Source organism: Parvularcula mediterranea (genome assembly GCF_013085255.1).
In the GTDB taxonomy this organism is placed as follows: domain Bacteria; phylum Pseudomonadota; class Alphaproteobacteria; order Caulobacterales; family Parvularculaceae; genus Parvularcula; species Parvularcula mediterranea.
The window spans coordinates 1,230,425-1,342,284 of sequence record NZ_JABFCX010000003.1 but is presented as its reverse complement, the minus strand read 5'-3'; the positions used below and the strand labels follow the sequence as shown (position 1 = coordinate 1,342,284).

General features: G+C 62.6%; 107 protein-coding genes, 1 tRNA gene and 1 pseudogene (2 of these 109 running past the window's edge). 39 read left to right on the top strand and 70 right to left on the bottom strand.

Features of this window, described 5'->3' with window-relative positions; all coding sequences use genetic code 11:
* Nucleotides 1-388, bottom strand: the 5' end (the start) of a protein-coding gene (locus HK107_RS15425) for a peptidylprolyl isomerase (protein ID WP_173201413.1). It extends 1,472 nt beyond the left edge of the window; 388 of the gene's 1,860 nt are visible here — the first part of the coding sequence; the start codon lies at nt 386-388; its stop codon lies off the left edge, out of view.
* Nucleotides 389-498: 110 nt separating this feature from the next.
* On the opposite strand from HK107_RS15425, the gene tpiA reads away from it, so the two are divergent.
* The 3 genes from tpiA to secG are packed head-to-tail and all read left to right on the top strand — an operon-like array spanning nt 499 to nt 2,656.
* Entirely contained in the window at nt 499-1,197 is a 699-nt protein-coding gene (gene tpiA, locus HK107_RS15420) for a triose-phosphate isomerase (protein ID WP_173201411.1), read from the top strand.
* The gene (locus tag HK107_RS15415) at nt 1,197-2,240 is read left to right on the top strand and encodes an alpha/beta fold hydrolase (protein WP_173201409.1); all 1,044 of its coding nucleotides are present in this window, start codon (nt 1,197-1,199) and stop codon (nt 2,238-2,240) included. The genes tpiA and HK107_RS15415 overlap by 1 nt, the downstream gene beginning before the upstream one ends.
* Nucleotides 2,237-2,656 (top strand): preprotein translocase subunit SecG, encoded by a 420-nt coding sequence (secG, locus tag HK107_RS15410; protein ID WP_173201407.1) that lies wholly within the window; start codon nt 2,237-2,239, stop codon nt 2,654-2,656. The genes HK107_RS15415 and secG overlap by 4 nt, the downstream gene beginning before the upstream one ends.
* Before the next feature lie 517 nt (nt 2,657-3,173).
* Here secG and HK107_RS15405 read toward each other — a convergent pair.
* The 8 genes and pseudogenes from HK107_RS15405 to HK107_RS15375 all read right to left on the bottom strand — a co-directional run bounded on the left by HK107_RS15405 (nt 3,174) and on the right by HK107_RS15375 (nt 10,325).
* The gene (locus HK107_RS15405; protein WP_173201405.1) at nt 3,174-4,577 is read right to left on the bottom strand and encodes a ParB N-terminal domain-containing protein; all 1,404 of its coding nucleotides are present in this window, start codon (nt 4,575-4,577) and stop codon (nt 3,174-3,176) included.
* A gap of 123 nt (nt 4,578-4,700) precedes the next feature.
* Entirely contained in the window at nt 4,701-4,859 is a 159-nt protein-coding gene (locus tag HK107_RS15400; protein WP_173201403.1) for a hypothetical protein, read from the bottom strand.
* A 7-nt stretch (nt 4,860-4,866) separates the two neighbouring features.
* Nucleotides 4,867-5,142, bottom strand: a complete 276-nt coding sequence (locus HK107_RS15395) for a hypothetical protein (RefSeq protein WP_173201401.1) — start codon at nt 5,140-5,142, stop codon at nt 4,867-4,869.
* A gap of 436 nt (nt 5,143-5,578) precedes the next feature.
* Nucleotides 5,579-5,950, bottom strand: a complete 372-nt coding sequence (locus HK107_RS16135) for a hypothetical protein (protein ID WP_408636691.1) — start codon at nt 5,948-5,950, stop codon at nt 5,579-5,581.
* 156 nt (nt 5,951-6,106) lie between these two features.
* Nucleotides 6,107-7,078 (bottom strand): annotated as a pseudogene (gene hflX / locus HK107_RS16130) (GTPase HflX); the annotation flags it as partial.
* Nucleotides 7,079-7,140: 62 nt separating this feature from the next.
* Complete coding sequence (hfq, locus tag HK107_RS15385) at nt 7,141-7,377, bottom strand: RNA chaperone Hfq (protein ID WP_173201399.1); 237 nt, start codon at nt 7,375-7,377, stop codon at nt 7,141-7,143.
* A 148-nt stretch (nt 7,378-7,525) separates the two neighbouring features.
* Nucleotides 7,526-8,938, bottom strand: a complete 1,413-nt coding sequence (locus tag HK107_RS15380; protein ID WP_173201397.1) for a TrkH family potassium uptake protein — start codon at nt 8,936-8,938, stop codon at nt 7,526-7,528.
* 55 nt (nt 8,939-8,993) lie between these two features.
* Nucleotides 8,994-10,325 (bottom strand): S41 family peptidase, encoded by a 1,332-nt coding sequence (locus HK107_RS15375; protein ID WP_173201395.1) that lies wholly within the window; start codon nt 10,323-10,325, stop codon nt 8,994-8,996.
* Between the two features lie 156 nt (nt 10,326-10,481).
* Between HK107_RS15375 and HK107_RS15370 the strand changes: the two genes are divergently transcribed.
* Nucleotides 10,482-11,714 carry a M24 family metallopeptidase gene (locus HK107_RS15370; protein WP_173201393.1) on the top strand — a complete coding sequence of 411 codons (1,233 nt, stop codon included), beginning with the start codon at nt 10,482-10,484 and terminating at the stop codon, nt 11,712-11,714.
* Between the two features lie 225 nt (nt 11,715-11,939).
* On the opposite strand, the gene trkA is transcribed toward HK107_RS15370, so the two are convergent.
* Genes trkA through rpiA form a run of 5 tightly spaced genes read right to left on the bottom strand, consistent with a single transcriptional unit; the run spans nt 11,940 to nt 16,314 of the window.
* Nucleotides 11,940-13,313, bottom strand: coding sequence for a Trk system potassium transporter TrkA (trkA, locus tag HK107_RS15365; protein ID WP_173201391.1), 1,374 nt, complete (start codon nt 13,311-13,313; stop codon nt 11,940-11,942).
* A gap of 2 nt (nt 13,314-13,315) precedes the next feature.
* Nucleotides 13,316-13,669, bottom strand: coding sequence for a hypothetical protein (locus HK107_RS15360; RefSeq protein ID WP_173201389.1), 354 nt, complete (start codon nt 13,667-13,669; stop codon nt 13,316-13,318).
* A 30-nt stretch (nt 13,670-13,699) separates the two neighbouring features.
* Nucleotides 13,700-15,064: a glutathione-disulfide reductase gene (gene gorA / locus HK107_RS15355; protein WP_173201387.1), complete on the bottom strand. Its 1,365-nt coding sequence runs from the start codon at nt 15,062-15,064 to the stop codon at nt 13,700-13,702.
* Nucleotides 15,065-15,095: 31 nt separating this feature from the next.
* Nucleotides 15,096-15,632: a hypothetical protein gene (locus HK107_RS15350; RefSeq protein ID WP_173201385.1), complete on the bottom strand. Its 537-nt coding sequence runs from the start codon at nt 15,630-15,632 to the stop codon at nt 15,096-15,098.
* Nucleotides 15,625-16,314, bottom strand: coding sequence for a ribose-5-phosphate isomerase RpiA (rpiA, locus tag HK107_RS15345; protein WP_173201383.1), 690 nt, complete (start codon nt 16,312-16,314; stop codon nt 15,625-15,627). The genes HK107_RS15350 and rpiA overlap by 8 nt, the downstream gene beginning before the upstream one ends.
* A 159-nt stretch (nt 16,315-16,473) precedes the next feature.
* Between rpiA and HK107_RS15340 the strand changes: the two genes are divergently transcribed.
* Entirely contained in the window at nt 16,474-18,183 is a 1,710-nt protein-coding gene (locus HK107_RS15340; protein ID WP_173201381.1) for a dipeptidyl-peptidase 3 family protein, read from the top strand.
* 51 nt (nt 18,184-18,234) lie between these two features.
* Here the strand turns inward: HK107_RS15340 and HK107_RS15335 are convergent, their stop codons facing one another.
* Complete coding sequence (locus HK107_RS15335; RefSeq protein WP_173201379.1) at nt 18,235-18,822, bottom strand: SRPBCC family protein; 588 nt, start codon at nt 18,820-18,822, stop codon at nt 18,235-18,237.
* A gap of 60 nt (nt 18,823-18,882) precedes the next feature.
* Here HK107_RS15335 and HK107_RS15330 point away from each other — a divergent pair, with 60 nt between their 5' ends.
* Nucleotides 18,883-19,347 (top strand): MarR family winged helix-turn-helix transcriptional regulator, encoded by a 465-nt coding sequence (locus tag HK107_RS15330; RefSeq protein WP_173201377.1) that lies wholly within the window; start codon nt 18,883-18,885, stop codon nt 19,345-19,347.
* Between the two features lie 62 nt (nt 19,348-19,409).
* Here the strand turns inward: HK107_RS15330 and ftsZ are convergent, their stop codons facing one another.
* Nucleotides 19,410-20,780 (bottom strand): cell division protein FtsZ, encoded by a 1,371-nt coding sequence (ftsZ, locus tag HK107_RS15325; protein WP_173201375.1) that lies wholly within the window; start codon nt 20,778-20,780, stop codon nt 19,410-19,412.
* 119 nt (nt 20,781-20,899) lie between these two features.
* Between ftsZ and HK107_RS15320 the strand changes: the two genes are divergently transcribed.
* Nucleotides 20,900-21,583 carry a nitroreductase family protein gene (locus HK107_RS15320; protein ID WP_173201373.1) on the top strand — a complete coding sequence of 228 codons (684 nt, stop codon included), beginning with the start codon at nt 20,900-20,902 and terminating at the stop codon, nt 21,581-21,583.
* Between the two features lie 3 nt (nt 21,584-21,586).
* Here the strand turns inward: HK107_RS15320 and HK107_RS15315 are convergent, their stop codons facing one another.
* Nucleotides 21,587-22,591: a hypothetical protein gene (locus HK107_RS15315; RefSeq protein WP_173201371.1), complete on the bottom strand. Its 1,005-nt coding sequence runs from the start codon at nt 22,589-22,591 to the stop codon at nt 21,587-21,589.
* Between the two features lie 129 nt (nt 22,592-22,720).
* Between HK107_RS15315 and HK107_RS15310 the strand changes: the two genes are divergently transcribed.
* Nucleotides 22,721-23,407 (top strand): glutaredoxin domain-containing protein, encoded by a 687-nt coding sequence (locus tag HK107_RS15310; RefSeq protein ID WP_173201369.1) that lies wholly within the window; start codon nt 22,721-22,723, stop codon nt 23,405-23,407.
* Here the strand turns inward: HK107_RS15310 and HK107_RS15305 are convergent.
* The 6 genes from HK107_RS15305 to HK107_RS15280 all read right to left on the bottom strand — a co-directional run bounded on the left by HK107_RS15305 (nt 23,404) and on the right by HK107_RS15280 (nt 27,653).
* Entirely contained in the window at nt 23,404-24,699 is a 1,296-nt protein-coding gene (locus HK107_RS15305; protein WP_173201367.1) for a serine hydrolase domain-containing protein, read from the bottom strand. The two genes, HK107_RS15310 and HK107_RS15305, sit on opposite strands and share 4 nt — an antisense overlap.
* A gap of 77 nt (nt 24,700-24,776) precedes the next feature.
* Nucleotides 24,777-25,052 carry a GNAT family N-acetyltransferase gene (locus tag HK107_RS15300; protein WP_173201365.1) on the bottom strand — a complete coding sequence of 92 codons (276 nt, stop codon included), beginning with the start codon at nt 25,050-25,052 and terminating at the stop codon, nt 24,777-24,779.
* The gene (locus tag HK107_RS15295) at nt 25,052-25,327 is read right to left on the bottom strand and encodes a GNAT family N-acetyltransferase (RefSeq protein WP_173201363.1); all 276 of its coding nucleotides are present in this window, start codon (nt 25,325-25,327) and stop codon (nt 25,052-25,054) included. Before HK107_RS15295 ends, HK107_RS15300 begins: the two co-directional genes overlap by 1 nt.
* Nucleotides 25,327-25,767: a VOC family protein gene (locus tag HK107_RS15290; RefSeq protein ID WP_173201361.1), complete on the bottom strand. Its 441-nt coding sequence runs from the start codon at nt 25,765-25,767 to the stop codon at nt 25,327-25,329. Before HK107_RS15290 ends, HK107_RS15295 begins: the two co-directional genes overlap by 1 nt.
* Nucleotides 25,764-26,180, bottom strand: a complete 417-nt coding sequence (locus HK107_RS15285) for an OmpA family protein (RefSeq protein WP_173201359.1) — start codon at nt 26,178-26,180, stop codon at nt 25,764-25,766. Before HK107_RS15285 ends, HK107_RS15290 begins: the two co-directional genes overlap by 4 nt.
* 30 nt (nt 26,181-26,210) lie before the next feature.
* Entirely contained in the window at nt 26,211-27,653 is a 1,443-nt protein-coding gene (locus HK107_RS15280) for an alpha/beta hydrolase (RefSeq protein ID WP_173201357.1), read from the bottom strand.
* A 163-nt stretch (nt 27,654-27,816) separates the two neighbouring features.
* Between HK107_RS15280 and HK107_RS15275 the strand changes: the two genes are divergently transcribed.
* Nucleotides 27,817-28,230, top strand: a complete 414-nt coding sequence (locus HK107_RS15275; protein ID WP_173201355.1) for a hypothetical protein — start codon at nt 27,817-27,819, stop codon at nt 28,228-28,230.
* A 9-nt stretch (nt 28,231-28,239) separates the two neighbouring features.
* Here HK107_RS15275 and HK107_RS15270 read toward each other — a convergent pair whose 3' ends face one another.
* The 3 genes from HK107_RS15270 to HK107_RS15260 all read right to left on the bottom strand — a co-directional run bounded on the left by HK107_RS15270 (nt 28,240) and on the right by HK107_RS15260 (nt 31,135).
* On the bottom strand, nt 28,240-29,289 hold the full coding sequence (locus tag HK107_RS15270; RefSeq protein WP_173201353.1) for an enoyl-CoA hydratase/isomerase family protein: 1,050 nt from the start codon (nt 29,287-29,289) through the stop codon (nt 28,240-28,242).
* A 48-nt stretch (nt 29,290-29,337) separates the two neighbouring features.
* Entirely contained in the window at nt 29,338-30,135 is a 798-nt protein-coding gene (locus HK107_RS15265) for a bacteriorhodopsin-like (protein ID WP_173201351.1), read from the bottom strand.
* Between the two features lie 115 nt (nt 30,136-30,250).
* Nucleotides 30,251-31,135: a Brp/Blh family beta-carotene 15,15'-dioxygenase gene (locus HK107_RS15260; protein ID WP_173201349.1), complete on the bottom strand. Its 885-nt coding sequence runs from the start codon at nt 31,133-31,135 to the stop codon at nt 30,251-30,253.
* 174 nt (nt 31,136-31,309) lie between these two features.
* On the opposite strand from HK107_RS15260, the gene HK107_RS15255 reads away from it, so the two are divergent.
* Nucleotides 31,310-32,623 (top strand): alpha/beta hydrolase, encoded by a 1,314-nt coding sequence (locus HK107_RS15255; RefSeq protein WP_173201347.1) that lies wholly within the window; start codon nt 31,310-31,312, stop codon nt 32,621-32,623.
* On the opposite strand, the gene alaS is transcribed toward HK107_RS15255, so the two are convergent.
* Nucleotides 32,620-35,259: an alanine--tRNA ligase gene (alaS, locus tag HK107_RS15250; RefSeq protein WP_173201345.1), complete on the bottom strand. Its 2,640-nt coding sequence runs from the start codon at nt 35,257-35,259 to the stop codon at nt 32,620-32,622. The genes HK107_RS15255 and alaS overlap by 4 nt on opposite strands.
* Before the next feature lie 161 nt (nt 35,260-35,420).
* On the opposite strand from alaS, the gene HK107_RS15245 reads away from it, so the two are divergent.
* Nucleotides 35,421-37,184 (top strand): amidohydrolase family protein, encoded by a 1,764-nt coding sequence (locus HK107_RS15245; protein WP_173201343.1) that lies wholly within the window; start codon nt 35,421-35,423, stop codon nt 37,182-37,184.
* On the opposite strand, the gene HK107_RS15240 is transcribed toward HK107_RS15245, so the two are convergent.
* On the bottom strand, nt 37,181-37,693 hold the full coding sequence (locus HK107_RS15240; RefSeq protein WP_173201341.1) for a hypothetical protein: 513 nt from the start codon (nt 37,691-37,693) through the stop codon (nt 37,181-37,183). The genes HK107_RS15245 and HK107_RS15240 overlap by 4 nt on opposite strands.
* Nucleotides 37,694-37,917: 224 nt before the next feature.
* On the opposite strand from HK107_RS15240, the gene HK107_RS15235 reads away from it, so the two are divergent.
* On the top strand, nt 37,918-38,154 hold the full coding sequence (locus HK107_RS15235; protein WP_173201339.1) for a hypothetical protein: 237 nt from the start codon (nt 37,918-37,920) through the stop codon (nt 38,152-38,154).
* 50 nt (nt 38,155-38,204) lie between these two features.
* Here the strand turns inward: HK107_RS15235 and HK107_RS15230 are convergent, their stop codons facing one another.
* The 10 genes from HK107_RS15230 to HK107_RS15185 form a co-directional block, all read right to left on the bottom strand.
* Nucleotides 38,205-40,274 carry a TIR domain-containing protein gene (locus HK107_RS15230; RefSeq protein WP_173201337.1) on the bottom strand — a complete coding sequence of 690 codons (2,070 nt, stop codon included), beginning with the start codon at nt 40,272-40,274 and terminating at the stop codon, nt 38,205-38,207.
* An 84-nt stretch (nt 40,275-40,358) separates the two neighbouring features.
* Nucleotides 40,359-40,721: a HesB/IscA family protein gene (locus HK107_RS15225; RefSeq protein WP_198912430.1), complete on the bottom strand. Its 363-nt coding sequence runs from the start codon at nt 40,719-40,721 to the stop codon at nt 40,359-40,361.
* Entirely contained in the window at nt 40,721-41,185 is a 465-nt protein-coding gene (locus HK107_RS15220; RefSeq protein WP_198912429.1) for an SUF system Fe-S cluster assembly protein, read from the bottom strand. Before HK107_RS15220 ends, HK107_RS15225 begins: the two co-directional genes overlap by 1 nt.
* A gap of 334 nt (nt 41,186-41,519) precedes the next feature.
* On the bottom strand, nt 41,520-42,740 hold the full coding sequence (locus tag HK107_RS15215; protein ID WP_173201333.1) for a cysteine desulfurase: 1,221 nt from the start codon (nt 42,738-42,740) through the stop codon (nt 41,520-41,522).
* A complete protein-coding gene (locus HK107_RS15210) occupies nt 42,737-43,990 on the bottom strand; it encodes a SufB/SufD family protein (RefSeq protein ID WP_173201331.1) in 1,254 nt (417 codons plus the stop codon). The genes HK107_RS15215 and HK107_RS15210 overlap by 4 nt, the downstream gene beginning before the upstream one ends.
* Nucleotides 43,990-44,739: a Fe-S cluster assembly ATPase SufC gene (sufC, locus tag HK107_RS15205; RefSeq protein ID WP_173201329.1), complete on the bottom strand. Its 750-nt coding sequence runs from the start codon at nt 44,737-44,739 to the stop codon at nt 43,990-43,992. Before sufC ends, HK107_RS15210 begins: the two co-directional genes overlap by 1 nt.
* A 4-nt stretch (nt 44,740-44,743) precedes the next feature.
* The gene (locus HK107_RS15200) at nt 44,744-45,061 is read right to left on the bottom strand and encodes a hypothetical protein (protein WP_173201327.1); all 318 of its coding nucleotides are present in this window, start codon (nt 45,059-45,061) and stop codon (nt 44,744-44,746) included.
* Entirely contained in the window at nt 45,058-46,575 is a 1,518-nt protein-coding gene (gene sufB / locus HK107_RS15195) for a Fe-S cluster assembly protein SufB (protein WP_173201325.1), read from the bottom strand. The genes HK107_RS15200 and sufB overlap by 4 nt, the downstream gene beginning before the upstream one ends.
* Nucleotides 46,575-47,708 carry a cysteine desulfurase family protein gene (locus tag HK107_RS15190; RefSeq protein ID WP_173201323.1) on the bottom strand — a complete coding sequence of 378 codons (1,134 nt, stop codon included), beginning with the start codon at nt 47,706-47,708 and terminating at the stop codon, nt 46,575-46,577. Before HK107_RS15190 ends, sufB begins: the two co-directional genes overlap by 1 nt.
* Nucleotides 47,705-48,136 (bottom strand): Rrf2 family transcriptional regulator, encoded by a 432-nt coding sequence (locus HK107_RS15185; RefSeq protein ID WP_332871548.1) that lies wholly within the window; start codon nt 48,134-48,136, stop codon nt 47,705-47,707. The genes HK107_RS15190 and HK107_RS15185 overlap by 4 nt, the downstream gene beginning before the upstream one ends.
* Nucleotides 48,137-48,289: 153 nt before the next feature.
* On the opposite strand from HK107_RS15185, the gene HK107_RS15180 reads away from it, so the two are divergent.
* On the top strand, nt 48,290-48,958 hold the full coding sequence (locus HK107_RS15180) for an alpha/beta hydrolase (RefSeq protein ID WP_173201319.1): 669 nt from the start codon (nt 48,290-48,292) through the stop codon (nt 48,956-48,958).
* 7 nt (nt 48,959-48,965) lie between these two features.
* A complete protein-coding gene (locus HK107_RS15175; protein ID WP_173201317.1) occupies nt 48,966-49,382 on the top strand; it encodes a DUF1330 domain-containing protein in 417 nt (138 codons plus the stop codon).
* Between the two features lie 3 nt (nt 49,383-49,385).
* On the opposite strand, the gene HK107_RS15170 is transcribed toward HK107_RS15175, so the two are convergent.
* From HK107_RS15170 to HK107_RS15900, 3 genes are all read right to left on the bottom strand, one after another.
* On the bottom strand, nt 49,386-50,018 hold the full coding sequence (locus tag HK107_RS15170) for a YceI family protein (RefSeq protein WP_173201315.1): 633 nt from the start codon (nt 50,016-50,018) through the stop codon (nt 49,386-49,388).
* Nucleotides 50,015-50,611, bottom strand: coding sequence for a cytochrome b (locus tag HK107_RS15165; RefSeq protein ID WP_173201313.1), 597 nt, complete (start codon nt 50,609-50,611; stop codon nt 50,015-50,017). The genes HK107_RS15170 and HK107_RS15165 overlap by 4 nt, the downstream gene beginning before the upstream one ends.
* A 111-nt stretch (nt 50,612-50,722) precedes the next feature.
* The gene (locus HK107_RS15900; RefSeq protein ID WP_269815650.1) at nt 50,723-50,851 is read right to left on the bottom strand and encodes a hypothetical protein; all 129 of its coding nucleotides are present in this window, start codon (nt 50,849-50,851) and stop codon (nt 50,723-50,725) included.
* On the opposite strand from HK107_RS15900, the gene HK107_RS15160 reads away from it, so the two are divergent.
* Both HK107_RS15160 and HK107_RS15155 read left to right on the top strand, forming a co-directional pair.
* Complete coding sequence (locus HK107_RS15160) at nt 50,850-51,620, top strand: PhoH family protein (RefSeq protein WP_173201311.1); 771 nt, start codon at nt 50,850-50,852, stop codon at nt 51,618-51,620. The two genes, HK107_RS15900 and HK107_RS15160, sit on opposite strands and share 2 nt — an antisense overlap.
* 7 nt (nt 51,621-51,627) lie before the next feature.
* Nucleotides 51,628-51,816 (top strand): hypothetical protein, encoded by a 189-nt coding sequence (locus HK107_RS15155; protein WP_173201309.1) that lies wholly within the window; start codon nt 51,628-51,630, stop codon nt 51,814-51,816.
* Here the strand turns inward: HK107_RS15155 and HK107_RS15150 are convergent.
* The gene (locus HK107_RS15150; RefSeq protein ID WP_173201307.1) at nt 51,813-52,466 is read right to left on the bottom strand and encodes a glutathione S-transferase family protein; all 654 of its coding nucleotides are present in this window, start codon (nt 52,464-52,466) and stop codon (nt 51,813-51,815) included. The genes HK107_RS15155 and HK107_RS15150 overlap by 4 nt on opposite strands.
* Nucleotides 52,467-52,647: 181 nt before the next feature.
* On the opposite strand from HK107_RS15150, the gene HK107_RS15145 reads away from it, so the two are divergent.
* Nucleotides 52,648-53,415, top strand: coding sequence for a hypothetical protein (locus tag HK107_RS15145; protein ID WP_173201305.1), 768 nt, complete (start codon nt 52,648-52,650; stop codon nt 53,413-53,415).
* 47 nt (nt 53,416-53,462) lie between these two features.
* Nucleotides 53,463-53,825 (top strand): hypothetical protein, encoded by a 363-nt coding sequence (locus HK107_RS15140; protein WP_173201303.1) that lies wholly within the window; start codon nt 53,463-53,465, stop codon nt 53,823-53,825.
* Here the strand turns inward: HK107_RS15140 and HK107_RS15135 are convergent.
* A complete protein-coding gene (locus HK107_RS15135) occupies nt 53,822-54,220 on the bottom strand; it encodes a RusA family crossover junction endodeoxyribonuclease (RefSeq protein WP_173201301.1) in 399 nt (132 codons plus the stop codon). The genes HK107_RS15140 and HK107_RS15135 overlap by 4 nt on opposite strands.
* Before the next feature lie 72 nt (nt 54,221-54,292).
* Between HK107_RS15135 and HK107_RS15130 the strand changes: the two genes are divergently transcribed.
* Together HK107_RS15130 and fumC are read left to right on the top strand one after the other, a co-directional pair.
* Nucleotides 54,293-55,207: an MBL fold metallo-hydrolase gene (locus HK107_RS15130; protein WP_173201299.1), complete on the top strand. Its 915-nt coding sequence runs from the start codon at nt 54,293-54,295 to the stop codon at nt 55,205-55,207.
* A gap of 85 nt (nt 55,208-55,292) precedes the next feature.
* The gene (fumC, locus tag HK107_RS15125; RefSeq protein ID WP_173201297.1) at nt 55,293-56,684 is read left to right on the top strand and encodes a class II fumarate hydratase; all 1,392 of its coding nucleotides are present in this window, start codon (nt 55,293-55,295) and stop codon (nt 56,682-56,684) included.
* Nucleotides 56,685-56,687: 3 nt separating this feature from the next.
* Here fumC and HK107_RS15120 read toward each other — a convergent pair whose 3' ends face one another.
* The 4 genes from HK107_RS15120 to HK107_RS15105 form a co-directional block, all read right to left on the bottom strand.
* Nucleotides 56,688-57,989: a TolC family protein gene (locus HK107_RS15120; RefSeq protein WP_173201295.1), complete on the bottom strand. Its 1,302-nt coding sequence runs from the start codon at nt 57,987-57,989 to the stop codon at nt 56,688-56,690.
* 20 nt (nt 57,990-58,009) lie between these two features.
* Complete coding sequence (locus HK107_RS15115) at nt 58,010-59,308, bottom strand: HlyD family type I secretion periplasmic adaptor subunit (protein WP_173201293.1); 1,299 nt, start codon at nt 59,306-59,308, stop codon at nt 58,010-58,012.
* On the bottom strand, nt 59,301-61,061 hold the full coding sequence (locus HK107_RS15110) for a type I secretion system permease/ATPase (RefSeq protein WP_173201290.1): 1,761 nt from the start codon (nt 61,059-61,061) through the stop codon (nt 59,301-59,303). Before HK107_RS15110 ends, HK107_RS15115 begins: the two co-directional genes overlap by 8 nt.
* Before the next feature lie 106 nt (nt 61,062-61,167).
* Entirely contained in the window at nt 61,168-61,611 is a 444-nt protein-coding gene (locus tag HK107_RS15105) for a DUF1761 domain-containing protein (protein WP_173201288.1), read from the bottom strand.
* Between the two features lie 112 nt (nt 61,612-61,723).
* On the opposite strand from HK107_RS15105, the gene HK107_RS15100 reads away from it, so the two are divergent.
* The 3 genes from HK107_RS15100 (at nt 61,724) to HK107_RS15090 (ending at nt 64,486) form a co-directional block, all read left to right on the top strand.
* The gene (locus HK107_RS15100) at nt 61,724-62,275 is read left to right on the top strand and encodes a biliverdin-producing heme oxygenase (RefSeq protein WP_173201286.1); all 552 of its coding nucleotides are present in this window, start codon (nt 61,724-61,726) and stop codon (nt 62,273-62,275) included.
* Nucleotides 62,276-62,379: 104 nt separating this feature from the next.
* Nucleotides 62,380-64,230, top strand: a complete 1,851-nt coding sequence (locus HK107_RS15095; RefSeq protein ID WP_173201565.1) for an ABC transporter ATP-binding protein — start codon at nt 62,380-62,382, stop codon at nt 64,228-64,230.
* A gap of 180 nt (nt 64,231-64,410) precedes the next feature.
* Nucleotides 64,411-64,486 (top strand) — tRNA-Ala (locus HK107_RS15090).
* A gap of 155 nt (nt 64,487-64,641) precedes the next feature.
* Here HK107_RS15090 and HK107_RS15085 read toward each other — a convergent pair.
* The 4 genes from HK107_RS15085 to HK107_RS15070 all read right to left on the bottom strand — a co-directional run bounded on the left by HK107_RS15085 (nt 64,642) and on the right by HK107_RS15070 (nt 70,370).
* Nucleotides 64,642-66,237, bottom strand: a complete 1,596-nt coding sequence (locus tag HK107_RS15085) for a L,D-transpeptidase family protein (protein WP_173201284.1) — start codon at nt 66,235-66,237, stop codon at nt 64,642-64,644.
* A gap of 35 nt (nt 66,238-66,272) precedes the next feature.
* Entirely contained in the window at nt 66,273-67,289 is a 1,017-nt protein-coding gene (locus HK107_RS16030; protein ID WP_173201282.1) for a helix-turn-helix transcriptional regulator, read from the bottom strand.
* Nucleotides 67,290-67,415: 126 nt separating this feature from the next.
* Complete coding sequence (gene putP, locus HK107_RS15075) at nt 67,416-68,957, bottom strand: sodium/proline symporter PutP (RefSeq protein WP_173201280.1); 1,542 nt, start codon at nt 68,955-68,957, stop codon at nt 67,416-67,418.
* Nucleotides 68,958-69,104: 147 nt separating this feature from the next.
* Complete coding sequence (locus tag HK107_RS15070; protein ID WP_173201278.1) at nt 69,105-70,370, bottom strand: glutamate-5-semialdehyde dehydrogenase; 1,266 nt, start codon at nt 70,368-70,370, stop codon at nt 69,105-69,107.
* 292 nt (nt 70,371-70,662) lie between these two features.
* Between HK107_RS15070 and proB the strand changes: the two genes are divergently transcribed.
* Nucleotides 70,663-71,811, top strand: coding sequence for a glutamate 5-kinase (proB, locus tag HK107_RS15065; protein WP_198912428.1), 1,149 nt, complete (start codon nt 70,663-70,665; stop codon nt 71,809-71,811).
* 75 nt (nt 71,812-71,886) lie between these two features.
* On the opposite strand, the gene HK107_RS15060 is transcribed toward proB, so the two are convergent.
* A complete protein-coding gene (locus HK107_RS15060; protein ID WP_173201276.1) occupies nt 71,887-75,219 on the bottom strand; it encodes a response regulator in 3,333 nt (1,110 codons plus the stop codon).
* 177 nt (nt 75,220-75,396) lie between these two features.
* Here HK107_RS15060 and HK107_RS15055 point away from each other — a divergent pair, with 177 nt between their 5' ends.
* Together HK107_RS15055 and HK107_RS15050 are read left to right on the top strand one after the other, a co-directional pair.
* On the top strand, nt 75,397-76,383 hold the full coding sequence (locus HK107_RS15055) for a patatin-like phospholipase family protein (RefSeq protein WP_173201274.1): 987 nt from the start codon (nt 75,397-75,399) through the stop codon (nt 76,381-76,383).
* A 5-nt stretch (nt 76,384-76,388) separates the two neighbouring features.
* Nucleotides 76,389-76,898 (top strand): DUF302 domain-containing protein, encoded by a 510-nt coding sequence (locus HK107_RS15050; RefSeq protein ID WP_173201272.1) that lies wholly within the window; start codon nt 76,389-76,391, stop codon nt 76,896-76,898.
* A gap of 39 nt (nt 76,899-76,937) precedes the next feature.
* On the opposite strand, the gene HK107_RS15045 is transcribed toward HK107_RS15050, so the two are convergent.
* The gene (locus HK107_RS15045; RefSeq protein WP_173201270.1) at nt 76,938-77,519 is read right to left on the bottom strand and encodes a fasciclin domain-containing protein; all 582 of its coding nucleotides are present in this window, start codon (nt 77,517-77,519) and stop codon (nt 76,938-76,940) included.
* Nucleotides 77,520-77,663: 144 nt separating this feature from the next.
* Here HK107_RS15045 and HK107_RS15040 point away from each other — a divergent pair, with 144 nt between their 5' ends.
* Nucleotides 77,664-78,278: a glutathione S-transferase family protein gene (locus tag HK107_RS15040; protein WP_173201268.1), complete on the top strand. Its 615-nt coding sequence runs from the start codon at nt 77,664-77,666 to the stop codon at nt 78,276-78,278.
* Between the two features lie 61 nt (nt 78,279-78,339).
* On the opposite strand, the gene HK107_RS15035 is transcribed toward HK107_RS15040, so the two are convergent.
* From HK107_RS15035 to groES, 12 genes are all read right to left on the bottom strand, one after another.
* Nucleotides 78,340-79,023, bottom strand: a complete 684-nt coding sequence (locus tag HK107_RS15035) for a hypothetical protein (protein ID WP_173201266.1) — start codon at nt 79,021-79,023, stop codon at nt 78,340-78,342.
* A 139-nt stretch (nt 79,024-79,162) separates the two neighbouring features.
* A complete protein-coding gene (locus tag HK107_RS15030) occupies nt 79,163-80,263 on the bottom strand; it encodes a serine hydrolase domain-containing protein (RefSeq protein WP_173201264.1) in 1,101 nt (366 codons plus the stop codon).
* Nucleotides 80,264-80,288: 25 nt separating this feature from the next.
* Nucleotides 80,289-82,778 (bottom strand): ligase-associated DNA damage response DEXH box helicase, encoded by a 2,490-nt coding sequence (locus tag HK107_RS15025; RefSeq protein ID WP_173201262.1) that lies wholly within the window; start codon nt 82,776-82,778, stop codon nt 80,289-80,291.
* A 57-nt stretch (nt 82,779-82,835) separates the two neighbouring features.
* On the bottom strand, nt 82,836-85,259 hold the full coding sequence (gyrB, locus tag HK107_RS15020; RefSeq protein WP_173201260.1) for a DNA topoisomerase (ATP-hydrolyzing) subunit B: 2,424 nt from the start codon (nt 85,257-85,259) through the stop codon (nt 82,836-82,838).
* 110 nt (nt 85,260-85,369) lie between these two features.
* Nucleotides 85,370-86,485, bottom strand: coding sequence for a DNA replication/repair protein RecF (recF, locus tag HK107_RS15015; RefSeq protein WP_173201258.1), 1,116 nt, complete (start codon nt 86,483-86,485; stop codon nt 85,370-85,372).
* 8 nt (nt 86,486-86,493) lie between these two features.
* Nucleotides 86,494-87,609, bottom strand: a complete 1,116-nt coding sequence (dnaN, locus tag HK107_RS15010; protein WP_173201256.1) for a DNA polymerase III subunit beta — start codon at nt 87,607-87,609, stop codon at nt 86,494-86,496.
* Nucleotides 87,610-87,714: 105 nt separating this feature from the next.
* Nucleotides 87,715-89,151: a DnaA ATPase domain-containing protein gene (locus HK107_RS15005; RefSeq protein WP_173201254.1), complete on the bottom strand. Its 1,437-nt coding sequence runs from the start codon at nt 89,149-89,151 to the stop codon at nt 87,715-87,717.
* A gap of 522 nt (nt 89,152-89,673) precedes the next feature.
* Nucleotides 89,674-89,940, bottom strand: coding sequence for a 30S ribosomal protein S20 (rpsT, locus tag HK107_RS15000; protein WP_173201252.1), 267 nt, complete (start codon nt 89,938-89,940; stop codon nt 89,674-89,676).
* A gap of 91 nt (nt 89,941-90,031) precedes the next feature.
* Entirely contained in the window at nt 90,032-90,898 is an 867-nt protein-coding gene (gene mutM / locus HK107_RS14995; RefSeq protein WP_173201249.1) for a bifunctional DNA-formamidopyrimidine glycosylase/DNA-(apurinic or apyrimidinic site) lyase, read from the bottom strand.
* Between the two features lie 41 nt (nt 90,899-90,939).
* Nucleotides 90,940-91,302, bottom strand: a complete 363-nt coding sequence (locus tag HK107_RS14990; RefSeq protein ID WP_173201247.1) for a hypothetical protein — start codon at nt 91,300-91,302, stop codon at nt 90,940-90,942.
* A 363-nt stretch (nt 91,303-91,665) separates the two neighbouring features.
* Complete coding sequence (groL, locus tag HK107_RS14985; protein WP_173201245.1) at nt 91,666-93,306, bottom strand: chaperonin GroEL; 1,641 nt, start codon at nt 93,304-93,306, stop codon at nt 91,666-91,668.
* A 45-nt stretch (nt 93,307-93,351) separates the two neighbouring features.
* Nucleotides 93,352-93,639: a co-chaperone GroES gene (gene groES, locus HK107_RS14980; RefSeq protein WP_173201243.1), complete on the bottom strand. Its 288-nt coding sequence runs from the start codon at nt 93,637-93,639 to the stop codon at nt 93,352-93,354.
* 264 nt (nt 93,640-93,903) lie between these two features.
* Here groES and HK107_RS14975 point away from each other — a divergent pair, with 264 nt between their 5' ends.
* The 3 genes from HK107_RS14975 to HK107_RS14965 all read left to right on the top strand — a co-directional run bounded on the left by HK107_RS14975 (nt 93,904) and on the right by HK107_RS14965 (nt 95,669).
* Entirely contained in the window at nt 93,904-94,551 is a 648-nt protein-coding gene (locus HK107_RS14975; RefSeq protein ID WP_173201241.1) for a M23 family metallopeptidase, read from the top strand.
* Nucleotides 94,552-94,567: 16 nt separating this feature from the next.
* Nucleotides 94,568-95,017 (top strand): tRNA adenosine(34) deaminase TadA, encoded by a 450-nt coding sequence (tadA, locus tag HK107_RS14970; protein ID WP_233061533.1) that lies wholly within the window; start codon nt 94,568-94,570, stop codon nt 95,015-95,017.
* An 85-nt stretch (nt 95,018-95,102) separates the two neighbouring features.
* Nucleotides 95,103-95,669, top strand: a complete 567-nt coding sequence (locus tag HK107_RS14965; protein ID WP_173201239.1) for a hypothetical protein — start codon at nt 95,103-95,105, stop codon at nt 95,667-95,669.
* A gap of 56 nt (nt 95,670-95,725) precedes the next feature.
* On the opposite strand, the gene HK107_RS14960 is transcribed toward HK107_RS14965, so the two are convergent.
* Nucleotides 95,726-96,367: a hypothetical protein gene (locus HK107_RS14960; protein ID WP_173201237.1), complete on the bottom strand. Its 642-nt coding sequence runs from the start codon at nt 96,365-96,367 to the stop codon at nt 95,726-95,728.
* Between the two features lie 58 nt (nt 96,368-96,425).
* Nucleotides 96,426-97,559: an alkene reductase gene (locus HK107_RS14955; RefSeq protein ID WP_173201235.1), complete on the bottom strand. Its 1,134-nt coding sequence runs from the start codon at nt 97,557-97,559 to the stop codon at nt 96,426-96,428.
* Nucleotides 97,560-97,744: 185 nt separating this feature from the next.
* Between HK107_RS14955 and HK107_RS14950 the strand changes: the two genes are divergently transcribed.
* Nucleotides 97,745-98,965 carry an acyl-CoA dehydrogenase family protein gene (locus HK107_RS14950; RefSeq protein ID WP_173201233.1) on the top strand — a complete coding sequence of 407 codons (1,221 nt, stop codon included), beginning with the start codon at nt 97,745-97,747 and terminating at the stop codon, nt 98,963-98,965.
* Between the two features lie 33 nt (nt 98,966-98,998).
* Here the strand turns inward: HK107_RS14950 and HK107_RS14945 are convergent, their stop codons facing one another.
* Nucleotides 98,999-99,742: a CPBP family glutamic-type intramembrane protease gene (locus HK107_RS14945; RefSeq protein ID WP_173201231.1), complete on the bottom strand. Its 744-nt coding sequence runs from the start codon at nt 99,740-99,742 to the stop codon at nt 98,999-99,001.
* A gap of 153 nt (nt 99,743-99,895) precedes the next feature.
* On the opposite strand from HK107_RS14945, the gene HK107_RS14940 reads away from it, so the two are divergent.
* The 6 genes from HK107_RS14940 (at nt 99,896) to HK107_RS14915 (ending at nt 106,569) form a co-directional block, all read left to right on the top strand.
* Nucleotides 99,896-100,927 (top strand): helix-turn-helix domain-containing protein, encoded by a 1,032-nt coding sequence (locus tag HK107_RS14940; RefSeq protein WP_173201229.1) that lies wholly within the window; start codon nt 99,896-99,898, stop codon nt 100,925-100,927.
* A 95-nt stretch (nt 100,928-101,022) separates the two neighbouring features.
* Complete coding sequence (locus tag HK107_RS14935) at nt 101,023-101,826, top strand: sterol desaturase family protein (protein ID WP_173201227.1); 804 nt, start codon at nt 101,023-101,025, stop codon at nt 101,824-101,826.
* 34 nt (nt 101,827-101,860) lie between these two features.
* The gene (locus HK107_RS14930; protein WP_173201225.1) at nt 101,861-102,502 is read left to right on the top strand and encodes a DUF998 domain-containing protein; all 642 of its coding nucleotides are present in this window, start codon (nt 101,861-101,863) and stop codon (nt 102,500-102,502) included.
* A gap of 56 nt (nt 102,503-102,558) precedes the next feature.
* Complete coding sequence (locus HK107_RS14925) at nt 102,559-104,142, top strand: lysine--tRNA ligase (protein ID WP_173201223.1); 1,584 nt, start codon at nt 102,559-102,561, stop codon at nt 104,140-104,142.
* Nucleotides 104,139-105,236 (top strand): mechanosensitive ion channel family protein, encoded by a 1,098-nt coding sequence (locus HK107_RS14920; RefSeq protein WP_173201221.1) that lies wholly within the window; start codon nt 104,139-104,141, stop codon nt 105,234-105,236. The genes HK107_RS14925 and HK107_RS14920 overlap by 4 nt, the downstream gene beginning before the upstream one ends.
* A 64-nt stretch (nt 105,237-105,300) precedes the next feature.
* The gene (locus tag HK107_RS14915) at nt 105,301-106,569 is read left to right on the top strand and encodes an agmatine deiminase family protein (protein WP_173201219.1); all 1,269 of its coding nucleotides are present in this window, start codon (nt 105,301-105,303) and stop codon (nt 106,567-106,569) included.
* Here HK107_RS14915 and HK107_RS14910 read toward each other — a convergent pair.
* Nucleotides 106,566-108,065, bottom strand: coding sequence for a hypothetical protein (locus HK107_RS14910; RefSeq protein WP_173201217.1), 1,500 nt, complete (start codon nt 108,063-108,065; stop codon nt 106,566-106,568). The two genes, HK107_RS14915 and HK107_RS14910, sit on opposite strands and share 4 nt — an antisense overlap.
* Nucleotides 108,066-108,342: 277 nt before the next feature.
* Between HK107_RS14910 and HK107_RS14905 the strand changes: the two genes are divergently transcribed.
* Nucleotides 108,343-110,400: a M36 family metallopeptidase gene (locus HK107_RS14905; protein ID WP_173201215.1), complete on the top strand. Its 2,058-nt coding sequence runs from the start codon at nt 108,343-108,345 to the stop codon at nt 110,398-110,400.
* A gap of 113 nt (nt 110,401-110,513) precedes the next feature.
* Here the strand turns inward: HK107_RS14905 and HK107_RS14900 are convergent, their stop codons facing one another.
* Nucleotides 110,514-111,044 carry a hypothetical protein gene (locus tag HK107_RS14900; RefSeq protein WP_173201213.1) on the bottom strand — a complete coding sequence of 177 codons (531 nt, stop codon included), beginning with the start codon at nt 111,042-111,044 and terminating at the stop codon, nt 110,514-110,516.
* Nucleotides 111,045-111,164: 120 nt separating this feature from the next.
* Between HK107_RS14900 and HK107_RS14895 the strand changes: the two genes are divergently transcribed.
* Nucleotides 111,165-111,860 carry the 5' portion of a LysR family transcriptional regulator gene (locus HK107_RS14895; protein ID WP_198912427.1) on the top strand. Its footprint extends 180 nt past the window's final position, so only the first 696 of its 876 coding nucleotides appear in the window; the start codon lies at nt 111,165-111,167; the stop codon falls past the right edge of the window.

The following is a 111,860-nucleotide window of genomic DNA, read 5'->3' as shown; positions in this document are numbered from 1 at the left end:
ACCGGCCCGTCTCGGGGTCCGTGAGACCGTCAAGCTGGCGGATGTAAGCCTGAACAACTTCGTCCGGAGCACCGATGCCAAGCTTGCGGGCCTCCTCTTCGAGGAGCGCCCGAACGATCAGCGTGTCGAGAGCCTGCTGGCCGATGCCTGCACTCATCAGCTGATCGCGGGTCACCGAAGGGTTCTGCTGCTGAATCCGGGCAACCTGATTCCTGACTTCAAGCTCGAGATCCCTGGCCGAGACCTCCTGCTTGCCAACGGTCACAGCCGAGCTGCCGCCGAAATTCTCAAGCGCAGGGACGCCGAAGACGCCGAACGCTGCGCAAAGCAGGATGAGGAAAATCCAGCGGCCCGGGCCTTCGAGGAGGTTACGGAAACTTTTCAGCATAATAGATCGGCGTCTCTTCGTCGTCGTAACGAGGCGTTTGTGATGACCGGGCAGGGTTTGCAAGCGAAGCAGCTTCGCGCAAACGGCGGCCAGGACTTTGGAGAGGACTTATGGCGCTCATCATCGGAAATTGGAAGATGAACGGCCTCAAGGCTGGGCTGGCTGAGGCGAAAAAAGTGGCGGAAGGCGCAAAGCCGGGCGATCAGCTCGTGATTTGCCCGCCGGCGACCCTGATCATGGCGATGAGCGAGGCCCTTGCAGGGAGCAATGTCCTCCTCGGTGGGCAGGACTGCCACGCCAAGGAAAGCGGCGCCCACACTGGCCGCGTCTCGGCAGAGATGATTGCGGACGCAGGCGCCACCTACTGCATCGTGGGCCATTCTGAATGCCGTGACGAACTCCGCGACGACGATGACGTTCTTGCGGGCAAGGTCGAGGCGATCCTGCGCGCTGGCCTCGTCCCGGTCTTCTGCGTCGGCGAAAGCCTGGAGACCCGCGAAGCCGCCAAGGCCGAGAGCTTCGTCAAAGGCCAGCTCGAACTTGTCCACGGCATCGCCGACCGGGTTATCGTGGCGTATGAGCCCATCTGGGCGATCGGCACTGGCAAAGTGCCCTCAACGGACGACATCGCTGCCATGCATCAGTCCATGCGCGACTATCTCGGTGAGAAGACCCCCCTCCTTTATGGCGGCTCGGTGAAGCCCTCGAATGCAGCCGAGATCCTGTCGGTGCCTCATGTGGGCGGCGCGCTTGTCGGCGGCGCCAGCCTCAAGGCCGAGGACTTCCTCGGGATCGCCCGGGCGGCCTGATGACCCCGCAGCTCTTCGTCCTGACGGCATTCTCACTGCTCGTCGCCGTGGTCCTCTATTCCTACTGGAACGACCGGCGCGTGGCGAAGGAGAAGCCGCCGGCGGGGAGCATCTACGAGACCGAGCAGGGCCGGCTGCATATGATCGCGCGGGGCGAGGATCAGGGAGACAAACTCCCGGTGGTCATGCTCCACGGCAGCTTCACCAACGGCCTCGACATGGACCTCGACCTCGCGCCCGAGCTGTCGAAGAACCGGCAGGTCTTCATTCCCGACCGCCCAGGCCACGGCTTCTCCGAACGGCCCGAGCATGGCCACCGCATCGAGGTACAGGTGGCTGGCATGCGCGAAGCGGTCCGTAAGGAAGGGGGCGAGCGCTACGTGGTTGTCGGTCAAAGCTACGGCGCAGCCACCGCCCTTGTCTGGGCCCTCGCCTACCCTGAGGATGTGGCAGGCGTGGTCCTCGTTGCTCCGGTCAGCCACCCTTGGCCCTACGGGGTGAGGTGGTACATCCGCGTGGCGCTGAACCCACGTTATGGCTGGCTGTTCAGGCGCACCTTCATCGCTCTTTACGCCCGGTACGGCGTCAAGCGCGGGGTGGCGCAAGCTCTCAAGGGCTGCAAGGCGGCCTCCTATTATTTCGACCGGACCCGCACGGCGCTGGGGTTCAGGGCCGAGGAGTTCCGCTGGAACGCCGAGGATATCTGCCGCCTCTATGAGCAGCTGGTGCCCCTTCAAAAGCGCTACCCGGAGATCGACGTGCCGGTGGAGATCGTGGCGGGGACCCATGATCTGACGGTGCTTTTGCCGATCCATGGGCGGAAGCTGGCGAGCGAGATTCCGAACTGTGGCCTCGATATCGTCGATGGCGGCGGGCACGCATTGCACCATTCTCATCCGGAAAGATGTCTGGACGCCGTCGAAAGGGTCGATCAGCGGCTTGAAATGGCAGCACGCTCGCCTCTAGAGAGCGCGCTTCGAGCCATCACTGCGGTCTTCCCGCAGCGGTCGGCTGTCAGCCAGTCCAAGCAGGAAGCGTCATGACCGCTATCATTCTGACCATCCAAGCCATGATCGTCCTCGCCCTGATCGGCGTGGTCCTCCTCCAGCGCTCCGACGGCGCAGGTGGCCTCGGCATGGGCGGCGGTGGCGGCGGAGGCGGCATGATGTCGGCCCGCGGTACGGCGACGGCGCTGACCCGCGCGACGTCGGTGCTGGCGGCGCTGTTCTTTGCCAACTCGCTGGTCTTCTCGCTGGTCGTGGACCGCGGCGAGAACGAGGTCAATTTCCTGCCGATCGAGGAGCAGGGCGAGCTGGGTGAGCAGGACTTCACCGACATTCTTGGCCCGGGCGAGGACGAAGCGCCTGAGGCGGAAGCTCCGGACGCCTTCACCCTCCCCGATGATCTGGGGGCGAGTGGTGAGACGCAAGGCCAGGAAGAGGACGAGCCCCAGCGCTAAGGCCCTCCCCCTCACCAGCAAGAGCCGTCCTTCGGGGCGGCTTTTTTTGTGGCAGGCTGAAGGGCCGGCCCGGGGGTCCGGCTTGTCAGGAGAGACGGGAACCTTGCGCGCGGGTCGCCGCGACGGATGGGTTCTTTGTTTTGGAGCGGCGGCACAAGGGCTCCCACACCCTCCTCGCGCGCAAGTTCGCTTCAGCCACTACCTCGGAGACGGCCCATCCCGAGCTCACGCCTCCAAAGCCCCAGTCTTTTTCTTGGCACTACCGCTCGCTGTCGCTCGCTACTTGAGCGCACTGGCCGCTGACGCGGCGGCACGCAGCGGAGAGAGGTGCTTAGCTCGAGCGAAGCACCCGCGCTCCTGCGCGGCGCGCTCATATAGCGAACGCGAGTGAGCGGTAGCGCCACAAAAATGTGGGCCTCCACGAAACGACAGGCCGAAAGGCGACGGTACCAGCCGATCCCGCTCCTGCCGCGATGATGGGATTATAGGGTGGTTTTGGGGGGTGGGGATAAGGTTCCTACGGCGCCCGATATGACAAGCATGCCACGACATAGGTCTGAAGCGTATCCCACATCGTCTTCAGATGATCAGGCGACGGGAAGACTTTTTCATCATGAACATAGGCGTTAAATGTATGCGCTGAGAGCAAGGGCTCGGAGCCTTCAAACTTTTTAATAAACTCAGCATACTTCCGTTCCAGCGCTCTTCGTTCCCGAAGTTCTGTCAGCACCTTGCTATAGCGATTGGAAAGCTTGTCGTTCCATCGAAGGTCAAGACCAACCTCCTTCGCGTATGTATCAGTCGAAATTTCTATCAGTACTCGGAAAAGTACAGCTATCGCGTTGTCGTGCTGGCCAAAAAAGAGGTTATGCTGGAGTTCATTGATGATATCGAGCGCCCTTCGATTGGAGGTAGTTTCTTCGATTCCAAGATCAACCGCTCGGATCAAAGTCCATCTCTCGTGACGAGGGCTTGATGGCTTGATCTTAACGCCTCCCCCTTGGTCGTTCTCAGGCTCGGAATTCCCTTCATTTTCGGCGTTCGTAGAACCATCAGAGCCTTTTGCCTCCGATCCACCACCAGCTTGCTTTGAGTTCGATGCTACAAGAGTAGAAACTTCAGGAAGAATGTCTTCTGCAGTCGGAAGAACGCCCTGGCTGTCCAAACTGTCCAGGTATTTTGTCTTCGCATCTGCATCCCAGATATCGTCAAGAGTGATCTTTTTGCTGATTAAATCAGAAGCAATCCTCTCCAACGCGGCTAGTGCTTTTTCTGGTGCTCTGCAGAACACAAGCTTACGATCCTTCACTGTGACGCCAACCCGACGCCGATAAACTTCTGCAGAAAGCAGCCTTCGCAGATTTGAGCGTGGGATCGCCGTGACGTCGGGAAGACGCCCTGCATCAGCCAAAAGGCGTTCTATCTGCTCAGCAACGTCTACAGAAGATTTCTTGCCTGTCCGGTGCTGAAAGTTCGACTTCGCTCGGTCATCCCAAGCGGCTTGGCCGACACCACCCTGACTCCCATTGTGGCGTCGGTAAAGAATCTCATCCAAGCGTGCCTTATCTGTCTCCACCCAACATGAAAGAGATCGCGGGAGCTCGCCCGCAAAGGTCTGGCGGACCTTTTCATAGAAGTCAGCCCACTGCCTAGTGGGTGCTAACTGTGGTGAAACAAGTAGCTTGAGCGTCGTGGTTCGCCTGTTGCCATCGTAGACAACGTAAACGCCGTCTTCCTCCATCACCAGAGGAGGCTCGTAGACGGCCCCCTGCTCGCTGATATCTTTCGCAAGCTTCCTCATTGCGCTCGCGAAGTTTTCGAGAAGCCATTCTATCGCGGTTGGCTCATCCGCAACGGGGCCGTGTCGATCGTTAGCGCGGTTTACCCTTAGCGCAGCGAGCGGGATATCTTTGATTTCCATAGCTTTGCAGTAACCACCTACGAACATAGATTCGCAAGCTATCCGAGCAGATCGTAGAGACGCAGAAAAAGGGCGTCGGTCAGCTCCCGCAGCGCGCTCCGGCGGCTGGCTTCGCAAGCCGCCCTACGCCGATGCTGCCCGCGCTTCGTCGTCCGTCACCGGCACGCCGCCATACTCTTTTTCGAAGCGGCCTATGTTCCTGTGTTCGAGGCGTACGCTGATGGTTCGTGTGCCGCTTTCTTCGGTTTGGTCGGAGAGGACGTCTCCGTGGCGGTAGGGCAAACCGGCCTCACCCCCAACGGATGAAGGCCACGAGCCCGGCCGCCGCCATGGGGACCATGATGTAGGGAATGACGAGCAGAACCCTGGGGGACATGATCCAGAGCTGTTTGGCGAAGCTGGCTTCGGAACCCTTGAAGCGCTCCCAGACTGGTCCGAAGGCGAAGAAGTTGGCTCCGACGCAGGCGATGATGAACGCGCTCGTCATTAGGAAGTACACGACGGATATTGCGCCCTCTGGTACAAGGAACGTCGCCACCGCCAGAAGCGTTATGACGGGGAGCATGTACAAGCCGATTCTGCGGAGCTTCACTGCATTCGTCTTTCATCTATCGGCGGCTGGCTTCGCGTTCCGCCCTAGCCTGTTGCTCAAGTGGTTAGAGGGGTCCTATCCAACCTCGTTGGTATTTAGATAGGCGACCTAGGTTGCTTGTTTTACCTCGAATTGGACTTGCAGACATAGTTTCAATCATTGAGAACCATATGGATTGTGACAAAAATTCCGAAAGCCATCACTGCAAAAGCAGACCATAGCCAGATATCGCTCTGATTTATCAGGTATAGGGCACCAAGACCTACGAATATCAAACAACAGATGAAAAACAGTATGAGTGCTATGATTTTATTTCGTAGTGACATTTCTCACCCGCATTAACTGACTCAAGTGAGGTGCATTTCAGCTTTGCCTACATGCACCCTACGGCGGATCGCTTCGCCCTGCCTTACGCCGTTGCCGCCCGTGCTTCGTCGTCCGTCACGGGCACGCCGCCATGCTCTTTCTCGAAGCGGCCTACATCTCTGTGCTCTAAGCGTACGCTGATGGTTCGTGTGCCGCCTTCTTGGGTTTCGTCGGTGAGGACGTCTCCGTGGCGGTAAAGCCAGGCGGCGGCCTGGCCGTCTTCGGCCTTGAGGGCGAAGGTGACTTCTGTCCTCAGGGCCGTCAGCTCTGCGTCGATGAGCCGGAGGAGGTCTTCGACCCCCTCCCCCGTCTGGGCCGAGAGGGCGACGGTGAGGGGGTCCTTGGGTGTGCCTTCGGCTGAGTCCGCGCGATCACGGGCGAGGGTTTTGAGTTCTTCGGCTGTTGGTCCATGGATCCCGGATATGGCTTCGCCATTCCGGGAAGACGGCTCTGCTTCTTCGGCTCCTTCCTCCGCGTTTGTAGCGGAGGGGTTGTCCGTGGGCGGATTTGTTGCCGTGGTCTCGGGGTATGCTGATGTTGGTTCATGGGTCCCGGATATGGCTTCGCCATTCCGGGAAGACGGGGGGAGAGCGTCTATTTTGTTCCAGGCCTCGATGAAGACCGCGTCGGTGTCTTCGGTGAGGCCCAGCTCGGCGAGGACGTCGATGACGTCTTGGCGCTGGGCGTCGGTTTCTTCGTGGCTGATGTCGCGCACGTGGACGACGATGTCGGCTTCCAGCACCTCTTCCAGCGTCGCCCTGAAGGCGGCGACGAGGCCCGTGGGCAGGTCGGAGATGAAGCCCACCGTGTCGGAGAGGACGGCGTCGGTCCCTGACGGCAGCTCGATCTTGCGCATCAGCGGGTCGAGGGTCGCAAAGAGGAGGTCCTTGGCGAAGGTCTCCTCCCCGGTGATCCGTTTAAAGAGGGTCGACTTGCCCGCGTTGGTGTAGCCGACAAGGGCGATCACAGGGCTCGGCGCGCGTTTGCGCTTCCGGCGCTGGAGGTTCCGTGTGCGGCGCACCTGTTCAAGCTCGGCCTTCAGGCGGTCGATCTTTTCCGCGAGGATGCGGCGGTCACTCTCGATCTGACGCTCGCCGGGGCCGCCGAGGAAGCCCGCGCCGCCGCGCTGCCTCTCAAGGTGGGTCCAGGAGCGGACGAGGCGCGAGCGCTGGAACGTGAGGTGCGCGAGGGCGACCTGGAGCGTGCCCTCTTTGGTCTGGGCGCGCTCGCCGAAGATTTCGAGGATGAGCTGCGTCCGGTCGAGGACCTTGCGCTTCCACGCGCGCTCAAGGTTGCGGTGCTGGACCGGCGAGAGCTGGGCGTTGACGATGACGAGTTCGACGTCCTCGTTCGCTTCGAGCCATGCGCCGATCTCGTCGACCTTGCCCTGACCCAGGAAGGTGGCTGGGCGGGCTTCCTGCAGGTTCACGCTCTCGGCGCGCACGGCCTCGATGCCGATGGCCTGGGTGAGACTCGCAGCCTCCTCCAGCGCGCCTTCGGCGGAACGGAGGGAGCGCCCGGTGCCGGACAGCTCACAATGGATGACATACGCCTTCTCGGCGGGCCTGGCGGTTTCGAACGGCTCTTTACGCGACGGTCCGGTCCTTAGCTTGCGGTGACGTCCTCATGCAGGTCCACGGGACCCTGGGGCATGATGGTCGAGATCGCATGCTTATAGACGAGCTGGGTCTGGTCGTCACGGCGCAGCAGGATGCAGAAGCTGTCGAACCAGGTCACGATGCCCTGAAGCTTCACGCCGTTCACGAGGAAACAGGTCACGGGCACCTTCTGGCGCCGAATTTCATTCAAGAATATGTCTTGGAGCGGTCTCGGCTTGTCCACGGCTCTGCTCTCTCATTATCGTCGCGCAAAATGCTGCGCTGCAGCGATGTAAGAGGCTGCCCCCTTAGCTGGCAAGGGGGGCTCAGGTGAAAACGATCAGCAGAGCGCTGATTTACTGAGCGCGACAGGGGGTCGCAGGGTGCTCTGCTCAGGCGCGCCAGAAGTCCGGGTCGAAAACGAGGAGCAGGAGGATGAGCTCGAGCCGGCCTGCGATCATGCCGAGGGCGAGGACGATCCTGAGGGGCTCCGCGAACTGAATGTAGTCCGTGGTGCTGCCGGGGACGGCCTCGATCAGGGGGCCTGCATTCGTGACGACAGCCACCGCTACGCCGACGGCCAGCTCCAACTCGTAGCCGAAGAACGCCACCGTGAGGGTCAGGGAGCTGAGGACGATCGTGAAGGCGATGGTGTGGATCCATACGCCGAACTCAAAGAGCGGCGGGCGCCTCGTGTTGAGGACGCCGCCGGGGTGCACGAGCTGCCAGAGCTCGTGGCCTAGCCGCTCGAACGTGATGAGCCAGCGGAGGAGCTTGATGCCGCCTGCCGTAGAGACGGCTGCGCCGCCGATGACGGCGGTGACGAGGAGCGGGGTGAGCTGGGGGATCTCTCCGATGAGAGCGCCGTTGGTGGAGAGGAGGCTGATCGCGTTGAAGATCTGGGCGGGGTAATTCTCGAACGCCCAGCCTTCGAGGGTGAACCAGAAGAGGGTCGCGACGGGGATGATGAGGAGAAGCAGCGCGCGGGTCTCAGGATCGGGGCCTGAGCGCAGGCGATCCCCTCCCCTCAGCGCGAGCCTTGCAATGACGACGAAGTTCACCGCCGAGACGAAGAGCGTGACGCCTGCGACGAAGACCGTGCCGGTGCCGTAGGCTTCGATGCCGCCCGGCGTTGGGGCGAAGCCGCCCGACGCGATGAGGGAGAGCGCGAGGGCTGCAGCGTCCTCGACGGGGACACCGGTGAAGAGGAAGGCTGCGAAGCTCATCGCGGTGACGCCTGCGTAGACCGGGAGGAAGGCGTTAAAGGCGCTGGAGAAGGCGCGGAGATAGCTGTCGCGCTTGCCCCGCGCGAAAGGCGGGACCGGCGGCATGACGCCGATGAACTCAGGCCGGACGAAGACCGCAGCTGCGGTGGCAAGGCTGACGATGCCGCCAAGCCATTCGAGGCTGGCGCGGTAGAGCATCCCTGAGAGGCTGACCCTTGCCGCAGGCTCGGAGAGCCACGCGCCGGTGGTGGTCACGGCGGAGACGGCCTCGAACCAAGCGCTCCAGAAGCTGAAGCCCTGGGCGAGGAAGGGCAGGCAGGCGGCAAACGGGACGGCCAGCCAGAAGATCGAGAGGGCGAGGATCAACTCGCGGAATCCCGAACGCACCGGCGGCGTCAGGGTCATGGTGCGGCTCAACGCATAGAAGCAGCCGCCGAGGAAGGTCGCGATAAAGACCGCCGCCGCAAACGGCGCAGGATCCTCATCGAACCCCGTGGCCAGCAGCAAAGGACCAAGGCCTGCGAGCGCGACCGCGAAGAGCGCAAAAGCGAGGAAACGAAGGACGGGTACGAGCGACATCGCGTGGCCCCCTAGCGGGGTTTGGTTGCGATGTCGTGCCGTTCTGTAGCCGGCGCTATCGCTGGCTGCCCGCCGCAATGTCCCGCGCGACTTCGTGGGCCCGGTCCCGTCCACTGCGGAGGTCCTCGGGCAAGGTCTTCACGGGGACGTCCGGGATGATCCCGCGATGGATGAAGCGGTCATCGGCGGCGCTCGTGATGTAGCGGAAGCGCGGCAGATACAGCCTTGCGCCAGAATTGGGCAGGACATGGAGATCGAGGTAGCCGCTCGAATTGGCGTTGTAGGCGCCGGTCGTCTCCTCCCCGACAATGATGGCATCCTCAAAGGCATCGAGATGGCTCGCCACATCTGCGGCCGTCGAGCCGGTGCGGCTGTCCACGATGATGATGAGCGGGCCTGTGTGCTCCGTAGAGGCAGGCGCTGTTTCCTCGGTCCCGTCGAGACCGATGACCGTCAGTGTACCATCAGCGCGCTCTTCCAGCGTGTAGCCCTCGCGGTCAAAGCCGGGATTGGCGGTGACTTCGTCATAGACCGTGAAGGGCTCGTCGGCGAAGAGCCCAATGGTGGCCACGCCAAACGCGTCGATGCCGCCGGGGTTCCCCCTCAGATCGACGATAACGGGCTGGGCCGGGTCATTGGCCAGGCTCGCCCTGACCGTGTCGAGAAGGTCGGTGAACTGACCGTCGCTGTCCCGGTCGTAGAACCCACCGATGCGAACCTCTAATGCGCCATCCGAGGCTGAAACCTCAAGGAAGGGATCATCGGGATCGCCCTGGGGCGAAGAAAGGCCCTCGGTCGGCTCGAGCCGCCGGGGCCGCCGCTGACCTTCGACAGAGACGATGAATTCCTCAGGGGAAGGATCAATCTGTGTCGCGTAGAAATAGGCGAAGCGGCGAGCTGTTTCCCCTTCTTTCCGGTCTTCGCCGAAGCCATCAATCACAACGCCGTTTCGGACAGCATCGAGAACGAGGGGTGCGGGCGTGCCATTGATCGACAGAACCTCTTGGCCCGCAAGCTTTCCGCCCGCGAAGAACAGGCGTCCACCGATGATCCTGACGGGCTCGGGGAAGCCCTGCGCATCCTTTTTGAATGGCGCATCGAAGTCCTCAGGAAGATTGACGAAGCTGTGGGCACAGGCGAGCGCTCCGGCCATTCGCGTCAGGTTCCGGTGGAGATCAAGGACCGTGACCTCCCCTGAAAGAGCCGCAAGCTGACGATCGACAATTGCCTGCCAGTCTTCCTCGGGCAAGTGAGCAAACGGAGCCGCGTGCTCGGTACGGATCAATTGGGCTGCGGCCTCAAGGTCGGCCCGCGCCTTCTCTTCGGTGAGGGTGGCGGGCGCAAAAGCGGCGATGGCGGCGGTGAACGCGGTGAGAAACGAACTCATCCCCTGAAGATAGCACGCCGACCGCCTGCCCGGCGCGCTTGATCCGCAGCTTTGCGGCGGAAATGGCTGGAGTCCGGTGCTTGCGCGGCGGATTACGGCGCCGATTGCTTCTCGCGCCTGCCCCTGCCACGGTCCCGCGCGACGAAGGAGAGCCCGATGATCGACAAACGCACGCTTCTGAAATCCGCTGGCGCCCTAGCTGTCGCAGGAGCCGCCGCGCCGCTCATGCCCTCCGCCGCGCAAAACATCGCGGCGAGCGCCAAGCCCATCACGCGGGCCGAGCGGATGGCGCGCCTCGCCAAGGTGCAGGGCCTGATGCGTGCTTCCAATGTCCGTATGCTGGTGATCGAACCCGGTGCTTCGATGATCTATTTTTCGGGGCTCAGATGGTGGCGGTCCGAGCGGCCGACGCTTCTGCTTATTCCTGCCGAGGGCGAGGTCGGGGTGGTGACACCCTTCTTCGAGGAGCCTTCGGTGCAGGAGACGATCGGCGTGCCGGCTTCGGTCAGGACGTGGAACGAGAACGAGGACCCCTTCGCCGTAGTCCGTTCCTATGCTGACGACTGGAAGGTCGGCGATGGCGAGATCGGCATCGAGGAGAGCGTGCGCTTCTTCATCGCGGATGGTATCCGCACGGCTATTCCTTCCGCCAAAGTCGTTCCCGGTGCGCCCTATGTCCGCGCGTGCCGGATGTTCAAGTCTCCCGCCGAACTGGCCCTGATGCAGGTCGCCACCGACGTGACACTCGCCGCCTATCGCGACGTCCATGCTGCTATCGAGCCGGGCATGCGCCAGCAGGACGTCAGTGCCCTGATGAGCCAGCGGACGCGGCACCATGGCGGCAACGTTCAGTTCTCGATGGTGCTCCTCAACGATGCGAGCGCCTATCCCCACGGCACTGATGCTCCGCAGACGGTGAAGGAAGGGGGCATCGTGCTGATGGATTGCGGCTGCGCGGTGCATGATTATGAGAGCGACGTCTCGCGGACCTTCGTGCTCGGCGAGCCGACGAAGAAACAGCGTGAGGTCTGGGAGACGGTGAAGCGGGGTCAGGAGATTGCGCTCGAGAACGCTCTGGTCGGGCGTGAGGCTGGCTCCGTCGACCGGGCGGTTCGTAGCTACTATGAGAGCCTCGGCTGGGGCCCTCGCTACCAGACCCCGGGCCTCTCGCACCGGCTTGGCCACGGGATCGGCATGGAGGGACACGAGCCCATCAACCTCGTCGAGAGCGAGACAATGGAGCTTGCGCCGGGCATGTGCTTCTCGAACGAGCCGGGGCTCTACACCTTCGGTGAGTTCGGCGTGCGCCTCGAGGATTGTTTTGCAGTGACAGAAGACGGCCCCAAGCTCTTCAGTCCACTGTCAAAGTCGATCACGGAGCCTGTCTGACCCGCCAACTGCGATTCGTTTGTCGATGACATTGACGCCGTTAACCTTTAGGATGATGGTGTCCCTAGCGATGACGGTGGGATAAACCGCGCGCGGGGGACTAGGTTGGCGGCCATACCGCCTGCGAGACCCGCGGATATCGGGCGACGGTTTCGAAATGAAGCTGGCGCCAGAATCCGGCGGGGTCTCGCTCATTCTGCTTACAGATGAATAGGCGACGCGGAGCTAGAAGTAGCTGATCCCGACGCGGAACATCTTTTCGACATCACGGACAGCGTCACGCATGGCGAGGAGGACAACCCTGTCCCCTGCCTGCACCACGGTTTCTGCCGTTGGGAGGATGACGTCGGGGCCCCTGACAATGGCGCCGACGATGATGCCGCCAGGGATGTCTGCCCGGCCGAGCGGCGTGCCGACGAGGCTCGAGGTCTCCAGCGCGATGGCGTCGACGAGCTCTGCCTGACCGTCGAGGATCGAGTAGACAGATTTGATCCGGCCACGGCGGACATGCTGTAGGATCGTGGAGATGGTCGTCGCGCGGGGGTCGATGAAGCGGTCAATGCCCACGGACTGCGCCAGGGTGCCGTAGGACGGCTCGTTGGTCAGGATGAGCGCCCGGCGGGCCCCTTCCCTCTTGCCGATGACGCCTGCGAGGAGGTTCGCCTGGTCGCTGTCAGTGAGGGAGACGAGGGCTTCGGCTTCGGTGATCCCGGCCTCGGCGAGGACGTTGCGGTCGAGGCCTGAGCCGTGGAGGACGATGGTCTTGCGCAGGCGCTCGGCGATGAAGGCGGCGCGTTTCTCGTCGCGCTCGATGATGCGGATCTTCATCTTGCCCTGCTCTTCGAGGGCTCGGGCGACGTCGAGGCCGATATTGCCGCCGCCGACGATCACGACGCGGCGGGCCTGGGTATAGCCCTCGGCCATGATGGCGATGGCGCGTTCGACATGGTCCTTCGCGGCGGTGAAGAAGACTTCGTCATTCTCTTCGAGCTGGTCGTCGGGGCCTGCGCGGAAGAAGCTGCCCCGGCGGTTGACGCCGAGGACGGTGATTTTCAGGTCGGGGAAGAGCTCGCGCACCTGCGTCAGGGGCGTTGCGAGGATCGGGCTGTCTTCGCGGAGCCTGAGGCCCACGGCCCAGACCTTGTCGTCGGCGAAGGACTTCACGTCGAAGGCTGCGGGCGTCGTCAGGCGCTGGATGACCGAGGCGGCGACCTCGCGCTCTGGCGAGATGATGACGTCGATCGGGATGTTGTCCCGGCTGAAAACATCAGCATACCGCGTCTGGAGGTAGCTCTTGGCGCGGATACGGGCGATCTTGGTAGGGATCTTGAAGACCGAGTGCGCGATCTGGCAGGCGACGATGTTCACTTCGTCCGAGTGCGTCACGGCGATCATCATGTCGGCTTCGCGCGCACCTGCCTCGACAAGAACGTCAGGGTAGGAACCAGAACCGACAACGCCGCGTACGTCGAGGCGCTCCGTGATCGAACGGATGAGGCTCGCTGACTGGTCAATGACCGTGACGTTGGCGTCTTCTTCCGCCAAGCGCTGGGCAATCCCGACGCCGACGCGGCCCGCGCCGCAGATGATCACGCGCATGGCTAGAACTCCTCCGCCGAGCGGAGTCTACAGTCGAAGGTTCCTGCGTCGGAAAGCGGGAGCACGGGCTGAGCCCCCCGGCCTGCCAGATCATAGCTGACCTCGAAGCCTTCCGGCAGTTGAGCTCTGATCAGGAGCGTCGCGTCCTTGGGGCCTTGGAAGTAAACCTGACGCTGTGCTCTTGGGTCGGCGCGGTTGATCGCGAAGACGAGCTGTTCCTCTCCGCCATCGCTGACGAGATAGCCGCGGATATCGTCGATGGCGCAGCGCGTGTCGTTCTCGAGGAACACCACTGTGCCCTCGGAACAGGCAGCCAGCGGCAGGAGGAGGAGCACGGTCAGGATCAGGTTCTTCATCGCTTCGGTCTTTTCTCGAAAGCTCCGGCCTTATTCTTCCACGACGTTGGTTAACGTCACGAGTTCCTCCGCGACCGTAGGGTGCAGAGCGCAGGTGGCGTCGAACTGGGCCTTCGTGAGGCCTGCCTTCACGGCGATGGCGGCGACCTGAACCATCTCGCCTGCCTCAGTCCCTGCGATGTGGCAGCCGAGGACCTTGTCGGTCTTCTGGCAGACGACGAGCTTCATGATCACCCGCTCGGGATTGTCAGCGAGCACGTTCTTCATGGCACGGAAGTTCGTCATGTAGACGTCGACGCCATAACCTGCGGCCTTGGCCTCTGCGGAGGTCATGCCGACGGAGGCGACGGGCGGCTGGGAGAAGACGGCCTTCGGGATGTCCGCATAATCCATCCGGCGCGGATTGTCCTTGAACTGCGTTTCGACGAAGGCGGCAGCCTCGCGGATCGCGACCGGGGTCAGGTTCACGCGGTTGGTGACGTCGCCCACGGCGAAGACCGAAGGCTGGTTGGTCTGGCTGTCATCATTGACGACGATGGCCCCTGCGCGGTCCGTCTCGATCCCGGCCCGGTCAACGCCTAATCCGTTCGTGTTCGGACGACGGCCGATGGCCCAGAAGACGAGATCCGTCTCCAGCGTCTCGCCATTCATAAGGTGGACGTGCTTTGCGCCACCCTGCTCCTCGATCTTCGTGAAGACGGTGTTGTTGATATAGCGGATGCCCGCGCGCTCGAAATTGCTTTCGACGTAAGCCGCAAGGTCAGGATCGAAGCCGCGCAGGACGCGCTCCCCGCGATAGACGAGCGTCACGTCCACGCCGAGACCCGCCATGATGTAAGCGAACTCGACCGCGATGTAGCCGCCGCCAGCAACCACGGCGCGCTTGGGCAGCTCGGGCAGCAAGAACGCATCGTCCGAAACGATGCCAAGCTCTGCACCCGGAATACTTTCGTCGATGATAGGGCGGCCACCGACCGCGATCAGGATCTTGTCCGCCGTGACCTGACGGTCCTCATCGACGATGTGCACCGTGTGCGGATCGACGAGGACAACGCGGCTCTTGATGTGATCGACGCCGTTTTTTTCGAGGATGTTGGAGTAGATGCCGGAGAGCCGCTGGACCTCGGCCTGCACATTGTCGCGCAAGGTCGGCCAGTCGTGTTTCGGTGCCTCGGGGAAGGACCAGCCATAGCCTTTGGCGTCTTCCATCATGTGTCCGTACTCGGACGCGAAGACGAAAAACTTCTTCGGAACGCAGCCGCGGACGACGCAGGTGCCGCCGGGCATGCTCTCTTCGGCGCAGGCCACCTTGAAGCCTGCCTGGGCGGTGAGACGCGCGGCTCGGACCCCGCCGGAACCTGCGCCAATGACGAAAAGGTCGTAATCGTAAGCCATCTCGGCTCCTTCGGGGACGGAGGCCCCTTGGTTACTCGGATTCTTCGGGGAGGAGCGGCACGAAGCCGATGCGGTTTTGGTACTTGGGATCGCCAAAGTCGGCGAGCTCCTTGCGGAACATGCGCAGGAACTCGGCCATCAGGGTCTCATAGACAGGCTCGAGGTTGCCGGTGAACTCAAGCGGCACACGGACGATGGGCTGGTTCGCGACCATCACCTCGAAGCGCTCGTCTTTCACCTCGACCATCACGGCGCTCCTGATCCAGAGGGAGCCTGAATCCTCCTCATTAGGCACGGTGACGGATATGCCGAACGCGATGGGCTCAAGCCGGATGGGGCGCGCAGGATCATAGCTGAACGCCTTGTCGCCATAGGTCTCCGCCGGGTTGAACGGGCCGTCTGGCGGCACCAGGGAGACGCATGCCTGAGGCGCTTTCAGATAGCCGTTCAGCCCGACGGCCACGGCATGACCGAAAGCCCGGCAGCGAAGGAAGTTCTCCATAGCCGCTTCGCCATAAGCGCTGATGGCGGTCCTGAGGTTCTCGTAGGGCGTCTGTTCGTCAGCCATTAAGGAGACCATCCTCGGTGGCGAGGATCTGGTGGACGTCGCAGCCCAGGAACAGGCCGGTGGTGACGACCCCTGGGATCATGGTCAGGGCTTCGTCGAGGGCCTTGGGGTCCTCGATACGGCCGAGCTTGAGGTCAGCCACGAGGTTGCCGCTGTCGGTCTCGAAGAACCCGCCTGCCTCGGCTGAGCGGAGGCTGATGTCGGTTCCCTCGTAGCCAAGGCGCTCTAGCTCACGCCGGACCTCGCCGATGGTGGCGGCCTGGCCGAAGGGGATGACCTCGATCGGCAGCGGGAACGCGCCGAGGGTCTGAACACGCTTGGAAACATCGGCGATCATCACGAAGCGCTTCGAGGCCCGCGCGACGATCTTCTCGCGCAGCATGGCACCGCCGCCCCCTTTGATCATGGAGCCATCAGGGGTGATCTCGTCGGAGCCGTCAATGTCGAGGTCCAGAACTGTCGTCTCGGCAAGCTCGAACAGCGGAATGCCATTGGCGCGCGCAAGCTCTTCACTGGCTTTCGAAGTGGGGACCCCTTCGACGTCGAGGCCCTGGCGAACCCTTTGCCCGAGGTGCTCGATGAAAAACTTCGCGGTGGAGCCTGTGCCGAGGCCGAGCTTCATGCCGTCTTCGACGAGGTCGAGGGCAGCGAGCGCAGCCCGCTCTTTGGGATTGGATGTCATCCCGGGGGCTTAGGCCGGGTGGCATGGGGATGGAAGGGTCAGGCTGCCTCGCATTTGGCTGGTGAGGTGGCGGGACGGCCCCTTCCCCGCTAAAGCCCTCACGATATTCAAGAACAATGCGGCGGATGGCAGGTCCGCCGGGGACAGGGAGTACCAGTGATGATGATTTCCAAGCGCGCCCTCGCGGCGGCCCTTCTTGGCTTTGGCCTCGTGGCTTGCGGCGATACCGGAGCACCCACGGCGGAGACGCCTGCTGCGACCGAGGCGGAGAAAGCCAGCCTGGAGGTTGCCTCCACCGAGAAGCTGGAGATGCTGCGCAGCCAGTTCGCGCGCATCGAGATGACGCCGGACACCTCCTTCCTCACCGACGAAGAGCGCCAGGTGGTGAACCTCCTCAACGAGGCGGGGAACCTGATGAGCGCGATCTACCTGCGCCAGCTTTCGGAGAAGAACCCCGGCTGGCGTGAGGCGATTGCGGGCTCGGATATCGAGGACAAGGAGCTGGTGCTTGACCTCTTCGACCTGCACTTCGGCCCGTGGGACACGCTCGATCACAACGAACCGTTCGTTGGTGATGCCGAGCGTCCGGTCGGTGCAGGCTTCTACCCTGCCGACATCACCAAGGACGAGTTCGAAGCCTGGATCGCGGAGAACCCGGGCGATGAAGAGGCGTTCCGCTCTGGCTACACCGTGATCCGCCGGACGGGTGATGGCGGCCTCAAGGCTATTCCCTACTCGGAGCATTATGCCGAGTTCCTCATCCCTGCAGCGGAGCTAATGCGCCAGGCTGCGGAGATCACGACGAATGAAAGCCTGAAACGGTTCCTCACTCTGCGTGCTGACAGTTTCCTGAGCGATGATTACTTCGAGAGCGAGATGGCTTGGATGGATCTCGATGGCCCGATCGAAGTCGCGATTGGCCCCTATGAGGTCTATGACGACGAGCTCTACGGTGTGAAGACGGCTTTCGAAGCCTTCATCACGGTAAAGAACCCTGAAGAGTCTGCGGCCCTCGACAAGTACAAGGGCATGCTGCGCGACATGGAGGAGAACCTTCCGGTCGCGGACAGCTACAAGAATTTCCAGCGCGGCTTTGAGAGCCCGATCGCAGTTGTCGATCAGGTCCATGGCGGCGGCGACAATGTGCCGGGCGTCCAGACCATCGCCTTCAACCTGCCCAATGACGAGCGGGTGCGTGAGGCCAAGGGTGCGAAAAAGGTGCTCCTTAACAACGTGATGGGTGCAAAGTTCGACCGCATCCTGGCGCCGATGGCATCGAAGATGCTCGTCGATCAGCAGGCTGACCTTCTGATGCAGGAATATATGGGCGTGAACACACTGTTCCACGAACTCAGCCACTCGCTTGGGCCGGGCACCATTGTCGTGGATGGCGAGACCACCACGGTGAATGCTCAGCTGCAAGAGCGTTACTCACCGATGGAGGAAGGCAAGGCGGACGTCATGGGCGCCTACAACATCCTCTACATGATGGACCTTGGCGAGCTGCCCGCGGCGGAGAAGGAGAACTTCCTCGCGACCTACTTCGCAGGCCTCTTTCGCTCCATGCGCTTCGGCATCGGCGAAGCCCACGGCAAAGGCGCGGCGTTCCAGTACAGCTACTACATGGAAGTGGGCGCAGCGACCGTCGACCCGGAAAGCGGCAAGTATGATGTCGACTTCGCAAAGCTCGCAGAAGCCATCCGTGACCTGACGGCCAAGGTTGTCATGCTGCAGGGCGATGGCGACTATGACGCAGCCGGAGACTTCCTCGACGGCTACGGCAAACTCGATGCTGACGCGGAGCGGATCATCGCCTCGATGACCGACATCCCCGTCGATATTCAGCCAGTTTACGCTGACGCGCTTTAAGCGAAATCATAATCACTCCCCCAGGTTTGGGGGAGTGATCCTTGATACCCCCTACTCTCCTGCAGCCTGGCGCTCGGCTTCCTCAGCCCAGCCATCGACGGCTGTCTGGAGATAGGTCTGCACGTCGGGAACCTGCCGCCTCACAAAGAATGCCGTCAACGGACCTTTCGGCTTGAGGCCGTAGGTCCAGTGAAAGTCCGTAGTCCCTTCGGCGGTTTCGGTGAAGCGCTGTATACCGACCACCTGTTCAAGACCTCGCCGCAGCTCGTTCGTGAAGACCCAGATCTGGTAGGTGAAGAGCTCCGGCTCATTCCCCGTGATCCGCTCGATCACATAATGACCGTCGGACAGCTCGACGCGCCTGACCGCGCCGGGGTTCGGCCACTCCCCTTCAAGATAAGCAAAGCCCACAGGCTTCGCGATGTCGCCGGACGGCTCCATGAAATCGGTGATGGAGTTGGCCTCCGCGAAGGCCCTGGCCTCTTCGAGACTGAACGGCAGCTTGGCGGTAACGACCACGGGGATCAGCCCTTCGGTTGCAACCGCAGGGGGCGGGGTGGGCTGCGGCGGCGCATCGGGTGGCGCGACGCTGCCACACGCGGCAAGGGTAAGGGCGAGAAGCGAGGCAATGACACGCATGAGCAGGCATCCTTTTTGCTACGATATTCGTAGTATATTGGAGCGACGGAGGCAACGGCCATGATCGACTCCCGCGACAAAGAGCGCATCGCTGACTCCATGAGCATGCTGATCCGGACGTTTCTCGTGGCCGGCCGTGCAGGTCAGCCAGCGGAGGGCCGGCTTCCCTTCAACCCGCTGAACTTCCAGCTCCTGCGCCACCTGCTGCAACATGAGGTGGGCCGCGTCAGTGATCTCGCCGACTTCTTTGGCATACCGAAGACAACGCTGTTCAGCGCTGCGGCGGCTCTTGAGAAACGTGGGCTGATCGAAAAAGCACCGGACCCGGACGATGGCCGTGCGAGGGTCATGACCCTGACCGATGAGGGACGCGAAACCGCCGAAGCCATCAGGCGCCAGGACCTGATGAACGCCGGTGTCATCCTCGCGCTCCTGCCAGAGGACCGCGTTGCAGCCTACACGGACGATATGGAGCTGCTGACAGAACGGCTCGCCGCCCTCCTCGGTGACCAAGCCCCGAAATAGGCAAAACCCGCCGGGACGAACCCAGCGGGTTTTGTCTTAGCCTGCCCCTTCGCGAAGTGGGATCAATTGCGCCGGAGGAAGGCTGGGACTTCGACCTCGTCATCGTCGTCGGTCAGCGGTTTTGCTGACGGGACGCGGCGGGGTTGGATCTCTTCCGGCTTGCCTTTGAAGGTCTCGCGCAGGATGCCCATGGCGGTCTCGAGCGTCGAGGGCTGCTTGCCGCGGAAGGGGTTCTGGCGGGCGGCGGGCTGGCGAAGGGTTTCGCGGGCCGGGTCTGCGTCCTCGGTCAGGATCTCTCGGATGCGGCGGTGGACCTCGCCGACCGGGTTGGCCTCATCAGATGCGGCGGCCGGTGCGGGCTGCGGATGTGCCGGGACGATCGGAGGAAGCTCCTGGCTCATCTGGACCGGTTGCGGTGCCGGGACGGCCTGGGGCGCCGGACGGACCTGCGTGACCGTGGTGCTGACAGCACCGTCGATGCCGGTGGCGACGACCGAGACGCGGATGGTGCCCTCGAGATCCTGGTCGAAGGTCGAGCCGACGATGATGTTGGCTTCGGGATCAACCTCGTTGCGGATGGCGTTGGCCGCTTCGTCGACTTCGAAGAGCTTCATGTCGAGACCGCCGGTGATGTTGATCAGCACACCCTTGGCGCCCTTGAGCGACATCTCATCGAGGAGCGGGTTGGAGATCGCAGCAGCCGCAGCCACCGAGGCGCGGTTCTCGCCGGTGCTCTCACCGGTGCCCATCATGGCCTTACCCATCTCGCTCATCACGGTACGGACGTCCGCGAAGTCTAGGTTGATGTGGCCAGGGACGATCATCAGGTCGGTGATGCCCTTGACGCCTGCGTGGAGGACCTCGTCAGCCATGGCGAAGGCGTCGGCGAAGGTCGTGTTCTCGTCTGCGAGGCGGAAGAGGTTCTGGTTCGGGATGATGAGGAGCGTGTCGACGTGGCGCGAGAGCTCTTCAATGCCCTCTTCAGCAATCCGCATACGGCGCGCGCCTTCAAAAGCGAAAGGCTTCGTCACGACGCCGACGGTCAGGATGCCGAGGTCACGGGCTGCCTTGGCGATGACGGGCGCTGCGCCCGTTCCGGTGCCGCCGCCCATGCCTGCGGTGATGAAGAGCATGTTGGCGCCTTCGAGGGCGGCCATCACGTCATCGAGGCTTTCCTCGGCCGCGGCTTCACCGATCTGGGGCCGAGAGCCAGCGCCGAGCCCTTGGGTCACGCCGGTCCCGAGCTGGATCTTGTTCTCTGCCTTCGAGAGGCTGACCGCCTGGGCGTCCGTGTTGGCGCAGACGAAGTTCACGCCGTCCAAGTCACTGACGATCATATTGTTGACGGCGTTGCCGCCTGCACCACCGACGCCGATCACGACGATCTTCGGCTTCAGTTCCGCAGAAGTGGGGACGGAAAGATTGAGCGGCATAAGAGCGGAATCCCTAAACGTGGTGGCAACCTTGGTTAAAGGATCGATCACTCTGGTTAGCGAGCGGTTAACACGAGAAGGAATTTGCAGCCTCAGGCCGGGCTGTGCAGAAAGATGTCATGACCGACGCCAAGCATGTCCCGCTTTCCGAGCTTTCCCCTGCCCCCCAGCTTTCCGGCGAGGACGCCCTGGCCGAAGCGCAGCGCTTTTTCGATGTGATGGCGACGCGGCACACGATCAGGGATTTCTCCGAAGAGCCCGTCGACCGGGCGCTGATTGAGAAAGCGATCGAGACGGCTGGCCGTGCCCCCAACGGGGCGAACCATCAGCCCTGGTTCTTCGCTGTCGTGGAGAGCCGGGAGGTCAAGCGCGCCATCCGCGAAGCGGCGGAGGAAGAAGAGCGCGCCTTCTATGGCGGCAAGGCGGGCGAGGAATGGCTCGACGCGCTGGCACCCATCGGGACCGATGCGGAGAAGCCTTTCTTGGAGACGGCGCCCTACCTGATCGTCTGCTTCTCCCAGAAGCGCGGCGGCGTGGAGGCGGGTGACGACCGGAAGAACTATTATGTCACCGAGAGCGTCGGGCTCGCCTGCGGCTTCCTTTTGTGTGCGCTCCATCAGGCGGGCCTTGCGACCCTGACCCATACGCCGAACCCGATGAAGTTCCTCAACGAGGCTTTGGACCGCCCGGCTACCGAGAAGGCCATGATGATCATCGTCGTCGGCAAACCTGCCGAGGGGGCAACGGTTCCTGAGCACGCGCTCAAGAAGAAGCCCCTCAGCGAGATCATGAAGGTCTACTGACGATCAGTTGATGACCTGCATCAGCTTGACGAAGTTCTCCGCACGCTCGTTCTGGATTTCGAAGCGGCGCACGCCAAGCGTGTCGATCGCTACGCCCAGTTCTTCGAGCGTCGCTATCGTCTCGTTGTCAAAGCCCTCCGAGGCAATACTCCGCGCAAGGTCGGCGTAACCCTTAAGATGGGGCTCCATCTCGCGGCTGACCTCGTTGAAGTCTGAAAGGCTACCGCAGGCAGCATCGAATGCCTCGCGGGCCTTACGCTCGACCCTCTGCCTGCAGAAGGACCGCGTGCGGTTCTCTGCTTGCTTGAGCGCCACCTGATAGCGACGGAAAGCCTCCGCGGCTTCATCAGCCCACGCCAGGTCTTCTTCCTGCGTGCTGGTCTCGAAGCCTCCGAGCAGCTCGAGCATGGCGATGATCACATCGTTGGATGCGCCGATGCTCTCGAGGTGCTTCCCGACCGGCAGGCTATCGTCCTGCGCCGCGATGTTGATGACGATGAAAGCGTTCTCAGCTTTCAGTGTCGCGATCGTGCTGTCGACTTCTTGGAAGGCGAGAGCGGAATAGGTCTCGAGATCACCGGCCTTCAGCGCAGCGAGTTGCCGTTCGAACAGGTCGAGCTGGCGCACTGCTGATGCCCTGAAGTCGAGGAGGAAGGGCCGGGTCTCTGCGAGCGCTGCCTCGATCTTGTCGTCTCCGAGATCAGGAATAGTTTCAGGGAGGAGATCAAAGGCCTCGTCTGCTGCTGCCAGCTGCCTGCGCAGGTTCGCAAGCGCGGCATCGGCTTGAGGCGCGAGGGCGGCTGATGTCGACGGATCCGCCTCCATTTGCATGAGGATCGGGTTGAGCGCTTCGCCAGAAATGACCTCCGTGTATCCGGAGATGGCCCGTTCAGTCGCCGCATTGATGTAGCTCAGCTCCTGAAGGCTCCCGTCCGAGGGCTGGGCGTGGGCAATGGCCACGGGAGAAAGCGCGAGGTAGCAGCTCGCGAGAATTGCTCGAAATATCATCAGGATGCCCTTCAATCGTGGCCTGAACGTTGAAGCATTGCTGCTCTGGAGGCAAGGCGACCGGACAGCGGCGCGTAACTCTGGAGCGCTCCCGGACGAATACCCTCGCGTCGAATGCGAAGGGGCACCATGGCGAAGAGAACTCCGAAACCCGTCCGCCTGCGGATGTATAAGTGGGAGGGTTCGTGGGGACCCTTTACGATCACGCTGCCTTGCGGTGAGTGCGCGCTGACTGAGGATGTCATCGAGGCCACTCTTGCCAATGAGCTGGCCCATGTGCCTGTGGAGTTCGAGTGCAAGCCTTGGCTTTCCTATTGGTGGGAGCCGATTGCTTCGGGCGGGTGGCATGCGCCGATCATCCTTGTAGGGAACAAGGTTATTGCTCAAGGTGATGCCTTGAACCGAGGGGTGCTGACTGAAATGGTCGTGCGGGCCTATGCCAAGTCGCATCCGGTTGAGGGCAACAAGGTCTTCGGCAAGCCGAACTGCCCCTACTGCGTGAAGGCCAAAGAGCTCCTCGACGAAGCAGGCGTGGACTACGAGTATCTCGATGTCGTGGAGAACCCAGCGGCGATGTACGAGATGCTGGTCAGGGTGAAGCCAGAGATCGGGGAGTTCACCCCGGTGACAACGCCTCAGATCTGGATCGATGGAAAGCATGTGGGCGGAGCAGATGAGCTCGGCGAGATGCTACAGACCCACGTCGAGCCTGATCCTCGCAGGGGGCAGGGCTCTATGTCACCGACGCGCAACCACAGACGGGACGAGAAGGGCAAGAAGCGCATGCCTGCACCTTCCCGGCCCCGCTACACCTAGAGCGGGGTGCCTTCCCAGGTGACGCCCTGCCAGTCGAGGAGCATGTCGTAGCGGCCATCGGTACGCGGACGGAAAGTGATGCTCTCCTTCGACTGAGGGGCCTCGAAGAAAACGAACTCACTCTCTGCCTTGAGGCGGCCGCCTAGCTCGCCGTTCTGGTAAAGGGCGAGGCCGCCCTGCTCGAACCTGATCTCAAGTTCGAGGTTCTCGATCTCCTCGAACCGATAGGTCCCGACATAGCGGCGCATGATCTCTTCGGGCAGGTCAGTCGCTGTGCGCATGACCGGCGCCGGGATCTCGTAGGGCTCGCCCTTGAGCATCGCACGGGTGTCAGCGACCAGTTGGGCGAAGGGGATGGCATCGTAATTGGTGAGGAAGGCAAAGCCGTAGCCGGCCGCCACGCCAGCCTCCACGTAGGCCCGCTTGCCGTCCGTTCCCCCTGCGTGGGCGATCACGCCGTCCTTCTCGAGCACAGAGGCGTAGGGCTCGCTGGAGAGGAACCGGATGAGCCTGCCAAGGTCTTCAGCGGTGCTGTAGAGCTTGGCCGGCCGCTGCTCGTCGGGCTGGAACTCCAGAATAGGCTCGATGCCGTCATCATCGACGGTGTGTCCGTAGGCGTAGGTATCGAGGTTCTTCCGCCCACCGAAGAAATGCGCGCCGCTTCGCTCCATACCGGCGGGTGCGAAGATTCGCTCCTCGACATAGCGTTCAAATCCGAGCCCGCTCGCTTCGCCGATGATAGAGTACAGGAGATGATAGCCGACATTGGAGTAGCGGGTGTCCGTGCCCGGCTCGAACGCAAGCGCTTCGGTTGCTGCGAGCGCGATGATCTCATCCCGGGAGAGGCTCATCTGGTCCGTGGGCGGATTGGTGAGCTCTCGCGGAAGGCCCGAGGCATTGTCCATGAGGTGACGCACGGTGATGCGGTCACCATTGGGGAAGTCGGGATAGAACTCCGAAACGCGCGTCTCTGGCGTCAGGACTCCATCAGCCGTGAGCTGAACAACCGCGACCTTGGCGAGGAGTTTCGAGACGGAGCGGAGGTCGAACTGGCTGGAGAGGTCGACCGCCATAGTCGGCGGGAGGTCGCCTGACATTTCGTGGGCGGCGAGGTGGATGGTCTCGCCCCTTCTCAGGAGCACAACAGTGCCATTGAACTGGTCGAGGCTCGTCAGTGCCGTGAAGTAGACGTCCGCTTCTGCGAGCCTCAGCTCCTCCGTCGTTGGATCGGCCGGCGTCGAGGCGCAGGCTGCGAGGACGGCGAAGAGAGCGGAAGCAAGAACGGTACGCATGAGTGGCGAACTCCTGAGGCTATCACGGGAGATAGGCATTGGGCTCGATGCCGAAAACCAGTCTTGCGATCAAATCGCTAAAGGACGTCCTGCCACTCCGGGCGTTTCTGGATCTGCGCTTTTGCATAGGGGCAGAGGGGGACGATCTGGCGGCCTGCTTTGCGGGCATCCTCGACACCGCGCTGGACGAGGGCCACGCCGACGCCCTTGCCGCGCAAGCCATCGGGCACGCTGGTGTGGTCGATGATGATCATCTTCTCGCCCGCGCGGGAATAGGTCATCTCGGCTTCATGGCCATCGACCACGACCCAGTAGCGGCCTTTGCTATCATCTTCCTGGTGCTGAATATCCATCAGGCGAGGACGTCCTTCCATTCGGGGCGCTTGCCGATCTTCGCTGCGGCGAACGGGCAGAGGGGCACGAGCTTTTCATTCCGGGCGCGAGCTTCCTGTACGGCGTGGGCGACAAGCTGGGTTCCGATCCCCCGGCCTTCGAGAGCTCCCGGGACACCGACATGATCAATCGTCAGGGTGCGCCCTTCCTTGTGGAAAGTGAGCTCCGCCTCGTGGCCTTCGACATTGGTCACGTAGCGGCCCCGGCCGCCTTCATCCTCGCGGGTGATCTTCATCAGCCAGTCTCCCTCAACCCCTTGTCGAAGACCATCCGGTCGTCGCGAAAGGCCTTGAACTCGAGCGCGTTTCCGGCGGGGTCACGGACGAACATGGTCGCCTGCTCCCCGGGTTTTCCCTCGAAACGAACATAGGGCTCGATGATGAAGTCGGCATCCGCCGATTGCAGTCGGTCCTTCAGCGCGTTCCAGTCATCCCATTCGAGGATCAGGCCGAAATGCCTGACGGGGACCGACTTTCCGTCGACGTCACCGGTCTTCGCGGCGCTGCATTCCTCGGGAGAGAAGTGCGCGACGATCTGGTGGCCCTTGAGATCGAAGTCGATCCAGTGACCTTCCATCTCGCGTCCTTCGGCACAGCCAAGGACCCCTGCGTAGAAATCCCGCGCGGCTGCAAGGTCATCGACCGGGAAGGCAAGGTGAAATCGCGGCCTGGTCATTCGGAGAAGATGATCACAGCGCGGCGGTTGAGGGGCTCACGGCGCTCGTCGGCGTGGCGGCGAGCGGGCTGGCTTTCGCCTGCGCTTTCCACCTCGACGTCGTCTTCAGCGTAGCCTTGGGAGACGAGGACGGCTGCGACGGCTTCTGCGCGCTCCATTCCGTCCTTGAGGTTCTGCTCAGCGGAGCCGGCGCGGTCGGTGTGACCGATGACCTTTGCTTTGGCGAACCCAGCGGCGAGGGCCCGCTCGGCCTGCTGCTGCACGAGCAGGATACCGGCGGAGCCAAGGTCGTTGCGGCCATAGTCGAAATAGACCGTGGTCTCGAAGTCTTCCGCGCTGAAAACCAGTGCGCCTTCAGGGGATTGCGCTGCATGCGACAGGGTGAGAGCGAGGGTTGCGAGGATGGACAGCATCAAGGTCTCCTCCTTGCTTATCCGGAGGTCTCAGTCTCGCCGAGATGCCTCGAAAGTCAACGGCGCTGCGGCGATGGTGCCGCTTTCAGGCTCGTCACCTGAAAGGAAGGCCAAGGCAGCCGCTTCGGCATCGGGGCTGGAGGAGAGGAGATCGCTTCCTGCGCCTTCCACGAGGAGAAGCGTCCTGTTCTTCCGTAGGCTGCGCGTCGCCTTGCGCGCTTCTTCAGGATAGCTCCAGCCGTCAAGCTCACCCATCAAAACGAGCGTCGGCGTGCGGCCGCCCGGGCGGTCACGGTACCGACCTCGAAGCTCGAGATGCCGGGCATCCTCCGCGAGGTGCTGGATGGGGAAGTTCAGGCCTTCACCAAGGACAGCGCTCCTTGCCTGAACCCTTAGGCGGGCACGGCGGACCGTATCCGCACCGGAGGCGAGCCTGCTGCCAAGCATCGGCGCTTCCAGCGTGATCCGCGCGGGGGCGTGGGGACTGGCGAGGCTTGCGAGCGGTTGGAAGTCTCCGTCCTCAGCGGACGCGATAGCGGCTTCGAGCCGACCGGCTTCGGCAGGATCAGCGACCATCTGTGCAGCGACGATTTGCAGGAGGAAGCCTGAGAGCGCCAGGTCTCTCCCCTCGCCTGCCAGAACTATACGCTGGGGCGATGCATCGAGCTCTTCGATCAGCCGCACCAGCCTCTCTGAGAGGGAAGAGCCTCGAGCGCCGCGCTCTCCGAGGAAGCTATCAATCCGCTCGACCGCTTTGTCCGTTTGCTGAGGATATCGGAGCGTCTGGCCAAGCCCCTCCGTGCTGGAGAGGACGAGGCGATTGACCTTCTTCGGGTGGCGCTTCTGCATGGCGAGCGCCAGATGGGTGCCCCTGCCGCTGGCGAGGACCGCGACGCGGCCTCCGAGGATGTTCGCGATTGCCGCGAGATCGTCTGCAGCTTCGACGGGGCTATAGGCCTTGAGGTCAACACCAGCTGCCTCCCAATAGGACCTGCACTGACGAAAGGCCCGGCGATAGGTCGCGACCATGGCATCGCGGCGCGTCTCGGCGCCCGAGGCGAAACCGTAGCTGCTCTCGCAAGCAGGCGGCTGGTCGGAGAGGCCTGTCCCGCGTGGGTCGATCAGGATGACGTCACGCGTCTGGCGCAGCGCACCGAGAAGCGACCAGTCCCGCACAGCAAGCTCGGACGCCGGACCATCGGCGAGGTAGAGGAGCGGCGGATAGCCTTCGGGAGCGACGGCAGGAAAACGGAGGAACCTGACGGCGAGGAGGTCGCTGTTGCGCTTCGCCCGGATGGCCGGAACCCGCAGCGTCACCTGATCAATCGTCAGGGTCTGGCCGTCCGGTGTCTCGAACGGCGCAGGTTGCCTGCTTGTCTCCTCAAGGAGGGGTTTCGGCCTGATGATCTGCGCCTCAGCGCTCCCCAGAAGGACCGCCGCGACGAGAAAAGCCACCCTCAAACGGCGCAGCATGTCTGTTGTTTCCCCGATCTTTTTCCGCTGGTTCTAGAATGTTCCCGTCTGTTCGCCAAGAGTTCCCGCCAGCCAGGAGCCTCAGGGCTCGGGCTGGCGGGATTTTCTATGCCCCCGCGCTAGTTTGCGGCTAAGGCACACCGCAGTTCATTCGGGGATGGTTATGTTCACTTGGTTTGGTCGGATTTTCACAGCGCTCTTGATCCTGGCAGCCTTGCCGTTTCACGGCATCGTCCCGGTGGTCTGGATCAGCTCGTTCTTCGACGAGTATCTCTACAGCCTGGTGTCCGGCGCCGATCCCAAGCTCCTCGCTTATCTCGACTCAGGCCCGGGGCCGATCTTCCTGCTTCTGTTCTCGACCATTGCGTTGATCGGAGCGCTGCTCGGTGTGCTTCGCGGCAGGCGGTATGCGGCTCGCCTGATCATGCTCGCGGCGATCGCCGATGCGCTTTCGCTCTACCTCGCGAACAAGTTCGGCCTGACGCGGATCGACCTCTCGGCGTTGGAGATCACGCTCCTTGGCGCCTTCATGGTGGTGCTGTGGCTGATCGTCCGCGGCGTGACGAAGGAGGACTGAGCGCGAAGCTCAGTCCAGTTCCAGCGGCCCGCCTTCAGGTTCGGTGAAATAGCGGTCGACCATCTCGTCGGTGACCTCTTCAAGGCTTGCGGGCTGCCACTTCGGGTTCCGGTCCTTGTCGATGATCTGTGCACGGACACCTTCGAGGAAGTCCGGGCCTTCCATCAGGTGCGCCGCGACGCAGAACTCACGTGAGATACAGGCCGAGAAACCCTCGGGCGCGTCGTTCAGGAGGCGGAAGGTCAGGGCCTGGCTGGTCGGGCTGCCGGGCTTCATGGCGTCGAGGCATGCGTCGCCGAAAGCGCCTGCGTCTTTCAAGCTTGAAAACAGCTGATCAAAGCTGTCGACCTTGAGGAAATGCTTGTCGATGTCGCGGAGCGAGCCAGCGATCGGGCCCGGCTCAGGGCTCGAGACGCCCTGAAGCGCACCATCAACGGCGGCGAGAATGTCGCCTGAAAGATCCGCTGACAGAAGTGCATCGCGCAGGTCGCTGATCTTCTCTGACGGGACCATGTGTGTCCCGATGCCGGTGGTCACGCAGTCGCTGCCTCGGAGCCTGGCACCGGTGAGCGCGAGGTAGAGGCCAAGGCCACCATTCAGCTGACGGAGGAAATGGCTGGCACCCACGTCGGGCATAAGGCCGATACCGCATTCAGGCATGGCCCAGAGGGTCCTCTCGGTAACGACCCGCCGGTCAGCCATCGCCGAGACACCAACGCCGCCACCCATGCAGATGCCATCGATCAGCGCGATATAGGGCTTCTTGTAGTGCGCGATAAAATTGTTGAGGCGATACTCGGTCCGGAAGAAGGTCGCGGCCTCCACCGGGTTTTCCTTGGCCGTCTCAGCCAGCCAGCGAATGTCGCCGCCTGCGCAGAAAGCCTTCTCCCCCTCCCCTTCGATGAGGATCGCCTTGACCGCGTCATCGTCAGCCCAGCTCCTGAGCTGGCTGTCCATCGCGGTGCACATGTCGGCGGTGAGGGCGTTGAGCGCTTTGGGGCGGCTGAGGGTGATGACACCCCAACCGCCCCGCGTCTCGAAGAGAACGTCGTTTGTCATGTGGCGGGGGTTAGCTGGCCCAGACAGGCTGGCCAACCCCGACCTTGCTTACTCGGCAGGTGCTGCCGCCGGCTTCTCTGCGTAGAGTTCCGGATACTCGGCGCGCGATTTGCGGACCGCGATCACGTAGATGAAGACACCGATACCGGCCTTCGCGACGATGTCTGCGATCGTGTAGCCAACCTGGACGATGGTCTCCGCGGCGGCGCCGTCGAAGCCGACGAACGGTGCCATGTAGACGATCGGGTAGAAGCCCCAGGACGCGAAGGTGATCAGGCGTGCCTTGCTGATCAGGCCACGGACATTCTCCGGCTGACGCTTGATCGAGTCGCCAAGGCCGCTGAACAGTTCGTAGACGATGTAGGCAAACGGGATCGAGCTGATGAAGCCCCAGAGCGCGCGGGTGCCATTGTCGTCTGCGATCTCACCCGGGTAGCCGAGGATGATCATGAGCGCTGCGGCGATGCCGAGCTTCCAGGACTTGGATGCCGTTTCCGACTGCGAAAGGCGCATGACGAGGATCAGCTCGATCAGCAGCAGCGGAACGGTGAGGAGCCAGTCGACGTACCGGTAGGCATCGTTGAAGGCGAGGCCCGTCGCTTCGAGATTGCCATCGACATAGGTGTACGCCTTGTCCCAGCTCTCAAAGATACGGAGGTAGTGGTAAGCAGCAATCGCCGTCACAAGGCCCGAAATCAGGAGAGCCGTTTTGTAGGGCGGAGCAACTTGACTTCGTCCAAGCCAAAGGAACAGCGTTGCAGCTGCCATCGTGGCAAAAGTGAACGAGAACGCGTTGTAGACCAGCGAATACTGGCCTGCACTGATTAGGTCGTTGGTCAATTCCATACGATTTTCCTCCTAGTGGTCGTTATCTAGTCGGCTTGAAACAGGTTGACAGTTTTTCAATGGTGGCAAGACGCCCCAGAGAGAAACCGCCACATGTGGCAAGTTGTCAGTGGAGTTATACAGTCGCGGTGGCGTTCTTTTGCTGCGCTGCACTACGGTACTCCAACAGAAGCGTGTGCGGCATTGTCAGTGCCGCAAGGCCGATAAACAGACCACGTAGAACGTTTTCAGAAAGGGCAAGCTCGCGCACAGGGAGAACAACGATCAGCGCAACGACTGTCAGTGTCGCGACGAGCGTATAACCCACGACCACCAGACCCTTTCGCAAGTCAGCGGCGATCTCCCCATGACGGAGAATGTGTCGCGGACTGTGCAGGAGGACGAAGTAGCTGGCGAAGAAAACGAGCGCCGGGAGCACGTAGGCCATGAGCGCAACGAGCGCGATTTCGATGGCCGCGTACGGAGAATGGACCCACGCGGCAGCAACCGCTCCTGCGATCACCCAAAACGAGATCAGGATCAGAGGATAAGGCACCTCGCTCGGAAGCGGCGCGTCCGTCGCCGTGATGGCCCGGAAAATGGCCGCGACCCCTTCCGGGTCGCCCAGAACGGGGAAGATCACGATGGCACTCGCCCCAGCGAGCCTGAGGACCTTGGGCAAGGGCGCCCAGTCATCACCAAAGTGCCAGATGGAAATGAGCAGAAATGCGCTGAGCGCCACCACCGGCAGCAATATGCACGCCGCGACCGTCGCGGCCGCCACCAGCAAATAAAGGCCATGAAAGCCAATGAAACTGCGGGTGTCGTTCCAGAGTTCGATCCTGCGCGCGATGTAGAGATCGAGCGCTCCGTGCGGCAGGCCCAGCAACAGGACAGCGCCAGCGATGACTGCGATCGTCGTCGCGCTCTGCGTGTCGATCCGCGACAGCAGGCCCACGAGCAGCAGGGCCACGGCTGCCGCCATGAAGATCCGGGAATGGATGCGATGCACGCGGGACATGACTTAGAACCTAGGCCGCTGGTGGATCGGGCACAGTTTGAGGGACGAAAGGCTGCTTTTCATGGGCTGGCCACGCGCTCTTTGTCGCTGGGCATGGGTCAACAGGACCTCCCGAGCCTCTCTTGTCATGGAGAGAATTCGCTGTAGCCTTCTCTAATCGCAGGGATTTCTTTCATGAGACAGTTCAGGAGCGGGGCTCTCCTCGCATCAGCGTTCCTTTTCGCCGCATGTTCAGGCGGTGGCGGCAGTGACGAGCCAGAGCCGCTCCGCGGCGGAAACAACATCGCTCCCACAGTGACCTCGGCAGACATCGTCAACGTCGATGAGAACGTTGCGGGCGGCTTCTATCAGGCGTCGGCCACCGATCCCGAGGGAGATACGCCGTTCAGCTGGGCCGTCTCGGACCAAGGGACTGACTCAAGCTTCTTCGAGATTACGGGCGACGGCGAGCTCAGCTTTATCGACGCGCCTGACTTTGAAAGCCCGCGCGATGAGAACGCGGATAATGAGTATCTGGTGGAACTCGAGGTCAGGGACGCCCTCGGCGCGATCCGTTTCTTCAGCCTCAGGGTCCGGGTGCAGAACATCGATGACGGCGATCCTGTGCGCTACGTCGATGAGGTTTTTACGGATACCTTCGTGACCCGCAACGTTCAGTATGGAGAGGGTAAGCGCGGATCAAGTTCGGTGCCGCTCTTCATGGATGTCTTCGGGCCATCTGGCGATGCAGAAGTTCTGCGTCCGACCATGATCCTCGTGCATGGAGGAGGCTTTACGGGCGGCAACCGGCAAGAGCTGGAAGAGGCGGCTGAGAGCTTCGCGCGACGCGGCTACACAGCAGTGACCGTTGACTACCGCCTTCTGGAGCGCGCTCCGCAGACGGAAGATGAGCTGACCATCGGCGCCATTGAGGCATTCCACGATGTCCTCGCCGCGGTCCGGTTCCTCCAGCAGGACTTCATCACGCAAGAGATTTACGGTGTGGACGGAGAGAAAGTCTTTGTCTTCGGCGTGTCGGCGGGTGCCGTGGTCGCAGCGACCATGGCGACCTTTGAAGATGACGAGACGTTTCCCTCTCAAGCCGGTCGCGACTACCTTGCGGCGAATGGCGGCTATGAGGGCGAGACCAACGATCTTGGCGGCTCAGTCTCGTCAGAGATCCAGGGCGTGATTTCGCTATCGGGGGCGATCCTCGATGCGGACTGGATTGATGCCGATTCCAAGCCGATCTACATCGCCCACGACGAATTCGACCCGATCGTCCCTTGCGGCACCTCAGCCGAGGGTGCCCACAATACGGGGCTTGTCGTCGTCGGGGGCTGCTCGATGATCGAGGGCTACGATATGCGGAACAGCACGGAGAACTTCCGGACCCTGATCAAGATCGGCAATGTCGGTCACGTCAGCTTCAACGCGGCCGAGTTCGACCGGATCATCAGCGAGTCCGGTCAGCTTTTTCTTGATCGCGTGATCGAGCCCGCGCCTTAGCCTGCGAGGCGGACCTTGATCGCGGCGAGTGCGTCCTGCGCCTTGTCGCCGTCGGGGCCACCGCCGTGAGCGAGATCAGGCTTGCCGCCACCGCCCTTGCCGCCGAGGGCCTCGACCATGAGCTTGACAAGCTCCGGAGCCGGATGATCGCCGGTGAGGGTTGGTGAGACGCCTACGGAGGCGGATGCCTTGCCGTCGTTCACCGCGATGAAGGCTGCAACGGAGGCGTCGTTCTTCTTGAGCGCATCGGCGATGAGGCCGCGCAGTTCCTTGGCAGGGATGCCCTCGAGCACAGCGCCGGTGAAGTGGACGCCGCCAATCTCCTCCGCCTGCGGAGCACCGCCGCCAGTCGCCGCTTTCTTGCGGGCTGCGACGAGCTCCTTCTCGAGCTTCTTCTTGTCTTCCTGAAGCGCCTCGATCCGGGTCGCGAGTTCTTCGGGGCTGGTCTTGAGCAGCGAAGCGGCGCGCATGGCTGCGCCTGCCTGCTCTTTCAGATAGGCGCGCGCACCTTCGCCGGTGACGGCTTCGATCCGGCGGATGCCAGAGGCGACTGCGCCTTCGGAGACGATGACGAAGAGCGCGATGTCGCCTGAGCGTTCGACGTGGGTGCCCCCGCAGAGCTCCACCGAATAGGCGCCCTCGCCGTCGAGCTTGTCACCAAGGCTCAGCACACGGACTTCGTCCTCGTACTTCTCACCGAAGAGCGCCATGGCGCCCTCCTCGATGGCCTGATCGTAGGGCATCAGCTTGATGCGGCCTTCCGCGTTCTGACGGATGACTTCGTTGACCTCGGCCTCGACGGCGTCGACCTCCTCGCGGGTCATGCCCTGGTTGTGGCTGAAGTCGAAACGCAGCCGGTCAGGGCCGACGAAGCTGCCCTTTTGGGTCACGTGATCACCAAGCACGTTCCTGAGCGCCTGGTGCACGAGGTGCGTCGCCGAGTGGTTGGACTTGATCTCCTCGCGCCGGACACCGCCGACGGAGAGGGCGATCTCCTCGCCCTCCTTCAGTGTACCAGCATCGAGCTTCGCGATGTGGATGTGCTGGCCGTTTTTCTTCTTGGTGTCGGTGATCGTCAGCTTCGCGCCAGCTTCCGTTTCTGCCGAGCCTGCGTCGCCGCTCTGACCGCCGCTTTCGCCGTAGAAGGGCGTCTGGTTGGCGACCAACATGATTTCGTCGCCCGCGCTCGCCTCGCTCACGCGCTCACCGCCCTTGACGATGGCCTGGACCTGTCCGGATGCGGAGAGGTGGGTGTAGCCGAGGAACTCCGTCGCGCCGTGCTGGTCGGCAATCTCGTACCAGACCTTATCGTCGCCCGCCTGACCAGAGAAGTTGGACGCAGCCCGCGCACGTTCCTTCTGCTCGGCCATGGCCTTGTCGAAGCCATCCGTATCGAGAGCATAGCCGTCGCGGCGCAGGGCGTCCTCGGTGAGGTCCACCGGGAAACCATAGGTATCGTAGAGCTTGAAGGCCGCTTCGCCCGGGAGCGTGCCGCCTTCGGGGAGCTTGCCCGTTTCTTCGGAGAGAAGCTTGAGACCGCGGTCGAGAAGGCCTGCGAACTTCTCCTCTTCGAGGCGGAGGGTATCGGTGATCAGGCCCTCGGCACGCCGAAGCTCCGGGTACGCCTCACCCATGTCCGCGACCAGCGTCGGGACGAGCTGATGCATCAGCGAATCCTTGGCGCCAAGGGTCGCAGCGTAGCGCATGGCACGGCGCATGATCCGGCGGAGGACATAGCCCCTGCCCTCGTTCGACGGGGTCACGCCATCGGCAATCAGGAAGCTCGACGAGCGGAGATGGTCCGCGATGACCCGGTGGGCGGCAGCGTCTGCGCCCTCCTCAGGCTTGCCGGTCAGCTCGACGGACGCGCCGATGAGCTTCCGGAAGAGATCAATCTCGTAGTTTGAGTGAACGCCCTGAAGGACAGCCGCGATCCGTTCCATTCCCATGCCGGTGTCGATCGAGGGCTTGGGTAGCGGAAGCTTCTCTCCGTCAGCCTGCTGATCGAACTGCATGAAGACGAGGTTCCAGATCTCGATGAACCGGTCGCCGTCTTCGTCAGGCGATCCAGGAGGCCCGCCAGGGATGTCCTCGCCGTGGTCGTAAAAGATTTCCGAGCAAGGACCGCAAGGCCCCGTGTCGCCCATCGACCAGAAATTGTCCGACGTCGGGATGCGGATGATCTTCTCGTCGGGAAGCCCTGCGATCTTCTTCCAAAGGTCGAAGGCCTCATCATCGGTGTGGTAGACCGTGACCAGAAGCTTCGACGCATCAATGCCGAACTCCTTGGTGCAGAGCTCCCAGGCGTTCGTGATCGCCTCTTCCTTGAAATAGTCGCCGAAGGAGAAGTTGCCGAGCATCTCGAAGAAGGTGTGGTGGCGCGCCGTATACCCCACATTGTCGAGGTCGTTATGCTTGCCCCCTGCCCGGATGCATTTCTGCGAGGAGGTCGCGCGGGGTGCGGGCGGGGTCTCCTTGCCGGTGAAGATGTTCTTGAACGGCACCATGCCCGCATTGACGAACAGGAGGGTCGGGTCCGATTGCGGCAGGAGCGGCGCGGACGGGATGGCCTTGTGCCCACGGCCCTCAAAGAAGCTCAGGAACTGGCGGCGGATATCGTTGACAGAAGCGGTCATCAGGCGGGGATAGGCGCGGTTTCGCGGCGGTGCAATCGCTCCCTTCCGCTGCAGCGCTAACTTGATGCTCACCTTGATGAGGCCAATGTTACAGCCACTGATTGTACCGGAGAGCTTCGATGCGCGTCCCCTTCCTTCTGGCAGCCCTTTTAGGCTCTGCCATGGCTCAGGAGGCCCCTCAGCCGGACCCTGCGCTTCAGCCCCAGCCGACCGACCCTGTCGAAATGCCTACGCCCCGGGCCGAACCGGCCCCTGAGCCAGAGCCTGCGCCTACGGTGAGGGCGGTTATCGGCGCGACGGTGATCCCGGGCGATGGCTCCGATCCCGTGCAAGACGCGGTCATCCTCGTGCAGGAGAACCGCATCATCGGCTTCGGCGCGCGGGGCGAGGTGATGATCCCGGGCGACGCGGAGATCACTGACGCGACGGGCAAGTTCATCATGCCCGGCATGGTCGACGCCCACGTCCACTTCTTCCAGTCGGGCGGCATCTACACCCGGCCCGATGTTTTCGACCTGCGCGACATCCGCCCCTATGAGCAGGAGAACCAAGCGGTCAGGGCAGCCTTGGACGCCAACTTCCAGCGCTATCTCGCCGCTGGGGTCACGTCGGTCTTCGACGCAGGCGGGCCGAACTGGAACTTCGAGGTGCGCGCAGCCTCGAGGGCATCTCGCGCCCCTAGGGTGGCGGTGGCAGGCCCACTGATCGCGACCGAGCCGACGCCGCGGCAGGAGCGGATGATCGTGAACGGCGACCAGCCGATCATCTCCGCTGCGACGCCTGAGGAAGCGGCCAACCTTGCCCGCTCGCTGATCCCTTCGGAACCCGACGCCATCAAGATCTGGGGCATTGGTTCCGATGCTGCGGGCACGGAGAAGATCCGTGTCATGACGAAGGCGGTGGCTGATGTGCTGGAAGGCACCGACATCCGCATCGCGGTTCACGCGACGAGCCTTCCCAATGCGAAGGCTGCGGTACGCGGCGGGGCGGATATTCTCGTTCACTCCATCGACGACCAGCCGGTGGATGCTGAGTTCATCAGCCTCTTGAGGGACAATGGCGTCATCTACATCCCGGCGATCGTGGTGTTTGAGGGCTATACCGACGCCATGTTCGGCCAGCCAACCCTTCTCGCCGAAGAGCGGAGGCTCGCAGACCCGGATGTCCTCGCGTCGCTCTATGCCATGCCAGCGGCCATGCGCAGGGATAACCGGATCAGGACCCTCCAAAGGATCGAGCTTGCCAAGACGAACGCGAAGGCCGTCCATGAAGGCGGCGCCCGCGTTGCCGTCGGCACCGACGCGGGTAATGTCGGCACGCTGCATGGCGGGTCGATTTTCAGGGAGCTGATCATCCTTGAGGAAGCAGGCATCCCGCGCCTCGATATCATCACCATGGCGACGCGCAATGGCTCTTTCGTGGTGACGCCGGCCCCGCGTTTCGGGACGATCGCGGAAGGCATGTCGGCGGACTTCCTCGTCCTGCGCCAGAGCCCACTAGAGGCCATGTCCAACGTCCAGACTATCGACACGGTCTGGCTGCGTGGCCGCGCGATCCCTCGCCGGAACCTCATCCCCCAGACACCCGAAGCTATCGTCCAAAGCCAGCTCGATGCCTATAACCGGCAGGACCTTGAAGCCTTCGCAGGCGCGTTCGCCAAGGACATCCAGATCTACTACCTCCCCAATACGTCGAACGCGGAAGTTTCCGGCAAGAACGAGCTGCGCGAGGTCTACGGACGGCTCTTCAGCCTCGCCGACGAGGAGAAGATCCGCTGCCAGGTCACCAACCGGGTGGTCGAGGGAAGCTTCGTGATCGACCAGGAGATCTGCCGTGGCCTCAACGGACGGACGATCCGTGCACAGGCGACTGCGACCTACCAGATCGAGGACGGCAAGATCAGGCGCGTCTGGTTCGCTCGTTAGGGCGCTTCTGCCAGCCGCATGATCCCGTTGCCCATGACGAAGTCGACGGGGCCTGCGAGCTCTTGAAGGCCTGTGCCTTCGGAGCCAGCCACCGTATGGGTCGAGCTGATCTTCGTGCCCCCACCCTCAGCGGGCGCGAGGATGATCGTCCAGATGCACTCGGCACCCGTCGCGTGAAGCGGTCCAAAGGGGGCGGAGAGAACGAGCTGCTTGCCCTTCATCACCGTCAGGATCTGTCCGTGGATGACGGAGCCGCCCTCCCAGTCCTCGCGCCAGTAGGACCCGGCGCTGTCCTCCATCGACAGGTTCGCAGCATCGCCCGAATAGGAGTGCGCGCCGTCCCACCATTCCGAAGGCTCCATCAAACGCTCCCACAGCGCATCCGGCGCAAGAGGCGAGACCGCCTCGTGCTTGAGCTTGAAGCCGGTATCTGAAGCGGTGACCACTTCTGCGGATGCTATGCCGAGCGCAGTCAAGGCAAGGGTGCTAGTGAGGATAGAGCGTTGCATCGCCGGACTCTGCCCGCCCCTCGCCCGTGCGTCCAGTGAGCGCTTCAGCGGTCGACCTGTGGAGCTATCCGCTCCTCGAAGAGGACATGTTCGCGCAATTGGCCCTCAATGGGGTCTGTCGCGCAAAATCCTGTGGCCTTCACCGATCATCATGGTTAATAGGAGGCATAGCCAATGCGGCGCCTCTCAAAGGGCGCCCGAACACCTTTAGGGAGTGAAATACCATGATCCTTTCGACCCTCATCTCCGCCGTCTCGTTCTTCGCAGCCAGCGAATTCGAAGCCGCCTGCACCGCTTACGTTGACGAGTCGGGCTCGAACATCGACTGCACCTGCCTCGCCGAAAAAGTCGAAGAGACCCCTTCGATCGGTGAAGAGCTCCTCGCAGCTGAGCCGGGCGACGCTTCGGGCCTCTCCGAAGAAGCGCTCGCAGCAGTCGCAGACTGCGGCGGCGACGTCTAAGAATTAGCGCTCAAGCGCTGACGAAAAGCCCCGCTCCGGCGGGGCTTTTTTTATGGCTCGATGGGAAGCGGCAGACCCGCCTCCCAGCCATTGCTGCGGCGGGCCTCGGCCAGCGCCTTCATGCCGGGGGTCTCCCAGATGGCATGGTAACGCGGATGCCTGCGCACCCATTCTGGATACGGATTAACGCCGTAGAATGGGTCGAGGGCATGGATGTGAGAGAAGAGCAGGTCTTCCTCATGCATCCGCTCCAGCGTTCCGAAGTAGATATCCTCCGGCAGGATGTCCGCCAGCAGTGGCCCCCAGAGGCCAGCATACTCCAGAATGGGATCTGTCTCGAACAGCTCGATAAGCTGAGTGATCTCCGCTTCGTCCGTAGGCCTCCCAACGAGAAGAGACATGAGCGTCGGTAAGATCTCGGTGATCCGCGGTTTCAGTGATGGCGGGACCTGGGGGAGCACCGCTTCGAAGGCCTGGTAACGTGGCCACCATCGGTCGATCAGCTCCTGATCTTCCGTATGCGCTGCGTAGGCCATCACGAAGGCGAGGAACCCCTCCCTCATGCACGTCTCCTCGAAGCATTGCTCGAGGATCGGGAACGCCTCTTCGTGGTTGCCGATCTGCGCAAGGAAGAAGGCGCGGGACAGGCCAAAATTGATGTTCAGACTGTCGAGGCGGGCAGCGCGATCGAAGGCCTCCGATGCACCCTCTAAGTCCCCGACGAGACGGAGCACGAGGCTGGACGCTGCGAGGGTCGTGGCGCTGTTCGCAGAAAGCTGCTGCGCGCGGTCGAGGGCAGCTTGCGCCCCGATGAGGTCCAGCTTCTCCCGCGCCAGCCATCCCGCATGAAGCGCATGGACGTCGCCGTCATTTGGAAGCAGCGCCAACGCGCGCTCGAACGCCTCGTCGGTCTGCCTCACCCACGCATCATGGTCCCGCGACAAGGGGCTCCCCGATCCGCCAACGCCGATCTGCGCCAGCACGGCCCAAGCGGGGCCGAAGTCGGGATCAATGTCGAGCGCCGCCTTGATCGCCTCCTGTGCCCGGCCACGCGCGCCGTCCTCGCGCATCCGGTCCTGATAGATCGTCAGCCCACGGAGGTAGTTCTCGTATGCCTTCGGATCGACAGCTTCACCCGTTGGAAGACCGCTATACTCCCCCACGCCGAGCCGCACCTGAAGAGCGCCCGCGACCTTGCGAACAATGTCATCCTCAATGCTGAAGACATCGGCAGCGCGGCGCTCATAGGTCTCCGTCCAGAGCTGAAACCCATCCGACGCGCGAACCAGCTGCGCCGTGATGCGGAGCTCGTCGCCTGACCTACGCACTGATCCGTCCACGATGTAATTGACACCTAGACGATCGGCGATCTCGTCGATGGGCGCGTCAGAGCCCTGAAAGCTGAACGCTGACGTTCTTGCCACGACGTCGAGGTTGTCGATTCGGGCAAGCGCGTTCAGCAGCTCCTCCGCGAGGCCCTTGCCGAAAAAGTCATCGTTGGCGTCTGTCGAAAGCGCCATGAACGGAAGAACGGCGATAGCTGGCTGCTCGATCCGCTGGGGTGCTTCCACCAAGGGCTCATCCATCCCTGACCGTTCGCCACTGAAGGGGGCCAAGAAGAAGAGCCAGCCCGCGAGAAGTGCGACGGCGCCTAGGCCTGCGGCCAGAAAGAGAGGCTTTTGGCTGCGCGGCTTCTCAGGCGTAGGCGACGGCGGAGCGGTCACCTGAGGGGCCTGGTTGGTTCGCGCGGCCAGCGTTTCCGTGAGCTGCTGGAACCCCTCCGATCCGCGCTCCGGCCATCCCGAAAGATCAGCGGTCTGGAACTGCCGGAAGCCCATGGGCGGCAGGGACTGGTCCAGCGAGACAGCGATCAGCTTGCCAGCCTCGGCCCCGGCAGAAGCCTCGTCGCGAACCCAGCGGGACTCCGCAGACGCCTCGGACCAGCAGACCAGCACCACGCCTGCCCGCTCAAGCTCGTGCTCAATGTCGCGGGAATACTCCGACCCGGGCCCGATCATCCGGTCGAGCCAGACCGAAAACCCGCGCTCTTCAAGCGCAGCCGCGAGTGCTCCGACCTTCTCCTGGTCGGGCCGCGCATAGGAGATGAAGATATCCGCCAATGCCAGGAGCCTTTTGAACCTCGTACGACTTACGCAGGATCATGTGGCGAGGGGCCCCTGCCCGCAACCCGTGGCAGCAGCGGATCAGGCGGTGGCCGGGACGATCGTGACGCTCTCGCCGCAGCCGCAGGCGTCGGTCTGGTTCGGGTTGTTGAAGACGAACCGGCTGGAGAGCTTCTCGGTCACGTAGTCGACCTCCGTACCCAGAAGGAACAGGATCGCCTTGGGGTCGATCAGGATGCGCACGCCGCGATCCTCGACCTCTTCGTCAAGCGGAGCCTTCTCGGTGGCGTAGTCGAGGGTGTATTCCATCCCTGCGCAGCCGCCATTTTTCACACCGATCCGCACGCCGATGAAATCCTCATCGGCCCGTTCCATGATCGCCTGCATCCGCGCCGCGGCACGGTCGGTCAGGGTGATCGCCTGGGGTCTCGGTCGTCTTGCCATTACATCCATCCCAGCTCGAGCTTGGCCTCTTCGCTCATCCGGTCAGCAGACCATGGAGGCTCAAACGTCATGTTAACGCTGACTTCCTCGATGCCGTCCACTTTCAGGATCGCATCCTCGACCCAGCCCGGCATCTCGCCCGCCACCGGGCAGCCCGGAGCGGTGAGGGTCATGTCCACGGTGATCTTCGCCCCGCGCTCGTCGTTCGCAGGGTCGAAGTCCACCTTATAGATGAGGCCCAATTCATAGATATCAACCGGGATCTCGGGGTCGTACACCGTCTTGAGAGCGGCGATGACTTCTTGGGTGACGTCAGCGACCTCGACCTCGGTGAGGTCTTTCAGCACGCGCGTATTCTCGGGCGCCTTTGCCTTCTCCTCCGCCGGAGGGGCGGAAAGGTCGATCATGTCCCGAGCGCCGGTGTCGGCGTCAAAGGTTTCGTCTTTGGTCTGATGTTCGGTCATGTCATCGTTTCCAGAAAGAGAGTCTCGGATGTAGGCGTTCGATCAGCCAGAAAAATAGCCTAAACCATCGGAGGAATAGCGGCCCGCTTGCTGCAGAGAAGAGAAATCCGATGACGGAAAACCAAAGAGGAAGATCCTCTCCCCTCAGTCGCAGAAGAGCCAAGCTCAGAAGGCCAACTGAAGCCGTCAGGAAAGCGGCAATGTTATCGTTGAACCAGAAGTCTCCGGACGGCCCCCAAGGCGGCCCCACATAGCGAACTCCGGACGCAAATATGTAGGCCCACAGAACTACGGAGAGCGGCACACCGATTATCGTGATAAGCAGTTCCATCTCTTAGCTCAAAAGGTCATGCGCCTTGCGGCAGGCTTCAACGAGGGCGTCGATTTCCTCGTGGGTGTTGTAGGCGGCGAAGCTGGCGCGCGCGGTGGCGGAGGTGCCGAGCTTCTTCATCAGGGGTTGGCAGCAATGGTGCCCTGCCCTCACCGCGACGCCCTGGCGATCAAGGATGGTCGAGACGTCGTGGGGATGGATCCCCTTGAGATTGAAGGCAATCACCGGACCTTTATCAGGGTGCGCACCATAAAGCTCGATGAAGTTCGTCGCGCGCAGGGCCTCCATCGCATGATCCGTGAGCGCCCTTTCGTGGGCGACGAGACCATCCAAATCCTGCGCCATCATCCAGCGAAGCGCCGTGCCGAGAGCGATCGCCTCGAGAATAGGCGGCGTGCCAGCTTCGAACCGGTGCGGCGGCTCGTTATAGGTCACGCGGTCCTGCTCGACGATGTCAATCATCTCACCACCACCGCGGTAAGGCGGCAGGCGGTCGAGCACGCTCTTCTTGCCGTAAAGGACACCGATGCCCGACGGGCCATAGGTCTTATGCCCCGTGAAGACGTAGAAATCGACGCCGAGGTCCTGCACATCCACCGGTCCGTGCACGGCCTTCTGGCAACCATCAGAGAGGATCATCGCGCCATGTTCATGGGCGATGCGCGCCATCTCCTTCACCGGCGTCACGGTGCCGAAAACGTTCGACTGGTGCGTGACCGCGACCATCTTCGTCCGTTCAGTGAACATGGCCTCGTAGGCGTCGAGATCGACATTGCCATCGGCATCGACATCGAGCCATTTCAGCACTGCGCCCTTGCGCTCGCGCAGGAAATGCCACGGCACGATGTTAGAGTGGTGCTCCATCACCGAGAGGATGATCTCGTCACCTTCGCCGATTTCCTCCTGACCCAGAACATTGGCTACGAGGTTGACGGCATCGGTACCGCCCATGGTGAAGATGATCTCATCCATGGACGCAGCGTTCAGGAACTGCGCAACCGTGCTGCGCGCTTCCTCGAATGCGCCCGTCGTCTCGTTGGACAGCGTATGCAGGCCACGGTGAACGTTCGCATACTGACCGGTCATCGACGCCGTCAGCTGGTCAATCACCGCCTGCGGCTTCTGCACCGACGCAGCATTGTCGAGGTAGACGAGCGGTTTGCCATGAACCTCCCGCGAGAGGATCGGAAACTGCGCACGGATGTCAGCGACGTTGAAGGTCATGCCGCACCCCCAAACAGAGCCGCCAGCTGCTCACGCACAGTCTCATCTTCCACCCGGTCCAGCACCTCGCCGCCGAAGGCGTCGATGAGGAGGCTGTGGGCTTCGTCTTCAGGCACGCCGCGCTGGCGCATGTAGAAGAGAGCGTCCGTATCGAGAGCACCGGCGGTGTTGCCGTGGGCGCATTCGACATCGTCTGCATAGATCTCAAGCTCAGGCTTGGCGTTGATCTGTGCGCCTTTCGAGAGGAGGAGCGCGTGGTGCGCCATCTGGGCGTCGGTGCGCTGGGCACCGCGCTGGACCAGGAACTTGCCCTGGAAGACCCCGCGCGAGCGGCCATCGCCGATGCCTTTGACAAGCTGGTCGGTGACCCCGTCCTCGCCTTCGAAGGTGATGTGGCTCGTGATATCGGTGTGCAGACTATCGGAAAGACGGTAGAGCGCGTCGATCTTCGCCTCGCTCTCACCAAGATGGGTCAGCCGCGTCTCATGCCGCGCGAGTTGCGCGCCAAGCGCGAGTGTCATCTGCTTGAGCTTCACCGTTTCCTCATCCTTGGCCTCATCGAGGCGGAGGACGGAGGAATGGACCAACACGGCCCCAGGCGCGGCGGGCTGGACGATATAGCGTTCGCACACGGACTTCGCGTCAAGCTCCAGCTCCGTCCGGCTGTTGACGAAGGGGCTGCCGGTAATCTCATGGGTCTCGATGAGCGTGGCGCGCGCCCCCTCGCCCACCGTGACGAAGACATTGTCGCCGTGGGTGCCTTCGCCGTCGGAGAGACGGCGGAGGACGATTTTGTGCGTGAAACCGGGCAAGACGCTGACGCTCATCAGGGGACGGAGCGCGGCAAGGGCAGAGAGCTCTTCGCCTGGCAGGGTCTCGTCCTCGGCATCGCGGCCGTGATCGTAGAAGCTGACCACGAGGCCGTCTTCGACCACATAGGTGCTGCCCACCTTCTCGCCGCCTTTGACGACAGGCTTCGGCTCAACGCCGTGAGGCGCCTGCGGAATGCCATTCTTCAGCGTCAGGACGGTTGCGCCACCGAGGGAGATCGGGGCCTCGGCCTGCGAAGCGTAGACACGCGAACGCTCACGCACATCGCGAAGCGCTCCGCGCAGATCGGACCATTTCCAGGTCTCCGTCCGCCGCCCGGGAAGACCGCGCGAGCGCAGAAGCTCTGCGAGGTCCGTATCCGGAACTTCCGCGAGGAGGCGATCTTCGAAGGCCGTAAGAGGGATCGGGCTTCCGGCCACTACGCAGCCTCCGACGCGAATTGTTCGTAGCCGGATTCTTCGAGCTCGCGGGCCAGCTCCGGGCCGCCGGAGTGGACGATTCGGCCGCCGGCGAGGACGTGGATGCGGTCGGGCTTCACATAGTCGAGGAGGCGCTGGTAGTGGGTGATGACGAGGAATCCGCGATCGGGGCCGCGGAGGCTGTTCACCACCTCGCCCACCATGCGGAGGGCGTCGATGTCGAGGCCCGAGTCCGTCTCGTCCATGATGCAGAAGCGCGGCTCGAAAAGGGCCATCTGCAGCATTTCCATGCGCTTTTTCTCGCCGCCGGAATAGCCGTCATTGAACGGACGTTTGAGCTTCTCAGGGCTGAGGCCAACGGTTTTCGCGTGCTCGCGGAAGACCTTGAGGAACTCCGCCGAGGTCATCTCGTCCTCGCCTCGTGCCCGGCGTTGGGCATTGAGGGCGGTACGGATGAAGTTCATGGTCGCCACGCCCGGGATCGCGGGCGGGGACTGAAAGGAAAGGAAAACTCCCTTCGCGGCCCGCTCATCCGGGGACATGTCGAGGATGCTTTCGCCCTCGAGCAGGATGTCACCATCCGTAGGCGCATAATCCTCGCGCCCGGCCACGGTGTAGCTCAGCGTCGATTTGCCCGCGCCATTGGGGCCCATGATCGCATGCACCTCCCCGGCGGGTACGGACAGATCGAGACCGTTGAGGATCTTATTGCCGCCAAGGGTGACGGTGAGGTTATTGATGTTCAGCATAATCTTACTCTTTCACCGGCCGGAGCGCCGAATATCCCTTCGGTCCTTCGGCAGCGGCATGATCGGGGTTGTCAGTTTCGACGGTGAAATAAACGACGGTACCCATAGGCTGCGTTTCACAAGACCCGGGAGTTTCGCCTCGATACCGCGAAGTGAGAATGGCGGTCTGACCAATCCAAGGTCCTGATTTAATCTTTGTGCGCCATGTAGCTCCATCATCCTCGACCGTCACGAGCTCAATCAGATGATCGTTCTGGGCAAATGCCTCCACGCCATCACCTCCCCGGTCCACAATGAAGAGATCCCCGGCCTGAACCATCACCCCACACTCCCCTCAAGGCTCACCTCGATCAGCTTTTGCGCTTCGACGGCGAATTCCATGGGCAGTTCCTGAAGCACGTCCTTGACGAAGCCGTTGACCAGGAGGGCGACGGCCTGCTCTTCGTCGAGGCCCCTGCTCTGCGCGTAGAAGAGCTGTTCCTCGGAGAGTTTCGAGGTGGTGGCCTCGTGCTCGAGGATGGCGGAGTTCGACTTATCCTCCACATACGGAACAGTGTGCGCGCCGCAGTCGCCGCCGATGAGGAGGCTGTCGCACTGGGTGAAGTTCCGCGCGCCATCGGCCTTGCCGTGGATCGAGACGAGACCACGGTAGGTCTGGTCCGACTTGCCTGCGCTGATGCCCTTGGAGATGATCCGCGAACGCGTATTCTTGCCCAGGTGCACCATCTTGGTGCCTGTGTCCGCCTGCTGATGATTGTTGGTGATGGCGATCGAGTAGAACTCGCCCTGGCTGTCGTCACCGCGTAAGATACAGGACGGGTACTTCCAGGTGACGGCCGAGCCGGTCTCGACTTGCGTCCAGGACACCTTGCTCCGTGCACCGCGGCAGTCCGCGCGCTTGGTCACGAAGTTGTAGATGCCGCCCTTGCCGTCCTTGTCGCCGGGGTACCAGTTCTGGACAGTGGAGTATTTGATCTCGGCATCGTCGAGGGTGACGAGCTCGACCACAGCAGCGTGGAGCTGGTTCTCGTCCCGCATCGGCGCGGTGCAGCCTTCGAGGTAGCTGACATAGGCGCCCTCGTCGGCGACGATCAGCGTACGCTCAAACTGGCCGGTGTTCGCTTCGTTGATGCGAAAGTAGGTGCTGAGCTCCATGGGGCAGCGGACGCCCTTCGGCACATAGACGAAGGTGCCGTCGGAGAAGACCGCCGAGTTGAGCGTTGCGAAGTAATTGTCTGTGGTCGGCACGACGGTACCGAGATACTTCCGCACAAGCTCAGGATGCTCGCGCACCGCTTCGGAGATCGACATGAAGATCACGCCGGCCTTCTGGAGCTCTTTCTGGAAAGTCGTCGCGACACTGACGGAGTCGAAGACCGCATCCACGGCGACCTTCGGCGTGTTCCGCGCAGCTGCAGCGCTCTCCGCAGCGCCTTCGACGCCCAGCAGGACTTCAGCCTCGCGCAGGGGGATGCCGAGCTTTTTGAAGTCGGCGAGGATTTCTTCCGGCACGTCGTCAATCGACTCGTACTTCGCCCCAGCCTTGGGTTCGGCGTAGTAGTAGTGATCCTGATAATCGATCGCCGGGTAGGCAACGTTCGCCCATGTGGGCTCTTCCATCTGCTGCCAGCGCTTGAACGCCTCCAGCCGCCATTCGAGGAGCCATTCGGGCTCTTCCTTCTTGGCGCTGATGAAGCGGACCGTGTCTTCGTTGAGGCCCTTGGGCGCTTTCACGCTCTCGATGTCCGTCGTGAAGCCGTACTTATACGTGTCCAGCTCCTGGACCCGTTCCACGGTTTCGGCGTCGATGCCGTCTTTATACTGCGTTTCTGACATTATGCTGCTCTCGAAGAGATGCGTTTGTATTCAGGGATCCATGTAGCGAGGACGCGCTCCGCTGCATCGGGCGGAGTGTCCCAGCCTAGGGAGATGCGAAGGGATGTCGCGGTTTCGTCTTCCGGCACGCCCATCGCACCGAGGACGGAGGATTTCTTCATCTTGCCCGAGCTGCAGGCCGATCCCGCGCTGACGGCGATGCCGCCGAGGTCCATGCTCATCACTTGGGTTTCGGATTTGAATCCCGGCGCGGTGAGGCAGGTGGTGTTGGGAAGGCGCGCCGCCGATGCTCCGTGCACGGTGGCGCCATCAGGGAGGCCAGCTTCGATCTGGTCACGGATGGCGGCAAGCGCTTCGTATTCAGACGGCTTCGCCACTTCAGCAAGAGCGCCGAAGCCAACGATGGCGGGGATGTTGTGGGTCCCTGCCCTGCGGTTCTCTTCTTGCCCGCCGCCGCCGAGGAGCGGCTCGAAGCCAAGGCCAGGCGTGACGACCAGCGCGCCGACGCCCACGGGGCCGCCAGCCTTGTGAGCCGAAAGGCAGAGCATATCCGCGCCCAAGGTCGAGAAATCGAGCGGCACTTTGAAGAGGGCCTGCACCGCATCGACCATGGTGTAGCCGCCAGCCTTGCGGGCGATGGCGGCGGCTTCCTTCACCGGGTGGATGACGCCGGTCTCGTTGTTCGCGAGCATGACGCAGAGGAGGAACGCGCCCTCCGTCTGCGGATCGTAATTCGACAAGCGCTGATCGAGCCAGCAGAGGTCGAGGGTGCCGTCGCTCAGCACGGGGACGATCTCGACGGGTAGGCCGGACTTCGCCGCCGCTGCGGGGACAGCCGGGTGCTCCGTCGCGGAAAGAAAGATGCGCTCCACCTTCGGCCCGCCTCGGGTGAAGCCGAGAATGCCGGTGTGATCGCTCTCGGTCCCGCCGGAGGTGAAAACCACGCTTGTCGGCGGGCAGGAGATCGCATCGCTGAGGCTCTTCCGCGCGCGCTCCACGAGCTGCTTCGCGGCGCGGCCTTCGGCGTGCACGGAGGAAGCGTTGCGCGGGGCGCTCATCGCATCAAGCATCGCATCTCGGCACTGGGGCCTAAGCGGCGAGGTCGCGTTATGGTCGAGATAGAGGCGGGTCATGCGCTGACGACCTCCTCGGCCTTCTGTGCGCGGACGTCGGCGAGGGTCGTTTCGGTCAGCCAGCTGTCAATATGCCGGTCAAGGTCCGCCCAGAGCTTATGGGTCAGGCAGCGCGCCGAGGTGCCGGTGCAGCCTGCATTCGCGCCCGGCTGGCAGGCGGTCGAGCGCACCTCTTCTTCCACGGCGGCGACAACCTCTGCGAGGGTCACGTCCGAGGGGTCGCGGGTCAGGATGTAGCCGCCCTGTGCGCCCCTGCGGCTCTCGACGAGGCCTGCCCTGCGGAGCTTGGCGAAAATCTGCTCGAGGAAGGCAAGCGACAGCCGCTGGCGCTCGGCAATGGCGGAGAGCGGCACAGGCGCGCCGGACCCGAAGGCGACAAGGTCCGCCATCCCGGTCACTGCCATTCTTGCTTTCGCCGCAAGCTTCACGCCGCATCCTCTCTATTGTGCGCTGCAAATGTGGACAGCAGGGCCGACTGTGCTATTCGCCCTGTTCCTGACCGGGGAAGTAGGATTTCCGACCTCTCAGGTCAACTTTGATTCCGCGCGCCGTTCTGACGCGCGTCACGTGATTGAGTTTCCATGGCTGAAGTCATTTTTCCCGGCCCAGAAGGCCGGCTCGAAGGCCACTATCGCAAGGCCCGCGAAGACAACGCACCCGTAGCGCTGATCCTTCATCCCCACCCCCAGTTCGGCGGGACGATGAACGACAAGATCACCTACGAGATGTACCACATGTTCGCCCGCAGGGGCTTTGGGGTCATGCGCTTCAACTTCCGCGGCGTCGGCAAGTCCGAGGGCGAGTATGATCAGGGCCAGGGCGAGCTGTCCGATGCCGCAACGGCGCTCGACTACCTCCAGCAGCTGAACCCCACCGCGCCATTCGCATGGGTCGCCGGGTTCTCGTTCGGCTCCTATGTCGGGATGCAGCTCCTGATGCGCAGGCCTGAGATTGTCGGCTTCCTGTCGATTTCGGCAGCCGCCAACCTCTATGATTTCAGTTTCCTCGCCCCCTGCCCCTCCTCGGGCCTCGTCCTCCACGGCGAGAGCGACAAGATCTGCCCGCCGTCCCTCACGAAGGAGACGATGGAGAAGACCCGCACCCAGAAGGGCCGGAAGATCGAGTTTGAAGTCATCCCGGGCGCTGACCACTTCTTCAGCCAGCACCAGGAAGCGCTGATGGAAGCCTCGGCGGCCTATCTCGACCGCCGCCTCGAGGAGCCCCCTGAGGGCCGTCTGTTCGAGGACTGATCCCCAAATGACCGGCTTCATCGACCCTGACCGCGAGGCGTTCCGCCAGTTTGCGAAGATGGAGATCGAGGGGCCGGTTCACATGCTGAACCTTATCAAACTGCGCGCCAGCGCCGCCTATGCCGACGGTCGCAAGGCCAAGGGTGCCGAAGCGTATGCGGCCTATGGCGAGGCCTCGGCTCCCTTCTTCCAGAAAAATGGCGGCAAGATCGTCTGGCGCGGCACCCCGCGCTTTCCCCTCATCGGACCGAGCGACGAGACATGGGATCTAGGCTTCGTCGCTGGCTATCCGTCGAAGGACCATTTCCTCGCGATGGTGAAGGACGAGGGCTATCAGGCCATCGTCTTCCACCGTCAGGCAGCGGTTGAGACCTCGCGACTCCACTGCTTCGAAGCCGCAAAAGGCGCTGGCGTCTTCGGCTGAGGCTTAGCCTGCAGGAACCGCTTCGATGTGCAGGAGCACTTCGACTTCTAGGCCGACCCATTTGCCGTCCGCGAACTCGCCCGAGCCCACGCCGAACTCGGACCGGTCGAGAAGCACCGAGCCATCGGCAATCGCGCGGCCATCCTCGGCGATCTCCAGCGCGAAGGGCATCGAGACATCGCGGGTGATCCCCTTGATCGTGAGGGTGCCTTCGGCGTTGTAGCTTCCCTCGCCCGTGTCGGTGATGTCGTTCGAGCGGTAGATCGCGGTCGGGTGAAGCGCGGTGTTGAACCACCCTTCTTCGGGAAGCGCATTGTTCCGATCGTTCGTCCCGGCGTCAGCGGATGCGAGGTCGATGATCGCCTCGATCTCCCCTTCTTCCGCAGGGCTTTCAGGATTCATCAGGATCCCAGCATTCCATGCGCCGAAGGTGCCGATGAACTCCTTATTATTCTGGGTCGCGCGGAAGCGGATCGTGCTCGCTTCGCGGTCAATCTCCCAGGTGGAGGGGCCAGCCATCTCACGGACGGTCAGGTCGACCTCGCCCTGCTCGACGTTCGGCGTCTTGGCAGGCTCGCCGCCGCCGCAGGCTGCGATCAGGAGGAGCCCTGCTAGGGCCAGGAGGTTCTTGGTCATGCCGGGTCTTCCTTTTCTTCCGGTGCCGCCGAGGCCCGCTTCACGAAGCCGCCGGGGAGCATCCTTGTGAGCGTCGCGTCGCGCGCCACGAAGTGGTGCTTCAATGCTGCACCTATATGGACCGCAATCAGCGCAATGGTCGCTTTCGCCATGTATTCGTGCGTTTCCGCGAGAAATCCTTCGAGGGCTTCGCTGACCGGAAGTGGCCAATGGGGCACATGGATCACGAAGAAGAGCTTGGTGTCGATACCGGTCGTCGAAGCCGACACCATCAGCCAGCCCGTGAGCGGAATGCCGATGATCACCACGTAAAAGGCCACGTGGGTGAACCGCGCAGCCGCCCTCTCCCATCCCTTCATGCCATCGGGCAGCGGTGGCACGGGGTGGGTCAGGCGCCAATAGAGGCGGAACAGCGACAGGCCGAGGACAATCAGGCCGAAGCTCTTGTGCAATTGGTACATCAGGAACTTGGTCTCGCTGAACGCGAGATTGTGCATGATGATACCCGCAGGGATCTGCACGATGATCATCAGCGCGATCAGCCAGTGAAGGGCTTTTGCAACGCGGGTGTAGCTGTCAGCGGTGTTCGTCATGCGGCTGAGTTTGTCAGCGCGCTGCTTTTTCTCAAGTTGTGAGAACAGCAAACCTGCATTGCCAAAAAAAGTTCACAGGAAAATTTCCCTCGATCGACTGCGAATCAGTCATCATCTTCTCATGGGTTCAGGCAGGCGATACTTCTCCAGCCAAAAGGCACCAAGCGCAGAGGCCGCTGCCATGTCCCATCCTCCACCACCAATATTATCCGTAGCCGCACCGTAAAGGAGATGCGTCATGGCACGTCGTTCAGCGAAGAAATCGATCAAGAGGTCGGGTACTCAACGCCAGGAAGATCGCCGCGCCATGCCGGATAATGTGAGGGTCCTGTTCGAGGACGGATGGTCACCGATGGGCGACGTGCCTGATGGGCCGCGTGACCAAAGCTATAAGAAGAAAATCAGACCACAGAACGAGACGCAGGCTGAGCTTTTCCAGCAGATTGACGATCACAACGTCGTCTTTGCCTGCGGCCCGGCGGGCACAGGCAAGACGTATATCGCGGTTGCCAAGGCCGTTGAGGCGCTGGAAGCTGGGAAGATCGGGCGGATTGTCCTCTCCCGCCCTGCCGTCGAAGCTGGCGAGAGCCTCGGCTATCTGCCCGGTGACATGGAGGAGAAACTTTCTCCTTACCTCCGCCCCCTCTACGATGTCCTCACCGACAGGCTCAGTGCCAAGAAGGTCCGCCAGCTGATGACCGAAGGTGTCATCGAAGTGGCGCCCATCGCCTTCATGCGGGGCCGCACACTGAACAACGCCTTCGTGGTCATCGACGAGGCCCAGAACTGCACCTACGCGCAACTCAAGATGCTGCTCACCCGCCTCGGCTGGCACTCGACCATGGTCATCACGGGTGACCCTGACCAGACGGACCTCCTGCCCGGTGTGTCAGGGTTCTCGGAGATCGTGGACAAGCTCGACGAGGTCGACGAGATTGGCGTCACCCGCTTCAAGACCCAGCACGTCGTCAGGCACCCGCTCGTCGCGAAGATGGTCGATAAGATCTGACCGCTTGATGGGTACGGACAAAGAGCCTCAGCCAGACAAGGAAGGCGGCGCCGGGATCGGGCTCGATCTCGGCGCGTTCCTGATCGCTTTCGTTTTCGTCTGGGTCGTCTTCGACAATCTGGCGCTTGGCCTGCTGGCTGGGGTCATCTTCGGAGGCGGCTCCCGAGCCGCGCGCAAACGCCGGAAGTCAGACTAGAACTTGTACCAGCCCGCGGCGGCTTCTTCCGCAGCCCCTTCCCGCCACTCTTTCATGGCCGGGAGTTCCCACATCGTCTCGAGATAGCCGGTCATGTCCTCGAAGAGGTCGACTGGGCCGAAGGTTCTCAGTCGGCTGACGACCGGAGCGTACATGGCATCGGCGACGGAAAACTCGCCGAACAGGAAAGGTCCGTCCCCGCCATAATCGCGGCGCGCCTCTGACCAGAGCTGGTGGATGCGCTTGAGGTCCTTCTGGACGCCCGGGGCGACGGAGACCTTCTTCGCCTCATTGACGATGTCCATCGGCCAGGTGCCGCGCAGCTGGGCGAAGCCCGAGTGCATCTCGGCGGAGAGGCACCGCGCCCGCGCCTTGGCCATCTCTTCGCTCGGCCAGAAGGGCTTGTCCGGATAGAAGTCGGCCAGCGTCTCAGCAATCGCGAGGCTGTCCCAGACGGTCTCGCTTCCGACCTTCAGCACGGGGACGAGGCCAGACGGCGAATGCTTGGCGATCTCCTCACGGGTCGAGGGATGATCGAGCCGAATTTTCACCTCAGTGAACGGAATGCCCATCTGCTTCATCAGGATCCACGGCCGCAGGGACCATGAGGAGAGGTTCTTGTTGCCAATGACGAGGGTGAGGTCGGTCATGTTGGTTCCCTTGGCTTGATGGATCCCCGCTACGCCAAGCCAAAGGCCCTTGCGAGAGCCCCGGTTTAGAAAAATTCAGAGGCCTCGCATCAGTATTTCTAACAGGGTGCCGGGAACGCGATACTTGATCGCGCGACCAAGACAGGGTTTTGATCTCCCAACGAAGAGCATCGGATAAACCATGGCGCGTCGCAGGCAGCAGCAGCAACAGACGATCGGGGGCGAGGTCGTCAAAGAGGAATCGGGCTGGCGCTATCCGCTCCTGATTTTCCTTGCGACCCTCGTGCTCTCAGGTTTCGTCCTCGCCTACTATTTCGGCCCCAGCCCCGATGAGCTCGCTGGCGACGTGCCGCGGCCCAGCGTTTCGGAGGAAACAGCCCTCCTCTCGGTCGGCGGCATCACCTTCGACGTGCCTGCCAACCACACGGTCTTCCCCAAGGACCGCCGCCCCGGCGCGCGGGATTCCCTCTCCCTCTACGCCGCGTGGCCGCGGATGGATGGCTACACGCCATCGCGCAGGAACGACTTCGTCGAGAACCGCGACAATTCACGGCGCATCGACGTCCTGATCGAAGAGAACAACACGCCCTTCGACGAGAAACAGCGCCTCGAGATCCTCTACAAAAAGCACGTCACCGAAGCGGGCGGCGTCCCCCACGAGCATGGCCTCACCAAGTACGAATTCGGCAAAGCCTCCAGCCTCGCCCCCGGCGCAGGCTACGAAGACCGGGTCATGTATGTGGGCACCACCGAAGACGGTGAAGAAGCGGTGCTCTTTTGCTATGACAGCCCCGACGACAGCCTGATCCCGCCAGACTGCTTCCGCACCTACGATATCAGCCAGGATGTCTGGGTCCGGTACATCTTCAAGGAAGCCTACCTCCCCGAATGGCGCCGCATCGACACTGCGGTGAAGGCGTTCGTCGAGGACTTGCGCACCGACGGCTGAGCCGAGCCTTTACCCCGGGCTAACCATCTTTCCCGAAGAGAGGCAGCATGGAGCAGCTTCTCTACGTCTTCTCGCTCGGTTTTTCCGGAAGCGACGCCACGAGAGCCATCATCCTGCTCCTCATCGGCGCGCTGTTCGTCACCAACAAATTCCCCGCCTGGAAGGTCACGGTGATCCTCCTGATCATCGACCAGGCCTGGCCGTATGTGCAGATGCTGCGCGAAGGCGACGGTCACAAGGGCGTCGAGATCGCTCTGCGCGGACAAGCTATGCACTGGCAGGACGTCCTCGCGGGCTTCCTCGTCAGGGCAGCGGGCTTCTACGTCTTCATCCGCGGGACATTTTCGCTCAGGCGCAAGCTCCACAACGCCATGCCCGACGAGGGCGGCGGCAAGCTGCTGCCTTTCTAGGCTTCGTCCAAGAGCGTCTTGTCGAGCTCAATCGGCTCGATCTCCTTTTTCAGGGGCGTGATCTTCACCGCGATGCGGTTGGCGTCGCCTGTGAAGCGCTCCGAGATAAGCCGCACCACTTGCCGGTCATCGCGCCAGAAGACGCCGTCCAGAGCGTCGAGGATGGCCTTCGCGACATTGTCCACGTCGTGGGCGCCGGGCTTCTCGCTCATCACGGAGGTCCAGATCCGCACCTCGAACGGCCCGAACCAGGGCCTGACCGAGGCGGCCTCTCGCTTGATGAAGGCGGAGACGAACTTCTTGAGGGGGCGCGTCTGGGTCGTTGCGGCGTCGATGATCACCACCGCAACGTCGCCGTCCGTGTGGAGCTTCACCTTGCCAGCGCCCGATCCCATGCCGTGTGTCTCCGTCGATTGCGCCCTGATGGGCTCGCTCTAGGATGAGATAACACCAATCGGAGCCCGTCGATGCGTCGCTTTCTCGCTTTCCTGATCCTTGGCCTTGGGGTCCTTGGCGGCCTTTACTGGTGGGCGGTCGAGAACGGTACGCCAGCCGGGACCAGCTACGACTTCCGCCTGGAGGAGCTGCGTGCCGCTGCTTCAGCTCCTGAGCTCGATCGGCCAGAGGCCATCACCGCCATCGATATCGGCAGGGCGAATGCCCCCGGCTTCGCGGTCGGAAAGGGCCTCGATTTCGCGCCGGTGGAGATGGCCTTCACCGCTTACGTGATCGACTTTGGTGGCGGCACGCAGATCGTCGTCGATGCGCCTGGTGATCGGCAAATCGTCGAGGAGGAGCTCAAGGGCACGTTCTTCCCGGAGCTCTACCAGGAGCTGGTCGCAGAGATGGACAATGCGGACGCGATCCTCGTTACCCATGAGCACCTCGACCATCTCTCGCTGGTCCCTCGGCACCCGAGGCCCGAAAATCTCGGCCCCGCCTTGCGCCTGACCCCGCCGCAGATCGAGGAACTGCCTGCCTTTTCTCAAGACGGAGAACTCCGCCCGCCGCTCGATCGGTTGATCTCTGAGCGCTTCCGCGACCCCCGCGCCATCGCACCAGGCGTCGCTGTCCTCGAGACCCCGGGGCATACCGAGGGCAGCCTCACGATCTTCGTCCAGCTCCAGAACGGCAGGGAATACCTCCTGATCGGCGACATCGCGTGGGTGATGGACAATATCGAGAACGCCAAGACCCGCCCCCGGATCATGCAGACCTTCTTCTTCGATCCGCCAGAAGACCGTGCGTTGGTGCAGGCACAGGTTCGGGCGCTGCATGAGCTCCAGAAGGCAGAACCGGAGCTCGTCATCCTGCCCTCCCACGATGCGGCGCAGCAGGACGGGCTGGTCAGGGAGGGCGTGCTTCTCAGCCCCCGGCCTTGAGCTCAGGTCCCTAGACGAAAGGCGAGCGTTGCCCTTCGGCCAGCACTGGCCTACCTCGCGGGAAAGATTCTTAGGAGATCCCGCGATGGCTGAGACCCGCACCGAGACCGACAGCTTCGGCCCCCTCGAAGTCCCCACCGACAAATATTACGGCGCCCAGTCGGCGCGCTCGCTCATCAATTTCGACATCGGCATCGAGACCATGCCGCCTGCGATGATCCGTGCACTTGGTATCGTCAAGCGCTCGGCAGCGCGCGCCAACATGAAGCTCGACAATCTCGATGCTAAGATCGGCGAAGCCATCGTCAATGCCGCCACGGAAGTCGCCGAAGGCAAGCTCAACGGCCACTTCCCGCTTTCGGTCTGGCAGACGGGCTCGGGCACCCAGTCGAACATGAACACCAATGAGGTGATCGCCAACCGCGCCATCGAAATCCTCGGCGGCGAGATCGGCTCGAAGGATCCTGTCCATCCGAACGATCACGTCAACAAGGCGCAAAGCTCAAACGACACCTTCCCCACCGCCATGCACATTGCGTCGGCGGAGGAGATCCATCACCGCCTGATCCCTGCACTGAACAAACTCCGCAATGCGCTCAACGACAAAGCGGAAGAGTTCAAGGACATCATCAAGATCGGCCGGACGCACACGCAGGACGCAACGCCCCTGACCCTCGGCCAGGAATTCTCCGGCTACGTTGCAATGCTGGACTACGGCATCGCGGGCCTCGAAGAGAAGCTCCCGAACCTTTACGAGCTTGCGCAAGGCGGCACGGCCGTCGGCACGGGCCTCAACACAAAGCCGGGCTTCGGCGAAAGCTTCGCCGAAGAGGTCGCGAACTTCACCAAGCTGCCTTTCGTCACCGCACCGAACAAATTCCAGGCTCTGGCCACGAAGGACGCGATGGTCGGCGCGCATGGTGCCCTCAACAATGTCGCCGTGTCGCTGTTCAAGATCGCCAACGACATCCGGTTCCTGGGCTCCGGGCCCCGCTCGGGCCTCGGCGAGCTGCAGCTTCCTGAGAACGAGCCGGGTTCGTCGATCATGCCGGGCAAGGTCAACCCGACCCAGTGCGAGGCCATGACCATGGTCTGCGCGCAAGTGATGGGCAACAACACAACCGTCAGCTTCGCAGGTAGCCAGGGCCATTTCGAGCTCAATGTCTTCAAGCCGGTCATCGTCTATAACCTGCTCCAGTCCGTCAGTCTGCTGAGCGATGCTGCGATCAGCTTCACCGACAAGTGTGTTGTTGGCATCAAGGCCAATCAGGACCAGATCAAGGCCTTGATGGAACGTTCGCTGATGCTCGTCACCGCGCTCGCGCCGACCATCGGCTACGACAATGCGACGACCATTGCGAAGACGGCGCACAAGAACGGCACCACCCTGCGCGAAGAGGCTGTCGGCCTCGGCTTCGTGTCGGAAGAGGACTATGACGAAATCGTCCGTCCCGAGAAGATGATCGGCCCGCGCTGATCCCTATTCAGGGAGCCTGACCTCTTCGGCAGGCTCCCGCACCTCGCGATAATCGATCTCGAGAAGAAGACCCGTGAGGGACGCAAGGCGCACAAGCTCCTGGTCCCTCGCCCACGACGCCGCTACTTCGTCGATTGCGGTGCGGTAGTAGTCGTCATTGGCAAGGACGAAGTCAGTGATCGTCTTTGTACCCCGCTCAAGTTCCAGCGATGTCGCTTCGAGCCGGTCAAAGGCGGCAAGGCTTGCAGCCTCGCGCCGAGTGGCCACCGCGCCTTGACGCTGGACGCCGAGCACGGACCGCCTGACTTCCATCTCCAGCCGTTGCCTCTCTATAGCGAGATCTGCGGCAGCGCCTCTAAGGCGGGCCCTGCTTTCTGAGCGCTCCGCCCGCAGCCGACCGCCGGTGAAGATGTCCTGCCTCACCGAGAAACCGACACGGTCTTCCTGCGACCAGCGGTCATCGATCAACAAGTCGCTGTCATCATACTCGCCGAGCACGAAGGCCGTCAGCGACAGGGTCGGGAGCCCTGCCCTGTTTGCACCCCGCAGTCGCGCCTGAGCGGAACGCACTCGCGCCCGTGCACGGAGCATCGCATAGGCGCTGTCTTCGGCAAGAAGGAGCGCCTCGGTCGGGTTCAACCGTCCGAGCACGTCCGCCAGCGATTGACCAAGAGCGAGCGCAGAGTTTTCCTCGACACAAGTCACCTCGACATCGGTCACTACGGAGAGCTCGGCCTGAGTCTGGTCGCGGCGGAGATCTGCCAGCTCCTGCTCGGCCAGTGATGAAGCATAGCGCGCCTCGATCTGGCGGGCGTCCGAGCGGGTCACGAGCCCCCGGTCGAGCCGCTTGGTGATCGTTTCAGCTTCGCGGGCATAGCCCTCGGTCTGAGCGCGCTGGAGGCTTGCGATACGTGCCGTACGCAGAGCTTCGTAGTAGAGGAGGATCACCTGCTCCGCGAGATCGTTCTGGGCCTCAAGCTCACCTGCTTGCGCGGCGCGGAGGGTCTGGCGGGCCTCCTCGATCGCCGCCTGACGCTGGCCAAAGGAGTAGAGCTCCCAATTGCCGCGGATACCGACCTGGTCATCGCGGACCGTGTCGATGGGCTGCGCCTCGCCTATGCCAGCCTGGGCGAAGAGGTTGAATTGCGGTAGGTTTCGGGAGCGTGCAGCCAGCACCCTGCTGCGCGCAACCTCGCGTTCCGACCCGGCCACTGCCACCTGAGGCGCCCAGTCGAGGGCTGCGTCCACCGCTTCGGGCAAACGCAGGCACCGGTCCTGCGCGAGGGCCGGACTGATACTCAGCATGATGAGGAGGCACGCGCGGATCACTGGAGGCTGAGCCCCCTTCGCACCGTTGAAGCAATGGGCTCCAGCATATAGTCGAGGAACGTCCGTGCCCGCCCTGACGCGATGAACGCTTCGACGGGCAGGCCCGGAACAAGCTCCACCGACGTAAGCCCTGTAAGGGTTTCTGGATCCAGCAGCACCCGGGCTTCGTAGAACTGCGCCCCGGTTGAGGGTTCCTCCCGAAGGTCTGCGCTCACGGAGAGGACTTCGCCCGAGATGCGGGGCACACTGTACTGCTTGTAGGCCGAAAGTTGCGCGACGACCGCTTGCCCCGGCTGGACAGCCTCACGGTCGGTGGGTGGTATACGGATGAGCGCAATGAGACGGCTCTCCTCGGGCACGATCTCCATCACCGGCTCACCCGGCCTGACGATGCCGCCGACGGTGTTCGCTTCGAGGCCAAGGACGATGCCGTCCAGCGGCGCCCGGAGGAGCGTGCGCGAGAGGCGGTCATCGCTGGCTTCAAGCTGCTGGGTCAGGGAGAGGACGTTTCGCGAGGCTTCAGAGATCCCCGTTTCGATATCCCGGCGGAAGCGGCTGACAAGCTCAGCCTCCTGCGTACCCGCTTCTTCCGCAGCGCTGATCGCATCATTACGCCTGCTGACGAGGCCAGCGAGCTCTGCCTCGAGGGCCAGCACATCCCGCTCGGCGCGCTGGACGTTGGCGACGGTGTCGAGCTGTTCCGCGAGGGCTTCCTGCCTGCGGGAAAGCTCGTCCCTCGCGACGTCGAGATTGGCGCGGGTCGCCGTGATCTGGGCAGCGAGGTCCCGGGCCCTGCCCGTAGCTGCGTCCCGGCGGGTGGCGAGCACCCGGCGCTCGGCGGTGAAGGCTTCACGCTCTTCGGCGAAAACGCGAGCCTCCTGATCGATGATCCCCTGACGGACATCATCGCTGAGGGCGAGACCGTCGTCGGGAAATTGAGGTGCACCCAGATCATCACGTAGGGCTTCAAGCCTCGTCCGGCCTGCTTCAGCGGCAAAGAGCTGCTGGGCGAGATCATCGCGCTGCGCTTCGCTCTGGACGGGTTCGAGGGTGATAAGGAGCTCGCCCTCATCAACCTGCTGGCCTTCGGCGACGTGGATCTCGCGAACGATGCCCCCTTCGAAGTGAGCAATTTCCTTGCGGTCCCCGCGCACGACCAGCTGGCCCGACGCAGTCACCCCTTCTTCGAGCGGCGCGGTTCCTGCCCAAAGGAGGAAGCCGCCAAGCCCGAGCGCGCAGACGACAGCGCAGAGAAGGATGCTCTTGTCACGGAAGATCGAAGCCCTGTCAGCCATTGTCAGGCTCCCTGCGCTTGAGACTCACGGTCAAAGGTGTCGACGTTCCTTCGCTGGAAGGCTTGCCCCTCCGCAGCTCTGACACACGGTCAAGATAGTCTGACCTCGGAATGACCTGCGTGGTCCGCTCGCGAATAACCATCACATCGTCGGCGGCCCCGATGAGGCGTATGTCGTGGGTCGCCATGATGATCGTCTGCTGGCGATCTTCTGGACGCTTCCTGGACAGCTCGGCTATCGTCGTGAGGAGGCCCCGCACAAGGTCCGCATCAAGGTGTGCTGTCGGCTCGTCGAGAACGATCAAAGCCGGATTGCCAAAGAATGCCCTCGCGAGACCCACCGCCTGCCGCTCCCCGGCGGAAAGGAAGTGTCCGCCCTCGCCGATCTTGGTGTCGTAGCCTTCGGGGAAGGACAGGATGAGGTCGTGGCAATGGGCGAGGCGGGCTGCGGCAAAGACCCTCTCTGGGGCCGTATCCTCGAACCGCGCGATGTTCTCGAAGATGCTCCCGCGCAGAAGCTCCACATGCTGAGGCAGGTAGCCGATATACCGTCCGCGGTCGGAGCTATCCCACCGCGCCATGTCCCGCTTGCCAAGCCTCGCCGCACCATCGAGCGGCGGCCATGCGCCGGCCACGGTCTGCAGGAGTGAGGTTTTGCCCGAGCCAGAGCTGCCGAGCAGCGCGACGATGCGGCCAGCTTCGAAGCTGTGATCGATCGGTGCCAGCAGAGGCTTATCTGCGCCGGGGATCGTGACCTGCAGCTCTTCGAACTCAAGAACGGGCTCTGGCCGGGGGAGCGGCGTCGGCGGTGTTTGCTCCGCATGCCCCTCGCCGAGCCATGCGCCGAGACCGCGCCACGCCTCGATGGTGCTGGAGAGCTGTTTCCATCCGTTCACGGCCTGATCGATCGGAGCCACTGCGCGCCCGAAAAGGATCGAGGCTGCGATGATGGCGCCAGCAGAGACCTCGCCCCTGACGGCGAGGAACGCGCCGGTGCCGAGGACAGCGACCTGGAGGACAAGACGGAAGGACCGCGTGGCTGCGCCAAGGAACGTGCTTGGAAGACCAGCCTCGAGGCTCGCGTCGCTCGCCTGCGCACGGATGGCCAGCCACCGGCCTAGCGCGCGGTCGAGCATACCCATGCCGAGGATGGCGCCCTGTTGGCGGACAAGCTGCGCAAGTTCCGTCTGCGCTGCGCTCTCCGCCTGTCCCGCTTCCGCGAGAGGCCTTTCGGTCATGCGCTGGTTGAGGAGTGCCAGTCCCACGAGGAGAAGCGCACCGCCAAGGCCCACCGCGCCCAGCACAGGGTGGACGATGAACAGCACAAGGAGGAAAAAGGGCGAGAACGGAAGATCAAGGATCGTACCCGGAAGCCCCTGCTGCAGCGCACCCTGAACCGTGTTCAGCTGCGCGGCCGCGGAAAGCGTCTGTGTACGGCCCGCCGCTGGATCGGACAGACCCCGCCGCAGGGTCGGGCCAGCGAGCGAGGTACCCAAGGCTTCGGCAGCGCGCGAGAAGACCCGCTTCCGGCCAGCTTCGGCGAAGAGATAAATGACGAGGAGGAAGACGGCGATACCGCTGAGGAGGATCAGCGTAGGCATCGACCCGGTGGTCAGGACCCGGTCATAGACCTGCAGCATGTAGATCGGTGAAACGAGAAACAGGATGTTCACGGCAAGCGAGAACAGCGCAGCGGCGCGCCAATAGGGCCGCATCAGCGCCCGCATATCCCGTTGGCTTCGCATCTCGGTCATGATCGCTCCCCAGGCGAACCGGAGCGAGGCTCGCCTCCGGCGATGGATGCAGGACCCATGCCGCCAGATAGGGACACGGGCCAAGTTACCATGCGGAAGCGCACGCTCACATTGCGGAGGGCGGCGGCGTAAGTCCCATAAGCTGCATCACCACCACCTGAATGACGAAGACCCCCAGCCAGTGCCCGCCATTGATCAGGGTCTGTGACCAAGGCCTCAGGGAATAGCGGTCATTGACGGCCATGGTTGGGAACACGAAGCCAATCCAGAGGATAAAGGCCGTCCCAAGGGCCATCGTCCATTCCCCGGCCTCCTCAGGCGCAAGGATCAGGGCTCCGACGATGATCGCCGCGATCCAGAACTCGGCGATGAAGGCAACGAGATAGGGTAGCGCCGCAGCGAGGCCTGACCGCTCCTTGATGTCCCGCTCGTTGATACCTGTCGCCGCCATCCACGGCTTCGCCAGCGCCATGTAATAGCCTGCGCCGAACGCATAACCGGCGACGGTTGCCGCAAGGATGGCTCCGAAATTGAGTAGTATATAGACCATGACGCCTCCCGAAGGTGGATGTAGCGCCTCCCCGCTCGATGCCCATCGGCCAGCGCAGCCCCCGGATGCGAAGCTCCCTTTACGGTCAAGCGCTTGGGACTAAGTTCCAGAAATGGCAGATAGGACGAAGACGCTCAGGGACCTGCTCCGCGCGGGAACGCGTGAGGAGCATGAGCGCGTCGACGCTGCATTTTCCGAACTCGACCTTGCCGATGCTGAGGATTTCGCCGCCTTCCTGAAGGCCCATCACGCGGCGCTTTCCGTCATGGAAGCAGCGCTGGAGGGTGCGCTTGAGCTGCCTGCGCTCCCGGCCCGCCTTCGGCTGATCGAAGCCGATCTCGAGGCGATGGGGGACTGCGCCGAACAGCCGTCAGGAGAAAGGTTCGGCCATCACCTCATGGGCGCTGCCTACGTCATCGCGGGCTCCGCCCTCGGCACGGAAGTCCTTCGCAGACGCTGGGCCGAAGCGCCCGAGGCCAAGGTCGCCCTCGCCCACCGCTTCATCAATGACGAGAGGCTCGCGGCCTATTGGCGGGAGATGCGCCCGCTCCTCGCAAGCCAAGTCCCTGAGAAGGAAGAAGAAGCGATCCTCGAAGGCGCTAAAGAGACCTTCGCGCTTTATGCCCGAAGCCTCGCCCGTGTGCGCTCAAGGCCACACATCTGAGTAATTAGCACGCAGACTGAGAAAAAGCCTTGGAGCTTTTCCTCGTCTCCACTATCCGGTCCGGCTGCCTTGAACCCACCCCGGGGCAGCTTGAGGCCAATATGCTGTTCCGAACTTTTGAAAACTTCATCGATCCGCTTGCTGATGAAAAGCCCGAGCGTCCGCCAACGAAACTGTGGGCCTTCATCTGGCACTATACCAAGCCGTTCAAGTGGCTGTTCCTCGTCACGATCCTGACCTCGATCGTCATTGCGTTCATCGAGGTCTTCGCCTTCGAGCGCATCGGTCACCTCGTGGACCTCGCTGCGGAGTCGGGGCCTGAGAACTTCCTGTCCGAGCACATGGGCGAGCTCATCTTCGCCGCACTGATGATCGCGGTGGCGTGGCCGCTGTTCACGCTGATCGACGAGCTGGCGTTCCTCCAGGGGATCATGGGCAACATGCCCATGTCGATCCGCTGGCGCGCCCATCGCTACATGCTTCGTCAGTCCTCCTCGTTCTTTGCCGACGATTTCGCAGGCCGCATTGCAACCAAGCTGATGCAGGCTGCGCTTGGCGCACGGGAGACCGCGGCCAAGCTTTCGAACCTTGTCGTCTGGGGCACGGTCTATTTTGGTTCGGCCTTTGCGCTGTTCTTCGCCAATGACTGGCGGCTCACGCTTCCGCTCATCTTCTGGCTCGCAGCCTACATCGGCGCAGGGATGTTCTTCCTGCCGAAAATGGCGGCGATTTCGAAGAAGCAGTCGGACGACCGGTCGATGCTCACGGGGCGGATCGTTGATGCCTACACGAACATCGGCACCGTCAAGCTGTTCTCCACAGGCCCGGCGGAGGACGAGTATGCGAAGGAGGGTATGCGGACGATGCTCGGTTCCGTTTACCCGCAGATGCGCCTTGCGACCGGCCTGTCCATGACGCTTCACGTCATGAATGGGTTGATGATTGCGAGCATTCTCTGCCTCGGTCTTTGGCTGTGGTCTGGCAACATCATCACCGTGGGTGCGGTGGCGTTCGCGGCAACCCTGGCGCTCAGGCTCCAAGGGATCAGCCACTACTTCCTGTGGGAGGTGGCCAACCTGTTCGAGAACATCGGCACCACGCAGGATGGGATGGAGACCCTTTCCAAGCCGCTGACCGTGGTCGACCGCTCGGAAGAGCAGCTGCAAGTCGCGCGCGGTGAAATCGCTTTCAACGCCGTCAACTTCAACTACGGCAAGGACAATAAGACCGTCCTTCAGGACCTTGATCTCCATGTGAGGCCGGGGGAGAAGGTCGGCCTTGTCGGGCGTTCAGGTGCAGGCAAATCGACCATCGTCAACCTGCTCCTCAGGCTCCACGATGTCGAAGGCGGCCGTGTGCTGATCGATGGGCAGGACATCTCCGGCATCACGCAGGATTCCTTGCGCGGCAATATCGGGGTGGTGACGCAGGACACGTCCCTGATGCACCGCTCGATCCGCGAGAACATCGCCTACGGACGACCCGGCGCAACGGAAGAGGACATCATCGCCGCGGCGAAAAAGGCCGAAGCGTGGGAATTCATTCAGGAGCTCGAGGACAAGAAAGGGCGAAAGGGTCTCGATGCCCATGTGGGCGAGCGCGGCGTCAAGCTCTCCGGCGGCCAGCGCCAACGGATCGCCATCGCGCGTGTCGTCCTGAAGGATGCTCCGATCCTTGTCCTCGACGAAGCGACCTCCGCGCTCGACAGTGAAGTCGAGGCTGCCATCCAGGAGCGGCTCGATGAGCTGATGGGCGAGAAGACCGTCATCGCCATCGCGCACCGGCTCTCCACCATTGCCGCGATGGACAGGCTCGTGGTGCTCGATCAGGGGGTCGTGATCGAAGAAGGTTCGCATGAAGAGCTTTTGCGGAAGGACGGCCTGTATGCCTCCCTCTGGAAGCGCCAGTCAGGCGGCTTCATCGCCGTCGAAGAGCCAGAACAGGCGCAAGCCTAGCTGCGGTGGCGGGGCGATCATTAATCGCCTCGCCAGCTCTGAAGCGGGATTTAAGCGGGTGTCGCAACGCTGACGGCTGCCGTCTTGCAGCCACGCACGGGGTGAGGAAAAAAGGTGAAACCAGCCTCTTGCGCGGACCGCAGGCGTCCGTTATTCACCCTGCTCCGCCCGAAAGGGTCCGGGGCTATAGCTCAGTTGGTAGAGCGCTTCAATGGCATTGAAGAGGTCAGCGGTTCGACTCCGCTTAGCTCCACCATTTCCTCAACAGCATTTGCCGACGGTGCCTGAATTGCGCTGCAGTTGTTTGCTTCGCTGCCACGGCGAGGTATGCGCCCAGAGCTGTTAGCACCGACCTCAACGCTACCGGCTGAGGCCCGTCGCTTTGCCGGGAGAACCGACCCAAGTAACCGCCTAGCGGACGAGGCTGGCGAAACGTTGCTCGTCGCTTCGCTCCTGCTCCCGCAGCGCTTGGTCGAGGGCATCGTCCCGGTCGTAGAGATCGTCAAGGAAGAGCGGGCTGCCGTCCTCGTCGGGCCAGACGGTGAAGTAGCCGATATAGGTCGGGATCTTCTCGGCCAGCGCAATCTGACGGCGTTCGCCGCCATTGATCAGCTCAGCCTCGCGGCCTGACCATTCCGTTCCCTGAAGAACCCATTCGGCAAGCTTCTGCGGGTCCTCGACGCGGATACAACCGTGCGAGAAGGCGCGGTCCGTCCGGTCGAAGAGGCTCTCGGCAGGCGAGTCGTGAAGATAGACTGCATACTGATTAGGGAACATGAACTTGATCAGGCCAAGGGCGTTGGTAGGCCCACCTCGCTGGCGCACGCGCCAGCCCTCACCGCCGGTGACGTTTGACCAGTCGATGCTGCCGGGGTCGATCACGGGAGCATCATTGCCCCAGCCTTCGACGACTTCCATGTTCTTGGAGGCAAGATAGCCCGGGTTCTTCGCCTGTTGAGGTGCGATTTCCTCAACGAGAATGCTTGCGGGGATGTTCCAGTAGGGGTTCGCCACGACATATTCCATCTCATCGGCGAAGACCGGGGTCTGATTGTAGAGCGTGCCAACAACCGTCCGTATCGTGAATTCCTGCTTTTCGTTCTTCCAAGCACCAACAGTAAAATCGGCGATGTTGACCATCAGGAACCGGTCGGCAAACTCCCCGGGGAGCCAGCGCGCACGTTCGAGATTGAGCTCGATCGACCGCACGAGTTCCTGCGGCGTCTCATTCATCCGGCGCAGGGTTTCTGGGCCCACGACACCATCTTCAACGATGCCCCGGCTCGTCTGAAAAGCGCTGACGGCCTCCGCAAGATCTTCCGTGTAGAGTGCAGGTTCGTCCTTAGCGCGGCGCGGGACCCTGTAGAATCCCTCCGCCGCGAGGCGTTCCTCAACCGCGGCGACATCTTCGCCGGTCGCACCCTGTTCAAGGACGTTCTCCGAAAGGGAGATCGAGGACCAGGCATTGTCCTTAGCATACTGACGATACTCCGGGAGGTAGCTGATCAGCGCTTCCTGGATCGGATTGTCCGTCCTCAAGTCGCTGAGATAGCGCTTGATCGACCTCGTCGTTGATGCCGCTTCTAGGATGTCAGCTCGGCGGAGCTGCTTCTCCGCAACCTGCTCCTCCGTATACGTGATCAGTGGATCGGTCCGTCCTTCGCGCAGGTCGAGCGCAAGGCTGGAGAATGCAAGAGCGGCGGTGCGTTCAAGTTCATCGCCGCCCTGCCTTCGCATCCCTTCGAGCTTCGACAGGCCATAGGCCTCGGCATTGTAGCCCGCTGCGTCGATCTCGCGGAGGACATCGATCAGCTGTCCAAGACGCCTGTTGGCACGGCGCGACCCGGTGAACAGCCGCTGGCCGCCGTCATCATAATAGGCCGCTAGCCCCTGCGATCCGTCGAGACCCGGCAGAGTGCTTGGCGAAGCGCCGCCCTCCTCGACCTGAGCGTGGGCAACGGAGATGAGCAGCGAGGCGGCAAGGCCCGAGAGGCACTGTTTGATCATGCCTCAGCAACGCAGAATATCGCGGGTGAGTTCCCTCAGGCCCTCAAAGCCTTGCGCCGGGCGTTCGGCGTGACGCCTGACCAGGACTTGTAAGCCCTTGAAAAACTGCGCGTATCAGAAAAGCCCAGGCGATTGGCGACTTGCGCCAAAGGCATCTCCGAGCCGAGGAACTGGTCGGCCAGAACCGAAAGAGCGTCCGAACGGATCTGCCGGAAGCTTGCGCCCTCCTCGGTCAAGCGTCGCCGCAAGGTCGCGACGGACATCCCAAGGCGCCTTGCGATCGTTGACTGGTCCTCGGCACCGCGCTCGATCAGCATGCGGACCTTATTGGAGAAGTCGGCGGTCTTGGTCTCGGACCTTAGGATCGAGAGCTGTTCTTCGGTGAGCCGGTCGAGGGTCACGGCAGGGACAGGCGCGAACTGGCTCTCCTGCTTGGCAAACACCGGATCATAGAGCAGCGCCGCCAGCGATGAACCATAGGCGACAGGCACGTGCCGTTCGAACGGCACGGTCGAAGGGCCCGAGGTTCGTTGCAGCTCAACGCCCCGCCACGCCCGCTCGGCTGTGCCCTGAGTAGTCACCTGGATCAGCGCATGGAGCAGCAGGAGATTGGTCTCATTGGAGAAAAGCACCTCCCCCGGATCGCTGGGCGCAGATCCGATGGAGAGAAGAGACGCTTCAAGCCGGAGGGCATCCCGGGTCTGGACGACGGCGACGCGCTTATCGCCCGAGACGAGATTGATGGCGTCCGCAACGATTTCCAGTGCATCCTGCAGCGTCCCGGTTTCCGGTAGCCGCGCCTTCACGATGTCGATCGCGCTGGCGATGCTTTGCTGGGGCAGGACAGAGCCGTCGGGACCCATGAGCCGGAAGATTCGCCGCTGCAGCCGAAGGAAGCCCGTCAGGGGAACGCCTGTCTCGCTGCGTTCAGGAGAGACATCGAGCCCCAGATCACCGGCTAGCCGATCAACCGACAGGCCCGCGTCCAGCGCAGAGAGGCGCAGCGCATCGAGCGCCGATACCGGAATGTCTGGTCCAGGGTCTTCGTCCACGCCCACCGATCCCTTCTGCCGCCATGACGGCTGGGATGGGATGATAGGTCGGAGACGCCCTCAAGGCTCGCACCGTCGGCAGTTCTGCGGGCATAAATTGCAGTTGCCCGCCGAAGGTCCCGAAGGTCAGCCCTTTTGGAGCGCCGCCTCCATCTCCTCATGCCGCGCGGCGAGACTTGCCGTCCGCGCGGAAGGCAGGAGACTGCCAAGCACGATGCCTGCCGTGGCGAGGGCGAAGCCAGGGATGATGGCGGCGACCTGCTGGTGCGCGCCTTCAGGGCCATAGACCCAGAGGAGCACCACGGCTGCGCCGGTGAGCATGCCGAGAAGTGCGCCGGTGCGGGTCATCTTCTTCCAGAAGAGGCTGAAGAGGATCACCGGCCCGAAGGCTGAACCGAACCCGAACCATGCGTTCGAGACGAGCGTCAGGATGTTCGACGACCGGTCGAGCGCGAGGCCGATAGCGACCAGCGAGACGGCGAGGACGGAGATCCTGCCCACCATGACGAGCTCCTTGTCCGACGCCGACTTGCGCAGGAAGATTTTGTAGAAATCCTCGGTCAGCGAGCTCGACGAGACGAGAAGCTGGCTCGAGATGGTCGACATGATCGCCGCAAGGATTGCCGCGAGAAGGAAGCCTGCGATGAGCGGATGGAAGAGGACCTGGCTCAGGACGATGAAGATCGTCTCCGCGTCGAAGGCATCGATGCCGCCCTTCCCTGCGAGATACTCGGCGATCTCCACCTCATTGGTGATCATGTAGGCGCGGCCTGCGAGACCTACGCCGATGGCGCCGAGGACGGTGACGATCATCCAGCTCATGCCGATATGCCGTGCGACGGTGACATCCTTCAGGGAACGGATGGCCATGAAACGGACGATGATGTGCGGCTGGCCGAAGTAACCAAGGCCCCAAGAGAGAAGCGAGATCAGCGCAATGAAACCAACGCCGCGCGCCGCGCCGTCGGACGTAGCAGCTTCCATCATGGAGAGAAGAGCCGGGTTCTCCGCGCTCAGGATCGAGGTCGTCTCACCAAAGCCGCCGAGCACCATGATCGTCACGATCGGCACGAGGATGAGCGCGATGAACATGATGCAGCCCTGCACGAAATCCGTGAGCGAGACTGCGAGGAATCCGCCGAACAGCGTGTAGGCGACCACGACACTCGCCGTCAGGAACAGGCCAAGGGTATAGTCGAGGCCGAAGCTTGCCTCGAACAGCTTCCCGCCTGCCACGACACCTGACGAGGTGTAGACCGTGAAGAAGATGATGATGACCACGGACGAAAGTACGCGCAGCGCGCGGCTCTTGTCGTCGAAACGCTTCTCGAAATAGTCGGGGATGGTGATCGCATCGTCGGCCATCTCCGTATAAAGACGAAGCCTTGGAGCAACGAGCAGGTAGTTGAAAAAAGCGCCGATGACGAGGCCAACGGCGATCCATGCCTCGGAAAGACCCGCAACGAAGACTGCACCCGGTAGCCCGAGCAGCATCCAGCCTGACATATCCGACGCGCCTGCGGAGAGCGCACCCACCGCTGGACCCAGCTTCCGTCCGCCAAGGAGGTAACCGGCACTGTCGTCCGTGCTCTCCCGGTAAGCGTAAAGCCCGATGCCGAGCATCAGGACGAAATAGCCCGCGAGGGAAACGAGTGCGTAGGTGTTCATGGCTCTGCCTGCCCTGTGTTTTGTTTGGTGTGCCGCAATCCCTCCGTACTGTCATCCCGGACGGCCTTTGGCCGGTCCGGGACCCATAGTCTGCGGCGTATGGGTTCCGGGCTCGACCAGTGGGCGCCCCGGAATGACAGCGAAAGGCTAGGTCCGCGTCTGGCCTTCACCGCGAACGGTGTATTTGAAGGTCGTCAGCTGCTCGAGGCCGACCGGGCCGCGGGCGTGGATCTTGCCCGTGGCGATGCCGATCTCGGCGCCCATGCCGAACTCGCCGCCGTCGGAGAATTGCGTCGAGGCATTGTGCATGACGACCGCGCTGTCGATCTCGGTGAGGAAGCGCTCGGCTGCTGCCTGGTCTTCCGTGACGATCGCGTCGGTGTGGTGCGAGGAGTAGCCACTGACGTGGCGGATGGCTTCATCAAGGCCGTCGACGGTCTTGATGGAGAGGACACTATCGAGATATTCCGTGCCCCAATCATCTTCCGTCGCTTCGCCGATCCGGCTGTCTGCGGCACGTGCTTCCGCGTCGCCGCGCAGCTCACAGCCTTCGAGCGCATCGACGATCTTCGGCAGCATCGGAAGCGCTGCTTGGTCGATCACGAGGCTCTCGGTCGCCCCGCAAATGCCCGTCCGGCGGAGCTTGGCATTGGCGACAATGGCCGCCGCCTTCTCGGCGTCAGCCTTCTCATGGATGTAGGTGTGGCAGTTGCCGTCGAGGTGAAGGAGCGTCGGCACCCGCGCCTGGTCACGCACGAGGCTGACGAGCCCCTTGCCGCCGCGCGGGATGACGAGGTCCACAAGGCCGACGGCCTGAAGGAGCGCGGCAACCGCAGCGCGGTCCGTAGTCGGAACTTTCTGCACGGCCTCGATCGGCAGGCCAGCCTTCTTGAGGCCTTCCTGCATGCAGGAGACGATGATCTCCGTCGAATGGGTGCTCTCCGAACCACCGCGGAGGATCACGGCGTTGCCTGACTTGAGGCAAAGGCCACCAGCATCGGCGCCGACGTTCGGGCGGCTTTCGTAGATCATGCCGATGACGCCGATCGGAACCGCGACCCGGTCGATGACAAGGCCGTTCGGGCGCTCAAAAGTTGCAAGCTTGCGGCCCACGGGATGGGGCAGGTCCGCGATCTGCTCAAGCGCCGCGGCGATGCCGTCAATGCGCTCAGCGTCGAGCATCAAGCGGTCGATAAAGGAGTCAGGCTTACCCGCGGCCTTCACGCCTTCAACATCCTTGGCGTTCGAGGCAACCAGCTCTTCTGTCCGCGCGCGCAGCGCTTTCGCCGCTTCGCGCAGGGCAAGATCCTTGGCCTCTTCGCTGGCCTTGGCGAGGCCGCGCGCGCCGTCGCGTGCTCTCAGGCAGAGCTCACGAACCTCAGCGCGCACACCGGTCTCGGCAGCATCCAGCATAAAAATCTCCATTCATAGTCCCGGCTCGAAGCCGATAAAAAGCATTCGCCGGGATAGTTTCCCGGCGTCGAGGGCTGCGGGTAACGCAAGCTGGAACTCTGCGCAACCCGCGCGAGGATGCCTCAACCTCGCCTATAATAAGCAATAAATCTGCGCTCACATGGATGTGAGCCTAGCACTTTTTCGCGAGATGGTTCCCGATGACTTGTATTGTGATCTTTTTTTGGTAGGCCGCGCTCTCCAGCAAATCGGGCAGTTTTTTCTTTTGTATTCTCTTAAACCCCGCATCGTCGTGAAGGTCGGGTCCAGCCTCCTTGTCAACGAAGACGACCTGACCATCCGCTACGCCTTTCTCCACGGCCTCATGGCCGACATCGCCAAGCTGCGCCGCGAGGGCGCCGACGTGGTCCTCACCTCGTCAGGCGCCGCGGCCGTTGGCCTGTCGATGATGAATGTCGAGCCGGGCAAGGCCTCCCTCCAGGACAAGCAGGGCGCCGCCGCGTGCGGTCAGCCGCTTCTCCTCCACGCTTACAAGCAGGTCGCCCTAGAATTCGGTGTCGATATCGCGCAGGTTCTCTTGACGTCGGATGACATGGAAAACCGCAGGCGCTACCTCAACACCAAGAACACGATCGAGCGTTTGATCGACAACGACATCCTGCCGATCATCAACGAGAACGATACGGTGACGACGGAGGAAATCCGCGTTGGTGACAATGACCGCCTGGCAGCCCGCATCGCCCAGATGATCCAGGCCCAGGACTTTGTCATGCTCACCTCGATCGATGGCCTTTACGACAAGGCGCCATCGGACCCTGAGGCATCCTTCGTGCCGGAGGTCGAGGATGTGTCGGGCTATATCGAAGCCACGACCGGTGTCTCTTCCCTCGGTTCAGGCGGTATGCTGACGAAGATGCAGGCGGCCAACATGGCGCAGAATGCGGGCGTTACCACGTGGATTGGCGAGGGCATCCTCGAGGCGCCCATCTCGACCATCCTGTCGGGCGAGCGCCGCGCAACCAAGTGCATCGCCAATGGTGATCCGCAATCGGCCTTCCGCCTCTGGATGACGGACCGGCTGACCATGGCTGGTTCGCTGACCGTGACCAAGGAAGCGGCGGACAAGATACGTGAGAACAGCTGCGGCGTCAGGACCGCTGACCTCGTCACCGTCGCGGGTGAGTTCGCCAAGGGCGACGTTCTCCACGTCTACGACGAGGAGGGCACGGAGGTCGCCCGCGGCCTCACCAACTTCGACGCAGCGCAGACCCTGATGATCGCACGCCATGATGAAGATCAGGTGGCAGAGCTTCTTGGGTTCAAGACCACAGGGGACGTCATCAACCTCAACAACCTTGTCGTTCTTGAGGAGCGTCATCTGACATGGGACGCTCCGTGTGAAGAGGATGACCAGATCGTCCAGGTCGATCTGGCGAGCTAGACCCCCGAACCGCACAAACGAAAAAGCCCCGGCCATTTCGGACCGGGGCTTTTTTCTGTCTTAAGATGGCTGGCGTTAACGGGCCAGCGCCTCCTTCACCACGGCAGCAACCGAATTGAGGGTGAACGGCTTCTGGAGGTACTTGGCCCCATCGATCTCGTTCAGCTTCTCGCGCATCGCTGCCTCGGCGTAGCCTGACATGAAGACCACCTTCGCGCCCTTGAGCTTGTCGCCCGCTTCTTGGATCAGCGTCGGCCCGTCCATCTCAGGCATCATGATGTCGGTGAGGACGAGGTCGAAGCTGCCTTCGTCTTCCTCGATCATCTCGAGCGCCTCTTCGCCATCGGTGGCTTCGTGGATCTCGTAGCCGCACATGCCGAGGGCGCGGACAACGATGCTCCGTACACCGTCTTCATCCTCGACAACGAGGATGCGGCCCTTGCCAGTGACGTCTTTCGCCTCCTCGGCCTTCTTGACGTTCTGGCGGCGCTCCTTGGCGACAGCGGCTTCCTCGGCGGTGACGGCAGGCAGGAAAATGCGGAAGGTCGCGCCATCGCCCTTGCGGTTGAAGAGGAAGATGCGGCCGCCCATCTGGCCGATGGCTCCGGCCACGGTGGAAAGGCCAAGGCCCGTGCCCTGCCCTTCACCTTTGGTGGTGAAGAACGGTTCGAAGATCTTCTCGACATGCTCCTCGGGGACACCGCCGCCGGTATCCGCGACTTCGATCAGGACATGGTCGACCTCTTCGAGGACCTCGTAGCCATACTCGCTGATCTCTTCGGCAGGAACCTGGCGGGTCTCGATGGTCAGTGTACCTGAGCCCTTGGACGCGGTCATGGCATCGCGAGCGTTTACCGCGAGGTTCATAATGGCAAGGTCCACCTGGCCCTTGTCGCATTTGACCTCAGGCAGGTTTCGTCCGTGCACCACATTCAGCTGCACCTTCTCCGACACACAGCGCTTCAGCGCCGGGGTGAAGTCGTTGAGGAGCTCCGTAATCGAACAGATCTCAGGCGTCAGGGTCTGCTTCCGCGAGAAGGCCAAGAGGTTCCGCGTCAGGTCCTGCGCCCGCTGCGAGGTCTCGTAGATCATCGCAAGGTCGCGGTAGCTCGGATCGCCAACCGGGTGGTTGCGCATAAGAAGCTCGGTCGAGCCCTTCACCACCAGCAAGAGGTTGTTGAAGTCATGGGCAACGGAGCCTGCGATCTGGCCGATCTGCTGGAGCTTCTGGCCCTGGATCGTCTCCTCCTCCATGCGGCGCTGGTAGGTGATGTCCACCGCATAAAGAACGGTCTGGCGGGGACCGTACGCGCCGCGGCGGCGGCGTACGGGCCGCGCGAAGAGCCGGAAGGTATGCGCCTGCGCGCCCTCCCCGACCCGCACTTCGATGGGCTTGGTCAGCGGCTTGGTGTTCGGGCGCGACTTGAGCGCAGCCATCAGCTCACTGACAGCCTCGGATGAAAGAACGCTCGTGAACTTCGCGCCCTCATCGGCCTGCGGGAAGAAACCGCGGAAGAGTTCGTTGGCGTAGGTGACCTTGCCGTCAGCTGACGGATCACCTTCGAGGACAGCGATGCCGAATGGTGCGTCGGTAAGGTCCGCGCCTGCGGTGACGCCTTCAGGATCAGCCTTGGCAGCAGCCTTGTCGGCGACCTCAACGCAGATGAAGCCTTCACCGGGACCGCCGCGGGTGAACGGCGTCAGGACCACGTCCTTGGACTGGTTCGCAGCCGCTCCGCGCTGGCGGATACGAGCCTCGTACTCTTCTGCCTCAGGCTCCCAGAGGTGACGGACCACCGGGTTCGATTCGCCGAGCACGAGGTCACCGAGCGACAGCGGCTGACCCGGCTTCGTGCCGAAGAGCTCGGCTGCTGCGGTGTTGATCCAAGCGATCGAGCCGGAGCGCTCAACCGCAATGACAGGCCGCGGATAGGTGAAGAATGCGGCCTTGAGGCTATCTTGCTTGCGGTCGACTTCCTGCTCCTGAAGCCTCCACGCGGAATAGATGTGGCCGTCTTCGGTCGGACGCATCGGGCGGGTCTGCACGGTGAACCGGCGGACAGGCAGGTCGCCCTGCGCCTCATGGACCGAACGGCCCATCGTCTGTGTCAGGACTTCTTCGGCGGCCAGGCCAGAGCGGCAGGCCTTGGCGAGGCGGAACATCTTCGAGCTCTCGGTGCCGGACTGGCCGAAGAGGCGGTCGATCCGCGGAGGCAGGCCGGTCGCACCGACAATGCCCGCTTCCTCAGCAATCTGAAGATAGGCGTCATTGGCATAGACCACGACACCATCGCGGGTCGTGACGAGCCGTGCATCGGCGTCCGCGTCGATGATGCCTTCAGCAAGGCCCAGAGCACCAAGAAGATCGCCGCCAGCCAGCGCCAGCGCCTCATCCTTCTTCCGGCCGGGGCGCTTGAAGAGGAAGCTCGTCAGCAGGATCGGTGAATAGGCCTGCATCATCGCGCCAAGGGTCAGCACCGTGACGAAGATCAGGATGCCCGCGCCAAAGAGGCTGGCGGTCAGGAGATCTACGCCGCCCCGCGAGGCCGCATAACCCACAGCGCCAACCATGGTCGCAAAGCTCAGCCAGATACCGACCGGCGTCAGCTTCTCGGCGAGCCCCCGGAACTTCGGCTCAGGCTCTGCGCCTGGCAGGCGAGGGTCAGCCGCGAAGGAAAGGCGCGGACCGCCGCCCACACCGCCTGGCTCGTCGTCGCCAAACTCTTCCGTCGGCAGATCGTCCTCGACGGCGAGCTCAGCCAGCTTCTTCGCAAACGCATCGCCCTCATCGTCGCCCTTGGGGAAGCCCTTGAGCGCCTCAAGCAGCTCGTCCTCGGACGGCATCGGCGAGAGCTTTATCTTCTGAGGCTTCTCGTCCTCTGGCAGCGGCTGGAGGGTCTCCTCCGCGCTCGCCTTCTCTTGCGGCATGGGTTTCAGTTCCGGTTTCGTGGGCAGCTCGTCGATCGGCCCTGCGTTCTCAGGACGTGCCGGAGGCAGGTCCGCCATCTTCTCACGCGCCTGGATCAGCTTCTGCATGTCGAGGGGCTCTGCGAGATCATCGTCATCCTCAGCGGGGGCCGTCACGGCGGCGCCGGCTTTGGCGAGCATCGCAAGGTCGCGGCCGGTGATCCCCTCACCGTCCTCGGCGTAGCGGTCTGCAAGGCGCTGCGCCATGACGGCGGCGCTCTCGGTCTCTTCCTTGGAGAGCTGCGAAGAAGGCGCGTCCTTCTTCGTCATCGCCTCCTGGAGATACTGGTCGAAGTCTTTCTCGGCCTCGGCGTGCTCGTCCGAGGGCGCGAACTGCATCGGCTTCGCCTGCTTGCCTGAGCCGGCCTTGCCTGGCTTCAGGGTGGCTTTCTTCACTCCGCGGGGGAGCCTGAAAGGTGAACGGTTCGCGGCTTCTGCCATGCTGCCCTCACTCGTGCCGGGGAATTGCGCCTCGCCCGCGGCCCCATTGAGGGTAAATGGGGTACAAGCGAAGTGCGTGGTCGGCACATCGACCTATTCTCGTTCGCAAGACAGCGTTACTCCATCGTTAACGGACCTTGCGAAAGTCTTATCCGGTGGTTCGCCCGAGGGGTCAGCATGTTAAATCATCCGCCTGTCATTGGAGTGGCCTGGGGCTCAGGCGCGGCAAGGGGTTGGGCGCATGTTGGGGTGCTGAAAGCCCTCGATGAGCTCGGCATAGACGTTAACGTCGACGCCGGGTGTTCCGCCGGAGCCCTCGTCAGTGCCGCGCGACGGTTAGGAATTTGGGAAGAATTCTCCAGCTGGGCGAAGGAGCTCGATCCCATCGGTGCGCTCGGCCAGTTCGCCATTTCCATCGGCGCAGGCGGCTTCGTTGATCCTGCCCGGGCATTTCAGGTCTTCCGCTACGCCGACAAGGACATTGAAGAGCTCGAAAAGCCCTGGGGCGCAGTCGCCACGGATCTCGCGACCGGCACCGAGGTCTGGCTGACCAAGGGCTCGGTCCTCGATGCCGCCCGCGCGTCGAGCGCAATTCCGCTGGTGATGCAAGCAGCGCCCGTGATGTTCCGCGGCGCGGAGCGATGGATGATCGACGGCGCGGCCTCGAACCCCGTGCCGGTCAGCCTCGCGCGGTCGCTTGGCGCCACTCGGGTCATCGCAGTCGACCTCAACGCCTCGGCGATCACGCTGAAGCGCTTCGACAGGCCCCAGACCCGCGAAGTGGTCATGGTGGAGGAGCCCGAGCCTGAAGAAAGCGGCTTTCTCCCGGAGCCCGTGACGACCTTCATCAGGGACACCCAGAACTTCCTCAGCAGGGAAATCTCCATGGCCCGGGCGAAAGCGCTTGCGAAACCGCAGCTTCTGGAAACGGCGGCCGCAACCATGGACATCGTCCAGGCCCACCTCGCGGCGGCGAGGGCTCAGATCGACGTTGCCGATGTCAGGATCACGCCAAGGCTCGACGACATCTCGCCCGCTGCCTTTGACCGCCACGATGAGATTGCCGAGCGCGGCTACCTTGCGACCATGGAAGCCAAGGACCAATTGCTTGCCATCGCGGGGAAGACTAGTTCCGTCTCCGCAAGTCTGGATGCGCAGGGATGAACGCCATGAAGAAAGCTATCGCAGCCGCCCTCGGGGTCGCTCTTCTTGCAGCCTGTTCGGGTGATGCACCGGGCCCGCGTCCGGGCGATGTCGCGGTTGAGCCTCAGGCCCTCGCCCCCCGCTACGTCACCGAGCCGAGCCGCTTTGACCATGATGAGACCATGCGCAGGCTTTACGAGGCGCTCGACCAGAGAGACCTCACGGTCTTCGCGGTGATCGACCATGCGGCCGGAGCTGCGCAGGCTGGGCTCGAGCTTCCCGAAGCCACGGTCGTCATCTTTGGCTCACCGGCCTTCGGTACGCCGCTGATGCAGCGCGATCCGCTGATGGCAGCGGAGCTTCCGCTTCGCGCAGCGGTTTATCAGGATAAGGACGGCCAGGTCTCCGTCGCGACGACGTCGATCCTTGCCATGACAAGGGCCTATCCGGCCCTGTCAGAAGAAAGCCAGCGCCTCACCAGGATCAGGGGCAATCTTGATGCCATTGTCCGGGAGGCGACTGGCCGGGAGCGCTAGACCCTAGGGGAAGCCTAGCGCTGCCTACGGATATTCCGCCTACGAATCGTGGCCGTCATTGCCAGCGGGCAAGAGCACGCCGTCAATGACGTGGATCACGCCGTTCGATGCGGCGATGTCCGTCTTCACGACATTGATCATGCCGCCTGCTGCGTCTTCGAGCACGACGCCGCCATCCTTGATGCGCGCGGTCAGCTCAGTGCCTTCGACCGTGGTCACGACAGCTTCGCCGTCATTCTCGCGGATCAGCTTGACGAGGTCCTTGGCTTTCACCTTGCCTGCCACGACGTGGTAGGTGAGGACCATCTGAAGCGCGCTCTTGTTCTCGGGCTTGAGGAGCGTTTCGACCGTGCCTTCGGGCAGGCTTTCGAACCCGGCATTGGTCGGGGCAAAGACCGTGAACGGACCGTCGCTGTTCAGTGTGTCCACGAGATCGGCGGCCTTCACGGCGGCGACCAGCGTGGCGAAGTCTTCTACGCCAGCGGCAACGCCGACGATCGTCTTCTCGGCTTTCGCCATTTTCTTCTTGCCGTGATGGTCGAGCGCCGCGGCCGGGGCAATGGCGGCAGGGGCCAGCGACAGTGCGCCAGCTGCGAGAAGAAGGGCTTTGAGGGTCTTCATGGTGGGGTCTCCCAGTCGTTTATCGACAATCGGAAAGTAGGGCTCGCCCCCGGGCCCGGCGAGGCCGAAACCTGCGACAGACTGGCCAGAACGGGCAGAAAAAGCTCAAACCTTGGTAAGCTTTACCAAACGGAGAGAAACGCCATGACGATCAAGATCTTCCATGCCCCCTTCGCCCGCTCGGTCCGGGCAAGGTGGTTATGCCTTGAGATGGGTCTCGACCACGAGATCGTTCAGGTCCCGAATAAGCCAGAATATCTGTCCTCGGACGAATATCGCGCGATCAACCCGGCCGGGAAGATCCCCGCCATGCAGGAAAATGGCCTGATCCTCTTTGAGTCGACCGCCATCATGCAGTACCTGCTCACCAAGCCCGGCGGCGAGAAGTTCGCTCCGCAGGCTGATGACCCGCTCTACGGACCCTACCTCCAGTGGCTGCATTTCGGCGAGGCAGGCATGGGCATGTATGTCACCCTCGCGCTTGGCCATAAGACTCTCCTTCCGGAGGAGCGCCGCATCCCCGCCATGGCGAAGTACGGAGAAATCGAAAGCAAGCGCTGCTTCGACGTACTCGCGGGCCCACTCGAAGCGAATGACTATCTTCTGCCCACGGGCTTTTCCGCAGCTGATATCTCGGTGGCGTACATGCTGCTTCTCGCCAAGTTCGCGAAGATCTTCGACCACGCGCCTGACAGCGTGAAGGCTTACTTCAAGCGGTGTACGGAGCGTGAGGCCTGGAAGCAGGCGACGGCGGACTGACCACAACGAAAAAGGCCCGGACGTTCCCGCCCGGGCCTTTCTTGTGTTCGATGGTTGCCGCCTACATCCGGTCGAGGGCGAGCTCGAGCTGCTGGCGAACCTTTTTCGGGATTGAGGTTTCCCTCTTCAGGAACTCGACCACCATGGCCTTCTTGACGTTCCGGATACGGACGTTGCGCTGTTCTGCCTTATCGTCACGATCGAGGTCGATGATCGTCTCGTAGCGCGTCGGAAAGCGGTAGGGGTTCGGGCGCTTGTGGATGCCCTCATACTGCCCCGGAGAAAGGCCTTTGTGCAGGAGGCACGTCGTGACCATCGTCACGTCGCCTGCGAGCCGCTGGCGCTTCTTCGCAAGGCGCACGGTGCGGGTCTGCTGCTTGGCATAGGTGGGGTCGTTGGTCGTGTCGCAGGGCGGAATAGTCTTCGGCGTCGGCGAGACAAGGCCACCAGGCACGAGGTTTGAGCCGCGCAGCTGGCGCAGGGCTTCGAAGCTCAGCTCGTCGGCCGGGAAGAGCGTATCGGCATAGGCCTCCCAGTCACGGCGCTTCCACTGGCCACGGTCTGAATGGTTCGAGTCCATGACGGTGACGGCCTGGCTGACGCCGACCTTTTCAACCTTCACGAAGTAGTCGCCATCGATCTCGACATATTTGACGCCGAAAGCACCGGTTTCCGGCACCGGCTTGATGGAGCTGGCGCAGGCGGCCAGCGCCAGTGCAGCGACGATAAGAGTTGCGAAGCGCATAAGGCCTCCCCCAAAAACGTGCGATCTCGTTCACAGTGTGCACTGCAAACTCTGGACCAACGCGAATTGCCCTTCAAGTTTTCGCCTCTCAAGTCACTTCCTCTTCATGAAGGGACTTGTGAAGCGTTGCGCTCCCGCATCAGGGGGTCGGTTCTACCGGATCTTCATTAAGGCTCGCCTTAGGCTCCAGCGCTCCGAGAACCTCGCGGAGATGCTCACCGAGGCCATCGGCTTCACCGCTATTGGTCAGGAGCGCGACGGCGTAGCCGCTCTCGGGATCGATGAGCGCGGTGGCCATCCAGAAGGTGTTGCTGCCCGAATGGCCGAGGCTGCCATCAGGCCGGACACCCCAGCCGAGGGCATAGCCGTCCTCCTTATAGACGGGCGTGTGCTGACGGCGGTAGCTCTCAGGCGAAAGCAGCGCCTCTTCTCCCCGCGCGCCGCGGAGCTGGTCACGGAGAAACTCTGCGTAATCGGCAGCCGTAAAGCTGAGCGTCCCAGCAGGCGCCATCAACGCAGGATTGTCGGCAGCTGGCGGACCGGCCTCGAGCGGATCGCCATTGTGCCCCGAGATCATCCCCGCACCGCCTTCCGGCGCACCGACGAGCATCTCCATGCCGAGTGGTCCCAGAAGATGGGTGCGCAGCGCCTCTTCATAGCTGGTCCCGGCTGCCGTGCCGAGCATGTGCCCTGCCAGCGTGTAGCCAAGGTTTGAGTAGGAGAACGCGGCACCCGGATCATTGTCCGGTGGGCTCTTGAGCAGTTTTTTGAGCTCACCCTGCCGCGCCTTCACCGTCGCCTTTTCGGTCTTCGCCGGGAAGATGATGTAGCGCACCATGGTCAGCCGGCTCGGGTTCTGCGCCGAGCCACTGCGATGGGTCAGCAGCATTTCGAGCGTGACATCCGACCAGCCAGAATGAATCTTGAAGGCATCGCCAAGAACCTCGCTGACAGTACTCTCAAGGCTGATCATATCCTTCTCAACCATGGCCAGCGCGAGGGCCGCGGTCATCGCCTTGGCGTTGGAGCCGATATGCCAGTAGTCGGACGGCTCAGGCGCGTCCCCTCTCCCGATCCTCCGCTCGCCAGCGAACGTGACGCCGATCTCCCCTGCATGGGGAACGATAATCAGCACACCTCCAGGCGCTTTCTCCTCTTCAAGCACCTTCTCAAGGAATGGCTGCGGAGCAAATGTCTCAGCTTGGGCAAGCATCAGCATCGATGCGATGGCGGCAATCATGGCGGTTCCCTCTTCTCAAGGTAGCCTAGCCTCTCTCCATCTCTTCGAGAAGGTCCCGTTCCAGATCCTCGAGGATCGCCTCGTTCGCCGCCCCGGCAATGGTCTCGCGACCCGCTTCCATCATGACGGGCACAGCCAGCGGCGAGACCCGCTCCAGCCGCTTGTGCACGAGATTGCCGCTGATCCGCGCGAGGAGATCGGAGAGCCTGCCAATATCGAGGAACCCGGACGAGGCATCATTCCATGCCGCCTTGAGGAGGATATGGTCAGGCTGGTGCTCCCGCAGGACGTCATAAATCAGCCCCGCGGAGAAGCTGACCTGGCGCCCGTTTTTCTCCTGACCCGGATGATTGCGCTCGATCATGCCCGCAATCATGGCAACGTTCCTGAAGGTGCGCTTCATAAGCTGCGCATCCGCAAGCCAGAGATCCAGATCCTCGCCCAAAAGGTCAGGCTCAAACACCTCGTTCATATCGAGGTCCGAGGGATCGTTCCGCATCCAGACGGACAGAGCATACTCGGTCGGGCAGAAACCGAGCGGCTGCAGACCCATCCGCTCAAGCCTCCGGGTGACGAGGGTCCCGAGCGATTGGTGCGCAATACGCCCGTCAAAGGGATAGCAGACGAGATAGTGCTTTCCGCCCCTTGCGAAGGTCTCGATCAGTAGCTCATCCGGCTGCGGAAGATAGGATTTCAGCTCCTGAAGGGAGAGCCACTCCGAAACAGGCTCCGGTAGGGCCTTCCAGGTCTTCGGCTCACTGACCATCGTGCGGACGGAGTTGGCAAGGAAGCTCGACAGGGGGAACTTGGAGCCCTGCCAGCTCGGGATCTTCACATCTTCGCCCGTCGCCTTGGTCACGTAGACATCCATGTCCTGGACGCCCTCATAGCGCAGGACTTCCCCGGCGAAGATGAACGTGTCGCCGGGCGTAATCTGGCTCAGGAACCATTCTTCGATCGTGCCGAGCTTACGCCCTCCCCGCGGCGCCTTCGGCCTGCCATCGGTGCGGGACATCCTCCCCAGACGGACATTATAGCTCGGCAGGTCGATGATCGTGCCGGCGTTCATCCGGTAGAGCTGCGCCGTGCGTGCATCCTTGATCCGCATACGGCCGTCCGGCATCTTCACGATCCGCCGGAACCTGTCATACGCCCGCATCGCGTAACCGCCGGTCGCCACGAACTCCAGCGCCTCGTCAAAGGTCTCACGGGTCAGGTTCCTGTACGAAGCAGCCGAAATCACCTCGCGGTAGAGGTTGTCGGGGTGAAAGGGCTCCGCCGCCGCCATGCCCCAAATGTGCTGGCAGAGCACGTCGAGAGCGCCTTCCTTGTAAGGCTCACCATCCAGAAGCCCTTGATCCACAGCCTGTTTTGCCGCCACACATTCGAGCACCTCGAACCTGTTTGCAGGCACGAGGATCGCCCGCGAGGGCTCATCCATCCGGTGATTCGACCGCCCGATCCGCTGGACCAGCCGTGCCGCGCCCTTGGGTGCGCCGAGGCAGATGCAGAGGTCGACGGCTCCCCAGTCGATCCCCATATCGAGGGTCGCGGTGCACACCACAGCCTTCAGTGTACCCGCCACCATCGCTGCTTCCACCCGCTCCCGCTGCTCGCGTTCAAGGGAGCCGTGGTGGAGACCGATGGGCAGGTTCTCCTCATTCATCCGCCAAAGCTCCTGAAAGCAGACCTCTGCCTGGCTCCTGGTGTTGGTGAAAATGAGAGTCGTCGTATGCTGACCGATCAGCTCGTAGATCTTCTCGAAGCTATGCCGCCCGGAGTGCCCCGACCATGGAATATCGTCCTCGGGCGTCAGGACAGTGACACTTGCCTTCGCCTCGCCCTTTCCGATGATCAGCTGGCTGAGCGCTTCATCCGTCCCGTCCTGGTCCACGAGGAAGCGCTGCAGCGGCACCGGGTCATCAACCGTCGCGGAGAGGCCGATCGTCCTGACCTGCGGCGCCAGCATCCTGATCCGCGCAAGATCGAGCGAGAGAAGGTCCCCGCGCTTCGACTTCCGCAGGGCGTGGAGCTCATCGAGCACGACGGTTCTGAGACCTGAGAAAAGACTATCCGCACTCGGATGGGCGAGCAGCAGGGACAGCTGCTCCGGCGTCGTCAGCAGGATATCCGGCGGCGCCGTCCTCTGCCGCTGGCGCACGGATTGCTTCGTGTCGCCCGTCCGGCTCTCGACCACGACGGGAAGCCCCATCTCCGCAATCGGAGCCTCAAGGTTGCGCGCAATATCGACAGCCAGCGCTTTCAGCGGAGAGATGTAGAGGGTGTGGAGCGACCGTTCGTTTTTCGGAACTTCGGACAGCTCGACCAGACTCGGAAGGAACCCCGCAAGCGTCTTCCCGCCCCCGGTCGGGGCGATCAGCAGGCTGCTCTCACCCGCCTCCATCGCGCGCAGAACATCGAGCTGGTGCTCGCGAGGCTGCCATCCGCGCGATGCAAACCATTGCTCGAACCGCTCCGGCAGCTGCGCGTCTTCGGTGGGGACAGTCCTCGCCATCAGGCAGATGTAGGCGCGGCGGCACGAATTCCGACCGCGCCGCGACGTCGCGTCAGGCTAGAGATCAAGCTCCGCCTCAAGCGCACGGCTCTGGATGAAGTGCTTCCGCGGCTCGACCACGTCGCCCATCAGCTTGGTGAAGGTCTCATCGGCCCGGTCGGCCTCTTCGATCTGCACCTGGAGGAGTTGCCGCGCATTGGAGTCGAGGGTCGTCTCCCAGAGCTGCTCCGGGTTCATTTCGCCCAGACCCTTATAGCGCTGGAGCGTGATGCCCTTCCCTCCGAACGCGCGCAGGGCTTCAAGGAAATCGAGCGGTCCGTAGACGATCTCTTCCTTTTCACCGCGCTTGATCGTGGCGGGTCCGACAAAGGCGTCGCGAATTTCCTCCGCATCCGCAGCAAGCCTGCGCGCATCGGCGCCGACCCGAAGCTCTTCGGAGAGGACGTAAGCCTCGCGCACACCGCGTACGTCACGGGCAAGGACGACATCGCCGCCCTCTTCAAGGCGCGCAGACCAGCCGCGCTCATACTCTTCCGAGATACCGTCGAGGCGCTCGGCGAGGGCCGTCAGGGCAGCTTCAGAAGGCTCGTCAGCACCCAGAACACCTTCAAGCGCTGCGAGCACGAGGACGTCGCGCCTGATCCAGGCCGGGAAGCTCTCGACCCGCTGGGCCACGGCACGGCTCTTCTCGATCAAGTCCTGAAGGTCACGGCCGATACGCTGCTCACCCTCATGGGTCACGAGCACCGTGTTGTCGATACCCTCCGCATAAAGATAATCGGACAGCGCCTTCTCATCGAGGAGGTATTGAGCCGATTTACCCTTCTCCGCCCGGTAGAGCGGCGGCTGGGCAATATAGAGGTGCCCGCGGCGAATGACTTCCGGCATCTGACGGAAGAAGAAGGTCAGGAGCAGGGTCCTGATGTGCGCACCGTCGACGTCGGCGTCGGTCATGATGACGATCTTGTGGTAGCGCAGCTTGTCGATGTTGAAATCGTCGCGCCCGATGCCCGTTCCGAGCGCAGTGATCAGTGTGCCGACTTCCTGGCTCGACAGCATCTTGTCGAACCGTGCCCGTTCGACATTCAGGATCTTGCCCTTGAGGGGCAGGATCGCCTGGTTCTCCCGGTTCCGCGCCTGTTTCGCGGAGCCGCCTGCCGAGTCACCCTCGACGATGAAGAGCTCTGACTTGGCCGGGTCCCTTTCCTGGCAGTCCGCCAGCTTGCCGGGCAGCGAGGAGACATCGAGCGCGCCCTTGCGCCGGGTCAGCTCCCGCGCCTTACGCGCAGCCTCGCGCGCAGCGGCGGCTTCGATCACCTTGCTGACGAGCTTCTTGGCCTCGGCCGGATGCTCCTCGAACCAGGTGCCGAGCTCTTGGCCCACAATGTTCTCGACCACCGGTCGGACTTCCGACGAGACCAGCTTGTCCTTCGTCTGTGAGCTGAACTTCGGATCAGGAACCTTAACCGACACGATCGCCGTCAAGCCTTCGCGCGCGTCGTCCCCTGAGAGCGAAACCTTTTCCTTCTTCAGAAGGCCCGAGCTCGACGCGTAGCCGTTCACGACTCGGGTGAGCGCCGCGCGGAAACCAGCAAGGTGCGTGCCGCCATCGCGCTGGGGGATATTGTTCGTGAACGTCAGAACTTTTTCGTGGTAGCTGTCGTTCCACCACATGGCGACTTCAACTGTGATGCCGTCCTTCTCCGCCATCATGGTGATCGGCTCACTGACGAGCGCCTGTTTCGAAGCGTCGATGTGGCGAACGAACTCAATCAGCCCACCATCATAGTGAAGCTCAAGTTCCTTCGGCTCGGCGTGGCGCCGGTCCGCGAGGACAATCTTCACACCGGAGTTCAGGAACGCGAGCTCGCGCAGGCGACGCTCCAGCGTCTCGAAGTCGAACTCAACTTGCGTGAACGTCTCTTCGCTCGGGAGGAAGGTGACCTCCGTACCCGATTGATCCGTGTCGCCCGTAACCTTTAGGTCCTCGTCGGCGTCACCATGGGTGAAGGTCATCTCGTGGGCCTTGCCGCCGCGCCAGATCTTGAGGGTCAGCTTCTTCGAGAGCGCGTTCACCACCGAGACGCCGACCCCGTGGAGGCCGCCGGAGACCTTGTAGCTGTTCTGGTCGAACTTACCGCCCGCGTGGAGCTGGGTCATGATGACCTGCGCCGCCGAGACCCCTTCCTCAGGGTGCATCGCGGTCGGGATGCCGCGGCCATTGTCGCGCACTGTCACCGAGCCATCATCGTTCAGAATAACGTGGATCGTGTCGCAGTGGCCCGCCAGCGCCTCGTCGATCGCATTGTCCACGACCTCGTAGACCATGTGGTGCAGGCCCGAGCCATCATCGGTGTCGCCGATATACATGCCAGGACGCTTACGGACCGCATCCAGACCTTTGAGAACCTTGATGGAATCCGCGCCGTATTCGTCGCCAGCCATGTTGTTTTCGTTGTTATCGGCAGCCTCGGAGGCCATGCGCATACACCTTGCAATTGGGATCGTCTGATTCCCTTGAAACATAGGCATTTTCGCCCCTGAACCCAAGCCCAAAGAGCCGTGAAACGAGGCTCATTTTCCGTTCCATTTCAGAAGGTTACGGGTTCGCCAGATGCATCGGGCCGGAGGTGGTCCATCCGGTCCAAAAAGGGTGCGAAAGCGTCTGGATCGGTGCCCGTCAGGAAAGCCTGAAGCCCCAGCCTGTCGAGGGTCTCCGCAAGCGCTTTCCGCCGCGTCTCGTCGAGATGCGCGACGATCTCGTCGAGGAGCAGGACAAGGCTTCCAGGCTTCGTTTTGGCGGCTTCGGCACGCGCGAGGATCAGGCCGATCAGGAGCGCCTTCTGCTCGCCGGTGGAGCAGAACTTTGCGGGCATGTCCTTGCCAAGATGGGTCACGTGGAGGTCTGAACGATGAGGACCGAAGAGGGTGCGCTTGGCGTCCCGGTCCACCCGCCGGTTGCGAGCGAGGCGCTCCTGAAAGACATCCTGCGCCCTCGCCCGGCCCTCGCTCTGCAGCATCCGTTCGAGATCGCCCTCGATCAGCACGCCTGCCCGCGGAAAGGCTTCCTCGCGCAGGGCTTCGTAGCCTTCGGCGAGGCTCTGTGCCGTCTGTTGCCTGTTCTCTGCGAGAACGACGCCGGCCTCGGCCATCTCCTGCTCGAACAGCGTGAGGAGCGAGGGATCACCGCCCTGATCCAGAAGAGCCGCCCGTTGGCGCATCGCCTTTTCGTAGCGTGCGGCAACGCCCGCGTGGCTGCTGTCCCCGGCGGCAGCGATCCTGTCGAGGAACCGCCGCCGCTCGGAGGGCGCATCCATGAAGAGCCGGTCCATGGCAGGGATCAGCCACAGAAAGCGGATGATCTCCGCTAGCGCCGAAGCCTGCTTCACCGGCTCGCCGTCGATCTTGACCTCGCGCTTGTCGTGGCGCGGCGGGGTGATCTGCACGATGAGGCGGAGCGGGTCTTCATCCTCCGCAGACAGAGTGATCGCGGCACCCGGAGGCGAGGTCGCGCCCTGCCGCACGACATCGGAGAGCTTCGCGCCGCGAAGGCCCCTGCCCGCACCGAAGAGCGTCAGGGTCTCAAGAAGGTTCGTCTTGCCTGCACCATTGGCGCCGGTGATCACCACCGAGCGCCCGGAGAGCTTCGCATCGAAGGCCTCGTAGGAACGGATGTCCCTGAGCGTCAGCCCGGTGATGCGCCGCATACTGACCGTCAGACGCGGAGCGGCATCAGGACGTAGAGCGCACGCTCGTCATCCGCATCACTGACCACCGTCGGGGACGCCGTATCCGCGAGCGCGAAGCTCATGGTTTCGCCGTCGATCTGGGAGGTGATATCGAGGAGGTACCTGGCGTTGAAGCCGATCTCGATCGCCTCACCGGGATAGTCGACACCGAGATCCTCGGTCGCTGTCCCGGTCTCAGGGCTATTGACGTTGAGGCGCAGCATATCGCCTTCGAGCGCCAGCTTCACCGAGCGCGTCTTGTCGGCCGAGACGGTGGAGACACGGTCCACGGACTTGGCGAACTCACCGGGCGCGACGCGCATGATCTTGTCGTTCCCCTGCGGAATAACCCGCGCATAGTCCGGGAACGTCCCATCGATAAGCTTCGTCGTCAAAGCTATGTCGTCAAAGGCGAACCGCACGCGGCCAGCAGCGACCAGCATCTCGACCTCTTCGCCGGCATCATCGAGCAGGCGACGCAGCTCGAGCACGGCCTTTCGCGGGATGATGATCCCTTCAAGGCCTTCAGCACCGGGAGGAAGGTCGGCATCGATCCGCGCGAGGCGGTGACCATCGGTGGCCACGGCGCGCAGGCTCTTCTCGCCGCCATCTTCGAAGGCGTGGAGGTAGATGCCGTTGAGGTAGTACCGCGTCTCCTCCTGGCTCATCGCGAAGCGGGCCTTGTCGATCAGCCGCGCGAGATCGCCGGTGGGAACCGAGAAGCGCTGGCCGTTATCGGCTTGCGGGAGGGATGGGAAATCGTCTTCGGGCAGAACGGCCAGAGAGAAGTCCGACGTGCCTGCCGTCAGCTGGAGCCGACCGCCACCGGTCTTCTCCAGCGACACCTGCGTGCCGTCAGGGAGTTTCTTGACGATGTCGAAGAGAGTGACCGCGGCCGCCGTGACCGCGCCGGGCTGCTCGGCATCGGCGGGGACCTCTTCGACGATCTCTATGTCGAGGTCCGTTGCCGTGAGCGAAAGTGTTCCGCCCTCAGCACGCAGGAGGACATTCGAGAGAATCGGGATCGTGTTCCGGCGCTCAACAACAGACTGAACGTGCGACAGGGCCCGCAACAGCGTTCCGCGCTCGATGGTGACTTTCACGTGGCGCCACTCCTTCTTATGGCCGGCTCCCCCGACTCAAACGGGGGGCCTGACATCAGCATAGGATGAGCGCTGGCGCTAGAGCATCAGCCGCGAAAGATGTCCTCAATCGCGGTCGAATTCGTCGAAGATCTCGGAAATCCGGCTTCCGAACTTCGGGTCCGTGCTGGCGAGGATTTCGGCGGTCTTGATCGAATGCATGACTGTTGTGTGATCACGCCCGATCATGGAACCAATGGCTGTCAGAGGCGTATCCGTCAGCTTACGGACAGCAAAGCAGAAGGCGTGACGTGCACGGACGATCGGCTGCTTGCGCGAGCGGCTGAGAAGGTCGTCCTTGGAGAGGCCGAAGGTCTCGATCGTGTAGTCGAAGATCGCTTCTGCAGTCACAGCAGGCTTCTGCTTGCTCATATGCTCCGAAAGGAGCTTGCGCATGCTGTCGTCGTCGAGTTCCTGGCCAAGCTCGGCCTTCGCCTCATTGGCTACCTGGATCAGGCCAAGCGCACCTTCAAGCTCACGCACCGAGTCTTCGCAGCGGCGGGCGATGAATTCGAGGTGGCGCTGCGGGATCGGCGCGCCAGCGCTCTCTTCAGCCTCAGCCGAGAACTGACGGGCAATCTTTGTACGGAGCGCAAGGTCAGGCTTGCCGACCGAAACGCTGAGACCACCAGCAAGGCGGCTGGCAAGCCGTTGCGAGATACCTGTCTCGGCCAGCTGTGCAGGCGGCATGGACGAAGCGACCATGACGCGCTTTCCAGCGGCGCGCAGCTTGTCGATCAGGCAGTCAAGCTCTTCCTGGGTCCGTTTGCGACCCCGCAGGAGCTGGATGTCATCGACAAGAAGAACGTCCGTGTTTTGAAGGAACGTGCGCAGCTCGCGGTAGCTCTTCGAGATGAAGGCCTCACACATATCCGCCATGAGGGCGTCATAGGTGAGGTAGAGGACGTTGTCGCCAGGATGACGGCGCAGCCACTCCTGGCCGACAGCGTTCAGAAGGTGCGTCTTGCCCCGGCCTGCAGGCCCGTGGACCGTCGTCACCATTGGGTTTGGCGTATCCAGCAGCTTCATGGCCGCACGGAACGCAAGGCTGTTCGTTTCGTTCGTACAGAAACGTTCCAGCGTCATGCCAAGAGCAAAGGTACTCGCGCCTTCAGCATCAAAGCTCGGACGCTCAGGCTTGGGTGCCGCCTTCGGGACAGCCACAGGAGCAGGAGCCGCGGGAGCGGCGTTTACTGCCTGAGGGACCGTTTCTTGCACCATAGCTGCGCCGCGCATTGCCGAACCAAGTTCCTGCGCGCCCTTAACGCTCAGCCTGCTGACGGGTTGGACGCGCTCCGACCACATCTCACGCATACGCACGGCATAGCGCTGGGAGATCAGCGAAGCCGAAAACCGGGTCGGTACGCAAAAGGTTACATGATCGTCCCCGTGCTCGGCAAGGGACATGCGCTGGAAATAGCTGTCGTACACCGCGGGGCCGAACTGCTCCTTCAGGTGCGATTTGAATTCAGAGAATTTGTGCGTGCGCTGAGCGTTCTGCATCGTTGCCTTCACAATAGAAAGGTGTTCGGCCGTTTGCGCGGCCGCGGAGGGGTCTAGTTTTGAGAAGCTGCCGACGCCCGTCGACCTCAACTACCTATGCGCCGAGGGCGCTTACTGTCCACAGGAAAAAGAAGGATCCAGTCTGGAAATGTCGAAAAGGACGCACCCGGAAGAAAGGTTAAAAAACAATCTATCAGTTGGAGTGGGGGTGCGTTTATCGATCATTTTTTCCTCCCGGTGCGATTGAGGCACCTGCCCGTGCCTGCCTTCCGAACAAGCTACCGTTCCGTGCGAAGATGACAAGCAGATGACGCAAGTTTGGCCAGCTTGATTCAGTAACAGCCACTTCCGAAATCATCCCGGAGAATCAGGCGAAGCGGCGATCTTCGTTGCAAGATAACGATAACAAAGTTTTCCACACGACGATTTCGCTCAGCATGCGGACAATAAAAAGGGTCGGCCACCGATGGTGATCGACCCTTCTCAAATTCATTGTTTGCTCCGTAAAGGGAGCAATTTCGCTTAGGCGCTGAGAGCCTTCACGCGCTTGCTCAGGCGCGAGACCTTACGAGAAGCAGTGTTCTTGTGCATCACACCTTTGGAAACGGCGCGCATGATCTCCGACTCTGCGGTGCGGAGAGCGGCTTGCGCTGCCGACTGGTCGCCAGCCTCGACGGCGGTGTCCAGCTTCTTGATGTAGGTACGCACACGGCTCCGACGCGACTTGTTGACCGCGGTACGGCGCTCGATCTTGCGGACCATTTTCTGTGCCGACGTGGTGTTGGCCATTCGCTCGAGAAACCTCTTGTTCAAAAATCCGAAGCGGACGAATACCTATCGGGCCTAGCCGCGTCAACGTGTTTTCGCGCCTTTTTTCCGCTCATCTCTGACACTGCGTACAGGCAAAGGTCGACCGTCCGGACTGGACGTACCGGACCACGTCTTTCCCGCAAGTCGGACAGTCCGAGCCCTCCCGGTCATAAACGAAGAACCGCTGCTGGAATGCGCCCTCCTTGCCATCCGCCGAGGCATAGTCCCTGAGCGTCGAGCCGCCCGCTTCGATCGCCTCCGCGAGCACGTCCTTGATCTCCGCGACCAGGCGCTCCGCTCGCTTCGGACCAAGCGTGCCCGCCTTGCGTTTGGGGCTGAGCCCCGCCCGGAACAGCGCCTCGCAGACATAGATATTGCCGAGCCCGGCCACGATGCTCTGGTCGAGGAGCGCAGACTTTAGAGGCATGGCGCGTCCCCTCACCTTGTCGATCAGCGCCTCTGGCGTGAAGCTCTCCCCGAGTGGCTCAGGACCGAGTTTCGCCATCCGGGGCAGGCTGTCGAGGGTCGCTGTCTTCTCCAGCTCGAAGAACCCGAAGCGGCGTGGATCCGCGTAGGTCACCGACACCTCGTCCCCGCCGGGCTGGCGGAGGGTCAGCGCCAGGTGCTCGTGCCCCCGGGGCGGGTCAGGCGCGTAGAATGCGCCGGGCTCCAAGGTCTGGCGCGCATGTTTCACCGTGAACCGGCCCGTCATGCCGAGATGGCCGAGTAGCGTTTCGCCTGTGTCGAGGGGCATCACGAGGAACTTCGCTCGCCGGCCCACGCTCATCACGGTCGCGCCCTCAAGCCTCTCGCGGAACCGCTCGGGAAAAGGGAAACGCAGGTCAGGCCGCCGCTGGTCGACATCGACGATCCGCGCGCCCTTCATCGCAGGCTCAAGCCCACGGCGGACGGTTTCGACTTCAGGAAGCTCAGGCATCGGGGGCTTAAAGCGCCCCCGTCAGCCAAAAGCGAGAGAGCTCAGCGCGGCAATGCGCCCAGAAGCTCTTTCTTCTCGGTCATGTCGAGAAGGTCGAGGGAATGGATGAAGGCCTCGGCCTCCTTCCGCGATGCACCCTCGTCACGGACCAGAGGCATGCTCATGCCCGCCGGTGCAGCGCGCACCTCGTCGAGCTCTGAAAGCACGGCGCCCGCTGCGAGACCCTGAAGGATCTCCGCTCCGCGCTCGGTCACTTCGAGGGCCGCGGCCTGTCCGCCACGCTTCTCGAAGGTGATGATCGAACGGCCCGGAAGCCGGGCACTGGTGATATCGTAATCGCGCGCCTCCGGCTCGGAAGCACTGTCGGCGCCGTTCTGACGCCTTTTCAGCCACGTTTTCAGCATCGCTATCTCCCCTTCATGGTGAGAACGCCCGGGTCTGGCCCGGAAGCGAAAAGCTACAACGAAGCTCGAGAGCCTGTGAAGAGGAAAATTCCAAGTCTTTCAGCGCGAAGACTGCGGAACGGCACAAGAACGGCACATCTATTGGGCTTGAGTGCCGATATGTTTTCTTCTCACAATCCTGTTCAGATTCCGTTATCCACAAGGATAGCGTGAGAGAAGAACAGTGAATACATCACCAAACCTCTCCTGAGCGGAACTGCACCCCATTTCTCTTCGCAGGCGCAGCATTTTGGACGTGCACCTGCCAAAGAAAAAGGGCGGCCCGAAGGCCGCCCTTTCCTAATTCTAGCCGTAGGGCTCGGCTTACATCATGCCGCCCATGCCGCCCATGTCGGGCATGGCCGGAGCAGCGCCGCCGTCTTTCTTCGGCGCGTCGGCGATCATGGCTTCCGTCGTGATGAGGAGACCAGCAACCGAGGCTGCGTCCTGAAGGGCGGTGCGGACGACTTTCGCCGGGTCCACGATGCCCATGTCGAGGAGGTCGCCATACTCTTCGGTCTGTGCGTTGAAGCCGAACTTCACGTCGCCTTGCTCGAGGAGCTTGCCGACGACGATCGAACCTTCATTGCCAGCGTTCTCGACGATCTGGCGCAGCGGAGCCTGAAGGGCGCGACGGATGATCTGGATGCCTGCATCCTGATCAGCGTTCTCACCGGTGAGGCCGTCGAGCGACTTCGATGCGTAGAGAAGAGCCGTGCCGCCACCCGGGACGATGCCTTCTTCGACGGCAGCGCGGGTTGCGTTCAGGGCGTCATCGACGCGGTCCTTACGCTCTTTGACTTCGACTTCGGTAGCGCCGCCGACCTTGATGACAGCAACACCGCCAGCGAGTTTCGCGAGACGCTCTTGCAGCTTCTCGCGGTCATAGTCCGACGAGGTCTCTTCGATCTGGGCGCGGATCTGTGCGGTCCGTGCTTCGATGTCCGACTTCTCGCCAACGCCGTCGACGATGGTCGTGTCGTCTTTGTTGATGACGACGCGCTTCGCCGTGCCGAGCATGTCGAGGCCGACATTCTCGAGCTTGATGCCGAGGTCTTCGGAGACGACCTGGCCACCGGTGAGGATCGCGATGTCTTCGAGCATGGCTTTACGGCGGTCGCCGAAGCCCGGAGCCTTCACGGCAGCGACTTTCAGGCCGCCGCGGAGCTTGTTGACGACGAGAGTCGCGAGCGCTTCGCCTTCAACGTCTTCTGCAATGATGAGCAGCGGACGCGAGGACTGAACAACCGACTCGAGGAGCGGCAGCATGGCCTGCAGGTTCGAGAGTTTCTTCTCATGGAGCAGGATGAACGGGTCTTCGAGCTCAACGGCCATCTTCTCGGCATTGGTGACGAAGTACGGCGAGAGGTAGCCGCGGTCGAACTGCATGCCTTCGACGACGTCGAGTTCGGTTTCAGCCGTCTTCGACTCTTCGACCGTGATGACACCTTCGTTGCCGACTTTATCCATCGCGTGGGCGATCATTTCGCCGATCGAGGCTTCGCCGTTGGCCGAGATGGTGCCGACCTGGGTGATGCCTTGCGAGCCTTCCACCGGGGTGGCGTTCGACTTGATGGTGTCGAGGACGCGCAGGACGGCGGTGTCGATGCCGCGCTTGAGGTCCATCGGGTTCATGCCGGCGGCGACGGACTTGGCGCCTTCCTTGACGATGGCTTGGGCGAGCACGGTCGCGGTGGTCGTACCGTCACCTGCGATGTCGTTGGTCTTGGAAGCGACTTCCTTGACCATCTGGGCGCCCATGTTCTCGAACTTGTCTTCGAGCTCGATCTCTTTGGCGACCGAGACACCGTCCTTGGTGACGCGCGGAGCGCCGAAGGATTTCTCGATGACGACGTTGCGGCCTTTCGGGCCGAGGGTCACTTTGACGGCGTTGGCGAGGATATCGACGCCTTTGAGCATCTTCTCGCGGGCATCGGCTTCGAAGCGGACTTCTTTAGCTGCCATGTTGATTCTCCTAGTATTCTAAGGGTGTTGGGAAGGTGCGAGGGCTCAGCCGAGGATGCCGAGGATGTCGCTTTCCTTCATGATGAGGAGGTCCTCACCGTCGACTTTGACTTCCGTGCCGGACCATTTGCCGAACAGGATCTTGTCGCCAGCCGAGACGTCGAGCGGGGTGATGTCGCCGTTCTCGGAGCGTGCGCCGGAGCCGACAGAGACGACTTCGCCCTGTTGCGGTTTTTCCTTGGCGCTATCGGGGATGATGATGCCGCCCGCGGTCTTCTCGTCTTCTTCGACACGACGAACGAGGACACGGTCATGAAGCGGTCTGAAAGCCATGTTGCTCTCCAGAGTTCTCAGGTTTCTAAACGTTGGCAGCCGGTTTTAGCACTCACGCGCCGCGGCTGCTAATGGCGTATCTAAGGGATGTGCGGCGCGCGTCAATAAGTCGAATGCATGCCCGGACACGCTTGTTCTCCAGAACGGCGCGCCTTCGCGAATTTGACGGTTTCGGGCCGATTCCCCGCGGAAATCCCTGGCGAAACGGTGCCTGAGCCGCGCTGTCAGGTTGCTATCGGTTAACCATTATGGTGCGCTTCCGGCATGGTCCGTTTCTGTCTGAGAGCTCCCGCACTGTTTCTGGCTGTCACGATGGCCGCATCCTGTGCGTCGTCAGGGCCGTCCTCATCGGGAACAACCTCCGCTCCAGCTGGCGCGGCGGTCGGGTTCAGGCCCGAGGCTTCGCTGAGCCTCTGTCCCCGGCAGAAGGTCAGCAATGCCCCCTCCGTCGATGGCGAGGGCAATGTTCGGGGCTACAAGACGTTCGCGACGGTGAATGGTGTCCGGCTTCTCGTGAACCCGGCACCGGGCAGTTGTCTCAGCTCCAACTACGGCAATCGCAACGGCAGGCTTCACAAGGGCATGGATTTCCAGAGCCAGCCGGCGGGGCCCGTGGTTGCAGCAGCCGGAGGGACAGTGGTCGAGGCAGGCTACCGCGATGACTACGGCACCTTCGTGCTGATCGACCACGGCAGGGGCGTCTACACCCGCTACGCCCACCTCGCTTCCGCAACGAGCGCAGCGAAGGAAGGCCGTCAGGTGAAGCTTGGCAGCCACCTCGGCATCATGGGCAACACGGCGAGCTACCGAATCCCCGTGCATCTCCACTACGAAGTCCTGACCGGCGACTACAACACGCCGAAGAAAAGCTTCGGCCTCACCCCGGTGAACCTTCTCTCCAAGATGCGCTGAGGCTAGGGCCCGCGCCATGACCGTTGAAGAAGCGATGAGACTAGCGCTCGAGGCTGCCGCGCGCGCCGCCGAGGCGGGCGAGGTCCCTGTAGGCGCCGTGGTGCTTGGCCCCGAAGGCGACGTCATCGCGGAAGGCGCAAACGGCCCGATCGGAGCGCACGATCCGACCGCCCATGCCGAGATCGTCGCCATGCGGAAGGCTGCCGAAGCGCTCGGCAACTACCGCCTCCCCGGCTGCACCCTCGTCGTCACCCTCGAGCCCTGCGCCATGTGCGCAGGCGCGATCAGCCACGCCCGGATCGCCCGCCTCGTCTACGGAGCCTCCGACCCGAAGGGCGGCGCGGTGGAGCACGGCCCGAAGCTCTTCGAGCAGGCGACGTTCCACCACCGACCGGACGTGACTGGCGGCATGTTCGCGGACGAGAGCGCTGAGATGCTCAGGAGCTTCTTCCGAGCCCGCCGCTGACGCTTGCCACGCCGAGAGGCTTGGGGTTTCCTGACCCCCGGGAAGAAACACCGCGCATCAAGACGCGGCGAGGAAAGGGCACCTCATGACGATCAAACATCTCGCACTGGGCTTGGCCGCCCTCACGCTGACCGCCTGTGCTTCAGGCCTGCCGAAGGACACTCCGTATAGCGCCTCATCGCCGGATGCGCTGGTGATCCTGCCGAATGCGACGGGCCACGTGCACCTCGTCTCGGTGGACCCGGACACACAGAAGGCGGACGGCAACTACTCAGAGTATGTCGACGTGTCGGGCGACAGCCTCGTCGTTCAGAGGGTGCCAGCGGGATCCTACATCCTACCGAGCCACAGCTTCATCGACTACTACTCGAACTTGCGCTTCGCGTGCGTGAGCCCTGCGCCGGTCTTTCAGGTGAAGGCGGGGACGGTGAACCTCGTGCCAATGGCCGATCCTGGCATCTGGAACGGCAGCGGCGTGAAGCTCGCCGCAGACGACTGGGCAGGAGCCTCCAAGGAGGTCCTCGCCGAGTATCCCAACGTCAGCGCGCCGGTGGAAAAAGCGGTCATGCTGGCCATCGCCGCACCGACCCCTGCCAAGGGCTACCCTTGCATGAAGGACAACTACGAAGTGACGACCCAGATCGTCGAGTAGCCACTTCGCTGAGAAGTCTAGAGAGCCGCCGGAGCGCCTGCCCCGGCGGCTTTTCTTTACTCCGCCCCCTGAGGAGCCTGACGGGTAATCAGGAACGCGGCGACCGCACCGACCACTGTGGCGATCACGCCGGTGAGCCCAGCGGGCATGACGAGGTCGAGACCCGAGCCCATCGCGACGATGTTGATCGCTCCGCCGACGAGGCCTGCAAGGACAGCCAGCAGGCCGACGACCTTGCCAATGCCGCCGCCCCTGCGGACGAGTTCGATGCCAAGGCCCAGCACACCAAGCGCCGTTGCGGCCTTGCCGAGGAAGAAGAAGAAGAACGACAGGTTCAGGACGGCCATGAAGAGCGGCAGGAACTGCTCACCATTGGTCGCGAAGCCGGGGAACGCTGCGATGCCGATGGCTGTCGACAGGAGCCCACCAAGGCTCCCCAACGCGATGGCATTCCACGAAGCCCGTTCCGCGCCTGCCTGCGCTGCCAGACCTAATGCTGCGATGATCCCGATGGCGAAGCCCACGGTCTCGGTCAGCCAGACGGTGATAATGTCATCCATCCGCTCGGTGAAGTAGACGGCGGGGCCGCGCTCGTCCGGGCCGCCAAGGAAGGTCATGTAGGCTGCGGTGGTGATGACGGGGATGGCGAGGCCAGCGGTGGCTGCGAGGCCAGCGCGGCTTCTGTAAGAATTGGTCATGTTGATCTCCTCTGGCGCCCCCATTCGCGGGGAGCGCCAGAAAAGTCACAGGAGTTCCTCAGTAATCGGGGTTCGTCTGCCTGAGGGTCGGATAGTCGGTGTAGCCCTCGGCGCCACCGCCATAGAACGTGGCCTCGTTCGGCTCGTTGTAGGGACCGTCCTTCACCGCACGGCGGGTGTAGTCTGGGTTGGCGAGCCACGGCCTGCCGAAGCTGATCGCCTCCGCGTCACCGCGCCCTATCCATTCAGCACCCTCTTCAGGCGTGAAGCCGCCATTGGGCACGAACGGGCCGTCAAAGGCGTCGCGCATCGATCGGAGAAGCGCATTGGCCTCGTCCTGGTCACCGCCGCCGCCGTGGCTGTTGGGCCTGACCACGTGGAGATAGGCGAGCCCCCGGCCTGACAGGACCCGTGCAGCTTCGGTGTAGGTGGTCTTCGGATCATCGTCGGAGCTCCCGCCCGCGCCGCCTTTGGGCGACAGGCGTACACCGATCCGGCCAGCGGGCAGTTCTTCGGTCAGCGCCGAGAGGACTTCGTCCAGAAGCCGCAGCCGGTTTTCGAGCTTGCCGCCATATTTGTCGTCGCGCTTGTTCACCGAAGACCGGATGAACTGGTCGATGAGATAGCCATTCGCCGCGTGGAACTCGATCCCGTCAAAGCCAGCCGCCTTCGCGTTGCGCGCCGCCGTCCGGTAATCCTCGATGATCGCCGCGATGCCGTCCTCCGTCAGGGCCTGTGCCTGCTCAAAGGGCACCTGCGGGCCGTCCTCATGCTTGTCACCCACGAAGGCGTCACCTTCAGGCGTCCAGACGCTGGAGGAGACAGGCTGCTGGCCATCAGGCTGGAAGACAGGGTGGCTGATCGCGCCGACGTGCCAGAGCTGGTTGACGATCGTCCCGCCCTCATTGTGGACCGCGTCCGTGACGAGCCTCCAGCCTTCGATCTGCTCATCGGTATGGATACCCGGGGTCCAGGCGTAGCCTTGCGCCTGCTGAGAGATTTGCGTCGCTTCGGAGACGATCACCCCTGCCGCCGAGCGCTGGGCATAATAAAGAGCGTTGAGACCGTGGGGGACGTTGCCCGGCTGCTGCGACCGTGAGCGGGTCAGCGGCGCCATCATGAACCGGTTCCTGAGCTTGAGATCGCCGAGCTGGACCTCCTCGAAAAGCTCGGGGAATTTCGCGTCAGCCATCGGGCACCTCCTTGGGGTGTCATTGTTCAGGGCGAGGCAGGTGGGCCTCCTTCGCATGCGAACAAGCTGCAGGACCGAGCGGCACGATCACGCCTGCGGGAGGTCACCGAGACCTTTGACCCGAAGGCGGCAGGCGGGCACAGTCTCCTCAACAATGAGAACCAGCGCGCCAAGGGAGGCCGCCCATGCATTTTGACCACTCCGACAAGACCAAGGACATGATCCGCCGGGTCGAGGACTTCATGTCCGCCCATATCTGGGATGGCTACGAGACCTACAAAAAACAGCATGCTGAGTTTCGTGCCAAGGGCGACCCCTGGCAGATCCCGCCCGTCATCGAAGAGCTGAAGGACAAGGCCAAGGACGCAGGCCTCTGGAACATGTTCCTGCCCGACAAAGAGCACGGCGCAGGCCTGACCAACCTCGAATATGCTCCGATTGCTGAGATTACCGGCAAGTGCCACATCGCGCCTGAAGTCTTCAACTGCGCGGCACCCGACACCGGCAACATGGAGACGATCTTCAAGTACGGCACCAAGGAGCAGAAGGAAGAGTGGCTGATGCCCCTCCTCGAGGGCAAGATCCGCTCGGCCTTCCTGATGACCGAGCCGCGTGTCGCCTCCTCTGACGCCACCAACATCGAGTGCCGGATCGAGCGCGATGGCGACGAGTATGTCATCAACGGCCGCAAATGGTGGAGCTCAGGCGCAGGCGATCCTCGGTGTGCGATCTATATCGTCATGGGCAAGACCGACTTCGGCGCTGACACCCACAAGCAGCAGTCGATGATCCTCGTGCCAGCCAACACGCCAGGCATCACGGTCGAGCGTCACCTGCCAGTCTTCGGCTATGACGACGCACCGCACGGCCACATGGAAGTCGTCCTCGACAATGTCCGTGTTCCGGCTTCGAACATCCTCCTCGGCGAAGGCCGCGGGTTCGAAATCGCCCAAGGCCGGCTTGGCCCTGGCCGCATCCACCACTGCATGCGGACGATCGGTGCAGCCGAACGCGCCCTCGAAGCCATGACCAAGCGCCTTATCGAGCGTGAAGCCTTCGGCAAGCAGATCATCAAGCATTCCATCTGGGAACAGAGGATTGGCGAGGCCCGGACCAATATCGAGATGGTCCGCCTTCTCTGCCTCAAGGCTGCCTACATGATGGACACGGTGGGCAACAAAGCCGCCAAGGGCGAAATCGCGATGATCAAGGTCGCCGCCCCGCGCGTCGCCCTCGACATCATCGACGATGCCATCCAGGCCCATGGCGGCGCAGGTGTGTCGGACGATTTCCACCTCGCGGAAATCTACGCGCACATGCGGACGCTCCGCCTCGCGGACGGCCCGGACGAAGTGCACAACCGGGCCATCGCCCGCTACGAAGCCAAGCGCTACATGAACGCCTAAAGGAGAGAAGGCCCTGCGGGGCCTTCGTTCCGCCTACAGAAAATAGTCTGCGGTGTTCGCCCAGGTGTGAAGGAGGATGGGGAGCAACAGGCTCCCTGTCCCAAGCCGGACCCCGACCCACAAAAGGCCATAGAACAGCGTCGGGACGTTCCAGAACGGCCTGAATTCAAATCCCCACGACCCGTCGGTGAAGATCGAGTGCACCGACCAGAAGTGCAGCGCCGTGATCAGCGCTGCGACGAGCACGGCAAAGGTCCCGGCCCTCTCCATGCCCTTGCGGGTGAACCCCATGATCAGCATGCCGAGCAGCAGCCCCCTGAACCAGAGCTCTTCTTCGATCGAAGGCATGGCCGCCTGATACGCCATGTCGACGGCTGGCTCTGTTTTTGTGCCGGGGAAATAGAGCGCCATGAAGAGACCCGTCGCGATGGCGGTTGCCACGGCCAGACCGATCCCAAGCTTTGGCGCCGGTCCGTTCTGCGAGAGCGTCAGGCCAACCTTTCCGAGCCGCCCCCAGAAAATGGCAAGTGTGGCGACGAGCCAGAAGCCGGCCGTGACGATCTTGCCTTCCCAATTGTACCGGCCACCGATCCAGTCACCGAAGGCTCCGTCCGCGCCTAGGAAGACCAGCACCTTGCCGATGAGAGCGAGGGCCAACGCACCTCCGAGCCATGCCCAGCGCACCCGCCCACGCATGAGAAGCACACCGAGCCCAACCCAGACGGCCAGTGCTCCGGTCTCGAAAACGATCATCTGGATCGCGCGTTCGCTCAGCATGGTCTGCCGCCCTTTACTCTGCCCTCTGTACCTTAGCGTGCAGTCCGGCTTCAGCGCCACCGTAACGTCCCGGCTCGCCGTTTTCGAAAATGGCGACGTTCGCAGGCGCTGCGCATCTGGTCCGCCGGAGCCGGGCGCTGCTAGTCACCTCCTATGCCTGAGGCCTCACCCACAGTTGGTTTTCTTGCAGGGATCGCCTTCGGGTCGATTGCTCTTGTTGCGCTCACGCTCCTGAGGAGCGGCGCGTCGCGGGGGACAATGATCGCCGGGCTGATTTTCTGTGTCGCGACGGCCATCGTCGTGACCGAGGACCTCACAGAAAGCTACGCTTATCACCTCGCAGGCTTCGCCGCGGCGGTGATGACCGGGGCGCTCTGGGCCTTCGCGCTGCAGCTCTTCGGCTTCAGGACGAGCCCCCAGCGGCTCTGGACGCCCATGGCCGTGTTGCTCGCGGTCAACGCCGCGGCGCATGTCATTCCGGAGGTCCATGACCCGGCGCTGCTCGTGCAGAGAACACTGATCGCCGTTTTCGGGATCGGCGTGCTGATCCTCGTCTTGAGGAGCGAGGCCGACGACCTCGATCCGGTCCGGCGGAGGATCAGGCGGCCTTTCGTAGCGCTGATCGGCCTTTGGACTGCGCTCGCCCCGACCCTTGGGACCCTGTCAGGGCTGGGCCTCCTGCCCCGCGAGCTCATTCTTCTCGACGAGATCGGCAACGCGGTGATGTGCTTCCTCGGCGCGCTCCTTTTCACCGTTCCCCAACGGGCACTCTTCGCACCGCCTGAGAAGGAAAAGCCGAGGCCCGCGCAGCCCGAAGGCGATGATGCGCAGCTCCTCGCCAAGCTCGACAACGCCATGACCCATGAGAAAGCCTGGCTGGAAGAGGGCCTCACCGTTGGCGGCCTCGCGGAGAAACTCGGCGTGCCCGAGCACCGCCTGCGCCCGGTCATCAACCAGCAGCTCGGCCACCGGAACTTCGCCGCTTTCATCAACCGCCACCGCCTCGAGGAGGCCAAGCGCCGCCTCTCCTCCCCTGATCATAAAGGCGAGACCGTTGCCTCGATTGCCTACGCTGTCGGCTTCGGATCGCTCGGCCCCTTCGGCAGGGCGTTCAAGGACGCGACCGGCATGACGCCCACCGCTTACCGCAAGGCCAATAGCCAGAGCCCAATGTCGGAAAGCTGATCGATTTCAGAAGAGGTGCGACTCTTTCCGAAAACCGGTGCGACGTTCACCCGCGCAGCCTCCAGTTCTGCTAGACGACATTCAGGGAGCACAGGATGGACCTCTTCATCGCATGGCTTGAGCGGATCGGCGGCAACCTCGTCACGGATCTGGAGCGCTATCTCGTCCTCGCCATCGGCGTCTGGTTCGTCCTCTGGGTGATGCTGTCGCGCTTCATCTGGTTCAGGAAAGTGCGCAGCGAATGGCCGCCCCGCGAGCAGATGGTGAGCGAGCTTCTGCACTCCCTCCGCTCCATCGCGATCTTCTCTGTCTTCTCCTCGCTGATCTGGGTCCTCTATGAGGCCCAATGGCTCCCGTGGGCCGACGTCAACGCGCAGATGACAGGGCCTTGGTGGTTCTGGGGTTCGATCGCCGTGACGATCCTCTGCCACGATGCCTACTTCTACTGGGTCCACCGGTGGATGCATTCGCCGAAGCGTTTCCGCCTCTACCACCGGCGCCACCACAAGAGCATGAACCCCTCGCCCTTCACGGCCTACAGCTTCGACCTGCGCGAGGCGGCGCTGATGGTGATCTTCGTGGTCGGCTTCGAGATCCTCGTGCCCAACGCCCACGGATCGACGGGCATGTTCATCGTCATCCAGCTGGTGAAGAACACCCTCGCCCATTCAGGCTTTGAGCTGATGCCCGCCCGGCGTGACGGCAAGCCGATGTTCGACTTCTTCACGACCACGGTGCACCACGACCTCCACCATGCGAGGGCAGGCTATAATTTCGGCCTCTACTTCACCTGGTGGGACCGCTGGATGGGCACCGAAGACCCCACCTACCACGCAGAGTTCAAGCGGGTGGTGCAGCAGCGGAAGAACCAGAAGCTGCCCGAAGCGGTCGCCGCCTGAGGAACGATCATCGTCCCTGAGCCATTCGTGGGGGATGAGCGACCAGAGCATCGACAAGGGCTTGCGCGACAGCTTTGGCTGGACCCCCTATGTTGTCCTGGGCGGTGCCGCCCTGTTTGGCTGCGCCGCCACCATCCTCTGCGATATGGTGATGTGGTTCCTTGTCGAGGACTACAATCCCGTCGCCGACACGATCAGCGAGCTTGGCGCGGGGCCCTATGCCGAGCTCCAGGACACCGGCATCACGCTTTTCGCCCTCGGGATCGTCGCGCTCGGCATTGGCCTCGTTTTGAGGGGCCAGCCGGGCAAGCTCCCGACGGCGGTGCGCGCTGCATTCTTCGCCCTCGCAGCCGATGTGGCGGCTATCGCCCTATATAATGAGTATGGCGACGGCGATGTCGGAGGGCTCGTCCTTCACCGCTGGTTCGTCGCGGCAGCCTATGGCCTCGTTGGCTTTCTCTTCCTCGCAGGGCCCACGGCAGCCGAGCAGATGGAAGGCAAGCTCAAACGGATCAGTCGGATCCTCGGCGTCCTTTGGATCCTGACTGCGCCCATTTTCTATCTCCTTCCGACAGCGTGGGACGGCGGGTTCGAGCGCATCCTCGCCATGTTCATCGTGCTGCCCGTCGCCTTCGCAGGCCGCCAGCTCATGCGCACGCCGAAGGGCCTCGAATAGACCCCCGCGGCAGTGGCCCCCTATCCCTCGCGCGGGAACCCGTTATATCCCAGCCTATGAGCAACCAAACTTTCGACCCCGCCATCCTCGAGAACGCAAAAGCCTGGCCCTTCCAAGAGGCCAAGTCGCTGAAGAAACGTCTTGAGAAGATGGGCAAGAAAGACGGCCTCGTGACCTTCGAGACCGGCTACGGCCCCTCGGGCCCGCCGCACATCGGCACCTTCGGTGAGGTCGCGCGGACGTCCATGGTGCGCCATGCCTTCACCCAGCTCTGCCCCCAGTATGACACCCGCATCGTCTGCGTGTCCGATGACATGGACGGTATGCGGAAGATTCCGCCTGTCCCGAACGCGGAGATTCTCGAAGACCATCTCCAGAAGCCCCTCTCCCGCGTGCCCGATCCTGCGGGCGAGCATGAGAGCTTCGCCGCGTCCAACAACGCCAAGCTGCGCGCCTTCCTCGACCGGTTCGGCTTTGACTATGAGTTCGTCTCCGCAACCTCGGCCTACGAAGCCGGGACGCTGGATAAGTCACTCCTCCGTATGCTGGAGGTTTATGACGAGGTCATGGACATCATCCTGCCGACCCTGGGTGAGGAGCGCCGCCAGACCTACTCTCCGATCTTGCCGATCAGCCCTGAAACAGGACGTGTGCTGTATGTCCCGCTCCTTGAGCGTGACGCAGCTTCGGGCACGATCGTCTACGAGGACGAAGACGGCACGAGGCGTGAGCAGTCCGTCAAAGGTGGTGCTTGCAAGCTGCAATGGAAAGCCGACTGGGCGGGCCGCTGGTACGCCCTCGACGTCGACTACGAAATGGCAGGCGAGGACCTCACCGAGTCCACGCGCCTTTCCTCCAAGATCGTCCGTACACTGGGCAACGAAGCGCCTGCAGGCTTCAACTACCAGCTCTTCCTCGACGAGGAAGGCAAGAAGATCTCGAAGACCAAAGGCAACGGCCTGACGATCGACGAGTGGCTGCGCTACGCCGCGCCGGAGACGCTGCAGCTGTTCAACTTCACGGCTCCGAAGAAGGCGAAGAAGCTCTATTTTGACGTCATTCCGAAGCAGGCTGACGAATACTGGACCCATGTTGGCAAGTACGCCGATCAGGAGGACCAGAAGCGCGTCGAGAACCCGGCCTTCTTCATCCATCAGGGTGGCGTGCCAGCCACGACGCCGCCGGTCAGCTTCGGCCTCCTCCTCAACATCGTCGATGCCTCGGGCACGTCGGACCCTGAGGTGCTGCGCGGCTTTGTGCAGAAATATCGCCCGGATGCCTCGGACCAGGAGATGCAGGCGATGGAGCCGATGCTCGGCTACGCCGTGAACTATTTCCAGGACTTCGTGTTGCCGAAGAAAGACTTCCGTGCACCGACGGATCAGGAAAAGGCAGCCCTCGAAATGCTCTCGGCACGGCTCAAGGACCTCGGCGAAGGCGAAGAAGAAGACGCCTACCAGACGGCTGTCTTCGACGCCGGCAAGGCCCAGGACTACGCCAATATCCGCGAGTGGTTCAAAGGCCTCTACGAGGTCGTCTTCGGCCAGTCGGAAGGCCCGCGTATGGGGCCTTTCGTCAAGATCTACGGCGCGGCTGACACCGCGGCGTTGATCGATAAGGCCCTCGCGCGGAACGCATGACCACGCAGGCCGTCGCAGATACGCTCGACGCGGTGGAGGAGACCCTCTCCCCCGCCGCCGAGCGGACTGAGGCCCTGGTCAATCAGGTTCTGGACATCCTGCCGCTGCTCGGCGTTGCGCTGGTGGCGGTCCTCCTCTTCTGGATGCTGGGCCGGTTCCTGTCGCGGAGGAGCTGGATCCTCGGCAAGCTCTCACGGGGTTCGAACCTTATCAAGGAACTCCTTGAGCGGACAATCCCGATTGTCTTCTTGCTCCTCGGCATCGTCGTCGGCCTCAACATCATCGACGCGATGGGCGTCCTCTCCGCGGTCCTCGGCGCTGCTGGCGTGGTCGGCATCGCCGTGGGCTTTGCGATCAGGGATACGATCGAGAACTTCATCGCTTCGGTGATGCTCAGCATACGCCAACCCTTCAGGCCGAAGGACTTCGTGGACATTGACGGGCGTCAGGGCAGCGTCGTGAGACTGACGAGTCGCGCGACGATCCTGATGACACCAGACGGCGTTTCCGTGCGCATACCCAATGCCCAGGTCTTCAAGGCCATCATTACGAACTACACCCGGAACCCTGAGCGCAGGATCACGTTCCAGCTCGGCATCGACGCTGAGGATGATCCCCGCGCGGCGATGGACCGGGGCATTGCGAAGATGAAGGCGCTTGGCTTCGCTCTCAATGATCCGTGTCCCTCTGCATGGATCGAAGAGGTTGGCGATAGCAATATCCTTCTCTCCTTTGCCGTCTGGATCGACCAGTCCGAGACGGATTTCCTGAAGGCCAAATCCGCCGCCATCCGCGCGGTGAAGGATACGCTGGAGGCCGAGGGCTTCACCCTGCCCGAGCCGATCTACCGCCTGCGGATCGATCAGCTGCCCGAAGCCCTGAAGGCCACTGTCTTTGAAACCGACCAGCCCTTCGAGGCACCGCCGCCGAAGAAGAAGAGCCCACGCGCTCCGGACGAAGAAGACACCTCGGCGGACAAGACCATCGAAGAGAAGGTCGAGGAAGACCGCGCCGCCTCTGGCGAAGAGGATCTTCTCGACGAGGACAAACCCACCGAGTTCGGCGACGACGGCAAGGACCAGCCCCCAGCCTGACGGCGGGATTGACGCCTCTTCTCCTCTCGCCCACGCTTCTGAGGGGAAATCGTGGGGAAGACAGATGGACCGTCGCCAGCTTTTGACAGGCCTCAGCGCCGCAGCTTTTGTGCCGATCAGCGCTCGCGCACAGGCGGAGGCAGCGCACACCTTCCCGCCTGAATGGCACGAGCATGAAGCCATCTGGATGGGCTGGACCGACAGCGTTACGGCCTCCGATGCGCACACAACCCTCCGCCTTGAGATGATCGAGGCCCTTGCACCCCATGTGCCGGTCAAGATGCTCGTCACGGGCGACGATGTCGCGGCGCACATCCGTAAGCTGATGGATAAGCGGAGAATCCCGGCCGAGGCCGTGATCTTCGTCAAGCAGCCCACGGTCGATGTCTGGACCCGGGACTCAGGCCCCCTCTTCGTCAGCGACGGAAAAACTCTTCAGCTTGCGGACTTCAAATGGGGCAATTACGGGTTCCCTTGGCCCCACACCGGGCCGATGAGCATGGAGCGCAAGAACCTTGACCAGGAGGTCGCGGCACAGTTCGGCTACAAGAAACGCCGCTCCGAAGTGGTGGCTGAGGGCGGCGGCATCGACGTCAATTCGAGCTGCATGGTCTCCTACATGGATGCCGCGCTGCACCGGAACCCGGGCTTCACGCTGGCCGAGATCGAGGATGCCTTCAAACGGCTCTACGGCAAGAAGAAGGTTATCTGGCTCAACCGCGCGCCTGTTTCAGACCGAGTGTTCGCAGGGCCCAAGGTGGCCAACTTCTTCGGCTGGGGCGCCAATGGCCATGTCGACGAGTATGTTCGGTTCACGGACGAGAACACGGTCCTCGTCGCGCAGGTGAGTGAGGAGGAGCGCGAGATGAACGCGCTCTACCGCCTCGATCACGAAATCTTGGAAGAAAATCGGCGGCAGCTCGAGCTCGCCACCGATCCCTGGGGCCGCCCGTTCGAAGTCATCCCCATGCCGATGCCAGACGTGACCACGATGATGGAAACGCGGACCCTGACCGAGGAAGACTTCCGGGTTGGCGCCTTCGGCGCGCCGATGCATTCCGTCTACAGAGATTTCAAGCCAGGCGATGAGATCCACTGGCTGCCCGCGATGAGCTACCTCAACTTCCTCGTCACCAATGACGTCGTCCTGACGGCCAAGTACGGCAAGGAAGGCAGGGCCGACCACCTCCGTAAAACTGACGAACAGGCGGCGGAGATCCTCAAGGAGCGCTTCCCGGGAAGGAAGATCATCGGCATCGACCCGATGGCCGCCAACTGGAATGGCGGCGGCATGCACTGCATCACCCAGCAGGAGCCGAAGCTCAAAGGCTAGATACCGAGGAAGTCAGGTTTCGCCGATTTTCTGAAGCCGTAATAGACATTGAGCCACCACGCCTCCGGGTAATCGAAGAGACTGTTTTCGTACGGAGCACCTTCTGGCCCAAGCTCTCGCCGCCTGACCATGGCCCGGAGATTGTCGACGAGGAGCGCATCGCCGCGGGTCAGGGTCACTTCCTCCGCCTCGCTATTGGCAAGGTCGATCGCCTTAATCAGGCCAGCAAAGGCCCGCCGAATGGCACCGTCCGTTCCGAGAAATTGTGACCAATCCAAGCGGTTGGGATCCCACCTCAGGCCCCAATCGGGGTTCGCAGGATCACCGGAGAGGTTCTTGAGGACCGGTTGCGGAATGAGGGCAACCTCCGACCGCTGACGAAGCGTTTTTTCGTCCCACTTGCCGAACATCTCGATGTCTGTCTCAGACAGTAGTTTCAGGACGGCCGTGACCTCGGCCTCGACGTCATCGTCGGACAGCTCCTCCTCGTCGAACTGCCAGCGGATAGCCTCGGGCAGCTTTTCGATGATCTGCGCCACGGTCGTCACGAACAGCGAGATATGCACCGGGTTCTCGATAGCCGTATACAGAAGGAAGGGAGCAGTCTCGCCCTGAGACTTCTCCTGGCGCTCATCGGGCCAGCGATAGTGTGGCGCGCCCGTCCTGAAGCGCAGCGTCACGTCATGATTGTCGCGAATGGTGGTCAGCTGCGCCTGATGATCCGTATGCTTCGCTCTCCGCCACTGGTCCCCCGTCGGGATTTCGTCCCGCAGCTCACAGCCGAGAGCGTTGAACAGGAGCGACGCGCGGATACCGTTCCGGGCGGCCCGGGACTGAATGAAATAGCGGTCCTGATAGGCGGCGGGGTCGCGGGATGACTGGAGGCCCTTGAAGAGGTACTCGGATTTCAGCTTACGCTCGAAAACCTCCCGCATACAGACGACCGGAGCATCGCCCTCGCGCATCTCGTCGGCCGCAGCCTGCAGCTTCTTCGGCAGGACATCGTAGCCGTCCTCGGAGCCGTAGAGATAGCCGGTCGCCTCGAATACCATTTCCGGCTGGCGCTGCAGCCAGGTCAGCGCAGCGTTCGTCATCTGCATCCGCGTCTTCGGCTTCAGCCACTTGGTATTGAAGACGTAGATCTCCGCCATCTGCTGGAAGAGCGGGAACTTCGACAGGAGCCGGCCCAGCCGGTCGAAGAAGAAGTAGACGAGCACCGCGCCAATTGCGCCAAGGCTCACCGGGCCGAGCGGTCCCGTCAGGAACTGAAGGCCCGTCAGCTCCGCCAGCTGCTCTCCCCGGAAATACCCCGCAGCCGCGCCGCCGGCGAGGCCGATCGCGATCAACCCGAGGGTGAAGATCGAGACCGCGCCGTTCTCATAGCCATTGATGATCGGCTGGAACCTGCCCGACTTGGCGATGAGGCGAGCATAAACAGCCTCAACCGTCCGGTGCAGGCGAGCACGCTCATTCAGTCCGAGCTTGAGTGATCGCACCTGCCCTCGTGCCTCCCATCCCCGCCTGAGAAGTTAACCATAGGCGTGGGGCGGGGTCCATCGGCGGAGTCGCACCGCAAAAATCGTGGGAAGTTTTCCACAGTGAGCTCTCGGCCTGAGCCCCTTGTTCGCCGCTAGCTTTGAGACAATCACGTGAGATGATCACGTCACATATTTGACGTCTCTGAGCGCGATCGTCCGAAAAACTGCTTGCCTGCGCCTGATTCTGCGGAGCAGGGTGCGACATTCTGTAAACGACACAACCAAGGGACAGGTTATGATCGGGGTAAAACAGTGGCTTGGCGCCGGGGCATCGGCGCTCGCCATCTTCGCGGTATCTGCGGGTACCGCGTCGGCGCAGGAGGATAGCCTGCTCGTCGACACCAAAGTCAGCACCGAGCGCGGTGTGCGTGCACAAGGCGCGGACGCTCCAGGCCGCGTGAAGAACTACCTGCGCAGCCAGGGCCTCACCGATGACGCCATCGGCACGCTGGTCGAGAAGCGCCAGTGGAAGGGCCGCAACGGCCGCACCCACTTTGAGTTTGCGCAGCAAGTGAACGGCCGCCGCGTCGTCGGTTCGGTCGTCAAGGCTTCGGCTGACGCTGACGGCAACCTGCTGACCGTCTCCCGCCGCCTCGCCAACGGCCGCCAGATCGAGGGCGGCAACAGCCTCTCCGCAGGCGAAGCCATCGGCATCGCAGCTGGCCTCCACCATGATGGCGCGCCGCAGCTTTCCGGCAATGGCCGCAAGGTTGGCCTCACCACCTCCTTCGACAAGGGAAGCTTCTTCCACGTCGATCCGACGGCTGAAGAAGTCTTCGTGGCACGCAAGAACGGCCGCATGGAGCCGGGCTACCTCGTCACCACCTGGTCCGAAGCTGACAACCTCCTCGTGGAGACCGTTATCAATGGCCGCGGCAAGGTGGTCTCGTCAGAAGTCCGCACGGCTGAAGACAGCTACAATGTCTATGAGATCCACCCGGACGTCTCTAACCAGGCCGTCGTTCAGGGCCCGGCCAGCACCACGGCAAGCCCGAATGGCTGGCTCGGAACGGGCACGCAGTACGCGACCCTGATTTCTGGCAACAATGTTCGCGCCTATCTCGACACGAACAATTCGAACACGCCTGACAGCCCGTCGCGCGTCGTGTCGGACGGCAACTTCACCACGGTTGCCCAGCTGAACCAGTCGCCCTCGACGACCATCAATAAGGAAGTCGCGGTCCAGAACCTCTTCTACCTGAACAACGTCATCCACGATGCTCTGTATGGGTACGGCTTCACCGAAGCGACCCGCAACTTCCAGGAAGACAATTTCGGACGTGGCGGCGCAGGCTCTGACTCTGTGGAAGCGCAGGCTCAGGACGGCGGCGGCGTCAACAACGCCAACTTCGCAACGCCTTCGGACGGCTCGAACCCGCGGATGCAGATGTATCTGTGGAACACGACCGCCAACGGTCTCGACGGTGACCTCGATGGCGACATCGTCTGGCACGAGTATGGCCACGGCCTGACCTGGCGGATGATCGGCTCCATGTCGGGTGCGTTCCCTGGCGCCATCGGTGAAGGCATGTCCGACGCCCTCGCCATCATCATGACCGATGATGACCGTGTTGGTGAGTACGCCACCACCGACACGAACCGCGGCATCCGCCGCTACCGCTACGAAGGCTACCCGCTGACGTTCGCGAACTTCTCCGGCTCGTCGGTCCACTCCGATGGCGAGATTTATGCGGCGACCCTGTGGGACCTGAAGAAGCGCTATGCGGGCGCAGGCCACAATCGCGACGTGCTGATGGGCGACATCGTGGACGGTATGAACTTCACCGCTCCGGGTCCGGACTTCCTCGACATGCGGAACGGCATCCTCGATTCAGCTCCAGCTGATCGTGACTGCCTTGTCTGGGAGAGCTTCGCGGCCTTCGGCATGGGCAATGGCGCATCGATCCAGACGAAGGGACGTAGGCAGACGATCAACGAATCGTTCGCTGTGCCTTCAAGCTGTGACGGCACGCCTCCCCCGCCGCCGCCTCCGCCCCCGGGTGATGTCGAGCTGACGGCGCTTTCAGGCTCCTCGGCGACCTCTGGCAAGCGCCGCTGGCGCGCAACGGCCAACCTGACCACCAGCGCGTCTGGCGTCACGGTTGCCTACAGCTGGAACGACGGCAACTCCGGTACGTGCACCACGGACGGTTCGGGCAGCTGCTCGGTCCAGTCGGCGTCCTACCGCACGAACCAGCGCACCAGCCTGACCTTCACGGTCGACCAGATCGCTGGCGCAGCTCCCGCCCCTGCATCGGGTGTGAACCTCACAGTCACGATGACTGCTCCGTAAGCAGAAAAAAGAAGCGCCGCGGGACCCACCTCCCGCGGCGCTTCAGTTTCCCGACAGGGTTCTCCCTCGGGTGAAGGCTCCGTAGACCATCGGTCTACGGAGCCTTTTTCTTGTTAGCGGGCCGATGCTGCGATCTGGCGGTAGGTCTTCTGGACCTGCTCCATCTCGCGGCGGCCATCGGCGACCATTTTCTCACCTTTGGCGAGTTTCTTGTTGCCGTCAGCGATATTGTCGCGGCCTTTGCGCTGTTTCAGCTTGGCGAGGGTCAGGTCTTCCTGGGCCTCTTTGAGGGCCTTTTCGAGCGACTTGATCTCTTTGGCTTCCTTGACCGCTTCGTCAGCGGTCGCGCTGGTGCCGAACATGGTCATGGCGAAGTCGTAGCGCTCCTGAGCGTTGGCGACTTTCACGGTCGCTTTTTTCGCAGCAGCTTCGCCTTCGCTGATCTGCTTCTCGCCCTTGCGGATTTCGGCCTTCGCCTCGCGGATCATCTCTTCGCCTTCAGCGACTTTCTTCTCGCCCTTGCGCCAGTCCTTGGCGACGTCGGTGACTTCTTCGGCGAAGTCCTTCTGGCCGGTGGCACACGCGGTGAGCGAGAGCGAGCCGAGGAGGATCGCAGCGAGGGCAGCTTTCGAAACTTTGGTCATGTCGTTGTCTCCTGGCCGGTGGGTTGGTGGGAGTGTCACCGGCGATGATGGAGAGATGGACCACCGCATCAATTCGTGCAAACGAATAGAATTGCGGTATGTAATCGGAAACTCCGAATTATGGACGTCACGCAGGCACGGACCTTCCTAGCCATTGTTGAAGGCGGCAATTTCGTCGCCGCCTCGAAGCGCCTCTTCGTCACCCAGTCGACGGTTTCGGCACGAATCAAGGCGCTGGAAGAGCAGCTCGGCAAACCGCTCTTCACAAGGTCCAAGGCCGGCACCGCCCTCACCCCGGCCGGGCACCAGTTCTACCGCTTCGCGAGATCCTTCGTCCGGGTCTGGGAGGAGGCGCGCCACCAGGTCGCTGTGCCCGAGGCCTTCGATGATACCCTCGCAGTTGGCGGGCAGGTCTCCCTCTGGAACCGTCTCCTCACCCGCTGGGTCCCTGTGTTTCAGGAGCGCCGCCCGCGCGTCGCCCTGCGCTGCATGTCCGGGATGCCCCAACGCCTGATGCGCGAGATGTCCGAGGGCACGCTGGACCTCGCCATCCTCTACCGGCCCGAGCACCGTCCCGGCATGGCGGTGGAGGAGCTGATCGAGGACCAGCTGATCCTCGTGACAGCAGCGCCAGACCGTCCGCTTACGGAGAGCTACATCTACTGCGAATGGGGCACAGGCTTTGGCGAATGGCATGCCGCGCAGTTCCCTGAGCTTCACAATCCGGGCTTAGCGATTGACCTCGGCGCGATCGGCGTGAACCTCGTCATCAATCAGAAGGGTGCTGCGTACTTGCCGCGGCGGATCGTCGAGCCG

Excerpts from the sequence above, each read along its gene's own strand:
- HK107_RS15415 (WP_173201409.1), top strand. The coding sequence starts at position 1,197 with ATGACCCCGCAGCTCTTCGTCCTGACGGCATTCTCACTGCTCGTCGCC.
- HK107_RS15275 (WP_173201355.1), top strand. The coding sequence starts at position 27,817 with ATGTTCACTTGGTTTGGTCGGATTTTCACAGCGCTCTTGATCCTGGCA.
- HK107_RS14905 (WP_173201215.1), top strand. The coding sequence starts at position 108,343 with ATGATCGGGGTAAAACAGTGGCTTGGCGCCGGGGCATCGGCGCTCGCC.
- HK107_RS14945 (WP_173201231.1), bottom strand. The coding sequence starts at position 99,742 with ATGCTGAGCGAACGCGCGATCCAGATGATCGTTTTCGAGACCGGAGCA.
- trkA (WP_173201391.1), bottom strand. The coding sequence starts at position 13,313 with ATGCGCGTGATCATCTGCGGCGCGGGCCGCGTCGGCGTCGGGATTGCC.
- HK107_RS15190 (WP_173201323.1), bottom strand. The coding sequence starts at position 47,708 with ATGACCCGCCTCTATCTCGACCATAACGCGACCTCGCCGCTTAGGCCC.
- tpiA (WP_173201411.1), top strand. The coding sequence starts at position 499 with ATGGCGCTCATCATCGGAAATTGGAAGATGAACGGCCTCAAGGCTGGG.
- HK107_RS15160 (WP_173201311.1), top strand. The coding sequence starts at position 50,850 with ATGGCACGTCGTTCAGCGAAGAAATCGATCAAGAGGTCGGGTACTCAA.
- rpiA (WP_173201383.1), bottom strand. The coding sequence starts at position 16,314 with ATGACATCCAATCCCAAAGAGCGGGCTGCGCTCGCTGCCCTCGACCTC.
- HK107_RS15375 (WP_173201395.1), bottom strand. The coding sequence starts at position 10,325 with ATGAGTTCGTTTCTCACCGCGTTCACCGCCGCCATCGCCGCTTTTGCG.
- HK107_RS15305 (WP_173201367.1), bottom strand. The coding sequence starts at position 24,699 with ATGCGTACCGTTCTTGCTTCCGCTCTCTTCGCCGTCCTCGCAGCCTGC.
- HK107_RS15295 (WP_173201363.1), bottom strand. The coding sequence starts at position 25,327 with ATGAAGATCACCCGCGAGGATGAAGGCGGCCGGGGCCGCTACGTGACC.
- mutM (WP_173201249.1), bottom strand. The coding sequence starts at position 90,898 with ATGCCTGAGCTTCCTGAAGTCGAAACCGTCCGCCGTGGGCTTGAGCCT.
- sufC (WP_173201329.1), bottom strand. The coding sequence starts at position 44,739 with ATGCTGAACATCAATAACCTCACCGTCACCCTTGGCGGCAATAAGATC.
- HK107_RS14900 (WP_173201213.1), bottom strand. The coding sequence starts at position 111,044 with ATGACCAAAGTTTCGAAAGCTGCCCTCGCTGCGATCCTCCTCGGCTCG.
- HK107_RS14930 (WP_173201225.1), top strand. The coding sequence starts at position 101,861 with ATGAGCGACCAGAGCATCGACAAGGGCTTGCGCGACAGCTTTGGCTGG.
- HK107_RS15215 (WP_173201333.1), bottom strand. The coding sequence starts at position 42,740 with ATGACCTTCAACGTCGCTGACATCCGTGCGCAGTTTCCGATCCTCTCG.
- HK107_RS14975 (WP_173201241.1), top strand. The coding sequence starts at position 93,904 with ATGGTCCGTTTCTGTCTGAGAGCTCCCGCACTGTTTCTGGCTGTCACG.
- HK107_RS14940 (WP_173201229.1), top strand. The coding sequence starts at position 99,896 with ATGCCTGAGGCCTCACCCACAGTTGGTTTTCTTGCAGGGATCGCCTTC.
- HK107_RS15115 (WP_173201293.1), bottom strand. The coding sequence starts at position 59,308 with ATGGCTGACAGGGCTTCGATCTTCCGTGACAAGAGCATCCTTCTCTGC.
- HK107_RS15165 (WP_173201313.1), bottom strand. The coding sequence starts at position 50,611 with ATGACGAACACCGCTGACAGCTACACCCGCGTTGCAAAAGCCCTTCAC.
- HK107_RS15315 (WP_173201371.1), bottom strand. The coding sequence starts at position 22,591 with ATGATATTTCGAGCAATTCTCGCGAGCTGCTACCTCGCGCTTTCTCCC.
- HK107_RS14920 (WP_173201221.1), top strand. The coding sequence starts at position 104,139 with ATGACCACGCAGGCCGTCGCAGATACGCTCGACGCGGTGGAGGAGACC.
- HK107_RS15220 (WP_198912429.1), bottom strand. The coding sequence starts at position 41,185 with ATGACCGAACATCAGACCAAAGACGAAACCTTTGACGCCGACACCGGC.
- HK107_RS15340 (WP_173201381.1), top strand. The coding sequence starts at position 16,474 with ATGATGATTTCCAAGCGCGCCCTCGCGGCGGCCCTTCTTGGCTTTGGC.
- fumC (WP_173201297.1), top strand. The coding sequence starts at position 55,293 with ATGGCTGAGACCCGCACCGAGACCGACAGCTTCGGCCCCCTCGAAGTC.
- HK107_RS15320 (WP_173201373.1), top strand. The coding sequence starts at position 20,900 with ATGACCGACGCCAAGCATGTCCCGCTTTCCGAGCTTTCCCCTGCCCCC.
- rpsT (WP_173201252.1), bottom strand. The coding sequence starts at position 89,940 with ATGGCCAACACCACGTCGGCACAGAAAATGGTCCGCAAGATCGAGCGC.
- HK107_RS15040 (WP_173201268.1), top strand. The coding sequence starts at position 77,664 with ATGACGATCAAGATCTTCCATGCCCCCTTCGCCCGCTCGGTCCGGGCA.
- ftsZ (WP_173201375.1), bottom strand. The coding sequence starts at position 20,780 with ATGCCGCTCAATCTTTCCGTCCCCACTTCTGCGGAACTGAAGCCGAAG.
- HK107_RS15330 (WP_173201377.1), top strand. The coding sequence starts at position 18,883 with ATGATCGACTCCCGCGACAAAGAGCGCATCGCTGACTCCATGAGCATG.
- HK107_RS15025 (WP_173201262.1), bottom strand. The coding sequence starts at position 82,778 with ATGGCGAGGACTGTCCCCACCGAAGACGCGCAGCTGCCGGAGCGGTTC.
- HK107_RS15030 (WP_173201264.1), bottom strand. The coding sequence starts at position 80,263 with ATGATTGCCGCCATCGCATCGATGCTGATGCTTGCCCAAGCTGAGACA.
- gyrB (WP_173201260.1), bottom strand. The coding sequence starts at position 85,259 with ATGGCCTCCGAGGCTGCCGATAACAACGAAAACAACATGGCTGGCGAC.
- HK107_RS15155 (WP_173201309.1), top strand. The coding sequence starts at position 51,628 with ATGGGTACGGACAAAGAGCCTCAGCCAGACAAGGAAGGCGGCGCCGGG.
- HK107_RS15175 (WP_173201317.1), top strand. The coding sequence starts at position 48,966 with ATGACCGGCTTCATCGACCCTGACCGCGAGGCGTTCCGCCAGTTTGCG.
- HK107_RS15335 (WP_173201379.1), bottom strand. The coding sequence starts at position 18,822 with ATGCGTGTCATTGCCTCGCTTCTCGCCCTTACCCTTGCCGCGTGTGGC.
- HK107_RS15245 (WP_173201343.1), top strand. The coding sequence starts at position 35,421 with ATGGCTCAGGAGGCCCCTCAGCCGGACCCTGCGCTTCAGCCCCAGCCG.
- HK107_RS15280 (WP_173201357.1), bottom strand. The coding sequence starts at position 27,653 with ATGCTGCGCCGTTTGAGGGTGGCTTTTCTCGTCGCGGCGGTCCTTCTG.
- HK107_RS15235 (WP_173201339.1), top strand. The coding sequence starts at position 37,918 with ATGATCCTTTCGACCCTCATCTCCGCCGTCTCGTTCTTCGCAGCCAGC.
- HK107_RS14955 (WP_173201235.1), bottom strand. The coding sequence starts at position 97,559 with ATGGCTGACGCGAAATTCCCCGAGCTTTTCGAGGAGGTCCAGCTCGGC.
- HK107_RS15900 (WP_269815650.1), bottom strand. The coding sequence starts at position 50,851 with ATGACGCATCTCCTTTACGGTGCGGCTACGGATAATATTGGTGGTGGA.
- HK107_RS14990 (WP_173201247.1), bottom strand. The coding sequence starts at position 91,302 with ATGCTGAAAACGTGGCTGAAAAGGCGTCAGAACGGCGCCGACAGTGCT.
- HK107_RS15310 (WP_173201369.1), top strand. The coding sequence starts at position 22,721 with ATGGCGAAGAGAACTCCGAAACCCGTCCGCCTGCGGATGTATAAGTGG.
- HK107_RS15055 (WP_173201274.1), top strand. The coding sequence starts at position 75,397 with ATGTTAAATCATCCGCCTGTCATTGGAGTGGCCTGGGGCTCAGGCGCG.
- HK107_RS14965 (WP_173201239.1), top strand. The coding sequence starts at position 95,103 with ATGACGATCAAACATCTCGCACTGGGCTTGGCCGCCCTCACGCTGACC.
- HK107_RS15225 (WP_198912430.1), bottom strand. The coding sequence starts at position 40,721 with ATGGCAAGACGACCGAGACCCCAGGCGATCACCCTGACCGACCGTGCC.
- sufB (WP_173201325.1), bottom strand. The coding sequence starts at position 46,575 with ATGTCAGAAACGCAGTATAAAGACGGCATCGACGCCGAAACCGTGGAA.
- HK107_RS15265 (WP_173201351.1), bottom strand. The coding sequence starts at position 30,135 with ATGGAATTGACCAACGACCTAATCAGTGCAGGCCAGTATTCGCTGGTC.
- HK107_RS15285 (WP_173201359.1), bottom strand. The coding sequence starts at position 26,180 with ATGCTGTCCATCCTCGCAACCCTCGCTCTCACCCTGTCGCATGCAGCG.
- HK107_RS15130 (WP_173201299.1), top strand. The coding sequence starts at position 54,293 with ATGCGTCGCTTTCTCGCTTTCCTGATCCTTGGCCTTGGGGTCCTTGGC.
- HK107_RS15180 (WP_173201319.1), top strand. The coding sequence starts at position 48,290 with ATGGCTGAAGTCATTTTTCCCGGCCCAGAAGGCCGGCTCGAAGGCCAC.
- HK107_RS14950 (WP_173201233.1), top strand. The coding sequence starts at position 97,745 with ATGCATTTTGACCACTCCGACAAGACCAAGGACATGATCCGCCGGGTC.
- HK107_RS15255 (WP_173201347.1), top strand. The coding sequence starts at position 31,310 with ATGAGACAGTTCAGGAGCGGGGCTCTCCTCGCATCAGCGTTCCTTTTC.
- HK107_RS15350 (WP_173201385.1), bottom strand. The coding sequence starts at position 15,632 with ATGGCTGACGAACAGACGCCCTACGAGAACCTCAGGACCGCCATCAGC.
- HK107_RS15060 (WP_173201276.1), bottom strand. The coding sequence starts at position 75,219 with ATGGCAGAAGCCGCGAACCGTTCACCTTTCAGGCTCCCCCGCGGAGTG.
- HK107_RS15170 (WP_173201315.1), bottom strand. The coding sequence starts at position 50,018 with ATGACCAAGAACCTCCTGGCCCTAGCAGGGCTCCTCCTGATCGCAGCC.
- HK107_RS15360 (WP_173201389.1), bottom strand. The coding sequence starts at position 13,669 with ATGAAGAACCTGATCCTGACCGTGCTCCTCCTCCTGCCGCTGGCTGCC.
- HK107_RS14915 (WP_173201219.1), top strand. The coding sequence starts at position 105,301 with ATGGACCGTCGCCAGCTTTTGACAGGCCTCAGCGCCGCAGCTTTTGTG.
- HK107_RS15045 (WP_173201270.1), bottom strand. The coding sequence starts at position 77,519 with ATGAAGACCCTCAAAGCCCTTCTTCTCGCAGCTGGCGCACTGTCGCTG.
- HK107_RS14935 (WP_173201227.1), top strand. The coding sequence starts at position 101,023 with ATGGACCTCTTCATCGCATGGCTTGAGCGGATCGGCGGCAACCTCGTC.
- HK107_RS15150 (WP_173201307.1), bottom strand. The coding sequence starts at position 52,466 with ATGACCGACCTCACCCTCGTCATTGGCAACAAGAACCTCTCCTCATGG.
- alaS (WP_173201345.1), bottom strand. The coding sequence starts at position 35,259 with ATGACCGCTTCTGTCAACGATATCCGCCGCCAGTTCCTGAGCTTCTTT.
- HK107_RS14960 (WP_173201237.1), bottom strand. The coding sequence starts at position 96,367 with ATGACCAATTCTTACAGAAGCCGCGCTGGCCTCGCAGCCACCGCTGGC.
- HK107_RS15300 (WP_173201365.1), bottom strand. The coding sequence starts at position 25,052 with ATGGATATTCAGCACCAGGAAGATGATAGCAAAGGCCGCTACTGGGTC.
- HK107_RS15135 (WP_173201301.1), bottom strand. The coding sequence starts at position 54,220 with ATGGGATCGGGCGCTGGCAAGGTGAAGCTCCACACGGACGGCGACGTT.
- HK107_RS15005 (WP_173201254.1), bottom strand. The coding sequence starts at position 89,151 with ATGCAGAACGCTCAGCGCACGCACAAATTCTCTGAATTCAAATCGCAC.
- HK107_RS15370 (WP_173201393.1), top strand. The coding sequence starts at position 10,482 with ATGATCGACAAACGCACGCTTCTGAAATCCGCTGGCGCCCTAGCTGTC.
- HK107_RS14925 (WP_173201223.1), top strand. The coding sequence starts at position 102,559 with ATGAGCAACCAAACTTTCGACCCCGCCATCCTCGAGAACGCAAAAGCC.
- groES (WP_173201243.1), bottom strand. The coding sequence starts at position 93,639 with ATGGCTTTCAGACCGCTTCATGACCGTGTCCTCGTTCGTCGTGTCGAA.
- groL (WP_173201245.1), bottom strand. The coding sequence starts at position 93,306 with ATGGCAGCTAAAGAAGTCCGCTTCGAAGCCGATGCCCGCGAGAAGATG.
- HK107_RS15035 (WP_173201266.1), bottom strand. The coding sequence starts at position 79,023 with ATGCGCTTCGCAACTCTTATCGTCGCTGCACTGGCGCTGGCCGCCTGC.
- HK107_RS15140 (WP_173201303.1), top strand. The coding sequence starts at position 53,463 with ATGGAGCAGCTTCTCTACGTCTTCTCGCTCGGTTTTTCCGGAAGCGAC.
- HK107_RS15405 (WP_173201405.1), bottom strand. The coding sequence starts at position 4,577 with ATGGAAATCAAAGATATCCCGCTCGCTGCGCTAAGGGTAAACCGCGCT.
- HK107_RS15120 (WP_173201295.1), bottom strand. The coding sequence starts at position 57,989 with ATGCTGAGTATCAGTCCGGCCCTCGCGCAGGACCGGTGCCTGCGTTTG.
- recF (WP_173201258.1), bottom strand. The coding sequence starts at position 86,485 with ATGCGGCGCATCACCGGGCTGACGCTCAGGGACATCCGTTCCTACGAG.
- HK107_RS15240 (WP_173201341.1), bottom strand. The coding sequence starts at position 37,693 with ATGCAACGCTCTATCCTCACTAGCACCCTTGCCTTGACTGCGCTCGGC.
- HK107_RS15145 (WP_173201305.1), top strand. The coding sequence starts at position 52,648 with ATGGCGCGTCGCAGGCAGCAGCAGCAACAGACGATCGGGGGCGAGGTC.
- HK107_RS15260 (WP_173201349.1), bottom strand. The coding sequence starts at position 31,135 with ATGTCCCGCGTGCATCGCATCCATTCCCGGATCTTCATGGCGGCAGCC.
- gorA (WP_173201387.1), bottom strand. The coding sequence starts at position 15,064 with ATGGCTTACGATTACGACCTTTTCGTCATTGGCGCAGGTTCCGGCGGG.
- HK107_RS15050 (WP_173201272.1), top strand. The coding sequence starts at position 76,389 with ATGAAGAAAGCTATCGCAGCCGCCCTCGGGGTCGCTCTTCTTGCAGCC.
- secG (WP_173201407.1), top strand. The coding sequence starts at position 2,237 with ATGACCGCTATCATTCTGACCATCCAAGCCATGATCGTCCTCGCCCTG.
- HK107_RS15070 (WP_173201278.1), bottom strand. The coding sequence starts at position 70,370 with ATGCTGGATGCTGCCGAGACCGGTGTGCGCGCTGAGGTTCGTGAGCTC.
- tadA (WP_233061533.1), top strand. The coding sequence starts at position 94,568 with ATGACCGTTGAAGAAGCGATGAGACTAGCGCTCGAGGCTGCCGCGCGC.
- HK107_RS15085 (WP_173201284.1), bottom strand. The coding sequence starts at position 66,237 with ATGATCAAACAGTGCCTCTCGGGCCTTGCCGCCTCGCTGCTCATCTCC.
- HK107_RS15395 (WP_173201401.1), bottom strand. The coding sequence starts at position 5,142 with ATGCTCCCCGTCATAACGCTTCTGGCGGTGGCGACGTTCCTTGTACCA.
- HK107_RS15105 (WP_173201288.1), bottom strand. The coding sequence starts at position 61,611 with ATGGTCTATATACTACTCAATTTCGGAGCCATCCTTGCGGCAACCGTC.
- HK107_RS15380 (WP_173201397.1), bottom strand. The coding sequence starts at position 8,938 with ATGTCGCTCGTACCCGTCCTTCGTTTCCTCGCTTTTGCGCTCTTCGCG.
- putP (WP_173201280.1), bottom strand. The coding sequence starts at position 68,957 with ATGAACACCTACGCACTCGTTTCCCTCGCGGGCTATTTCGTCCTGATG.
- HK107_RS15290 (WP_173201361.1), bottom strand. The coding sequence starts at position 25,767 with ATGACCAGGCCGCGATTTCACCTTGCCTTCCCGGTCGATGACCTTGCA.
- HK107_RS15270 (WP_173201353.1), bottom strand. The coding sequence starts at position 29,289 with ATGACAAACGACGTTCTCTTCGAGACGCGGGGCGGTTGGGGTGTCATC.
- HK107_RS15110 (WP_173201290.1), bottom strand. The coding sequence starts at position 61,061 with ATGACCGAGATGCGAAGCCAACGGGATATGCGGGCGCTGATGCGGCCC.
- HK107_RS15100 (WP_173201286.1), top strand. The coding sequence starts at position 61,724 with ATGGCAGATAGGACGAAGACGCTCAGGGACCTGCTCCGCGCGGGAACG.